The following is an 83,699-nucleotide window of genomic DNA, read 5'->3' as shown; positions in this document are numbered from 1 at the left end:
CGGGTGTGAAGGCGGCCCGACGCGCACCCGGCCCGAATTCCCTTCGGCGCCGCGGACGTCTCATGACAGCAGGGGTGCTGTTCACGGTCGCGGCGGTGGTGGGCGGGGTCGTGTACGCCGGTGAGTCCAGGAAACCGCCGGGTCCCGTCCTCGGTGCCGACCCGCGCAACGCCGATCCGTGCCCGCTGATCAGCAATGCGGCTCTGGAGCCGTTCGGCAACCCCAACCCGGTGTCGGACGACTCCGGGTTCAACCAGTGCAACGTCATCGTCAAGAAGCGCGGGAAGGAGGCGAACGTCAAGGCGGTGATCGACAACACTCCCGTCGAGCAGTCACCCGTGCAGGCGCAGGACAAGGGGCGGTACCGCCTCGTGACCGGACCGGCGGGTGTGGGGTCGTGCGTGCGCCGGTTGCTGTTACCCGACCGCTACGAGATCCAGATCGAGGTGACCAGGGCCAACACGATCAACGCCGACGCGTGCGACATGGCAGACGTCGCCGTCCGGAGCGCCGACGCGGTGATCACCAGGGGGCCGATCCCGGAGCGCCTGTCCGACAACCCCGCGTCGTGGCCGGAATCGTTCCGATGGACGAGCGCCTGCCGAGCCAAGGACTCACCGTTGTTCCCCGACCGGGCCGGGATCGACCGCGCGAATCCGGAGGTCGGCTTCGGGCGCTGGAAGTGCACCTGGACCAGTACCACCGACCAAGTCGCCTACGAGTTGCGCTTCGCCCGGTCGAAGCCGTTGATCGACACCGGCGGGACGAAGTCGACGATCGTCGGGCGGTATGCCGTGATCGAAGACGTACCCGGCAAGGACCTGTGCGAGGTCGAGGTGCAGAACTTCCCCTACCTCGACGCTTACGGCGATGACAAGGACGAGGTGTTGGAGGCCACAGTTACCGGCAAGAGCCTGCCGCCGGACGAGCGGTGTCGGCTCGCGACGCAGTTGGCAACCTCCTTCTTTCCACCACGGTGACGCGGGAACCCTCCCGCCAGTCCTGGACAAGCTGACGGGCGCGCTGCTTACCCGAGGCGCCAGGAGGCGAACATGGCGGAAGAACGGCCCAACGAACTTCCGGCGACCCACCACAGCCTCGCCCTCGGCCCCAAGGAGGGGCGGACCGTCCCCTTCGGACGGAGCAGGCCGGACGTGCACGTCTGCGTCGGCGAGGACGACCTGCGCATCAGCCGGGAACACGGGGCACTCACCCACCGTGGCGACCAGCGGTGGATCAGCACACGGGGCCGCCTCCCGTTGGGTAGCACCCAGGGATTCACCGCCACCCCCGGCGGGGAGTCGAATCCGTCTGGGAGCACCGGACAGGAAACCCGGGGCTGGGGTGCACCAGTCTGGCAGGACGACTTCAACGGCACCGCGGTCGGTTCGCAGTGGGGTGTCTACACCGACCCGAGAAGCCGGCACGGCAATCGTCAGCCGAGTCAGTGCCAGGTTTCCGGCGGATCGTTGAAGCTGGCGGAGTCCGATGAGTGGAATGACGGGGAGTACGTCTGGGTGGAGAAGACCGCGGGCGGTAACTGCTGCGGCGGCTTCATGCACTATCCGGGGGATTCCCGACGCCAGGAAGTTCTTCCTCAGAACTCGGCGAGTTGCGTCGGGTCGAACCAACGGCACCACGTGGCCTTCGAGTGGACCGCCAGCAGCCTGAAAGGGTGGGCTGACGGTCGGTTGTGAGTGCGCCATTCCCGCCATGGGCACCCTGACCCGGATGCCGGCTGGCCACGTCACCATTCAGCAGGACCTGTAAACGCAAAGTGTGCTTCAGAAACCAGGTACGGGCCAGAGCCTTAAAGGCCGACCATCAGAGCACTCCAGGAGGAAACTTTATGAGATCGAGGTTCGTTAAAACGTTTTCCATGCTCGCCGCGATCTTCACCCTTGTCGCGGTCAGCGCGATTCCGGCAAGCGCGGAAACGGGATATTATTGGGCACGTAACCGCGCAGGAGACTGCCTGGACTTCTCGGGCCAGTTCGGCTTCCGAGTCTTCCCTTGCAACAGTGATAAGCGCTACCAACACCTTTATTACAAGCGGCCCTACGCCAACAGTCCTGACACCTATCAGATCAGGGGAAACCCCGACTCGGGACGCCCCAACACTTGCATCAGCGCGGGCGAAAGCAGCGATCCGGTCAGCAGCAACCCATGCGCCGCCAACAGCAGTCAGTACTTCAACATTTTGTACGCCGCGAACGGTTGGGCGTACTTTGACAGCGTCCTCCACCCTGGCCTGTGCCTGACCAAGTCGGACGAGCTCTCTGTCGGCGGATTCATTCTGAGATCGGAGCCTTGCGCGGGGAGAAACGAACAATATTGGGTGTTCCTCTAGTAGCGACCGCGCCGGGGGCGGACGCCGGCCGGCGCCGCCTCCGGTTCTCCGAGCGGCACAGGATCTTCCGTCGGGCAGACTGGGCGGGTGGACCACGACACCAGCCGTTCCGATCCGGTCGACATGGACCTGAGCCACGAGCACGTGCGCCGCCGGATGTTGACCGAAGGTCCTGTCGGGGAGTGGAACACCCTGCCCGGCACACACACGGCGCTGATGTACGACTTCGTCCGGTTCGCCCCAGACGGGACTGGCGAGACGTACCGCGACTCCCTGCTCGGCGGCGAAACCTTCGAACACTTCACCTGGTCAGTGGTTGCACCAGGGCACCTCGTCTGCGTCGTGGTGGAGGACTCCGAGGAGGAGGCCGAACCGGAGAACGTCGGCTTCCGATTCGAGGAGCAGAACAGCGATGTCGGCACGTTCTGGGTCATGCGCGACCCGGACTGGGACGGCTTCTGGAACTTCGTCCAGGCCGTGGTGCCACGACGCTCCAGATGAGCGCACGCGCGTTCAGGAACGGCCCCCGGACGAACGCGGGGTGAGGCCTGCCAGCCTCGCCACGGCCTGTGGCGCGTACTCCGGGTGCTCGGACGCGACCACCCGCTCGTAGTGCAGCCGCGCCTCGGTGACGGCGCCCCTCAGGACGAGCGCACCGGCCAGGTTGATCGCCCCGGCGACGCGGGCCTCCGGGTGGTCGGACTCGGCCGCTACCCGGAAGAGCCTCTCGGCTTCGACGAGATCGCGGTCCTGGACCGCGATCAGGCCCAGGTTGAGCCCGGCCGCCCCGGCCGCTGACGGGTCACCGGAGCCGAGAGCGGTCCCGTACGCGCGACGAGCGCCCGCCACGTCACCGCGCTGCTCCAGGAGGATGCCGAGGTTCAGCGCGGCCAAGCCGTGCGCGGGTCGCCCGGTCTCCGCGACCTCGCGGAGTATCCGCTCGGCGCGCTTGGTACGGCCCTGCGCGTGTTCTCGCGTCGCGAGGGCGATCGACAGGTCGTCGGCGTCGTCGACCCGGAAGACAGGGACGCCCGAGCCGACGGCCTCGGCGAGTACGGCGTCCACGCTGGTGTGGCCGACCGCGTCGTTCAGCCGCGCCATGACCGCGTCCGCGCCTGATTGGTCGCCGGACCGGCGCAGCATCGTCGTCAGGTTGCCCGCCGCGTCGGCGCTGCCCCGGTCCACCGCACGCCGGTAGGCCGCCTTCGCTTCCGCGACCTTCCCGAGTTCCTCCCACAGGAACCCGAGCCTGAACGCGCCGGTGGCACTACCCCGTTCGTCGGAGCGGATCAGCGCCGCACGTGCCGCGTCGACCTCACCCCGTTCGAAGAGCAGGACACCCAGGCAGGACGCGCCCTCCGCGCTGCCCTCCGCGTCGGCTCGGCGGTAGGCGTCCTCCGCCGCAGCGAGCTTGCCGCGCTTCTCGTACCGTGCGCCGTCGCGCAGCAGCGCGGCGACGTTCGGGCGTCCGCCCAGCCAACGAGGCCAGCCAACCATTCCGCCATGCTAGCGAAGCAGGGCGGAGGGTGGCCGGATTCCCGGCGATCCGGGGAAGAACCCCGTCACCGCGCGGAAACGCTGACCTATCATCGACACATGTCCGATCCCGGCGAGCTGCGAATCGGGATCGCCGAACGAGAAGCCGCGATCGTCGCGATCGGTGAGCACCTCGCGACCGGACGTCTGGAGCCGGACGAGTACGAGCGGCGAGTCGGTGCGGCGAGCCTGGCGCGGACCTACGCGGACCTGCGCCCGCTGTTCGCCGACCTGCCGCCACCGCACCCGCCGGGACCGCTCGCGAATTCCGGCCCCGGATATCTGCCCGGCGACCTGAGGGAACAGCTCACCGCCGAAGGACTCCTCGTTCTCGCCGAGGATCTCGCCGGGTCGATGACCTACCGCCGGTACCGGGCGCCGGGGCAACGCATCCGCCACCGCGAGATCGGCGTCAGGGGCGCTGTCGCGGTCTCCCGCGTCCGGCTGCTGATCTGGGCTTCGGGGGCCAAGCGGGTGGACCTGCCGTTCGACCACCACCTGTGGCACGCCGTCGAGGTAGCGGTCGACGGCGGCGACTGGCTCCGGGTCACCACCGACGTCGGCGCGTTCCACCACGACCGCTCCGGGCGGATCGTGTTGCGGCTGCACACCTTCGAGGCCACGACCGTGGCCCGAATGCTGGCGACCACCCTATGAGCCTCAGCCCGGTGCGCAGTGGCTCAGGTCGCCGAACTGGTCGAGCGTCGACCAAGATCTGCCGGATCCGCAGGATGCGGGCAACCGAGGCCGGTGGAGCAGTCTCCCGGCAAGGAGTTGACCGGTTCGCCGCGCCGTTGTCGTGAACTCAGTCGTTGTCGCCGGCGGATGGCCAAGTTGCTGATCTAGCGACAGACCAACTTGGTCGACCTGTCCGCGGGAGCACTCACAGTTCGGCGTGGGCTTGACCCGTTTAACGGACATCTGAGATCACAGGGCTCGGCGACCACTCCGGTCGCCGAGCCCTTTCGGTCACCGTGTCAGGGGCGATGGTCAGAAGCCGCCACCATCACCGCCACCAGGTCCGCCGCCCATGCCACCGGAACCCATGCCCGTGCCGCCGGAACTCATTCCTCCACCGCCCATGCCACCGGAGGAACTGCCGCCACCATCGCCGCCGCCGTCACCGCCTCCGCCACCATCGCTGCCGCCGCCGTCACCGCCTCCGCTGTCACCGCCACTGTCGCCGCCGCCCGAGGAATCGCCGCCCATGCCGCCTGAGGAGTCACCCCCCATGCCACTGGAGTCGCCTCCCATTCCGGAGTCGCCGCCGAAGCCGCCGGAGTCGCCGCCCATTCCGGAGTCGCTGGTGCTGCTGTCGCCGGAAGTACCTGGACTGTCACTGCCGCCGAAGTCACCAGTGGCGCCGGCGCCACCGAAGTCCCCGCCACCACCGCTGAAGCCGTCACCGGTCCCACCATCGGAGGTATCGCCGCCGGAAGCGTCCGCATCACCGCCGCCGAAACCACCGGAAGTGTCGCTGCCGTCGCCAAAGCCGCTGTCCGAGTAGCCCGAGTCGGACTCTCCTCCGAGGGTGTCGCTCCCGGTCTCCCCGCCGAGGGTGTCGTTGCCGGAGTACCCCGCGATGGTGTCACCGGCCGGGTCCGTGTTGCTGCTGATCGCCGCGTCCGACAAGGAGTCGGTCGGGCCGTCGTAGCCGGGATCGTCCTGCGATTGACTCCTGGGGCTGTTCATCTGCGATTCGCCCAACGGGTCGGACGGTGAATCAGTCGGACCGTCGTAACCAGGGTCGTCCTGCGCCTGGCTCCTGGGGCTGTTCATCTGCGACTCGCCCAACGGATCGGACGGCGAATCCGTCGGACCGTCGTAACCAGGGTCATCCTGCGCCTGGCTCCTGGGACTGTCCATCTGCGACTCACCTGGCGCATCGGCCGGCGAGTCGGTGGGGCCGTCATAGTCGGGGTCGTTCTGCGCCTGACTCCTCGGACTGTCCATCTGGGACTCGGCAGGCGAATCCGTCGGACCGTCGTAGTCGGGATCGTCCTGCGCCATGCTGCGAGGGCTGTCCATCTGGTCGGGGCCGAAGGGGTTCAGGGCGTCCACCGCCTCCCGCACCGACTGCTGGAGCTTGTCGGGGTCGACCGTGACGTCGAATCCACCCGCGACGCCGAACAGCGGGGAGACCCCGGCGGTGACACCGACCCGGTACTTGCCGTCCTCCTGCTTGCCGAGCCTGATGCCGTAGTCGTAACCCGGACCGGCGAAAGCCGTGCCCGTGAAATCCAAACTCAGCCCCGGGACGCCGATCTTCGCCTCGGCCTTGGCCTTCGCGCCGAGGGAAGCGTGTGAACCGATGTTGAGGCCGTCGGGCGAGACCTTGGCCTTCGCGTCGAAATCAGCACCGACGCCCACCTCCGCCTTGCGACTTCCCTCGAGGAGTCCGTAGTTCCCCGAATCCTGCACGGACGCCGTGCCGCCGATCTTCCCGTTCGCGCTGAGGCCGAAGTCGTTGATCCCGTTGAGCTTGCCACCCACGCCGACCTCGGCGCCGAGGGAACCCTTCCCCTCGAAGCCCGTCTCGCCGTTCTTGGACTTCGCGGTCACCCCGACGGTGCCCTCACCGACGACGGCCTTCCCGCTGATCTTCCCGCTCATCCCGTCCGGGCCGACATCCCCGGTGATGGTCCCCTCCAAGCCCAGCGCCTTGCCCTCGGCCTTTCCGGTGGCCGTGACGCCGTCCTTCTCGGCGCTCCGCGATGCCTCGCCAGGGCCCACCAGCGAGCCCTCGCCACTCACGCTGAAATCGGGCTTCGACTCGACGGAGACGCCGGGCTTCGCCGGAGCCGACTTCGCCGGAGCCGACTTCGGACTGCCGGCGGCCGCCAACGTGCTCATGTCGGTCTGCGCCGAGAGCGTCGTCTCCGTGGCCAGGTCCGCCAGTGAGGTCGGCGTGACCCGAACGGTCTCACCCCGCGCGTCGACCGGGTGGGCGCCGAGGACGTCCCGCACGGCCAGCTCGGTGGAGTTGTAGTCCGCGGCGGTCTGGTCGAACTGCGCGATCGCGGCGTCCTGCTCCGACTCCGTCGTCGCACTGTGGATGGCGTCGATGTTCTCACCGAACCGAGCGCGGAAACCGGCTTGGTCGCCCTGGAGCGACTCGCTCATCTGCCGGTCGACCGCGGCCTTGTCCGACGCGGTGCGCACGGCCGCCGGTGCCGCCGCGACTCGCAGCGCCTGCGTCGAGTACATGCTGACGTAGCCCGCGGGCATGGCCTTGCGGACCACGTCCTCCGCCGCGGCCCTCTCCAGCCGCGACCACGAAGAGGACGTGTCCTCGCCGGGCACCGGTGGGGCAGTGGCGGGTTCGAGCGCCAAAGCCGTGGATTCCCCCGGCACGGACTGCTCGCGCGCGGGAGGTCGACTCCCGACCACCACCTGGTGCTTCTCGTCGGACGGTTGCGCAGGCGGCCGGTCGTGCGGCCCGATCAGGTTCACGCCCGGTGCCAGGCCGTCCACCACCTGGACGACCGGGTGGAGCACGCCCGGCAGGTGGCGCGGGTCGTCCGCCCGCTTCGACCGCGAGTCCTCGGACGACGACCGCCGGTCGTCCCCGTTGTCCCGATCGGGGCGGACGTCGGTCGAGCGGCTGGGGTCGTCGGGCGCCCGGTCCTGGAAGTCGGCGACCGCGTCGCCGTCGCGGTCGGACACGCCGTACCGGACGTAGATGTTCTCCGAGGTGGTGACCTGCCCGTCGCCGCGCTTGGGCGGCGGGATCCGGAGCACCTTCGCGATGCTGTCGGCGATCGGGTTGGCGATCAGCGACGCGCCCTTGCCGTTGGGCAGGAACGGCTCCTGCCGCGCCTGCTGGTCGCCCTGCTCGGTGAACACCGAGTCGGAGGTGTAGATCTCGTGGCCCGCGACCGCTTCGGCGAGGTCGGCGAGGGAGCCGCATGCGCAGATCCGCACGGCCCGGTCGATCGCCTTGTTCAGGTCGTAGCCGAACTTCCGCACGCTGGTCAGCTCGTCCTCGCCGACCAGGCTCGTGGCGTGCGGGTTCTGCGGGTCCGCGGCCAGCGGGTAGGTGGTGACCACGATCTCGGCGTGCGGTGCGCGGGCGGCGACCCCGGCCAGCACCTGGAGCATCCGCGCGACGAGCGTGGGCGCCTGGCCGGGTGGTGACGACTTGGCCTGCTCCAGGTACTCCTCGTCCGACGCGGTCCAGTCCAGCAGCGGGCCGAGTGCCCTGATCTCCTTGTCCAGGGCCGTGTTCGGTCCGCCGGTGGTGCGCTTGGCGTTGGCCAGCACCTCGGCCAGGCGGGCGTCGCCACCGCCGAAGCCGACGATGACCATCTGGGAGTCCGGGCGGACCTGGTCGCGCTGCGGTGGGTTGACGACGCTGTTGTCCTGCCCCGATTGGGCGAAGAAGAAGTCCGCGGTCCGCGCGCCGGAGGCCGCCACGAGGTTCGCGTCCACCCGCAGCCGCGCGTTGTCGCTCCGCACGCGGGCCAGCGCCTGCAAGGCCGGTGCGGTCGCGGACCGGTGTCTCGGGTCGGCGGGATCGAGGTAGGTGTCCTGGAGGCCGTCACCCGCCATGTACGAGTCGCCGACGACGTCCACGGTCACGGTCTGCTCGTAGGTCGGCTCGGGGTTCGCGGACGCGGGCATCACACCGAGCCCGGCACCGATGAAGACGGCGCCGGTGGTGGCGACCGACAGCAGTCGCGGCAATCGCGTGCACGGGACAGGGCCGCGCGCCTTGCGCGCAGGGGTGGACATCGCTATTCCTCCTGTGGCCGAGTGTGTGCCAGGCTCGTTGTCGATCACGACCGCCTGCTCGCCGGGCGGTTGCGAGCCCGCGGTCTCGCATCGATCTTGGCGCGACCCGTTCGAGGCGGTCCATGCCGCACAGGTGCGGCATGGACCCGAGCGAGGTTCGGTGTCAGGCTTGGGGTCGCGTGCACACTCAGGACGGAAAGGCCGAGGTAGGGGCTGTGATGGGTCTGCACCGCCAGGTGCGCGGGATCGTGGCGGCATCGGTGGTGTTCTTCCGGTTGGCCACGTTGGGCATGGTCGCCCTGAGCATCGTCGGCGGTGTGCAGATCCACGCCTACACCGTGGTTCCGCTGGCGGTGTCCGTGTACGCGGCGCTGGCCGTGTGGAGCGCGGTGCTGATCACGCTGGTGCTGAAGCGCGACGCGCTTCCCGGCTGGGTGCTGGCGGTCGACGTCGCGGTCACCGCCACCGGCATGGTCGTGCTGCCGCTGGCGGTGACCAACCAGTTGTTCGACACGCTCGCCAACCCGTACCTGGAGCCGGTCTCGGTCAGCGTCGCGGTGGCCCTCGCGCTGGTCAGCGCTTCTCCTCGGGCCACGGCGGCCGGGTGCGCGGTGCTCGCCGTGGCGAGCGTGGTCGGCCAGATGCCGGTGCTGAACCGGAGTGCCGACATCGCCTCCCAGCTCAACACGATCGGCTGGCAGGTCGGCGCCGCCATCTGCTGCCTGGTGTTCATCCGGCGGTTGCGGCGGGTGGTCCAGCACTTGACCGTCGCGACCCAGCAGGTGATCGCCGCTCGGGAACGGCTCGCCGCCCAACGCGCGTACACCGAGGAGCGCACCCGGCACTTCCGCGAGCAGATCCGCCGCTACCGCGCCCTGCACGACGGCCCGCTGCGGATCCTGACCGCGATCGCGGGCCCAGGCCCCGCCGCCCATCCGGACCCCGTGGTGCGCAGGCAGTGCGCGGTCAACGTCGACGTCCTGCGCGGCGCGGCCCCTGACGACCCCGCGGGCAACCTCACCGACCTGTCCCTGGCACTGCTGGAAGCGGGCGGCGCCAGCGCCGCACTGGGGTTGCGCGTGGAGTACCACTTCGCCAACCTGCCCGAGTCACTCCCGAACAACGTGGTCGACGCACTGTGCCGGGCCAGCGCGGAAGCGCTCAGCAACGTCGCCGCGCACGCCGGAACCACCCGCGCCCGCCTCACCGCGATGGCCCACGGGGAGGCGGTGACGGTGGCGGTCGTCGACCAGGGCGAGGGGTTCGACCCGGACACCACCGAGATGGGTTACGGCATCCGGCACTCGATCGTCGGGCCCGTGGTCGAGGTCGGCGGACAGGCCACAGTGGACAGTCATGTGGGCGAGGGCACCCGCATCGACCTGCGATGGCCGGCATGAGCGGGGCAGGCGGAACGCATCGTCGACGACCGCGCCCACTCGAATCCGGCCGCTCATCGGGCGAGGCGCCCGCATGATCCGCATCGCCGTCATCGACAACGACAAACTCGTCCCCGCCGGTTTGCGCGCCCTGCTCGCCGACACCGCCGACATCACCTTCACCCACACCGCCACCACCGTCACCGACTACCTGGCCGCACAAAGCACCGACCCAGCCGCCGATGTGGTCCTGCTGGACCTCCGCCTGGAGGACGGCACCGACCCAGCCGCAAACGTGGCCACCCTGCACGCCACCGGCGTCTCCGTCCTGGTGTTCTCCGTGCACGGCGACCGCCGCCACATCCGCGCCACCATCCGCGCAGGCGCCTCCGGCTACCTCATCAAGAACGACGACGCCGACAAGCTCGCCGACGCCATCCGCACGGTCCACAACGGACAGTTAGCGCTGACCACCGAGTTGATGACCCTGATCAACGACGACCCACCCGAACTCTCCCGGCAAGAACTCCAGGTCCTCTACCTCTACGGCACCGGCAGCACCCTCGCCGCCACCGCCCGCCGCCTGGACATCGCCATCCCCACCGTCCGCTCCTACCTGGACCGCATCCGCGCGAAGTGGGCCGCCGCCGACGATCCGGTAGACGACATCCGCAGCCTCATCCACGAATACCCCCACCCCGACGGTCCGTTGACGTAGTGAGCCGAAAGGGGTGCTTGGTCGGACGAGCGGCCTGAGGTGATCTTGTCGCGGGTCGTGAGGATGACAACCGGCGAACCCTACTTTTGATGCAAATCTGCCCGTCGAGTGCGGTCTGGGCGCCGCTATGGCCGATGATTGGGTGATCACTGTCCACCGGGCGCCGTCGGGGCTACCTGCGGCGCTGGTCTGAGAGCACGTGAGGGATCCTGCCGGTCAGATCGTGGAGGCCGTTGTGTTCACCCTTTCGCAGTCGGCGCAGCGGTCCGGGCCGTTGCACCCGTGGGCCGCGCTCGGTACCGGTGCGGTCTCGATCGGCATGCTGCTGTTCCTCCCGACCGCGGCCGAGGCGGACCCCGACTTGGCCCCGGTGCCCGCGCTCGGGGACGCCGAGTGGTGGACGGTCGCGATGGTGCTGCTGGTGCAGGCTGTCGCGGTCGCCTGGAGCGGTCGGGCGCCGGGGAAGGTGTTGCCTGGGTTGGCCGTGGCGGCGTTGGTGCTGGTGCGGGTGTCACCTGGGCCGGCGTTCACGTTCACGGCCGTCGCCGTGCTGGTCGCGGTGTTCCTCGCCGTCATCTCCCGGCCGGCGCGACCGTTGTGGAGACCACTGCTCGTCGCGGGAGTGGTGCTGGCCATAGGGCAGTTCGTCACCGCGGGCGCCCGCGATGTTTCCAGCGTCGGTTTGGCCGGGGTCGGCGCGGTGTTGCAGGCACTGCTGGTGATCGGGCTTCCGTTGCTGTTCGGCTCGGGGATCGCGGCGCGTCGGGACGCACATGAGGCACGTCGGCTGGAACTGGCGGCGCTGCGCCGGGAGCAGGACGCGCTGTTGCAGGCGGCGGTCTCGCGGCAGCGCACGGCACTGTCGCGAGAACTGCACGACATCGCCGCCCATCACCTGTCCGGTATCGCGATGATGGCCGCGGCGGTCGTCCGGCAGATCGACACCGATCCCGCCACGGCCAAGCACTCGGTGGCTCAGATACGCCAGCAGAACCGCGCCGTGCTCGCGGACCTGCGACGGCTGGTCGGGTTGCTGCGCGAAGACGCCGACGTGGCCCGCCCGGTGGAAACCCTCGACGCGGTGTCCGCGTTGGTGCAGTCGCGCCGCGCGGCGGGCTCCGAGATCAGCCTTGTCCTACCTGGACAACACGTCGAGGCCGGTCCGCTGGCCCAGCTCGTCGCCTACCGGATGGTGCAGGAATCGCTGGCGAACGCGGCGGTGCACGCGCCGGGGGCGCCTTGCGAGGTCGAGGTCGGCGTACTTCGTGATGGATGGTTCACGGTCAGCGTGCGCAACGGCGTACCGAAAAACCCCGACCCAGGTCCTGGCAGCGGATTCGGCCTGATCGGCATGGCAGAACGGGCCCAACTGATCGGAGCGCACCTCGACTACGGCCCCACTCCGGACGGAGGGTGGGAGGTGCGGCTGAGGCTGCCGCCCGGAGACACGGTCAGCGCGACGGACGCGCTCCCGACGTTTCCGGACCACCTCCGGTCGACGTGACGTCATCGACCGCGGGCCGGCTCGTACACCTTTCGATGGCATCTCACGGCTTCAATCCTTCGCATCTCGGCATCGAGCCGCGTCGACCACAGGATTGCGGCATGACGATCTCGGACCGCCCTCCGTCGCCCACCCCGTCCAGCCACGGGACACCAGGCCTGCGAAGTTCCGGTGGACTGTTCGGGCCGGTGCGCCGGAATCCATTGCTGAGCTTCTTCGTGCTGGCCAACCTGTTGAGCTGGCTGGCCTGGACGCCCTACGTGCTGTCCGAGAACGGGCTCGGCTGGTGGTCCTACCGCTTCCCGGAGGTGCTCGGGACCAGTCAGTTCACCGGGGTGCTGCCCGGCGCGTACCTCGGCCCGATCGTCTCGGCCCTCGTGGTCACCGCGCTCGCGGACGGACGGGCCGGGCTGCGGCGCTGGGCAGGCCGGATGTGGCGCTGGCGGGTCCGGTGGCACTGGTACGCGGTCTCGCTGCTGGGGGTGCCGGGGGCCATGCTGCTGACGGGGCTGGCGTTCTCGGGTGGACAGATCGCGGCGCCCTCGATGATGGCCGTGGCCGCCTACGTTCCCGCTCTCCTGCTCCAAATGGTCACCACGGGACTCGCGGAGGAACCAGGCTGGCGCGACTTCGCGCTGCCCCGGATGCAGCGCAGGTTCGGGCCGTTGGCCGGAACGATGATCCTCGGTCCACTGTGGGCGGTGTGGCACGTGCCGCTGTTCCTGACCGAGTGGGGCGGCTGGCCCGACGCGGATTGGACCCGCCCGGTCGTGTTCGTCGTGTTCTGCGTCGCGTTCAACGTGGTCATGACGTGGGTGTTCAACAGCACCGGGGAGAGCTTGCCGTTGTCGATGCTGTTGCACGTCAGCGTGAACAACTTCGCGTCGATCATGTGGTCGCAGACGTTCCCGACGATCACCGGCGAGCGGCCGATGCAGGCGATGGCAGCAGGCTCCGTCGTCGCCGCGGTCGTGGTCGTGCTCGGCACCCGCGGACGGCTCGGCTACCGCTCACCGACCGGATGACCGTCTGATAGCCGCGTCAGGAACTCGGGCTGGGGACGGCGACGACGTGGTTCTGATAAGCCCACACGACGGCCTGCAACCGGGAGGTCACGCCCAGCTTGGGCAGGATTCGAGCCAGGTGCGACTTCACCGTCGAGAGTTCCACGACCAGGGTGTGGGCTATGTCGTCGTTGGACATGCCCTGTGCGAGCAGCAGCAGTATCTCGTGCTCGCGAGGGGTGAGCAGTTCCTCGGCCCGCCGCCCGGTCACCGGCTGGAATCGGCGGCGGTGCACGAACTCACGGAGAACACGGCGGGTCAGCGTTTGGTCGATCGTGCCGTGGCCCGCAGCCACTTGGCGCACCGCGTGGATGATGTCGTCCGGTTCGGAGTCCTTGAGCAGGAATCCCGACACGCCTGCTTCCAGTGCCCCGAACACGTAGTCGTCGAGGTCGAAAGTCGTGAGCACGAGCACCGGTACCTGCGGGTCGGCATCCGGGGCGCACAACTCCCGTGCGACCTCGATACCGTTGCGGCCGGGCATCCGGATGTCGAGGCAAGCCACATCCGGGACGGTGTCGAGCGCCATCGCGAGCGCCTCGGCGCCGTCCGCGGCCACACCGACCACCTCGATGCCGGGTTCGGCTCGCATCAGCGCCGCCAGGCCGGCACGCACCAGCGGCTGGTCGTCGGCGATGAGCACGCGGATCATCTGTTTCCTCCGGGAGCGACACGGGCGCGCCTACCCTACCGACCGGCATCGCCATTCGAGACTGGTGGCGTGGGGGGCGTGCAACGTGGGCAGCGTAGCCGGTGGCGAAGTCAGACCGTTTTCAGGTGATGTAGCCGCTGGGAACTGATCCACGGTTGTGGCGCCGTAGTGGCCCTGCCGGTTCAACGTCCTCTGTTTCCGTTTCGCGGCAACGGATTCAGCCAATCAGGACGCCGATCACGTTGTCGCCCCTACGGTTCCGACCGCGGCAGGCTCCTCGGGGTCGATGCGAAGCGCGGTCATGATCCGTGCGAGTCCCAGGTAGTTGCCCACGACCATGGACAGCTCGACGACCTCTCGCGGGCCCAGGTGCTCGGCGAGCGCGGCGAAACGCTCGTCGGACACCTCGCCGCCGCCCACCATGTCGGCGGTGTATTCCAGCACCGCCCGCTGCTCGGGCGTGAACGACGCCAGGTCACCGCGGTCGACGGCCGCGATCTGCGCTTCCGTGACACCGCAAGCCAGCGCGATCACCACGTGCTGGTCCCACACGTACGAGGCGGCCAGGTGGCCGACCTGCAAGATGGACAGTTCGCGCAGCAGCGGGTCGAGCGCCAAGTCGGACACCAGCGCGGAGCTGAGGCGCAGCATCGGCACGAACGCCGATTCCGCGTGCGCCAGGAGGGCGTACACGTTCAGGTCCGGGAGGCTGCTCAGCGCTTCCGCGACGGCGGGCGGGGCGGTGGCGGGTTCGACGTACGGAACGCGGGCCATGTCTTGAGACTACTCCGAGGGGCCTGCGCCGGGAACCATGACGATGATCTTCGAGCCCTGGTCGGGATGGACACCGCCCGGTGGCGGCTATCGCCCGTCGAGCCCCAGCAGGAGCCGCGCGTACCGTTCGCGGTCGACCTCGGTGACGAAGGCGGGATGCCGGGTCGCGGTGCCCAGGTCGCGCCAGATCCGCTGCACCGGGCTGGACTGGGCGAATTGGCTCGCACCGCCGACGTCGAGCAGCTTGTCCACCGCCTGGCGGATCTGCCGCGCGGCGAACCCACCGTCCATCCGGGTGCGGGCGATGGCGAGAGCGGACATCCGTGCACCCGTGCGGGTGGCACGGTCGACGGCCTGGGCGGTGCGCGAGGCTTGCAGGATCGCGCTGTCGATGAGCATGGCTGCGTCCGCGACGTTCGCCTGCACGCCGGGGGCGTCGATCGCACGCGGGTACGGCGTCGCCGCGGAGGTCAGCGGGCGGCCGTTGGACAGCTTCTCCACGACGTGGTCGTAGATCGCCATGCCCATCCCGAGCACCGGAGCGGCCAGCGCGCCCATCAGACCCTGCGGTTTGGGTACACCGACCGGCGTCGCAGCCCCCTGATCCCGCGCGGCGGCGTTGGCCGCCTTCGACGCGAGGAAGACCTGCTCCTCCGGCACGAACACGTCGTCGGCGACGATCGTGTCGCTGCCCGTGCCGCGCATCCCGACCATGTCCCAGGTGTCCTCGATGGACAGTGCGCTCATCGGGACGAGCGCGAACCCGCGATCCGGGGAAGGCCCGTCGGCCCCGACCGTCAGGTCGAGGATCGCCCAGGTCGCGTGGTGCGCGCCCGAGGCCCAGCCCCAGCGGCCGCTGAGCAGGTAACCGCCGTCGACCACTCGCGCGGGCACCGAGCCCGCGGAGGAGCCGCACACGGTCGCGTCGGGATCATCGCCCCAGACCCGGTGCCGCACCTGGTCCGGGAAGAGCCAGAGGGCGAGGCTCGCGCTGTAGTACACCGTCAGCACCCAGGACGCGGAGGGGCAGCCCCGTCCCACCTCCGCGGCGATGGCCGTCGCCGCGGACGCGCCCGCTTCGTAGCCGCCGTACACCCGCGGCGTGGCAAGGCGGAACAAACCCTCTTTGCGCAGCGCCGTGATGTCTTCTTCGGGCAGCCTCCCCGTGGCGTCCGCCGTCGCCGCGTTGGCGCTCAAGACCGGCACGAGCGCCCCCGCGGCCGACACGAGCGCCGACTCCTCCGCCGTCAGGTCACCGATGAGCGCGTCCAACCGATCGTTCATGCCACGTCCTTCCAGGCGAAACGCAAAACCACGTCGCTTTTGTGAGTCACGGTATCAGAAGTGACGTGTGGTGCCACGAAACGTGGGCAGCCTGCCGGCATGAACGGAGGGTCGTCGCAACAGCACGGAGTCCGGCCACATCTAGTCCCACAGGTCGCCGGATACGCCGGGGTGTTCTCACTTCAGGCTGGACGTGGCTCCCATGGCGCGATCCAGGATCTGTGCGAGCGCTTGCGGCTCGGCGTTCGAAGCCCATGCGGTCAGGGCCGCTTCGACGCACCCCAGGGCGGAGGCGATCACGGCGTGAGCGCGCGGGTCGGAATCGTCAGCCGGATCGGCCTCGAGGCGACGTGACATCTCGGGTCGGAGGAGCTCCTGCCACCGAGCGTTCTTCTCCCGGTGCCAAGCGGTCAACGACGGCGTGTTCACCATCAGGCGGGTGAGCCGCCAGATGCGTTCATCGTGGGCGTCGTACCGCTCGATCAACGAATCGAGCGCACGTCGCATGGCGACCCAGGGCGATTCGGTGAGCGGCCGAGCGGTGAGCGCCTCGCGCAGGCGCTCACCGGAGTCGGTGTACGTACCGAAGAGGGCCTCCTCCTTGGAGGAGAAGTACCGGAAGAACGTGCTGCGGGAGATCTCGGTGGCCGCGCAGATGTCGTCCACCGTCGTCTCGTCGTAGCCGTGCTCGAGGACCAGCTCCTGGACGGCGGCGGCCACCTCGAGGCGCATGGCCTGACGTGCACGCGCCCGAATTCCGCCCTCAGCCTGGTGCGCACCCATGGCCAAATGATACTGCAAGCCCTATGTGGGACTGGGTATTGCGAATGACCAGGGGTCAGGGGTTCCAGAACATCGTGGTGATCACACGGTCGAAGCGCCACTCGGCCAGGTCCTCGCGTTGGATCGACCAGTGGACGCTGGCGCCCTCCAAGCCTGCGATGTCGAGGTGCCAGTCGGCGAGGAGCACCCAGTCCGCGACGTCGCTCGAGACCGGCCCGTCCATCCGGCTCTTCTCGACCTCCCGCAAGGCGGCGGGCACGGCGTCGGCGACCGGGTCGGTGCCGACGGCTTCCTGGTTGGAGTAGCCCCCGATCTGGAGCGACCCCCAGATGTCGACGTCACGGCAGATGGCATCCCAGGCGTCGACGAGTTCCTCGGCACGAGGATGTCCTGGGAGGTGCCTGATCCTCGGCTTTTCGGGGAAGCGGGCCAGGTGGTGATAGGGCAGCGACATGTCCGCCACGGCCACGAGCGGGCCTTGTGGAATGTGCCTGGTGGTCCCCCGGTACGGGTCGTACTCGAGACCGACGCGCTCCTCCCTCTCCACCACCGTCGCGCCCGCGGGGACGTGCACCACGCTGCCCAGGTTGTCGCTGTTGTCGTCCATGTCCTCGTCGGGGTAGGCGAACAGCAGCAGGTGTCCGTCGGCGGGCAGCGGGAGGTCCGTCACGCCGCTGGGCAGGGCGGCGAGGTCGATGGAGGCGACGAGGGGGTGGGCCGGGTCCGGCGTGTCCTCGGGGAGCAGGAGCGGGCCGCCGAGGCGACCCACGACCGGGCCGTTCTCGTTCAGCACCAGCGTTGCGCAGGGGCGGGCGATGGCCAGCCACCGCTCCACGTCGTCGGCGGGGATGTCCTGGGCGATCGCTCGGTCGTGGAACGCGGCCAACCGGTCCGGGGCTTTGAAGATCATGGCGAATATCCTAGGGGGGCACCCGCGATCGAAGTCCATTCGAGACGTCTTGTGGCGAGCTTTCGCTTGTCCTGTCGGCTTTTTACGCTGTGAGACCGCAGGATGTGCAGGTCGCTCGACGTGCCCGCCCCTCCATGCCGGAGGGATCACGACGTCGGCGTCAGCGGATCGATCCCGTGTCAGGGCCGCAGAGCGCGTGGTTGATGAGGTCGAACCCGAAGTCCGTCGTCGGCAGCTTGATGCCAGGGTCCGGCTTCGTCGAATCGGTGTTGATGGAGACGACGACGCTGCGAGAACCGTCTGGTGTTACCCCGTTGCGGGTTTTGAAGCCGTGGATGTCGCCGCCGTGCGTCCACAGACCACCGCAGGAGTTCGGGACGTACATGATGCCCAGCCCGTACCGCACGCCCGGCAGGATCTTCCGGAAGAGGTCGTTGGTGTCGACGGCGGTGAGCATTTGTGCGAGCTGGGCACGTTTGAGGATCCTGCCGCCCATCAGGGCGCGCAGGAACCGGTTGGTGTCGTCGACGGTGCTGATCATCTCCCCGGCCGCGTTCGCCCACGACGGGTTCATCGCGGTCGCGTCGATCTCGTCGCCGAACTTGGGGTCCTCGGGCGTCGCTCCTTCACCGGGGAACCGTTGGTAGCCGATGGCGTGCGGGGTGGGCAGCGTCGTTTTCGTTCCAGGTATGGAGGTGTTGACGAGTTTGAGCGGCTTGATGATGCGCGCGGTCACCTCGTCGCGCCAGTCGTTGCCGGAGACCTTGCCGATGATCATGCCGGCGAGCAGGTAGTTGGTGTTCGAGTAACTCCACGACGTCCCCGGTTGGAACAGCGGTGCGGACTTCATGGCCAAGTCCATGGCCTCTCGGGGCGTCAAGCTCGTGTTGCGCTCCTCCAGGAACTTCGTCTTGTCGCCGAGCCACGGGATGAAGTGGGTGTAGTCGGGCAGTCCGCTCGTGTGCTGGAGGAGCTGCCGGACGGTGATCTTGGTGCCGTCGTTGCCGTTGCCCGCGACCAGACCAGGCAGCCAACGGTCCACGGTGTCATCGAGCGAGAGCCTTCCCTCGCCGACGAGTTGGAGCAGCGTCGCCGCCACGAAGGTCTTGGTGAAGCTGCCGATCCGGAACTTCGCCTCCCAGGGCACAGGCGTTTTGGTGGCGCGGTTCCCCACCCCGCTGCGGACCTTGACGTCGCCGTCCTCCCGGTCAAGGCCGACCAGCACCCCCGGAGCGCCGAACTTCAACAGGGCGTCGGCGTCGCGTTGTGCGGTGGCGCGGGGAGTGTTGGACGGCGGATGGGGCGCCGCGTCCGAGATCTGGGTTCCGATCGTCAAGCCCGATGCCGCCGCTACGGTTGCCACGGTGGCGAGCGCGAACCTCGTCCTGATCCTGGCCGAGACTGAATTGGTGCGCGGAATCATCGTTCGTCCTCCTTGGAAGTGGATCGCGATTGCTCTTGTTTTCACAGCAGGGCGAATAGTGCTGCTGCGGCGACCGTTGCCGCGGCTCCGGCGAGGAAGCGCGGGTTGCCGAGGTTGACGGTCCAGCCTTTGCCCACCCGGCTGGGTACCAGTACCGCCGGGTCGTTGGCATTGACGTAGAGCAGGCCGGCGGCGACCGTGTGGCGGTCGTCGTCTCGGCGCACGAAGCCGGTTGGCGCCTCTTCTGCGGACGCCTTGCTCGCCCCGCCGCCGACCCGCAAGACCAGGTGCGCGGTCGCTGCGAGCGCCGCGGCCAAGGGGACGCCGACGATTGTCGCCAGGAGCCAGGTGGAGCGGTTCTCGCTCCAGATCGCGGCGGACAGGCCCAGCAGCATGAGGTTCAGCAGAGTGGCTGTTCCGAGGATGGCGCGAGCCGTGCCCGCGAGGTGTTCGCGGTGCCGCTCGGCACTTTCGCGAGGCTGTGCGGCGTCCAGATCGGGCCGTGCGCGCAGTGCCAAGACGACCACGCCTGCCATGAGCGCGGTGAGCAGCACCTGGCCGAAGACCAGGCTGAAGGCGGTCCAGACGGTGGTGGCGTATTCGCGGTAACTGGTTCCCTCGAACGAATGCCGAGGCAGCTTGAGCGTGTCGGGCAGGTCCGGGTACACGACGACGCCAGCTAATGCGGTGACGGCGATGATCAGCGCCGAAGGGGTCGTCCACGACCAGGGGAAGCGGACGGGGTTCGTGCGCAGCGAGGTGTCGGTGACCGCGCCTTGGCGCAGGTGTCCGTACCAGTTGCCCGTGGCCTTGGCTCGGCTGATCGCGCGGTGAGCGCGTGCCCACTGTGCGACGGCGACGAAGCAGAGGACCGCGACACCCACGCTCGCAGGCACCACGCTGTCGAGCAGCGACCCGGCGAGAGCGGCGAGCAGCGACAGCACCGGGGTGGTGACGAGGAGGGTGCTGCCGTACCGGCGGCGCTGCTGGAGGATCACCGGATCGTCTGCCAGGTCCGGAGGTGTCCGGACTCCGAATGCGATCGACGGCGGGCTGAGGCGTGGATGCGGGAGGAAGTGGAGGAGGGCACCCACCATCGCGGTGATGCCGAGGTTGAGGGCTCCGATGACCAGCACGACGTTCACCTGTTTCGGTTGAGGGGAGATCGGGGCACGGCGGTGGGGCGGGGAACGTGGACTGCTTGTCCGCGGCCGCTCCTTGTCGTGATGCTCGGGTCACCGTTCACCCGGATCACCGCCCTGGTCGGGGAACCCGAACAGGGTCGTGCGGACGAATTCCAGGACGTCCGCCTTCGGCAGCCCGCGGACGTCGGCCTCGGCGAGCATGGTCCGGGCACGCCGTTTCCAGTCGGTGTCGGTTCCCGCGTCGCCGGACGGCTGCTTGACGTCCGGCCGGACGACCGCACCGCTCTTCCGGTTGATCCGGATGATCCCCTCGCGGCGCAACAGGTCGTACGCCTTGCTCACGGTGTGGAAGTTGATCGCCAGGTCGACGCCCAACTGCCTGGTCGAGGGGAGGTCGGCACCGGCTTCCAGTTCCCCGTCAGCGATGGCCTCGACAATGCGGTCGCGAATCTGCTGGTAGATCGGTGTCTCGCTGTCGAGGTCCAGTGTCAGATGCACAACAGGAACTCTATCTGATCTATAGCTAGTAGAACAGTGCCTCTTTCGGAGAGGTTCGCCGGACGCCGGCAGGCAGTTGACTTTGCAGCGGCTGCAACGTTGAGGATTGCCCTCATGGACGAACGCACGGACCTGCTCACCATCGGCCGACTCGCACGCCGTACGGGCACCTCGGCGCGCACTCTGCGCTTCTGGTCGAACGAGGGGATCATCCCGTCGGCGGGTCGCACGGCGGGCGGTTATCGGCTCTACGACGCCGCGTGCGTGGCCCGCGTGGAGCTCATCCGCACGCTGCGGGAGCTGGGTTTCGGGCTCGACGACGTACGTCGGGTACTCGACCGCAGGGCGACGGTCGCCGACGTCGCCGAGGCGCACGTGGCTGCGATCGACACGCAGATCCGCGCCCTGAAGATGAGCCGGGCCGTCCTGTCCACCGTGGCGAAACATCGATCCACCCCTGAGGAGACAGCACTGATGAACCGGTTGGCGCGGCTTTCGGCCGCCGAACGAGCGCAGATCGTCGACGAGTTCAAGGCGGACGTGTTCGGCCGCCTCGACATAGCCCCGGAGCTGCGCGAACGGATACGTGAACTCAGCATCGACCTGCCGGAGGACCCCACACCCGACCAGGTGGACGCCTGGATCGAACTGGCGGAACTCGTGCAGGACCCGGATTTCCGCGTGCGGCTGGGAAAGTTCCTGGAACTCAACACACCCGCCCCTGGGCGGGAGGCACCGCCCGGAGGGACCATCTGGTGGGCGCGGCACGTGGTGAACACCGTCGCGCAGGCCAGGGAGGAGGGCAGCGAACCCGGCGACCCGGCCGCGGCGGAGTTGATCTCCACCATGTTCGGTGACGCCGATCTGAACGCGGTACTGGCATCCCTGGAAGCGGGGATCGACGCGGGCGCGGAACGGTATCGCGGGCTCGTCAGTCGCGTGCAGGGGCGGTACGGTGCTCCGGACGCCACAGAAGAACTTCGTTGGCTCGACACAGCTCTGCGGATCGTCATCGAAGGAGGAACGACGTCGAGCCCGGCCTCTCGACGTACTCGTTGATCAGCCCACCGACGGGCATCAGGTGATCGGCCTTATGGAGTACCAGTGACCCTCAACCAGTTGGCGGACCGGGTGGTTCTCGCCGATCCGGCCGCGGTGCTCGTCGGACGGGTCTTCGACCCCGACGCGGACGGGCCGTGCCTGGTCGTCAGACGGGGCGACGAACTCGTCGACATCACCCCGCACGGGCCGACCTCCGCCGATCTGCTGGCCCGGTCGGACGTCCTGGACGTCGCGCGCCGTGCGGAGGGGCGGACTTGGAACCTCCGCGACGTCGTCCACTCGACTCTGTCCGGCGGCCGGGGGAGCGCTTACCTGCTGGCTCCCAACGACCTCCAGGTGATCAAGGCGGCGGGGGTGACCTTCGTCAACAGCATGCTCGAGCGGGTCATCGAAGAACGGGTTGCGGGGGACGCCGCGCGGGCGGACGGCATCCGCGCGGCCCTGCACGACATCGTGGGTACGGCCCTCGCCGTCACGCCCGGCAGCCCCGAGGCCGCGGAGGTCAAGCGGGCGCTGGTCGAGCAGGGCCTGTGGTCGCAGTACCTCGAGGTCGGCATCGGACCCGATCCGGAGATCTTCACCAAGGCTCCCGTCCTGTCGGCGGTGGGGGTCGGCGCGGACGTCGGAGTGCTGTCGGGATCCTCCTGGAACAACCCCGAGCCCGAACTGGTCCTCGTCGCGGATCCGAACGGCACCGCGGTCGGCGCGACCCTCGGGAACGACGTGAACCTGCGTGACTACGAAGGGCGCAGCGCGTTGCTGCTGGGCAAGGCGAAGGACAACAACGCCTCCTGCGCGATCGGTCCGTTCATCCGCCTGTTCGACGCGGGTTTCGGCCTCGCGGATGTCGCGAAGACGACCATCACGACGCGGGTCACCGGCGAGGACGGGTTCGAGGCCGACCACGTGGGACGCCTCGCGGACATCAGCCGCCCGCTCCCCGAACTGCTGGCGGCCACCTGCGGACGCCACCACCAGTACCCCGACGGGTTCGTGCTGTTCACCGGGACCTCGTTCGCCCCGGCGATGGACCGGGGGGAGCAGGGCATGGGCTTCACCCACCACGTCGGAGACGTCGTCGCCATCGAGTCGCCCGACCTCGGTCTGCTGGCGAACACGGTGGTCAAGAGCGAGGACGCCACGCCCTGGACGTCCGGGGTCAGGGCACTCATGCGGAACCTGGCCGCGCGCGGACTCCTCGGTGCTCCGGGTGGTGCCCGATGAGCCCGCGCGTCGCGTAGGCAACGGTTGTCAGGGAACGAGAACGACCCGGCCGATGTTCGTTCCCTGCTCCAGCAGGGCCTGTGCGGAGGCGGCTTCGCTCAGCGGGAGGCTGGTGACGCGCGGGCCGGTGACCGTGCCGTCGGCCAGCCAGCCCATCAGTCGCGCGGCGGCGGCGCCCGCCTCCTGGGGGCGCTCGGTGAACCAGTAGCCGACGTTGAAACCGATCAGCGCGTGACCCGGAGCGGGGTTGAAGAACGAGGACGTCATCGCCGCGGACGGAATCGGGCGGCTCTGGTCGCCGATGGTGCCGTACGTGATCATCCGGCCGAAAGGCGCCAGGGCGGAGAGCGTCTCGCCCGCGTGGTCCGGGCCGATCGTCTCGAGGGCGACGTCGACGCCTCGGCCGTCGGTGAGCCGCTTGACCTCGTCCGTCCAGCCGGGTTCGCGGTAGTCCACGGTGTGGTCAGCGCCTAGTTCGACGGCGATCTGCCTCTTCTCCGCGGTGCTGGCGCCTGCGATGACGGTCGCGCCGAGGGCCTTGCCGATCTGCACCGCGTACCCGCCGAGGCCGCCCGCCGCCGCAGGCACGAACAGGGTTTCGCCCGCCTCGAGCCGGGCCGCGCCGATCAGCATGACGGCCGCGGGCACGGCGACGCCGGTCAGGCCGGCCGCGCGTCCGACGTCCATGCCGGGAGGAACCTGGAAGAGCCCGGCGGCGTTCGCGACGGCCAGTTCGGCGTAACCACCGTTCATCAGCGGACCGACCGCTCCGAAGACCCGGTCACCCACGGCCGCGTTCTCGACTCCGTCACCGAGCGCGACGACGGTACCGGCCGCCTCCCCGCCGGGGACGAACGGCAGCGGCGTCGGAAGATCGAAGGGCACGCCCTTGCGCCGCATGATGTCCATGAAGTTCACGCCCGCGGCCTCCACGCGGATCACTACCTCGCCCGGTCCTGGCTGCGGGTCCGGGAGCTCGACCAGGTGCAACACGTCGAGCGAGCCGGTCTCGCTGATCTGGATCGCCTTCATCAGACTCGACTTCCTATACTACGTGTCCAGCCACCTAATTAGGTGGCTGGACACATAGTTGCGTGGCCGGCCACGCAACGCAAGTGACAGTCATCACGAAGGAGGGTGCTTGTGGCTACTGGCGACAACACCGAGCCGCCCAGGCACCGATCGGCCCTGTCCTCACTGGCACCCATGAGCTTCAGCACCCTCACGCTCTGGCGGGCGCTGCACAACTTCGGCAACGACATGCTGCTCGAGTTGGGGCTCTACCCTGGGCAGGAGTTGATCCTCATGCAGCTCTACGACCAGGACGGCCAAACCCAGACCGACCTCCAGCAGGCCATCCGGCTCGACCACTCCACCATCTCGCGCAGCATCCGACGCATGGAGCAGGCGGGCCTGCTGACCCGACGCCCAGCCGACCACGACAAACGCGCCATGAACGTCTACGTCACCGACAAAGGCCTGGCGCTGCGCCCCGGAATCATCGAACTGTGGTCGACCGTCGAGGCCGCAATGGCCGACGCCCTCACCGACGGCCAGTTGGCCGATTACACCGACTTCGCGACTCGCCTGGAGCAGTCACTGGTGGCCGCCCGCAACCGCCGGAAGCAATCGGTGAACGATCTGAACGTGGAGGCGCGGTTGTCGTGAGTCGTTGGGTGACGAGTTGGTCGAGGCGTTGCCAGGCGGGGCTGTCGATTCCGAGGTGACCGGCGAGGAGTTCGACGACTTCGCGCGGCACGTCGTTGAAGTCCGGTAGATCAGACGGCAGCGTCATGCGCTGGGCGAGATCGGCCGCCGCGTCGGCGAACGCGTCGAGGCGGGGGTCGTCGGGGCTCCAGTCGATGGCGGCGTCGTAGCCGCGGAGCACCGCGACGTAGTCCGGGTCGTCCAGCAGGGCGGTGCGTGAGGTCAGGATGGTCCGGGTGATGTCCGGGGCCAAGGCGCAGGCGAGGATCCAGCCGTCGCGGATCGCGTGCTCGTGGCGTTCGGACAGGCCGAGCGCGCGGAGGCGGGTCATGTACTCGACGGCCTCGGGTGGCAGGCAGAGTCGATCAGGCTGGTCGAGTTGGCGCAGCCGGGTCCGGCGTTGGTTGAGCTGGCGGATGCGTGCGCGCAACTCGGCGTCGATCCGATCGATCTGTTCCGCCGCCTCGTCCGCGTCGGTGTTCAGCACGTCGGGGATGCGGGCCAGCGGAACCCCCGCCTGGGCGAGGGTGACGATGCGGGCCAGGTCGATGATCGCCTGCGCGTCGTACCGACGGTATCCGGAGGCGTCCCGTTCCGGCTCGGGCAGCAGGCCCTTGGCGTGGTAGACGCGGATGGCCTTGGTCGACACGCCGGCATGGCCTGCGAGTTGCCCGATGGTCAGCATGCTCCATTATCGTGCTTGACCTTGTCCCAGGGGCAAGGTCGCAGGATGTTCGCATGGCTGAACACGACTTCGACGAAGACACCCTCCGCGCACTCGCGGACGAGGGCAACGAGACCGCGCTGGACCGGCTGGTCGATCTTGCCGACGACCGCGGCGACCTGGACCAGCTCTCCGAACTGCTGGACGAGGGCAGTGAGCACGCCGGCCGATTGCTGACCCGTCGGGCCGTGGAGAACCGCGACCTGCGTGAACTCCAGAGACTTTCCGACGCGGGCAGCAGCGACGCCGAGACGGAGCTGGAACGACTCCTGAGCGCAAGACACCCGTAGCCCCCAATACCGAAAGTCACGGGAAGCCGGCCTTGCCCGCGGCGCTGGGCACCGCGGGCGGCTCGTCGGTCACGCCACGCCGATCTCCTCCAGCGCGCCGGCTCCGGCCGGGGCCTGGCGTTGGCGCAGCAGTGCTGCTCCCACGACCATCAAGCCGATCAGGAACGGGTCGACGATGCCGCGTTCGACCAGACCGACGACGGGGCTGGTGCCGTTGGCGAGGATGGTGCCGTAGCCGATCAGTGACACGAAGCCGAGCAGGCCGGAGAGCACCAGTGCTTTCCCGAGGCCTCGGGAGAAGCCGAGGAGGTGGTGGGACCTGCCGATGAGGATGGCCAGCACGTTGCCGCTGATGAACGCCATGGCGGCACCCAGCGCGTGGAAGTCGGGCGCGCCGTTGGCGGCGTTCTCGGCGGATCCGGGGTAGAGCCCCAGCATGATCCCGCCCGCGCCGAGCAGCACGCCCAGCACGATGGCGGGCACACGACGTCCGGCGGGCAGTCCCCTCAGCAGGATGACGCCGACCATGGTGATCAGTCCGAAAAGGATGAAGCCGGTGTTCATCACCGAGGCCAGTGGGGAGTACATGAACTGGCCGACGGCGGTCACCGGGCCGCGGACGCCGAGGTTGCTGATGAAGTGGTAGGTGTAGCTGTAGGGCGGGTCGGTCCACGCGGCGGCGGTGATGAACTCGCCGGTGAAGTAGACGCCGCTGCCTGCGATGAGGACAGCGCCCGCCGCGCGGTTCCGCGGGCGCGGAAGTCGTTGCTGGGCAGGGGTTTCGAGCGTGGTGTCAGTCATGATGTCCTCGGGAAGTGGGGGCGGTGGCTCAGGCGAACAGCGACAGGTCCACGGAGTCGGCGAGGGCCTGGTACCCCGCGTCGCTGCCGTGCAGGTGGTCACCCGCGTGGAAGTCGTCCCTGATCCGGGCGGGGTGGTCCGGGTCGGCCCAGACGGCGTCGAAGTCCAGCACCGCGTCGAAGGCACCGCCGGTGCGGATCCAGTCGTTGAGGGCCTGGCGCGCGGTCTCGCCTTCCGGCGTGTAGATGTCCGCGCCTCCGAACGGGGCCATCGTGGTGGCGTAGACCCGCACACCGCGGTCGTGCGCGCGGGCGACCATCTGGCGGTGGCCCGCGATGACGTCGTCCACCGTCACCGGGTCGCCGGGGAACATCTTCAGGAAGTCGGCCATCGGGCCCTCGCCGTTGCGCGAGGCGCAGGAGATGGCGATGTCGTTGCCTCCCACGGAGAGCACGACGTACCCGAGGCCGGGGGTCGCCAGCACGTCCCGGTCGAACCGGGCCAGGGCGCCGGTGCCGATGCCGTCGTTGAGCATCCGGTTTCCGCTGATGCCCTGGTTGGAGACGTAGCCGGTCGTTCCCCGCTCGGCGAGCCGCGCGGCCAGCAGTTCCGGCCAGCTCTGGTTGGTGTCCGGGCTGGAGCCCGCGCCGTCGGTGCGGGAGTCGCCGAGCACGACGATGGTCTTGGCCGGGGTGTCGGGGAGCAGTTCGACCGCGGAGATGAGGGCCCGCACGGGCAGGACTTCGGCGTTGTCCGGCAGCGTGGTGGCGGCGACGGCGTCGCCGGGGATGGTCCAGCCGGTGTCCAGGGCGGGATCGTGGCAGGTGCAGGTCTCCACACCGCCCGGCAGGTAGAGGCTGATGGACAGCTTGGCGAGGGCGGGCAGGGGCAGGTCGACCGGATCGCTGAGGACCGGGGCACCCGCGGGGACGGTGACCGTCGGAGCGCCGGCGAAGGACAGCACGCGCTCGCTGCCCGGTTGCACGCCGCCGCCGGGCGTGGCGATGCCGACGCGGGCCGCGCTGATCGTGAAGGGCACGGTCCCGAACTCGTTGGTGAGGCGGACGCGCAGTCGGCGTCCGCCGCCGCTGAGGCGCACGACCTGGCGCAGGGTGACGTCGGCGAGGGGCGGGTAGTGGTCGAGCGAGCCGAGCCCGTCGTGGGCCGCCTGGGGCGAGGCGCCCCAGGTCCGGACCCAGTTGGTGGTGTCGGTCATCTTCTGCCTCCGTTGTCCGTGGTGGTGCGACGGGCGAAGGCTCGTGGCTGCCGCTCACAGGGGACTGACACGGCTCTGACACGGTCGCGGATCTGACGGGGAACCTCACCGCCGGACCCGAACGTATAGGCGATCTAGAGAGCGGATCGCCAAGCTGATCTTCTTCGACCAGCGGACGACCGGAGGGCTGATGCGGAGACCGACGGTGATCGAGTTGTTCGCTGCTCAGGCTTCCCGTACGCCGGATGCCGTTGCGGTGGTCTGCGGTGAGACCAGCCTGACCTTCGCGGACCTGGACGCCGGGTCGGCGCGGTTGGCGTGGGCGCTGGTCGAAAGCGGTGCCGGGCCGGGAGTGGTGGTGGCGCTGCACCTGGAGCGTGGTCCGGCGATGGTGGTCGGGCTGCTCGCCGTGTTGCGAGCCGGGGCTGCTTTTGTGCCGTTGGACGTTGCTCAGCCCGCCGAGCGGCTGCGGTGGGTGCTCGACGACTCGGGCGCGCGGGTGGTGGTGTCGGATTCGTCGTTGTCGGGCGGTTTTGGGGACCGTGTGGTGGTGCGGGCCGAGGTGGACGAGTCGGTTCCGGTGCTGCCGGAGCGTTGGGTTGATCCGGCGTCGGCCGCCTACGTCATGTACACCTCGGGATCTACCGGCAGGCCGAAGGGTGTCACCGTCGAGCACCGCCAGTTGGCCTACGTGTGCGACGTCTGGGCGGAGCTGTACCGCCTGCTTGAGCGGCCGCTGCGGTTCGTCTCGATCACCAGCTTCACCACCGATCTGTTCTTCGCCGACTTCGCGCGGTCCGCTTTGCGCGGCGGGACGATGGTTCTGGCGCCGCAGGAGGCGATCACCGATCCGGTGCTGCTGCTCGATCTCGTCGAACGCACTGGTGGGACGGCGTTGGAGATGTTGCCGTCACTGGCGAAGGCGTTGGGTCGGGAGGCTGTACGGCGGGGTGGTGCGCCGCCGTTGGAGTTGTTGTCGGTCGGTGCCGAGGCGTGGCCCGCGCAGGACGGTCGGGATTTGCTGGCGCTGTTGGGGCCGGGGACCGAGTTGGTGAACGCCTTCGGGACTACGGAGACCACGGCGGACTCCTGTGTGTTCCGGCTGGAGTTGGGGGCGGTGGAGTCCTGGCGTGAGGTGGCGTTCGTGCCGATCGGACGGCCGATTCCTGGGACTGTGCTCCACGTGCTGGACGACCGCTTGGAGCCGGTCGCGGTGGGGGAGTTGTACATCGGTGGGGACGGTGTCTCGCGTGGTTACCACGGGCGGCCAGGGCTGACGGCGTCCCGCTTCGTGGCCGACCCGTTCGTGCCTGGTCGGACCATGTACCGGACCGGGGACCTGGTCAGGCGTCGGGATGACGGTGTCCTGGAGCACCTGGGACGGTCGGACGACCAGCTCAAGGTTCGGGGCTTTCGGATCGAGCCCGCTGAGGTCGAGGGTGTGCTCGCTCGTCATGCCGCGGTGGAGCGGGCGGTGGTGGGTGTGCCCGAGGAGCCGGGCCGTCGGAGGTTGGTCGGGTACTTCGTCCCGGCGGGTGGGCGGACACCCGCGAGGGAGGAGTTACGCGACTTCCTCGCTGCCAGGTTGCCGGAACACCTGGTGCCGACGGCGTTCGTTGCGCTGGAACGGTTTCCGACGTTGCCCGGTGGCAAGGTCGACCGTCGGGCGCTGCCCCCGCCGCCGCAGGTGCCCGCCGTCACCGAGCCGCGCACGGAGGCGGAACGGGTGCTGGTGGGGATCTGGCGGGAGGTGCTGGAGGTCGAGCGGGTCGGGGTCGACGACAACTTCTTCGACCTGGGCGGGGATTCCATCCTTGGCATCCAGGTGGCCGCGCTGGCCAGGGCGCGGTTGGGGGTGGTGTGGCCCTATCGGGCGCTGTTCGATCGGCCGACGGTGGCTGAGCTTGCGGTGTCGCCGACGCTTCCGGACGCCGGGGTGCGGGTTCGAGACGTCGGGTCGGAGGACCAGTTACCCCTGTCTTTCGCTCAGCGGCGGCTCTGGTTCCTGCACACGCATTCGCCTGGTGCGGAGCACAACCTCCCCAAGGCCTTGAGGTTGCGGGGTGATCTGGATGTGGGAGCGCTGCGGTCGGCGTTGACCGCGCTGGTGGAGCGGCACGAGATCCTCCGCACGAGTTTTCACGTCCAGGGGGACGAGCCGGTGCAGGTGGTACACCCGTCGGCTCCGGTGGAACTTGAACCGGTTGATCTGCCCGATCAGCACGCGGCGCTCGATGCCCTGCTGCGCACCGAAATCGCCGTCGTCTTCGACCTGGCGGAACGACCACCGTTGCGGCTGGTGCTGGCGCGGTTGGGGCAGCGGGACCACGTGCTGGTGGTCATCATGCACCACCTGCTGACCGACGACTGGACCAACGAGATCCTGTTGTCCGAGTTGGCGGAGCTTTACCGCGCCGCAGTCTCGGGAGACCCGTCCCGGCTCGCGCCGTTGCCCCTGCGGTACGCGGACTTCGCCCGCTGGCAACGGGAACGGCTCACGCCCGAGGTCGAGGAGCGGCAGCTCTCCTTCTGGCGTGGGAAGCTCGCGGGGCTGCGGCCGTTCGAGCTGCCCGCGGACCGTCCTCGGCCCGCCCGCCGTTCGATGGCGGGCGCGGCGCACGAGGTCCACCTCTCGGCCGAGGTGACCGCACGTGTGGTCGAGTTCGCCAGGGCGCGGCGGGTCACGCTGTTCACCACGCTGCTCACTGCCTGCCAGTTGGTGCACTCCCGGATTGCGGGTGACCAGGACGTGGCGGTCGGCACCGTGGAGTCCGGGCGGGGACAGGCCGAGGTCGCGGGCGTGGCCGGGTTCTTCGTCGGCACCCTGGTGATCAGGTCGACCGTGGACGAGGAGCTGGGTTTCGCCGATCTGGTGGCGGACACGCGGGAAACGGTCCTGGAGGCGATGGACCACGCGGACGTGCCGTTCGAGCAGGTGGTCAAGGCGCTCGCGCCGAAACGGGACCTCACCGGCCTTCCGCTGGTCCGGACCATGGTGGTGTTGCAGAACGCACCGGCCCGGCAGCGCGACTTCCCCGGACTGTCCGCCGAGGAGGTCGACCTGCCGATCACCACGGCGACCTTCGACCTCGTCACCGAGTTCCGGCTGATCGGCGACCGGTTGCGGATCGTCGTCACCTACAGCACCGACCTCTACAACGCGAGCACCGTCGAACGGCACACCGCGCAGCTCGTCGACGTGCTCTCGGCCGTTACCCAGGAACCGGACCGTCCACTGCGGACGATGACGCAGGCCGCGCCGGTGGTGCACGAGCCCGCCGCCGGGCCGTCGCTGCCGGTGGCGCCGGTCCTGTTCGCCGAGGTCGTCCGTCGTCACCACGCCGAGGTCGCGGTGGCCGGAGCGATCGAGCTGACCTACGGGCAGTTGGCCCGACGGGTGGAAGCGCTCGCCGACCGACTGGCCGAATGCGGTGTGGGCGCGGAAACCCTGGTGGGTGTTTGCCTGCCGCGCGGGGTGGACCTGGTCGTGAGCCTGCTCGCGGTGCTCAAGGCGGGTGGGACGCTGGTGCCGATCGACCCGGAGCACCCCGCGGACCGCATCGCTTCCCTGCTGGCCGATTCCGGCGCGTCCCCGGTGCTCGCGGACGCGGCGGGTGTGGACCGGCTGCCCGCCGGGACGTCCGTGATCCGGGTGGACGGCGACCAGCCGGTCGCGCCTCGGCGTCGGGAAGTCGTTCCGCGGCCGGACAACCTGGCCTACGTCGAGTACACCTCGGGCTCCACCGGCGTACCGAAGTCGGTGATGGTCCGGCACGGCTCGCTGGTCAACTGCGTCGCGGACATGCGGGTCAACCTCGCTGTCGGCCCCGGCACGCGGATGCTGCTGCACTCGCCGGTCACCTTCGACTTCGGGCTGTTCCAGGTGCTGACGCCCTTGCTGTCCGGGGCGACCGTCTGCCTGAGCGAGGCGGGGGAGCGGGACGGCACGCTGACGCTGGAAGAACAGGTCCGCCGCGACCGGATCACCCTGCTCGCACTGCCGCCCGCCTTGCTGTCCATAGTGGACCCGAAGTCGGTGCCGGGGGTGGAGCTGGTGGTCGCGGGCGGCGAGCTGTGCCCGGCCGACCTGGCCCGCAGGTGGCTGCCGCACGCCGGTTTCGCCAATTTCTACGGCCCTGCTGAGACCACCCTGCACGCCACCGGTCTGGTGCTGCCCCGTGCCGCTGATCCGGGGCCAGGTGCCTCGATGCCGATCGGCACGCCCATCGCGGGCAACCGGGCCCACGTGCTCGACAGGTACCTGCGCCCGGTGCCGCCGGGTGTCGAGGGCGAGCTGTACCTCGGTGGCTCGGGAGTGGGCCGCGGGTACCTCGGACGTCCCGGCCTGACCGCCGAGAGGTTCGTGGCCGATCCGTTCGGCCCTCCCGGTGCCCGGATGTACCGCACCGGGGACCTGGCCCGCCGCCTGGCGAACGGGGCCCTGGAGTTCCGCGGCCGGGTCGATCGCCAGGTCAAGACGCGGGGCTTCCGGGTGGAGCCCGCCGAGATCGAGGCGGTGCTGTCCCGGCACCCCGCGATCACCGAGGCGGCGGTGGTCGCCGATCGCGGTGGACGGCTGATCGCCTACGTGGTGGCGGGCAGCGGCGCCACGGTCCCGGCGGCCGAGGAGTTGCGGCGGCACACCGCTCTGGTGCTGCCGGGGTTCATGGTGCCCTCGGTGTTCGTCGCGATCGACGAGGTGCCGTTGACCGTGAACGGGAAGCTTGACCAGCGGGCACTGCCCGCACCGGAGGCGAGGTCCGGGACCGAGTACCGCGCTCCCCGCACCCCCGGTGAGTCCCTGCTCGCGCGGGTGTTCGGCGAGGTGCTCGGCGTGGAGCGCGTCGGCGTCGACGACAACTTCTTCGAACTGGGCGGCGACTCGATCCTGAGCATCCGGGTGGCCGCGGCTGCCAACCGGGCCGGTCTGCGGCTGTCCTCGCGCGAGGTGTTCGAACGGCAGACGGTGGCCGACCTCGCGGCGGGTCTCTCCGTCGAACGCGTCGCGGAGGCGGTGGAGAACGGTCCCGTCTCGGGCGAGGTGGACCTCACGCCGATCCAGCGGTGGTTCCTCGACCTGTTCACCGTCCACCCGGAGCAGTTCACCATGTCCCGGTACCTCGAACTCGCCCCGGAGGTCGAGCGGGACGCGGTACGCACCGCGGTCCGAGCGCTGGTCGAGCACCACGACGCGCTGCGCACCCGCGTCCGCAGACAGGACGGGGAGTGGCGGCAGCACATCCCCGCCGCCGAAACCGCTCCGGTGTTCCGGGTCCACGACCTGTCCGAAGTGGACGACGCGGACGCCGAACTCGCGTGGCGGGTCGACACCGCCCGTGCCGACCTCGACCTCGCCGAGGGACCGCTGCTGCTGGCCGACTACTTCGACCTCGGCGCGGCACGGCCGCCGAGGCTGCTGCTGACCGTGCACCACTTCGTCGTCGACGGCGTCTCGTGGCGCATCCTGCTGGAGGACCTCCGCACCGCCTGCGCCCAGGCGGCGTCCGGTGCCGCGGTCGACCTGGGGCCGCGGACGACCTCGTTCCAGCGCTGGTCCCGGTTGCTCCGCGACCAGGCGACGGCGGGCGCGCTCGACCACGAACTGCCTTACTGGGAACGGGTGCACGAGCGCACCGCGCCGCCGCTGCCGCTGGACGGGTCCGGAGTGGACGGACGTGCCGAGACCCTCACCGTCCGGCTGACCGCCGGGGAGACCACCGCGCTGCTGCGCCAGGTGCCCGGCGTCTACCGGACCCAGGCGAACGACGTGCTGCTCAGCGCGCTGTCGGTGGCGGTGGCCGAGTGGACGGGCCAGGACCGGGTGCTGGTGAACCTGGAGAGCCACGGCCGGGAGCAACTGGTCGGCCAGGCCGATCCGTCCCGGACCGTCGGCTGGTTCACCACGCAGTTCCCCGTGGCGCTCGACCTGCCGCGGACCAGGGACTGGCGGGCGGTGCTGAGGTCCGTCAAGGAACAGCTCCGCGAGATCCCCGGCCGCGGGCAGGGCTACGACGCGCTGCGCCACCTGTCCGGCACGCAGTCGCTCGACGGCGGCCACGGCGCGGAGATCAACGTCAACTACCTCGGCCGGTTCGCCGACTCGGCCAACGAGCTGTACCTGCGAGAGTTGCCGGTCGCCGACGGCCCGCACCCCGACGAGGTGCGGCCGTTCCCGCTGGAGGTCACCGCGGTCGTGGTGGCCGGGGAACTGGTGCTGCACTGGGACTACAGCCCCGCCACCCTGTCCGGGGCCACCGTGCGCCGACTGGCCGAACGCGCCGCGGCCGCGCTGCGGGAGATCGTCGAGCACTGCCTGGCCGAGGGCGCGGGCGGCCGCACTCCCTCGGACTTCCCGCTGGCCCGCCTCGACCAGTTCGCGGTGGACGAGCTGGTGGGGGACGGGCGGGCGGTGGAGGACGTCTACCGGCTCACCCCGATCCAGGCCGGGATGCTGTTCCACGCGCTGGCGGGCGGCGCCGAGGACGTCTACGTCCGCCGGATCGAGCTGGTCGTCGACGGGGTGACCGACCTGGACGCGTACGTCGCCGCGTGGCGGCTGGTGGCCGCCGCGGCGCCCGCGCTGCGCACCACCGTGCACTGGGCGGGCCTGCCCGAGCCCGTGCAGGTGGTGCACCGGGGCACGGAGCTGCCGGTGACCCGGTACGACTGGCGCGCGCTCTCCGCGGAGCAGCGTCGGGACGAGGTGCGGCGCCTGCGGGACCGCGACCAGGCCGACGGCGTCGACCTCGCCGCCGACCCGCCGACCCGGCTGGCCGTCGCTCGCCTGCCCCACGGCCAGGTGCGGGTGCTGCTGACCACGCACCACCTGTTCATCGACGGCTGGAGCATCGCGCGCCTGGTCTCCGGCGTCGCCGCCGCCACGGTGGCGCTGAGCCGGGGCGCGACGCCCGACCTGCCGCCCCAGCGGCCGTTCCGGGACTACTGCGACTGGCTCTCGGCGCAGGACCACGACGCCGCGTCGGCCTACTGGGCCAAGGTGCTCGACGGTGTGCGCGAGCCGACCCCGCTGCCGTTCGACCGGCGGCCCGCACCGGGCCACCTCACCCGGCGGGTGGCGAAGAAGGCCTTCCGGCTCACCGAAGAGCGCACCGCCGGGCTGCGGGAGTTCGCCCGCCAGCACCGGCTGACGGTGCACACCATCGTCCAGGCGGCCTGGGGGTTGCTGCTGTCCCGGCACGGCGGCGCGCACGAGCTGGAGGACGTGGTCTTCGGCACCACCGTCACCCTCCGCCCGCCCGAACTCCCCGGCGTCGAGACGATCTTCGGCCCCCTGATCAACACCCTGCCGGTGCGGCTCGCCGTCGATCCGGGCGCCACGGTGCTCGACTGGCTCTCGCGGATCCAGGACGGGCAGCTCGACGCCCGTGAGCACGGGTTCTTCCCGGCCGCCCGCTACCAGGAGTTCACCGAGGTCCCGCCGGGCGTGAACCTGTTCGACAGCGCCATCGCCTTCGAGAACTACGCCGAGGAGCCGTTCGCCGGTGATGGGAACGGACCGCGGGTGGTGGAGGTCGACAGCGCCGAGACGACCAACTTCCCGCTCGGCCTGGTCGTGCTGCCCGAGTCGGCGCTGTGCTTCGAGCTGGTCTACGACGTGGACCTGTTCGACGACGTCACGGCCGAGCGGCTGTCCGCCCGGCTGGTCACCGCGTTGTCCTCGATGGTCGACGCGCCGGACCGGCCACTGCGTTCGGTCGCGGTGCTGCCGCCCGAGGAACTGGAGCTGATCGGCACCTGGAGCCGCTCGCCGCTGGAGCCCGCCCGGCCGCGGACCGCCGCGGAGCTGTTCGCCGACCAGGTGCGCCGGGTGCCGGACGCGGTGGCGGTGTCGGCGGGCACCGAACTCACCTTCCGCGAGCTGGACGACCGGGCGGGCAGGCTGGCGCACCGGCTCGGCGCGCTGGGCGTCGGCCCCGAGTCCGTGGTGGGCGTCTGCCTCGACCGCGGGGTGGACTCGATCACCGCGATGCTGGCCGTTCTCCAGGCGGGCGGCACCTGCCTGCCGCTGGACCCGGCCCAGCCGCGGGAACGACTCCGGTGGCTGGCCGAGGACGCGAACGCGGCCGTGGTGCTGACCGACCGGGGCTCGGCGGGCTCGTTCACGCCCGCGGACCTGCCGGAGCTGCGGGTGGACGAGCTGCGGCTGGACGGCGGTCCGGTGCTCGACCGCGCGTCCCGGCTCGACGACGCGGCCTTCCTGATCTACACCTCGGGCACCACCGGGCGGCCGAAGGCGGTGGTGGTGCCGCACCGCGGTTTGGCGGTGCTCGCGGCCTCGATGCGCCGGACGCTCGGCGTCGACCGGCGCAGCCGGGTGCTGCACTGGCTTTCCCCCGCGTTCGACGCCTCGATCCTGGAACTGCTCACCGGGCTGTTCAACGGGGCCACCCAGGTGCTCGTGCCGCGGGGTACCCCCGTCACCGACCTGGTGGACGTGGTGGTCGCCGGTGGGGTGACCCACGTGATGATGACGCCGTCGGTGCTGGCGGTGCTGCCCGTCGACTCGTGGCCACCGGACATCACCGTGGTCTGCGGTGGTGAGGTGTTCCCACCGCGGCTGGCGGCCCGCTGGTCGACCGGGCGCCGGTTGTTCAATTCCTACGGTCCGACCGAGGCCACCATCTGCGCGACCATGAGCCCACCGCTGTCCGGAGTGGACAGTCCTCCGATCGGCACGCCGATCGAGGGCGCGGTGGTGCACCTGCTGGACTCGGCGCTGCGGCCGGTTCCGCTGGGCGCGGTAGGTGAGATCCACCTCGGCGGTCCCGGACTCGCCCGCGGCTACCACGCCCGGCCCGGCGCGACCGCGGCGAGCTTCGTGGCCGACCCCTTCGGCGAGCCGGGAGCACGGCTCTACCGCACGGGCGATCTGGCCCGCTGGTCCTCGGACGGGACGCTGTCCTTCGTCGGCCGCGCGGACGGCCAGGTGAAGGTGCGCGGGGTGCGGATCGAGCCGGGAGAGGTCGAAGCGGCGCTGCTGCGGCATCCGGGCGTCCGCGAGGCGGCGGTGGCGGCAACGGGGGAGGGGGCGGCCCGGCGGCTGACGGCCTCGGTCGTGCCGCACCACCGCCCCGGCCCGTCGGCCGGTGAACTGAGGGAGCACCTCGCGGCGATCCTGCCCGAGCAACTGCTGCCCACCGAGTTCAGCACGATCGACCGGATACCGCTGACCTCGCGGGGCAAGGTCGACCGGGCGAGGCTGCCCCGCGCGGGCACCGTGCACGGCGGCGAACACCTGGCCCCGCGCACCGAGACCGAACGGCTGGTGGCCCGCGCCTGGGCCGCCGTGCTCGGCCGGGAGGAGATCGGGGTCAGGGAGAGATTCTTCGAGGCGGGCGGGTCCTCGCTGACGCTGGTCCAGCTCGCGGGCGAGTTCGCCCGGCTCGGCCGGACCGAACTGCCGGTGGCGGTGCTGCTCGACCACCCGACCATCGAGGCGATGGCGAAACGGGTCGGCGCGGAGTCGCGGGCGACCGTGGACCACGAACTGTGAGGCGGGGGATGGACACCGAGGCGATTGCCGTCGTCGGGGCGGCGTTCGCGCTGCCGGGCGGCGTGCGCACCTTCGACGCGCTGCACGACGTGCTGGCCACCGGGCGGGACGCGGTCCGCCCACCGGGGCGGGAGCGCGTGGTCAACGCGGGCGGCGAGTCCGGTGTGGACTACGTGCCGCTGGGCTACCTGGACCGGGTCGACCTGTTCGACCACCGGTTCTTCGGCCTGTCGCGCGGGGAGAGCGACCTGGTGGACCCGCACCAGCGGATCAGCCTGCACCTGGTGCACGAGGCGCTGGAGCACGCGGGCCACGCACCGTCCGGTCTGCGCGGCTCGGACACGGCGGTGATCATCAGCGCGCCCGACCCGTCTTACGCCGGTCTGTACACCGGCGAGGACTCCCGGCAGATCCTCGGTTCGCTGCCTGCGGCCGCGGCGGCCAGGATCGCCCACTTCTTCGACTTCACCGGACCGGCGCTGGTGGTGGACACCGCGTGCAGCGGCAGCCTGACCGCGGTCGCGATGGCGGTGGAGCAGTTGCGGGCGGGCCGGACAGGACTGGCCGTCTGCGGTGGTCTCAGCGTGGCGTCGGTGCTGGTGCCCGACCACGACCACGACCCGGTGCCGGGGGTCATGTCCGCCTCCGGCGTGTGCCGCCCGTTCGACGCGGCCGCCGACGGGACGGTGGGCGGCGAGGGCGGCGGTTTCGTGGTGCTGAAACGGCTTTCGGAGGCTTTGGCCGACCGGGACAACGTGCTCGCGGTGCTCCGCGGTGTTGCGGTCAACCAGAACGGCGCCCGCGCGGTGGGCATGAGCGCGCCGAGTTCGTCCGCGCAGGCCGAGGTGATCCGCGCGGCCCAGCAGGAGGCGGGCATCGCCCCGGAGACCATCGGCTACGTGGAGGCCCACGGTTCGGGCACACCGCTCGGTGACGTGATCGAGGTGGCCGGGCTGGCCGAGGCGTTCCCCGCCGGCGTGCCCGCGATCGGTTCGGTGAAGGCGAACTTCGGCCACCTCGACCACGCCGCCGGGATCACCGGGCTGCTCAAGGTGATCTGCGCGCTGCGCCGCGGAACCCGTTATCCCACCGTGCACTTCGATCGGGTCAACCCGTCGTTCTCCGCGCCCGTCGTGGTGCTGACCGAACCGGAGGACTGGCCGGAGGACGGACGACCGCGGGTGGCGGGGCTCAGCTCCTTCGGGCTCACCGGGACGAACGTGCACGTGGTGGTGGAACAGGCGCCGGTGCGACCCGCCGCGCCCGACGACGGCGAGCCACGGCTGGTCACCGTCTCGGCGAAGACCCCGGCGGCGCTGGGCGAGTACCTGCGGGCGCTGGCGAGTTTCACCGAGCGCACCGGGCACCCGGTGGCGCAGATCGCCGCGACGGTGAACGAGGGACGCGACGACCACCTCTATCGCCGGGCCTTCGTGGTGCGCGACGTCGGCGAACTCACGGCGGCGCTGCGGCGGGCGGTGCCTCCGGAGCAGCCGTCGCCCGTGGAGGCACCGGTGGTGCTGCTGTTCTCCGGCGACGGCGAGCACTGGACGCGGCAGGTGGAGCTGCACGGGCTGGTGCGGTCGCTCGGGCTCGACGACACCAGGATGGTCGGCAGCGGCACCGGAAACCTGGCGGTGCGGTTGGTGCGCGGTCGGATCACCCCGGCCGAGGCCGAAGCGGCCGCCGCGGGGCTGTCGGCGGAGGTCGACGCCGACGGCCTGCGCCGGGCGGTGCGCGGGTTCGTCGCGGACGGCGCCGTGCTGCTGGAAATGGGGGAGGACGGCGTTCTCGCCAGGGAGATCGCGGCGCTGGAGCCCGGCCTGCCGATCGTGCGGCTGCTCGGAGCCCGCGGACCGCTCGGTGCTCTAGCCGACCTGTACGAACTCGGCGTGGACGTCGACTGGTCCGCCCACCACGCCACCACGCGGCCACCGCGGATCGAGGCACCGACCTACCCGTTCCAGCCGGTTCCGTGCTGGGTCCCGCACGCCGAGCCCGCCGGGGAACCGCGACGGGCCACCGGGAACCTCGACGAGGCCGTGGCGGCGATCTGGACCCGTGTGCTCAGGGCCACCGACATCGGACCGGACTCCGACTACTTCGACCTCGGCGGCACCTCGATCGCCGGTATCAGCCTGATCCGCGAGTTCGAGGCCGAGCTGGGGGTCCGGCTGGGCTTCACCGAGCTGTACGAGCACCGCACGGTCCGGGCGCTCGCGGCGGTGATCGCCCAGCGGCAGGGAGCCGCTCCGGAGGACTGGACGGTCCCGGTACTGCCGCGCGGGGGACCGCTCCCGGTCTCGATCGGACAGGAGCAGCTCTGGTACCTCGACCAGCTCCAGCCGGGGACCGCGCTCTACAACATCCCCATCGACCTGCGCTACCGCGGCCCGCTGGACCGGGAGGCGCTGCGCGGGGCGCTCGCCGACCTGTCCGTCCGGCACGAGGCCATGCGGACCCGGATCGTGGCCGACGAGAACGGCCGTCCGCACGCGCTGGCCGACGTGCCGCCGCTGGACCTCCGGATCGTCGACCTGACGTCGGCGGGCGAACGGGAACTGGCGGAAGCCGTGCGGCGGGAAGGGGCCCGGCCGTTCGACCTCGGCACGGGGCCGCTGGTGCGGGCCGTGCTGTTCGCACTGGACGAGCACGACCACCAGCTCGTGTGCACCTACCACCACATCGCCTTCGACGGCTGGTCGCCGAAGCTGTTCTTCCGCGACCTCGCCGAGCTCTACGCCGCACGGGTCTCCGGCAGGGCGCCGGTGCTGCCCGAGCTGCCGATCCAGTACCCGGACTTCGCGGGCTGGCAGCGCTCCTGGCTGGACGGGGGACGCCGGGCGCGGGCGCTGGAGTTCTGGCGGGCGCAGCTCGCGGGCGTGCCACGCCTGGAACTGCCGCTGGACCGGCCCCGGCCCCCCGTCGAGTCCCACGCGGGCGCCCTGTTCGGGTTCACCCTGGAGCGCGAGCACGCCCAACGCCTGCGCGAGTTCAGCACGGCGGCCGGGGTGACCACGTTCGTCACCATGCTGGCCGTGTTCGACGTCCTGGTGCACCGTTGGGCCGGGCACGAGGACGTGGTGGTCGGCGCGGCCACGACCGGTCGGGTCAACCCCGCGACCCACGAACTCATCGGCTACTTCAACAACCTGCTGCCGTTCCGCACCCGCCTCGGTGGCAGGCCGAGCTTCCGCGAGGTGGTCCGGCGGTGCGCCGAGACCGTCGCGGGCGTGCTCGACCACGAGGAGCTGCCCTTCTCCGACATCGTGGCCGACCAGTGCCAGAAGCGAGACCCGTCGCGCCACCCGCTGTTCACCGTGGCCTACACCCACCAGAACACCGAGACCCATCCGGCCGACCTGCCCGGACTGGAGACCAACACCCCGGAGGAGGGCGGCTACGGCATCGCCTCCGGGACCTCGAAGTTCGACCTCACCCTCGGTCTGTCCGATCAGGACGGTGGACCGATGCGCTGCTACCTCGAGTACGCCACCGACCTGTTCGACGAGTCCACCATGCTCGCGGTTTCCGAGCTGTACCAGCGGATCGTGATCGACGCGCTGGACCACTCGGATCGACCGCTGGACGAGCTGGCGCGCGTGGACCACCGGCCGGTCAGCGTCGCGACGGCCGGGGACGCGGTCGACGACGGGGCACTGGTGCACGACCTCGTGCTGGAGCACGCCGAGCGCGGGCCGGGCCGGCTCGCGGTGGTCGACCGGGACGGTGGTCACACCTACCGCGAGATCGTCCGCGCGGCGGCGGCGCTGTCCCGCCGGTTGGTCGCCGCGGGCGCCGGGCCCGAGGTCGCGGTGCCCGTGATCACCGGCCGGGGAGCGGGGCTGGTCATCGCCTGGCTCGGCGTGCTCGGCGCGGGAGCCGCCTTCGCGCCCGTCGACCCGGTCGTGCCCGCCGCGCGGCGGGACGGGATCGTCGAGTCGCTCGACCCGCCGGTGGTGGTCGCGGACGTCGGGATCGACGCCGGGACGAGGCCGGTGCTGGCCCCCGGCGAAGCCGTCGACGGGCCTCTGGCGTTCCCCGGCGGTGCGACGAGTCGCAACCTGGCGTACGTGGTGCACACCTCCGGGTCCACCGGGCGTCCGCACGGCTGCGACATCGAGCACCGGAGCCTGCTCCACCTCCTGCGCCGCTACGGCGGGGAAGTCGGTCTGTCCGAACAGGACCGGGTGGCCCAGTTCTACGCCCCCGGCTTCGACGGCGCGATCATGGAGGTGCTCTCCGCGCTGGTGCACGGCGCCACCGTGCACTTCGTCCCCGACGTGTTGAGCACGCCCGCCGAGCTGGCCCGCTCGTTGACCGAGGACGGCATCACCGTGGCGGCCATGCCCACCGCGCTGGCGGAACTCCTCATCGCCGAGCGACCGCACCTACCCCGGCTCCGGGTGCTCGGGGCGGGCGGCGACCGGCTGCGCGCCCGGCCCCCGGCGGACGCCCCGTACCGGATGCTGAACCTGTACGGCCCCACCGAGTGCACGGTCCTCACCGTGTGCGGCCCGGTGGCCTCCACGGGCGCGGAGCTGCCGGTGCTCGGCCGTCCGCTCACCGGGACCACCGCCCACGTGCTCGACTCCCGCGCGGAGCCGGTGCCGGTCGGCGTGGTGGGGGAGTTGTACCTCGGTGGAAGCCAGGTCGGCCGCGGCTATCACGGAATGCCAGGGCTGACGGCCGCGCGGTACGTGCCGGACCCGTTCGGTGCCGTGGGCTCCCGGATGTACCGCACCGGGGACCTCGCGTCGGTCCGCCCGGACGGCACGATCGCCTTCCACGGCCGCGCGGACGACCAGCTCTCCATCCGCGGGCACCGGGTGGAACCGGCCGAGGTGGAACGCGTGCTGACCGCCCAGCCCGGAGTGGCGGAATCCGCGGTGGTCGCCGACGGGCGCGGTGCCGTCGTGCCGCGGCTGGTGGCCCACATCGCCGGGAGCGCGCTGCCGGACGACGGGCGGCTGCTCGCGGCACTCCGCGCGCGGCTGCCGCACCACCTCGTGCCCGCCCGGATCGTGCGGCACCGCACGCTGCCGAGGACTGTCAACGGAAAACTCGACCGCGCCGCGCTGACCGGCGACGAGGGAGACTCGATGAGCACGCCCACCGACACCGAGCGGGTCCTCCACGGGATCTGGGCCGACCTGCTCGGTCGCGAGTCCATCGGCCTCGACGAGGACTTCTTCCGCATCGGCGGCGATTCCATCCTGAGCGTGGGGGTCGCGGCCCGCGCGGCACGGGCGGGCGTGTCGGTCACCGCGCAGGACGTGCTGCGGTACCCCACCCTCCGCGAGCTGGCCGCCGTCGCGTCGCCCGCCGTGCCACCCGCGGACCGGCCCGCTGCGGCCGTGGACACCGGGCCGATCCCGCTCACCCCGCTCATGCTGGACCTGCTGGACGCGGCCGAGCCGTTCTCGCCGGGCGCGCCCGACTTCGTGGTGTCGGAGGTGCTGGAGGTCGCGCCGGGTGTGCGCCCCGACCGGCTGCGGGCCGCGTTCGCCGAACTGGTCCGGGTGCAGGAGCCGCTGCGGTACCGCTTCCGCCGCAACCGGCTCGGGTGGCGGATCGAGATCGCCGAGGCCGGTTCGGAGTCCGTTGTGGACACGAAGGTGCTGCCGCTGATGGACCACGACGAGGAAATGGCACTGCTCAGCGCTGACGCCGTCGAGCTGGTCGGTGACCTCGACCTCGCGCGCGGGCCGCTGCTGCGGGCCCGCTACTACGACCGGGGCGCCAGCCGTTCCGGGCTGGTGCTGCTGGTGGTGCACCACTTCGTCCACGACGAGGTCTCCACCGTGCCGCTGCTCGAGGACCTCAACGAGGCCCTGACCGGTGGCGGTGCCGCGCCGGTGCGGCCGGCGGCGTGGCGGGACTGGACCCGGCTGCTGAGCGGTCTGGCGCAGAGCGACGAACTGGCGGGCGAGTGCGACTACTGGACGAGCGTGCTGCGCCGGGGTGCCGCCGGGACGCTGCCCGCGAGCGTGGAGGGCGATCCGGGGGTCGTCGTGAGGGTGGTGGAGGGCGAGCGCCTGGCGGCGCTGCTCTCGGCGCCGGGGCCGTCCAGCCGGGAGGCCTCGCTGTGCGCGCTGGCCTGCGGCTGGTCCCGCTGGCGCGGCGAGCCGGGCGCCTACCTGGCGACCATCGGCCACGGTGCCCCGAACCCGTTCCGGCCGGAGGACCGGTCGCGCTCGGTCGGCTGGTTCACCAACGCGTTCCCGGTGCACCTGCCGGTCGACCCGGCGACGAACGCCGCGGACGCGCTGCCCGAGGTCGTCGAGGTGCTGCGCTCGGTGCCGAACGACGGCGTCGGCTACGGGATGCTGCGCAGGCTGAGCCCGCCGACGCCCGCGGTGCGGGAGTTGCGCTCGCTGGCCGAGCCGGTGGCGCTGGTGGAGCACACGGCCAGCGGGATGCACCCGATCCGGCTCGGCGGACCGCTGTCGATCCGGTCGACGCCGATCCCGCTGCCGCTGCCGAGCCTGCTGGAGCTGCACCCGCTGCTGCTGTCCACCGGCGTGGTCGACGGGCGGACGGAGGTCCGCGTCATCCACAGTGGACGGTTCAGCGCGAAGGAGGCCGAGGTGCTCGCCGACCGGATGGCCGAGGCCTTCGCCGAACTGGGCGCGGGCGCGTGACCGCGCCACTGGCGGTGCGCGCGATCACCGACTTCCGGCCGGACCGGGTGACGGAGCTGTCCGACCTGCCGGAACTGGCCGAGCTGTCGGAGGACCGACGGCAGGCCTGCCTCGGGCTGGGGATCGACCGGGTCCGCGCGGATCCGCGGTACGACGCGGTGGAACTGGCGGCGACCGCGGCCGGGAAGCTGCTGGCGGAGACCGGGGCCACCCCCGGCGCCCTGCTGGTGATCGGCTCGCGCGCGCCCGAGCGGCTGATGAGCTCGGAGGCCACCAGGTTGCAGGCGCTGCTCGGCCTCACCGACGCGCTCACCTTCTCGGTGGGCGGCCTCGGCTGCGTCTCGCTCACCCCGGCCCTGCTCACCGCACGGGGCCTGCTGGCCGCCGATCCCGAGCTGGACCAGGTGCTGGTCGTGCACGGGAGCAAGCCGCCCACGCCGCGGCGGTACCGGCACCCGGTCACCGTCAGCGGCGACGGGGGACAGGCGGTGCTGCTGTCCAGGACCGGGCCCGTGCGGGTGCTCGACATCGCGCAGGCCACCAACGGCCACTACTGGGACCTGTACACGGTGGACTTCCGGGATCGGGCCCAGGCGGACTGGAGCGAGGAGTGCGCCGACCCGCGGCGGTACTCGTTCCAGCTCGCGATGGAGGGCCGGACGCGGCTGCGTGACCTGTACCGCGAGCTGCTGGACCGCAACGGGATGACCGCGGCGGACGTGACCTGCCACGTCAGCCAGAACCTGTCGGCCGGGGCGTTCCGGTTCACCGAGGAGGCGCTCGACGTCCGGCTCTCGCCGGTGTGCGCGAAGAACCTCGCGTCGTACGGCCATCTCGGGCCGAACGACGTCCTGCTCAACCTGTACACCGCCATCGCCGAGGGGGAACTGCCAGCGGGGTCGCGCGCGGTCGTGTTCAACGCCAGCCCGGTCGCGGCCTGGAGCCTGTTGCTCGTCGAACACGGCGGCGGCGAAGCGGAAACGCACTACCTGTAGGAGGAACGATGCGGAACGGTCTCCCGGCCGACGAGGTGCGCGGCCAGTTGCTGGCGTTCGTCACCTCGCTGGTCGATGCCGAGCCCGGCCCCGACGAGGACTACTTCGAACTGGGACTGGTCAACTCGCTGGCCGCGCTGGAGCTGGTGACCTTCGTGGAGCACCGGTTCGGGATCACCGTGCGGGTGGAGGACCTGGACCTGGACAACTTCCGCACGGTGAACCGGCTGACCGGGTTCGTGCTCGGCAAGACGGCGGGCTGAGGTGCGACCCGACGAGTTCGACGCCTCCGGCTGGGACGAGCGCGGCGTGCTGCCCTTGGAGATGCGCGAAGCCGCCGCGCGGGCGGGGTGGTTCGGCGTCGACCTGCCTGCCGAGCACGGCGGTAAGGGCGGTACCCAGGCGGAACTGGGCGAGTTGTGCGCCGAGATCGGCGCCGTGTGCGGCTCGGTTCGCGCGCTGATCACCGTGCAGGGCATGGTGTCCGCCGCGATCACCCGCTGGGGCACCGCCGAGCAGCGCTCGACCTGGTTGCCCGCGCTGGCCGCAGGGGAGCACCTCGCCGGGTTCGCCGCGACCGAATCGGGTGCGGGCACCGAACTGTCCGCTGTGGACACCCGGTTCGAGGTGACCGGCGGCGCGATCACCGTGACGGGCGAGAAGCGCTGGGTCACGTTCGGCCAGCAGGCCACCGCGTTCCTGGTGCTGGGCAAGCTCGACGGCCGCCTGGCAACGGTGCTGGTGGAGGCGGGGCCGGGGGTGAGCACCGTCCCGGTGCGCGGGCAGCTCGGCCTGCGCGCCGCGATGATCGCGCACGTCCGCTTCGACGGGGTGCGGGTGCCGATGGGGAACCTGGTGGCGTCACCGGGTTTCGGCCTGTCCCACGTGGCCGCGACCGCGCTGGACCACGGCCGCTTCACCGTCGCGTGGGGCTGTGCCGGGATGGCCGCCGCCTGCGTCGCGGACGCGGCCGAGCACACCGTGCGGCGACGCCAGGCCGCCGTCCCGCTGGCCGCGCACCAGGTGGTGCGTTCGACGCTGGCCCGGATGGCGGTGGACGCCACCGCGGCGCGTGGGCTGTGCGTGGCCGCGGCCCGTGCCCGCGACGCTGGGGAGCTCGACGCGGTCGCCGGCACGGTCATGGCGAAGTACGCGGCCGCGCGGGCCGCCGCCTCGGCGAGCCAGGACGCCGTGCAGCTACTCGGATCGGCCGGGTGCGCGTCGGACAGCCGCGTCGGCCGGTTCTTCCGCGACGCCAAGGTCATGCAGATCATCGAGGGCTCCGACCAGGTGTCCGAACTGCACATAGCCGATCACCTGCTGCGCAAGTACAGGGTTGGGGGGATGACATGACCCGGCCGGTGAAGTGCCTCGTCTGGGACCTCGACGACACCCTGTGGCGAGGGGTGGTGCTGGAGGGCGATCGGGCCGCGCCGTTCCCGGAAGCCGTCAGGACGCTGCGGGAACTCGACGAACGCGGCATCCTGCACGCGGTCGCCAGCCGCGGTGACGAGGCCACCGCCGTCGCGCACCTCGACCGCCTCGGCCTCCGAGACCTCTTCACGGTGGTGCGGGTCGGCTGGGGCGCCAAGTCCGCCTCGGTCCGCCGCGTCGCGGACCTGCTGAACCTCGGCCTGGACAGCTTCGCCTTCGTCGACAACGACCCGGTCGAACGCGCCGAGGTCGTCGCGGCGCTGCCGGACGTCCGGGCGTACACCGCCGAGGAGGTGGGCTCGCTCCCGGACCTGGCGGAGTTCCGGCCGGTGACGCGAACCGCGGAATCGGCCCGGCGCAGGCAGATGTACCAGGTGGAGGCGGGCAGACGGGCGGCGGAGCAGGAGCACGACGGCACCGCGCCGGAGTTCCTGGCCTCGCTCGACCTCACCATGGTGGTTCGCCGCGCCACCGCCGGTGACCTGGCCAGGGCCCACGAGCTCACCGTGCGCACCCACCAGCTCAACACCACCGGCCTCACCTTCGACGAGGTCGACCTGCGCGGGCTGTCCGCCTCACCCGACCACGAGGTGCTGGTCGCCGAGCTGACCGACCGGTTCGGTCCGTACGGGGTCATCGGGCTGGCCGTGACCGAGCGGGACGCCACGAGCACCACGATGAAACTGCTGCTCACCTCCTGCCGCGTGGCCTCGCGCGGTGCGGGCGCGGCGTTGATCGAGCAGGTCGTGCGCCGGTCGCTGGCGGCGGGGCTCCTGCCGATGGCGGAGTTCGTGCCCACCCCGGTCAACCGGATCATGCTCGTCACGTTGAGGTTCAGCGGTTTCGAGGCGGAGCGCGACGACGGGGACCGGGTGCTGCTCGCGCACCGGGGCGCGCTGGTGTCGCGTTCCCCGCACATCCGGGTGCTCACCGATGCCGTTCACTGACCGCGACCCAGGGGAGGAACCGGAGATGGAGAACTACGCGGTGCTCGGCGGCGGGACGATGGGCTGCGGTGTCGCGCAGTGCCTCGCCGCCGCGGGGCACACCGTGGCGGTGTTCGAGCCCTCCGCCGCCGCGCGCGAAGCCGGGCCGCGGCGCGTGCGCGACGGGGTGCGCCTGGCCCGGATGCTGCGCCGTACCGACGCGGACCCGGACGAGGTGCTGGGCCGCATCCGGTGGACCGACCGCTGGGAGCTGTTGGGGTCACCGGGGTTCGTGGTCGAGTGCGTGCCGGAACGACTGCCGCTCAAGGAACAGGTGCTGCGCGCGGCCGACGAGCACAGCGCGCCCGACGCCGTGCTCGCCTCCTGCACGTCGGCGATCCCGATCGACCACCTCGCCCGCTGGATCGGCGACCCCGGCCGGATGATCGGGACCCACTTCATGAACCCCGCCCCGCTCAAGGACACCGTCGAGGTGGCTTGCGGCCCCCGCACCTCCCCGGACACCCTGCGCCGCACCACGGAACTGCTCGGTCGCCTCGGCAAGGAGGCCATCGTGGTCGGCGACGGACCGGGGTTCGTGTCCAACCGGGTGCTGATGCTCACCGTCAACGAGGCGGCCGCCGTGCTGGCGCAGGGCACCGCCGACGCCGCCACGGTGGACGCGGTGTTCGAGCGGTGCTTTGGGCACCGGATGGGACCGCTGCGCACCGCCGACCTGATCGGCCTGGACACCATCGTCGACACCCTGGCGGTGCTGCTGGAGTTCACCGGCGACCCGCGGTTCCGACCGACCCCGCTGCTCGCCGAACTGGTGTCCGCCGGGCGGCTCGGCGAGAAGACCGGCCACGGGTTCCACGTCTCGGTGCGCGGCCGCGTCCTCTCCTGATCGGGGTGGTCCGGGTTCACCCGTCGTGGCGGGCGCGGGCGATGCGGATCAGTTCGGACCGGCGGCGGTGGCCGAGCTTCCCGCGGATGTTCTCCAGGTGGCGGTTGACGGTGCGCACGGTGATGTCGAGGTCGTCGGCGATCTCGCGGTTGTCGTAGCCCTTCGCCAGGCAGCGCAACACCTCCCGCTCGCGCGCGGTGAGAGATCTGCTCTCCTGCCGCAGTTCACCGATCAGGTGCGCGGCCAGTTCGGCGGGCAGCACGGGCCCGGTGAGCACGTCCGCGACGGCTCGCGCCAGCTCCGCGGAGGTGGCCGCCTTGCTGACGCAGCCGTGCGCGCCCGCGCGGATCGCCGCCACCATGTCGGCCGGACCCGCTTGGGAGAGCACGAGAATCCTCGCGGTGGGCAGGTGCAGGTGCAGGTACCGGATCACGTCAACACCGTGGCCGCCCGCGTCCAGTCGCAGGTCGACCACGGCGACCTCGGGGCGCACCTGCTCGGCCAGCCTGCACGCGGTCCGGGCATCGGCGGCCTCGGCCACGACCAGCGCCCGGCCGTCGCGCTCGAGTCCTGTTCGGACACCGTCGCGGATGACCGGATGGTCGTCCACCACGAGCACCCGCACCGTGGCTAGCCCTTCCTGCGCGGTCACCTTTCCCCGCCGACCGCCAGCGCAACCGGGACGCGCAACTCCACCTCGGTGCCCCGGCCGGGACCGCTGCGGATCCGCGTCCGTCCGGCCAGGCGTTCCACCCTGGCGCGGACGGACAGCCGCAGGCCGAGACCGCCGGTTTCCCGCTCCGGCACGAAACCGACGCCGTCGTCCCGGACGCTGACCACGATGTGCTCCCCGTCGTGCAGGATCGTCAGCCACACCCGCCGCGCCCGCGCGTGCTTGACGACGTTGGTCAGCAACTCCGCGACCACGGCGCCGATCTCGTCCACCACGTCCCCCGGCAACCAGACCGCGCCGCTCGCGACCAGCCGAACCGGTATCCCCTCGTGCCGTTCCGCGAGCCCGGCCAACCGGTCGCGCAGCGACGCGCTGCCCGGCTGTGACGTGCTCGGCCCGGACAGCGCCAGTTCCCGCAACACCGTCTCCTGCCTGGCGATCCCCTCCGCGACGGCGCTCAGCGCGGGCCTGTCGGACAACTCCCCGATCCGCGCGCGGAGCCGGGCGAAGTCCTGGAGCACGTCGTCGTGGATCCGGGCGACGAGCCGCTGCCGCTCGGCCAGCCGCGCCGCCTGCTTACCGCTGCGGGCGATCTGTCGGTGCAGCCCGTCGAGTTGTCCGGCGGCCACCCCGACAGCGCCGCCCAGCAGCACGTAGGACAGACCCCACCCGATCATGGTCAACACCTGGAGGAACGACAGGCTCGTCATCGCGACCTCGTTGGCGGCGTAGGCGAAGGGCAGGAAGAGCCCGAGCAGCGCGCCCGCGGCCGCCCCGCCGGGAAGCCGGTGGACGACCCCGCACGCCGCGACCGCCGCGGTGGGGTAGGCCCCCATGAACGAGGGATGATCGGTCAGCACCGCGTCCGGCGGGTACACGTGGCCGTACGCCACGATAAGCACGACGGCCAGTGCGAGGTCGACGGCGAGCACGTACCCCATGCGCCGCACCGCCGCCAGCGTGAGCCAAGCCGTCCAACACCCCGTGACCACTAGGACGACGCCCGCCTCGACCGGTCGCTGGATCTGCCCGCTGAGCACCGCCACCACCAGCATCCAGCCGAACGCCAGCCACCTCAGTGCCAGCACCAGCAGCATCGGCGCGGGATGCCTCAGGCTCTCTGGGGGCATCTACCCGACCCCGACGGTCACCGGGTCGGACTGCCAGGTGCACAGGGAGCGGCGCAGGAACCGCTTGTGGCAGGCCGAGACCTCCAGCACGTACACCGTCGACGGCCGTGGGTCGGGCAGGGTGAACTCGTACCCGGCCACCTCTCGTCCCGCCATGAGCTCCGGTTCGCCTCGCGGCCACCAGGCGACGTTGAACGCGTCGGCCATCCCGTGGTGCCAGCCGAGGTGGATGCCCGCCGCGTCGGCGTACGCCTCGGTGACGCAGGGTCGGTCATGCGGTACGCAGGCGCTGTCCGGCGCACGGGAATGGGAGTACTCCTGCCCCAGGTGGACCTTCGGAATCCCGCCGGTGTGCGCCACGACAGCACCGCCGCGGAAGTTCATGTAGGCGACGAGGTCGTTGGTCGCCCCACCGACGGGCTGTCCCAGCTCGCCGGAGGGGCCTCCCGAGGCGGCCCACACGGCGAAGATGGCGGTCGGCAGCAGAAGCGGTCCCTCCGGCGCGACGTAGACGACGTTGTCCAACTCGCGCCCGGTGAACCGCTCGGTCGTGGTCCACGGCGTGTAGCGCAAGCCCGCGGCACCGACCAGGGTGTCGCCCGCCGGGCAGCCCGCCGGGTCGCGTCGCCACCAGTCGAGCACCGGTGGGTCGACGGTGAACCGCGGGCACTTCGGCCAGGATGAGCGCTCGTGGGCAGCGGCGACGACCAGGGTGGCGGCGGCCGTCACGGCGGTGAGCAGCGTCGCCAGCGCGCGGACGGTCAAACCCCGTGAGGACAACCGTTCCGGTGTGCTGCCCGCGTCCGGGTCCAGTCGGACGAGCGACCTGGCGCGCCGTGCCTGCCACGAGGCCCAGGCGGTGGCCAGCGGAACGCCCCCGGCCGTCGCCACGCTCAGCGCCGTCAGCTCGTCGACCTCGGCCAGTCCGCTGGCCAGCGCGGCGAAGCACACCATGGCGAGCACCGTCACGCCGGTGCCGAAGAGCAACCGCCACCACCGCGGTGCGGCCAGCCACTGCCCGGCCCAGCCCACGGCCACGCGCCACACGTCCGGTTCAGGAAAGCGCGTTCCTCGCCTGGCCGCCCTCAACACCTCCCGCCGGACCCCGAAACCGAGCTGCCACCACGCGATCTGCGCCCCCAGGATCTCCGCCAACACATGATGTCGAGCGCCGTTGTCCGAGATGTCGATCGACCGCACAACGCCAAGTCTGGGGTGTCCTCAGCCTGATGGCACTCGCCCGGACGGCTGCACGGCCGCATCCGCGATGGGCAATTCCACCCATGCGCCCGTGGGCGGGATTGGACGCTTACCCGACTACCTCGGCATCGGTCAGGATCGACTCGCGGGGTGACCGCGCTACCAGGGAGACGAGGACATGGTCAATTTTCGTCGTTATTCGGGCGTTTTCGCGATGGCACTGGCGATGGTGTGCACGGGTTTGTTATCTGGTCAGGCAAGTGCTTCACCGGACCGGCCGGTGACAGCGTTCGCCGACCAGTACTACGAGATCCGATCGCAGCTCACCGGGAGATGCCTGGACGTGCGCGGTGCGGGCAACGGCGACGGGGTTCCGGTCGACGTCTACGACTGCTGGGGCGGAGCCAACCAGAAGTGGCGGCTCGCCGCGGTCGGCAACGGGTTCTACGAGATCCACCCGCTCAACAGCCAGAGGTGCCTCGACATCGCCGGGCCGGGCGGCGACCTGGGGGCTCCCGCCATGCAGTGGAACTGCTGGGGCGGCACCAAGCAGCACTGGCGGCTCGTCGACGCGGGCTCCGGCTACGTCGAGATCCGGAACCGGTTCATCGACAGGTGCCTGGACATCGCGGGCAGCGGCCTCGACATGCCCGCCCCCGCGATGGTGTGGGACTGCTGGGGTGGTGCCAAGCAGCACTGGATCTTCAGGCCGGTCTCCGCGTGACCGTCGTAGGACCTTCCGCTTCGGGACCTGTTCGTGCCACGAGGGCAGCCGTTCCGACCCGATGACCCGCTGCCCACCGCGTCAAGAACCCCTGGTAGCTAACCGGTCCTGGAGGGCTGCCCTGCTGCCAGGGGCTTCGGGGAGGTCGTGCTCAGCAGGCACCGGTTCCGTTCGGGTGTTCGGCTTCCAGCAGTGCGAGCAGTCCGGGGAACCTGCTCTCGACGTCCGTGCGCCGGAGGCGGATGCCCTTGCGGTTGCCGTAGTCGATCTCGTCGATGAGGCCCGCTTCGCGCAGGACCCGGAAGTGGTGGGTCTGGGTCTGCTTCGAGATCGGGAGGGCGAACGAGTTGCAGCCGCGTTCGCTGTCGGTGTGGTCCGCGGCCAACTCCGTCATCACCGAACGGCGGTGCTCGTCGGCGAGAGCGCGGAGCACCACGCCCAGTTCGAGCGCGTCGACCTTTGGGCCGACCGGGTTCGTCCTGGCCACGACACCTCCTTCAGGTACGTCTTGCATCGTACCTGAGTGGCGTGATCTACTCGAGTACGAAATCCATCGTACCTAGGCGGCCGGGACCTTGGTCGTCTCTTTCGAGAGGTCGTGTCATGAAGAAGCCCGAGGTGCTGGTGGTCGGCGCCGGAATCGCCGGGCCTACGCTCGCGTACTGGCTCGCCCGGAACGGCTACCGGCCGACCGTGGTCGAGCGCGCCCGGCACCTGCGCTCCGGTGGCAGCGCGATCGTCGTGAAGGGGCCCGCGATACCGGTCGCCGAGCACATGGGCGTCTTGCCGCGGCTCCGCGAACTCGCCACCCGCAACCGGTCGCTGACCCTGCTCGACCCGGCAGGTACACCAGTCTTGCGACTTCCGTCCTCCTCGGGAGGGGCGCCGGCGGTCGAGGTGACCCGCGCCGACCTGTCCGAGGTGCTCCACCGGTCGGCGCGGGGCGATGTCGAGTTCGTGTTCGACGACACGGTCACCGCGCTCGACCAGGACGACGGCGGGGTCGACGTCACCTTCGGCCGGTCCGCGCCACGGCGTTTCGACCTGGTGGTCGGCGCCGACGGGATGCACTCCACCGTACGGCGTCTGGTGTTCGGGCCCGAGCGGCAGTTCGTGGGCGACCTGGGCCTCTACGGCGCGACCGTCCCGCTGGACCCCGACGCCGTCGACGACCCGACCGAACTGACGATGCTGACCGCGCCGAACCGGATGCTGGTCGTCCACCCCTCCCGAACCACGCCGCTCGCGATCTTCACCTTCCGGGCCGCACTGCCCGCGCCCCACGACCGCAAGAACGTCGCTCTGCACAAGCAGACCGTGGCCGACGCGTACGCCGACGTGCGGTGGCGGGCGCCAGAACTCGTGGCGGCCTACCTCGCCCACCCCGCCCCGTTCTTCGACCCCCTGACGACCGTCCGGATGCCCTCGTGGTCCCATGGCCGGGTCGTGCTGCTCGGCGACGCGGCGGCGGCCACGGCCCTGCTGGGCGACGGGTCCAGTCTGGCGATGGCGGGGGCGTATGCCCTCGCTGAAGAACTCGCCTCCCACCACGGCGACCACTCCCGCGCCTTCGCCGGCTACGAGTCCCGGCTCCGCCGCGAGGTGCGACCACGGCAGCGACGCGTCGGCCTGCTCGCCAGGCTCATGGTGCCCAGCACCCGATCAGGCCTCGCGGTGCGCAACGCGGTGGGCCGCGCGATCGGTCGCACGAACCGGATCACCTCTCGTGAAATCGCGGACAGAAAGACCGGGTAGTAGCCGGAACCCGGCGCATCGCACGTGGTCGAGCCGGGTTCGCGTCAACGTCACCTCGGGGCGGTGGCTGGTACGCCGCCAACCACGCATACGCAACGGTGTGAAGCACCGCGCAGCGAACGGTGGCCATAGACAGCGGCTATCGAGCACGACGGTGACTGGTCTTGGACACCCCCGGACCCGCCGTTCGACACTGGCTCCCGGCACGACGCGGGAGTGAGGAGCTGCTGATGGCGGTGATCGCCGAGGTGATGCGGGCGGCGGTGCTGGCCGAACCGGGGCGGATTCGCGTGGGTGAGTTGCCGGTGCCCGAGCCGGGGGTTGACGACGTGCTCGTGCGGGTTCGCCGGGCGTCCCTGTGCGGCACTGATCTCAAGATCCGCAGCCGGGCGTTCTTCGCCGACGGTGGGCCGCCGCCCGGTACGTTCGTGCCCGGTCACGAGTACGCGGGGGAAGTGGTGGCGGTCGGTGCCTCGGTTGACGAGTTCCGTGTCGGCGACCGCGTGGTGACCGAGGCGCACCGGGGCTGCATGCGTTGTGCCAACTGCCTTTCCGGGTCGTACACCGCGTGCCTCAACAGCGGCCGCCGGGACAAGGGGCATCGTGCGCAGGGCATGACGGTCAACGGCGGGTTCGCGGACTACGCGCTGAACCACGTGTCGACGCTGCATCGTCTGCCGGACGGGGTCGGCTTCGACGCCGGTGTGGTGCTGACGACCGTCGGCACCGTCATGCACGCCTACGACGTGGTGGGTGACCTGCTCGTCGGCGCACGGGTCGCCGTCCTCGGTCCGGGGCCGATCGGACTGCTGGCCGTCCAGGTCGCGAAGGTCCTGGGAGCGGACCTGGTCACATTGTCCGGCACGCGGGAAGAACGCCTGGAGCTGGGGCGGGCCTTCGGTGCGGATGTCGTGGTGGACGCTCGCGACGGCAACGGTGTCGAGCGCGTTCTGGACGCCACCGGTGGACGGGGTGCCGATGTCGTCCTGGAGTGCTCGGGGGCGCCCTCCGCCGTGGATGACGCGCTGCGGCTGGTCAAACGCGGTGGTTGTGTCGTGCTGGTGGGGTTTTTCGACAGGCCGGTGACCGCCGACCTCAACCGCGCCGTGATGAACGGCGTGACGCTGCGGACGGTGCGAGGGGAAGGCGCCGGCTCGGTCGCGCGTGCGGTGTCGTTGGCCGGTCAGGGGCGGCTCGTCACCGAAGGTCTTGTCACCCACCACTTCCCGCTCGAAGAGGTGGGCGCGGCGTTCGACACCTACGCCGAGCGCCGGGGTGGTGCGATCAAGGTCATGCTCGACATCGCGGACGCGTGAGCCCTGTGACCGGGACCGAGCGCTCTGCCGTCGAGGACATGACCCGCTGCGCCGAGGAGTTCCTCGATTCCCTGGGACCGGCGGCACGCGCTCGTGCGCAGCGGGTTCCGGTGGACTCCCCCGAGGTGGCGGCTGAGCGGGTCCGGTGGTTCTACACCCCCACGGACCACGGCGGGATCCCGCTGCGGGAGCTGTCGCCCCGGCAGCAGGGCCTGGCGATGCGGCTGCTGGCGAGCGGGTTGACCCGGCAGGCCTACGTGACCGCCTGTCTGGTGATGGGCCTGGAGAACGTGCTCGACGAGGTCGAGGGGTGGCAGGTCGACTGGGGCCGGGAACGCGGCCGGGACCCAGGGCTCTACTGGGTGCGCGTGTTCGGGCGGCCGGGGGAGGCCACGTGGGGCTGGCGCGTCGGTGGCCACCACCTGTCGGTGAACCTGCTCGTGCGGGCCGGGCGGATCGCCGCGGTGACGCCGTCGTTCTTCGGCGCCGATCCCGCCACATCACCCCTGCTGGGTGGAACCCTGCGCCCGTTGGGCGGTGTCGAGGACCTCGCACGCACGGTGCTGGCCACCCTCTCGACGGACGATCGCGCCAGGGCCCTGCTGCACCCGCGCGCCGTCTCCGACATCGTCTCGGGCAACCGTCCCCAGGTCCGGACGGGCGACCGGATGATCCACATGCCGGAGCTGTTCCGCGGCCCGTTGCCCACGCCTCGCCTGGCGGATCTCGTCGACCGCATCGACGAGGCCGCCGAGAAGGGCTCCGGCTACACCGACGCCGATCACGCGCGGCTGGCCCTGACCCGCGAGCCGCGGGGGATCGCCGCCCGCGACCTCTCGGCCGAGCAGCGCCGGCTGCTGCGGGACCTGATCGCCACCTACACCGACCGGTCGCCCGGACCGATCGCGGCCGCGCAGCGCCGCCACTACCGCGACGACCGGAACCTCGACCTCGTGCACCTGGCGTGGGCAGGCGGACTGGGGGCGGGGGAGCCGCACTACTACCGGCTCACCGGCCCGCGCCTGCTGGCGGAGTACGACAACACCCAGCGGCAGGCCAACCACGCCCACTCCGTGTGGCGCGACCCGCTCGGCGACTTCGGGCTCGATCCGCTCACGGCGCACCGGGCGACGACCCCGCACTGACGCAGTCGCCCGCTTAGAAGACGAGCGCTCCCGGCGGCAGGTCGGCTCGTGCGACGAGTGGGAGTTCGGTCTCCTCCAGCAGGTCGACGAACCGGCTGGCGAGCTGCACCAGCGGACCACGGCCGTACGCGGTCAGCTCCCGGTACAGCGGGGGTTCCGTCGTGCGCACGTGGGCGGCCCACCCTTGCGGCACGGCGTTCGCGGGCACGATGGTCAGGCCGACGCCCTCGACGGCGAGCCGCAGGGCCGCGGCGACCTGGCCGACCCTCGCGACCACCCGCGGCGTGAACCCGAGCGACCGGGCCGCCCAGTCGAGGACCTCCGTCATGCCCTGCTCGGCCTCGAAGTGGACCCAACCGGCCGCGCCGAGTTCGGCGGTCGAGGCCCGCTCCGCGGCGAACGGGCCCTGGCCCGACACCACCATGCTCTCGAACCCGAGTGAGATCACGTCGCCGTCCCAGTCCCGCGGCCGCGGCCCGACGGCCAGGTCACCACGGCCCGCGCGCATCGCGGCTTCCAGGTCGCGGCGGTGCGAGTAGTCGTGCAGCCTCAACACGGTCGTGGGGTGGGATTCGTACCAGCGCACCACGCCAGACGGCAGGACCCCCGAGGCCACCGAGCGGACGGTGAGGACGTGCAGTTCACCCACCAGGCCGCTCACCAGGTCCGCCACGGCTTGGCGGCCCGTTTCGACGGCGGCCAGCGCCGCCTGGGCCTGGGGGAGGAAGAGGCGCCCGGCCGCGGTCAGCGCGACGCCCTGGCGGCCGCGTTCGAGCAGGTCGGCCCCGAGTTCCGTTTCGAGCGCCTTGATCTGCTGGGACAGCGAGGGCTGCGCGACGAGCAGTTCGTTGGCCGCCGCGCTGAAGGAACCGGTTTCGCAGATCGCGATCAGGTACTCGAGCTGGCGCAGGCGCACAGCAGCGACCGTAGCAGATAGGCCACGCCTATGCGCACAGGTCAGAACTGATATTGGACGCCGCTCGCCGCTGAACTCAGGATGAGATCGCGAAGTCCGATGGCGACTCGCGCCGCACCGGAAGGAGCACTCGCGATGACCGCACAAGGGGAGGTGACGCTCGTGGAACCACCGCCGGTGGTGAACCGGGAGCACACCGGACGGCGTGCCGAGACCGAAGCCGACCTCGCCGCGCTGGCTCCCGAGGCGCAGGCGGCGCTGCGCCAGTTCTCGCTCGACCGCACGACGGGCTACGGCGTGGACCACGCCGACGCGGTCGAGCTGCGGGCCCGCGTCCTCGGTGGCCAGGACTGGCAGTCGGCCGCCGTCGAACTCGCCGAGGCGACCGCGCGGCGAGCCGACGGGGACGGCGTCACCCCGACGACGCGGATCGCCCTGCTGCGCCGGTCGTCGGCCCTGTTGCGGATGGGCCAGATGATGATCCTCACCGACACCGACGACCGTCGGGCCCTCTTCGCCGAAGCCGCCCAACGCTACGCGCGGGCGGCGGAGCTGGCCGGAGACCGCGAGCGGGTCGTCCTCGACACCGAGGGCGGGCCGGTGGTGGGCTGGCTGGTCCCGGCGACCGGCGTCGCGGTGGCCTCGGTCGTCGTCATCGGCGGCGTCGAAGGCTGGGCCATGGACTTCGACAGCCTCGGTGACGCCTTCTCCGCCCGCGGGATCGACGCGCTGCTGCTGGACGGGCCGGGGCAGGGCGAGACGCGGCTCAGCCACCACCACTACCTCACCGCGGACTGGCGTGCCGCCTACTCGCGGGCGGTCGACTTCCTCGACGCGCGCGCTCCGGGCCGTCCACTCGGGATCGTCGGCAACAGCATGGGCGGCAGCTTCGCGATGGCGTTCGCCGCGGCGGACCAACGGATCCGCGCCTGCGTCGACAACGGCGGCATCCCGGCACCGTGGGCGGTGCCGCCCTCCGGCACGTTCTTCACCAAGATGCTCACGTTCTGCGGCACCGGTGAGGCAGAACGAGGGCTCGCGGCGTGGCGCACGGTGACCCCGCTCGCCCGCGGGGTCAACACGGACTACCGGCTCCTCGTCGTCCACGGTGGCGCGGATCCGCTGGTGACCGACGACTGGGCGCGCGAGCTGCTGCGGGACGCACCGGCCGGTGGCCGGGAGATGGTCGTGTTCTCCGACGGCGACCACTGCGTCTACAACCACAGGAACGACCGGGACGCGTTGATCACCGACTGGACGCGGCAGCGGTTGACGGCTCGATGAACCGCCCCGAACGAGCAGGAGAACCCATGACCGACCACACCACCACCAACCCGTCGACGTGGCCGGGCCGCACGGCGATCGTGACGGGGGCCGCGGCGGGTATCGGCGCCGCCGCGGCGCGCGACCTCGCCACGCGGGGCGTCGCCGTCACCGTGGCGACGTTGAAGCCGGGCGAGGGCGGCGAGGAGGTCGTCGAGCGGATCACCGCCGCCGGTGGCCGCGCCCGGCTCGCCTTCGGGGACGTCTCCGACGCCGCGGTCGTCGAGGCCCTCGTCGCCGAGGCGACCGAGGACTTCGGCCCACCGGACATCCTCGTGCACGCGGCGGGCGGGTTCACGACGCTCGCCCCGACCGCCGAACTGGCCGTCGAGGACTGGGACCGCATCGTCGCGGTCAACCTGCGTTCGGCGTTCCTCCTCGTGCACGCCGTCCTGCCCGCCATGATCGAACGCCGCTGGGGCCGGATCGTCACCGTCGCGAGCGAGGCCGGGCGCATGCCGACCCGCGTGGGCGTCTCCGCCTACGCGGCGGCCAAGGCGGGCGTGATCGGCCTGACCAAGCACGTCGCGCGCGAAGTCGCCGCGCACGGCGTGACGGTCAACGCGACCGCGCCCTCCACCACGCTGTCCGACCGGATCCGGTCGCTGTACCCCGACGGCGGCGCCGCGGCCGGTGCGCAACACCCGATGGGGCGGCTGGCCGCGCCGGAGGAACAGGCCGCGGCCATCGCGTTCCTCTGCTCGCCCGAGGCGAGCTACGTCAACGGCGCCTGCCTCGACGTCACCGGCGGTTCCGTGAACATCTGACCGACCACCCCAACGGCGAGGAGACCCCCATGCGTTCACCCGGCGTCCTCCGGGGCAGGCGGCTGACCTACTTCGTCCCCGCGTTCTGCTGCCTGGTCATCATCTTCGACGGCTACGACGTCTCGGTGTACGGCACCACGATCCCCGTCCTGCTCGAGTACGAGCCCTGGGGCCTCGACGCGGCGGGCGCCGGGCTCATCGCGAGCCTCGCCCTCGTCGGTCTGCTGCTCGGCTCGTTGCTGTGCGGCTTCGCGACGGACGTGCTGGGCCGCAAGCGCATGCTGATCCTCTGCTCGAGCTGGTTCTCGGTGTGCATGCTGGTCTGCGCGGCCGCACCGACGCGCGAGCTGTTCGCGCTGTTCCGGTTCCTGGGCGGGCTCGGCCTCGGCGGGGTGATCCCGGTGTGCATCGCCTTGACCGTCGAGTTCGCCCCGCCGGGGCGTCGGTACCTGTTCACCGCGATCGGCAACGCGGGCTTCGCCGTGGGCGCGGTCATCTCCGCGCTGCTCGGCATCGTCATCACCCCGGATCTCGGCTTCCGACCGATGTACGCGATGGCGGGCGTGCTGCTCCTGCTCATGCCGGTCGCGATGGTCCTGCTGCCCGAGTCGGTGGACTTCCTGGTGGCCAAGGGCAGGGTGGACGAGGCCCGCGCCGTCGCGCTCCGCTACGGCCTGCCGATGCCCGACGTCGACAGCACCCCGGCACCCGGTCGATCTGCCCGGCGCGATCTCACCCGGCCGCCGTTGCTGCGCCACCTCGCCCTGTTCGGGCTGGCGGGCTTCGGCGTGCAGGTGTTCATCTACGGGCTCAACACCTGGCTGCCGCAGATCATGCGGGCGGCGGGCTACGGGCTGACGTCCGCGTTGGCCTTCCTCGCCGCGCTGTCGGCCGGTGCGATCGTCGGCAGCCTCGTCATGTCGTCGTTCGCCGACCGCTTCGGCCCGCGCCGGGTGCTGTTGTCCGGGCTCGGCATCGGGGTGGTCGCACTGGCCGTGCTGAGTTCCGGCCCGCCGACGGCGGTCGGGTACGGGGCGGTGGTCCTCGCGGGGGTGGGCGGGAGCGGAACAGCGGTGATCTTGCACGTCTTCGCGGGTACGTGCTTCCCGCCTGCCGTGCGGGCGTCCGCGGTCGGCACGTACCTGGCGATCTCGCGGGTCGGGAGCGTGGTCGGGCCGCTTGCGCTCGGCTGGATCGTCGCGGTCGGCCTGGCCGTCCAGTGGAACTTCTACGCGCTGATGGTTCCGACCGTCCTCGGCGTTCTCGCGGTTCTGCTGCTGCCCCGGAACGCCCCGAGCGAGTCCACCACGGACGTCAGCGGCCACGATCCAGCGGCGGGCGCCATCGCGCACCGGGCCGCGTGACGAGAGGCAAGAGCATGCACAACCCCGTTTCCGGCGACTACCCCGAGGTCGGTACGGCCTCGGTCGCCGACGCGCTGGACGAGCTGGGACTCGACGGTGTGGTCGACGGGCCGCAACGGATCATCGGGTCCCGGCGGTTCATCGGACCGGCCGTGACCGTGCGACTCGAACCGGGGCAGCCCGGTCGTGACGACGGCAGGCGTTTCTGGCAGGCCGTCGACACGGCGCAGGCGGGCAGCGTCCTCGTCGTCGCCGCCGGTGGGGCCGCGATCAGCGCGCTCGGCGGGGTGATCGTGGGAACGGCGGCCGCGCGCGGGCTCGTCGGTGCGGTGACCGACGGGTTGATCCGCGACGCCGACGAGATGGCGGGCTACGACCTGCCGGTGCATTACCGCCGCGCCCATCCGCGCGCGATCCGGCCGTGCTGCCCGGCGATCGGCGGGCCGGTGCGGTTCGGCGCGGTCGAGGTCGCGCCCGGCGACCTCGTCGTCGCCGACGGGGACGGCGTCGTGAGCGTCCCGCTGGCGCGGGCCGACGAGGTCCTCGACCGCGCGTGCCGGATCGAAGAGCTCGAACGCCGGTGGGTGGGCCAGGCCAGGGCTCACCGGTCCATCGCCGCCGGGTTCGAGGCGGTCGGGGACGAGTTCGGCCCTTCGCACTGAACCCGTTGACAACACGAAGAAAGGACCTCCGGTCTTGCGCGCACTCCTCGTCGATCCCGCGGCGCCTGGTTCCCTGCGGCTGGGTGAAGCCGACGATCCCCGGCCGTCGGCGCACCAGGTACTCGTCCGCGTTGCCGCCGTTTCGTTGAACTCGGGCGAGGTCAAGCGCGGCCTCAGCACCGCCGAGCCGGGCACGGTGCTCGGCTGGGACGCCGCGGGCGTCGTGGAGCGAGCCGCGGCGGACGGCACCGGTCCCGCGGTGGGCACCCCGGTCGTCACGCTGGGCGCGCAGGGGGCCTGGGCGGAGCTGCGGGCGGTCGACGTCGACCTGATCGGAGTGGTCCCGCAGGGGGCCGACCCCGGAGCCGTCAGCACCGTGCCGGTCGCGGGCGCCAGCGCCCTGCGCGCCCTGGACCGACTCGGGCCCGTGCTCGGCAGGCGGATCGTGGTGACCGGCGCGACCGGCGGTGTCGGCCGGTTCGCGGTTCAGCTCGCCCGGCGCGGCGGTGCCCACGTCATCGCGTGCACCGGTGATCCGGACAGCCACGGGCCGAGCCTCACGAGTCTCGGTGCCCACGAGGTCGTCACCGACCCCGGCCGGATCGACGGCCTCGTCGACGGAATCGTGGACACGGTCGGCGGCAGGCAGCTCGTCGACGGCTTCGCCCGGTTGACGCAGGGCGGCACCGTCGTCCACATCGGACGCGCGGCACCCGGACCCGTGTCCTTCCCCGATGGCGCGTTCGCGGGCGCACCCGCCGGACACGACCGCGCGCTCGTCACGTTCTACCTCCTGGGATGTCACGGCCTCGGCCGAGATCTCACCGTGCTCGCCGGGATGGTGGCCGCGGGGGAACTCGAACCGAGCATCGCCTGGCGTGGTCCGTGGGACGACGCCGCGTCGGCGGTCGAGGCGCTGCTGGACCGGCGGCTGCACGGGAAAGCGGTGCTGGACCTCAGATGACCCCGAAGCGACCTCTTCGGCGACCGCTAGCGAAACAGGAGACAACAGCGTGAACCAGCACCAGACCGGACTCGTCGAGCACCGGACTTCCTGGTCGTACACCGATCTGCCGCTTCGAGCACGGGAGGCCATCACCGCGTTCGCCCCCGCGCCGGAACTCGTCGCCGACCGCCTCGCCCAGCTCGGCGAGGTGCCGCCGCGCGCCGCTGATCGGGAAGGCGACGTCGAAGTCCTCGACGGCGTCGCCTTCACCCACCACTTCACCGACGCGCCCGGTGACCACGAAACCGTTCGCTGGCACCACGTCGAGGCGGGCGAGGGCGAACCGGTGGTGTTCCTGCACGGCATGCCGGACTCGTGGTTCCTGTGGCACCACCAGATGGCGGCCATCGCCGACGGGTACCGGAGCATCGCCATCGACCTCAAGGGGTACGGCCAGTCGGAGAAGGGACGCGGCGACTACACGCAGCGCGGTGTCGCGGGCCAGGTCGTGGCGTTGCTCGACGAGTTGGGGCTCGACGCGGTCACGCTCGTCACCCACGACCGCGGCACGGTGCTGGGCGACCACGTCGTCGCCGGGCACCCCGAGCGGATCCGGCACTACGTGCGCGGCGAGCAGCACCTGGCCCACTTCCACCCGGACCTGGCCCCGCAGGACGACCTGCTCGCCGAGGCACCGTGGACCGGGCTGATGGAGGACCCCCGGCGGTTCGTGGTGTGGGCCTACGCCGTCATGGGCGTCCGGCAGGTCTCCGAGGCGGACCTGCGTCGGACGGTCCAGGAGTTCTCCTACCCCGGAGTCGTCCGCGCGGTGCCGCGCTACAGCATGAACTCGACGTTCCGCAAGGAGTGGATCGAACGCCGGGCCGACCTGATGCCGCGGTGGCGGTGCCCGATCACGGTGGTGCAGGGACACGATTCCCGCAGCCAGCCACGGGAGTTCTACGAGGACGCCGCCGAACACCTGCCGCAGGTCCCGAGCGTCGACCTCCGCCTGGTGCCCGGTGGTCACTTCTGGCCGTTGGAAAGCCCCGCGGAGGTGAGCGCGGCACTGCGCGAGGTCCTCGACAGCGCCGCCGGTCGAAACGCCTAGAACGCGGCGCCATCCGGTTCCGAAACGACGCGCCCGCACTGCCCGCCATCTCGAACGAGGAGAAGTGATGACCAGCGGACTCGAAGGCCGGACCGCGATCGTGTGCGGCGCGTCGTCGGGGCTCGGCCTCGCCACGGCCGAACACCTGCGCCGTGCGGGTGCGGACGTGGTCGCCGTCGCCCGCAGAGCGGAGACGCTGGAACCCGCGGCCGAACGCATCGGCGCGTCACCCCTGGTCGCCGACCTCGCGGAGGACGGTGCCGCGGACCGGGTCGTGGAGCACGCGGTCCGCCTGTTCGGCGGCCTCGACGTCCTGGTGTGGAACACGGGCGGCCCTGCGCCGGGCCCTGCCCTGAAGGTCGACGAACACGCCGCCGACGCCGCGTTCCGCGCGATGGTGCTGCCGCTGCTCCGGTTGGTCGGTGCGGCCGTTCCGCACCTGAGGCGTAGCCCGGCCGGGCGCATCGTCGCGATCACCGCGTCCACGGTGAAGGAACCGACCTCCCAGGTCGCGGTGTCCAGCCTGGTCCGGCCCGGAATCGCGGGCTACCTCAAGACCTTGGCGGGCGAACTCGCCCCGGACGGGGTGACGGTCAACTGCGTCGCCCCTGGCCGGATCCACACCTCGCGCGCGTCCCTGCTGTACCCGGACGGTGTCCCCGCGTCGGCCATCGCGGACATCCCGATGGGGCGGCTCGGCACGCCGGAGGAGTTCGCCGCCGTGATCGGGTTCCTGGTCTCGCCCGCGGCTTCGTACGTCACCGGCACGACCATCGCGGTGGACGGGGGACTCAGCCGGTCGATCTTCTGACGGCGGTCGCACCGCTTCCCGCGAGGCCTGCGTGGTAGAGCCTGCTACACCATGTTTTCGGGCGCTCGCTGTATCGGCTGGGGCCAGGGCGGTGCCTAGGTTTGTCGACATGAACAACGAGTCGAAGTCGTCCCCGTCCGGCAAGCTGGTGACCCTCTGGGCGGTCGTCGTGGTCAGCCTCGCGGCCAACGTCGCGGCCCAGGCCATCGGCCTCGGCGTCTACGTCAGCGCCGCCTTCGGGGTGGTCGCCGTGGTCGCAGGCGTCGCGCTGTACTCGAGCTACCGCAAGAGGCGTGCCGACGGGCGTGGGTGAGTCGCCCGACGAGCTGACCCGCGCGTCAGGGTGTCGCAGGTCAGCTCGCGGCGACGTCAACGGAAGTGCAAGTAGAGGGAGCGGTCCAGTGCTTGTTCGACCACGCGTCGCCGCTGTTGCTACTCCACGACGTCGTAGGGGCTGTACCGCTCTCCGTGCGCGAGGCTCCAGGACGTGAGTTCGGGGTAGAGGCCGACATGGTCGCCGCGGCCCCAGATCTTCGTGGGAGCGTTCCTCTCGCCGGTGAACCGCGGCCAGCCGGGGCTGCCGGTGTGGGCGAATCGAGTCCACGCTCTCCGCACCTCGGTGCCCAGCCTGTGGTCCTCGTCCGTGGGTGGGTTGGCGAAGACGAGGCTGTAGGTTCCCGGAACCCAGTTCCCGAAGACGAGTGGGACGTCGATGCCGTGCAACGAGGCGCGGATGCCACCAACGCCGACGGCCTCGTGGACGAACTCGTAGAAGTAGGTGCGTCCACCGGCTCTCGCGTGCGCGGTCGCGAGAGCCATGTTGGGCATGCGGAACAGCCAGTCCGACCGGACGATCTCGTACAGTTCCTCGTCCGTGGCTCCGGGGAAGGCGTTCTGGTACGCGACCGGATCGCCGTGCGGTGCGAAGATGTTCAGCGCTTGTTCGAGTTGAGTGGGACCGATCTTGCCGACCTGTCCGGTCAGAGCCGTGAACAGGCGGTTCTCATCCCTGGTGTGTCCGACGATCAACTCGATATCGCACGCCGCGCCGTCGGCCAGTGCCCGGTACGGGTCGACGGGTAGCACCACGCCGTCGACGACCGGGCCGTACACGCCCCCCACCGCCGCGACCTGTCCCCAGCGGTCGATGAAGTCGGGCGTTCGAGCCTGTAGCCCGGCGCCGTGCTCCGCCAGGGTCTGCGCGGGCACCCGTGCCATCTCTTCTCGGGAGAACCCCACCCCGGCCGAGGCGGCGATCTCCCCGCCGATCTCGTACGCCAGTCGGGCTGTGACGTAAGGACGGGGCATGCTCTGCACGATCGCCCGTCGGAGAAGTCCTCGGGCCGAGGGCATCGCGAGCAGCGCGGCAACGCAACCCGCTCCGGAGGACTCGCCGAACACGGTGACGTTGCGGGCGTCGCCGCCGAACGCGCCGACGTTCTCGCGCAGCCAACGCAGGAGTGCTACCTGATCGAGGAGACCGCGGTTGGCCGGAGCGCCGGGAATGTGGCTGAACCCGTCCACGCCGGTGCGGTAGTTGAACGTCACGACGGCGACCCGGCCCTCGCGGGCCAGCACCGAGCCGTCGAAGGTCGGCTCGTCCGCGCTGCCGCTCGCGTAGCCGCCACCATAGATCCACACCATGACGGGAACCGGTTTGTCCGCACCCGGCGGCAACCAGATGTTGAGGGTGAGCCAGTCGTCGCCCGCGGGTACGGCGGTGTTGGGCGGGACCTGGGGAACCGCGGGACCGAAGGCAACCGCGTCGCGAACGCCGGTCCAGGGGATCGGGGGAGCGGGTCGTGCCAAGCGCAGGTCGCCCACAGGGGGCTGGGCGTAGGGGATGCCCAGGAAAGCGCTGCCGCCGCCACTGGTCCGCTTTCCCCGGACCTTGCCGTGCCTGGTGGTCGCCTCCGGTGCGGACGACTCCGTCCGGGCGTCTGCGGTCGACCCGGCGCCGGTGGCCGAAGCAGAGCCGAGTCCCAGCGACGTCGTGGTCCCGATCATGGTGAGCGCCCCGAGCACGGTTCGTCGACTGACCTGGGAGGATCCCGAATCGTTCATCGTCACTCCGATGTGGTGGTTGGAAGCAGGGAGTTCTGCCGGGTGTGGACGCCGGCATCCGGCGAGCAGTCCTCCGGGCGTTTGCGGCGCTGTTCAGCGGCAAGAGTTCAAGCGGAGATCGGCTTGGTCTTCGGAGTGGTCATCCGCCCCATGATCTGGACGATTCGCCGCCGGGGCAGCACACGGTGCATGACGGCGGCGACGACGCGGTTCATGCGGCCGGAAGCCATGCTCGGCGGCGTCCGCTTGCGACCCAGCGCCGCGAGCGCGTTCTCGACCACCTCGACGGGGGACCGCAGGGTGGTGCCACCCGCGGCGTCCTCGGTGCCGACGACGTCGAAGAACTCCGTCCGGGTGGCGCCAGGGGAGAAGGCCATGACCCGGAGGCCGCTGCCTCGGGACTCCTCCCACAGGGCTTCGGTGAAGTTGAGCACGAAGGCCTTCGCGGCACCGTAGACGGCCATGCGGGGGTTGGGCTGGTAGGCGGCCATGCTCGCCACGTTGAGGAGAAATCCGTGGCCCGCCGCGCGAAGCTGCGTGATGAACGCCCTGCTGATGTCCACCACCGCCATCACGTCCAGAGCGATTTCCTGGCGCAGCCGCTGGGGATCCTCCTCGTGGAACAGGCCGTAGGTGCCGAACCCGGCGTTGTTGATCACGCTGGTGACCCGGACTCCCGCCCGCGCCAGGTTCTCGGCCAGAGCCGCTCCGGCATTGGCCTGTGCGAGGTCGATCGCCACCACGTGCACCCGCACGCCGTGCGCGGCGCGGAGTTCCTCGGCGAGGCGCTCCAGGCGGTCCTCTCGTCGAGCGACGAGCACGAGGTCGGACCCGAGCGCGGCCAGTCGACGACTGAACTGCTCCCCGATACCGGCGCTGGCGCCCGTGATCAACGTGGTCTGCGCGCGGTAGTCCACTGCGGCCATCTCGACTCCCTCTCGACGTGCTGTGATGGCACGCTATGTCGATCAGGCAGTGACTGTCAAGTTTGCATAAACTGCCAGCTTGTCACCGGTCAGCTATAGTGACCGCATGGTGCACAAGCCGTCGACCTTGTGGGACCGGTCAAGGCAGTTGGCCGTGGAAACGATTTTGGACACCGCGGTGCGCCTTTTCATCGCACAAGGTTATGAAGAGACGACGATTGCCCAGATCGCCAAAGAGGTGGGGATCTCCCAGCGATCGTTGTTCCGCTACTTCGGTTCGAAGGAAGACCTGGTGTGCGGCGACCAGGAGCAATTGGGCGCGCTGCTGTGCCGGACGGTGGAGGAAGCGCCCGCGGACATGTCGGCCTGGGATGCCGTGCGCATGGGGTTCGCGGTGGTGGCCACGGCCAACCACACTCCGGAAAGAGCGCTGGAACTCACTCGGCTGATCTTCGGCACCCCCTCCCTGCATGCCCGCTACCTGGAAAAGCGCCTGCTCTGGCAGGCTGATCTGCTACCGATCGTCGTGGCCCGCACCGGAGACGCCGGCCAGGACGGGCACGTACGCGCTCGTGCGCTGATCGCGACCACCTTCGCCTGTCTCGACGTCGCGACGCAGATGCGCCTCGACGGCGGCGAAGCGATCGACGGAGCCGACGTCTACGACCGGTGCATCGCCTCGGTCCGCTCGGGCGGGCACATTTGATCGCTTCGGTGGAATAGGCCGGAGCACACCCGTGTGCGCTGCCTACGTCAACGGAAGTGGAAGTAGAGGGAGCGGTGGTAGTTCCCCTTGGCGACGTTCGGTGCGCTCTCCGGCCCCAATTGGCCGACGGCGTGGAACTTGTTCCCGATAGGGGGGACGCCGTCCAGGAACGACAGGGCACCGGGCGGATACGGGGCGAAGGCCTGTTGCGGGTTGGCGCCGACGGTGGGGGTGAACAGCCGGAGGAACAGGCCCTCTTCGGCTGACACGACGGTGATGGCGCCCTCGGAGGTGGTCAGCACGGCCCAGCAGACGTTGGCGTGGTAGCCCTTGAACTGGGGGTACTCCCAGCCGTTCGCGCCGACGGTCGTGTTGTTGTACGCCTTGGTCCAGACGTCGGGCGTCGCACCCCTCATCCGGTTCTTGTAAACGCCGTGCGGGCCGTCGCCGAGCCAGGTCAGACCGCGCACGTTCGCCTCGGGGTAGTCGAAGCTCACGCCGAGGAAGTCGTGGTTGCCGGTGCGGTGGTAGTCGTACTCCAACCGCAGCCAGCCGTTGGCGTCCAGGCGCCACCGCACCGAGGTGAGGTCACCGGTGTAGTCGGCCTGCACGACCCACCCGGTGCCGTCGCGGAAGTGGCGGAAGCCGGACAGCTCGGCTGTGCCGACGGCCAGTGCGGGGCCGTTGGCCAGTGACACCGCGGTCCCGTCGCGGGTCACGCCCACCAAACGTCCGGTCGCCTTGCCGATGGTGATCCGGGTGGTCCCGGCGGTCATCGTCACCGTGGTGGAGTCCTCGGTCCCGGTGACGCTCCCCGGCTGGGGGAGCACCAGCCTGGCGGCGTGGTCCGCGGCCTTCTTGATGCGCCACGTCCACGTGCTCACCTCACGGCCGACCGCGTCCGTCGTGGTCAAGCTCAGCGCGTCAGCTTCTGCCCAGGTGGCGGGCAGGTCCAACGACAGGACCCCGTTCGCGCCGGGGGCGATGTCGGGTCCGGCGAAGGAGCCCTCGGCCACGACGGTGTGGCCGTTGCCGGAGCCGGGGGAGACGAACCTCAGCAGCCGCCAGGTGAAGCGGCACCGGTTGACGTTGGTGAAGTCGTACCTGTTGACGATCTTGACGGTCTGGTCGAACCCCGCGGGGAAGGCCGACGCGTAGTAGCCGGGATTGGTCAACTGGACCGGCGCCCAGATGTCCTTGATCGTGTGGAAGCTCGCCTCCTTCTCGCGGAACGGGCCGAGGATGCCGTCCGGTGCGAGGTTCCCCGCCGTGTCGATCGCACCGCCGCGGTCGTCGCGCACGACGCCCTCGTCGACGAACGACCAGATGAACCCGCCCGCGGACCGCTGCGCGCCGCCCATGACCTTCCAGTAGTCGTTCAAGCCCGCACCCGAGCCACCGTCGTAGAGACCGTGCAGGAACTCGGTGGGCATGAAGACCGTGCTACCTGCCGCTTTCGCGACGGTGCTGGAGTAGGTCTGGTAGTGGCTCGTGTCGACGCCGCCGAAGGTCGTCCACGGGTGCAGCACCGCGCGCTTCTGCGGGTCGTACAGGGCGAAGTCGTCGTCCAGGGCGGTGTTCCAGCCGCCCTCGTTCCCGTTGTCCCAGAACAGGATGGACGGGTGGTTCACGTCGCGCTTCACCGTCGCGGCCACCAGCGGCGCGCCGACGCCCTCGTCGTAGCGCTTCTGCCACCCCGCGAGTTCGTCCAGGACGTAGAGGCCCAGTTCGTCGCAGAGGTCGAGGAAGTAGCTGTCCGGCGGGTAGTGCGACATCCGGACGGCGTTCATGTTCATGTCCTTCATCAGCCCGATGTCCTGCCGGGCGAGCCGGGGGCTGGACGCGCGCCCCAGCGTGGGCCAGAACGTGTGCCGGTTGGAGCCCTTGAGCACGATCCGCTTGCCGTTGACGTAGATGCCGTCACCCGCGCGGACCTCGACCGTGCGGAACCCGAACCGCACGGTGCCGGTGTGCAGCGGCGAACCGCCGCCATCGGTGAGCGTCAGGTCCACCTGGTACAGGTTCGGCGTTTCGGCCGTCCACAGCAGGGGTTGATCGGCGGTGGTGGTGATGGTCGCCCTGGTCGCGTTCGCCGGGACCACCGTCGAGAAAGGACTGCCCACGGCGGAACCGTCCAACCGCCTGATCTGGCCGACGATCCGGCCTGCCGAGCCGACGCCCGCGAGGGCCACCTCGGCGGTGAACGTCCCGTCGGCCCGCGCGTTGACGGCGACGTGGTCGATTCGCGTGACCGGATGGGCTTCCAGCGTCACGGGGCGGAAGATCCCGCCGAAGTTCCAGTAGTCACCTCGACGTTCGGCGTTGTTGACGGAGTTGTCCGCGGACTCCTTGCCGACCGTGACCTCGAGCAGGTTGGGTTGGCCCGGCTTCACCAGGGACGTGACGTCGTAGCGGAAGCGGTAGAAGCCGCCCTGGTGCGTCGGTCCCGCGGATGCCCCGTTGACGCGCACGTCGGTGTCCGTCATGGCCGCTTCGAAGACCAGGAAGATCGGCCTTCCCGTCCACGATGCCGGTGGGGTGAAGGTGAGCCGGTAGTCGCCCTTCTCGTCGGGCACCAGCGATGATCCGTAGTTGTAGCTGCCGAAGCCGTGGAACTCCCAGTTCGACGGGGTCGGGATGGTGCTCCAGACCCCGCTCCGGCGACCCGCGGTGACCCGGAAGTCCCAGTCGACCGTGTGGTCCGCGTCGGTGCCGGTGAGGAACATCGTCTCCGTCACGGGCGCGCCGGGGGCCGCGGCGGCGGGTCCCGCGAGGGGGATGCCGATCGCGGACAGCCCTGCCGTGCTCACACCCGCGGCCAGCAGACTGCGCCGTTTGATCTCCACGTCGAGACCTTCCGTAGTTGTTGTCCCGGTTGTGCTGAAACAGGTCACGGTGCCGGACTTCGCGCGGGCTCGCGGGATCGTCAGCCGAGAGCGACGTGCAGGATCTTCTCGTTGCTGTTGTTGGGGGTGCTGTCCTTGTCCCCGAGGTTCGAGGTCGTCAGCCACAGCCCGCCGTCCAGCGCGGGTTCCACCGTGCGCAGCCGTCCGTAGGTGCCATTGAAGTACACGTCCGCGGTGGGCAGGCCGTCGCCGCTGATCACTTCGCGGTACAGCCGGGTGCCGCGTTCGCAGGCCACGTACAGCACGTCGCGGACGACGGTGATGCCGGAGCAGGAGCCGTCCGCCGTGGGGTAGGTGCGCTTCGGCGCGATGAAACCGGTGGTGCCGCAGGAGCCCGACGTGCCCTCGCACGCGGGCCAGCCGTAGTTGCCGCCCTTCGTGATGAGGTTCGTCTCGTCCATCAGCGAGTTGCCGAACTCCTGCTCCCACAGCCGTCCCTGCGAGTCGAACGCCAACCCCTGCGGGTTGCGGTGGCCGTAGCTCCAGACGTAGTTGCCGAACGGGTTGTCCGAAGGCACGCTGCCGTCCGGGTTGAGCCGCAGGACCTTGCCGTTGAGGCTGGTCTTGTTCTGCGCGTTGTCGCCGTTCTGGGCGTCACCGGTGCTCGCGTAGAGCTTGCCGTCGGGTCCGAAGCGCAACCGGCCGCCGTCGTGGAACTTGTTGCGCAGGATGCCGCTGAGCAGGACCTGCTCGGTGGCGGTGTCCAGCCGGTCGTTCTCCAGCTTGATCCGCACGATCCGGTTGTCGTTGGCCGACGTGTGCATGATGTAGAGCCAGTGGTCACTGGCGAACGTGGAGGAGACGGCCAAGCCCATCAGCCCGCCCTCACCGTCGGTGCCGGACACGCCGGGCACGGTGCCCACGGTTGTCTTCGCCCCGGTGGTGGGGTTGAGGCGGACGATGTCGTGCGCGTCGCGGCGGCTGTAGAGGACGGTGCCGTCGGACAGCGCGACCAGCCCCCACGGGATGTCGGTGTCGGTCCCGACCTGCGTCACGGCGCACACCGGGTTGGCGCATCCCGCGCCGGTCGTCACGGCCGCGGTGCCGCTGCGCGCGGACACGTTGGCCTGCCCGTCGCGCGCCGTCACGGAGTACCGGTACCCGGTGTTCGGGGCCAGCCCGCTGTCGATGAACGACGTGGCGGGCGGCACGGTGGCGGTGCCGGTCACCGTGCCGACCTTGGCGTCGTCGCGGTAGACGTCGTAGGCGCGGACGCCGATGTTGTCGGTGGACGCGGTCCACGACAACGTCACCGTGGTGCCGGAAGCGGTGCCCACGAGTCGCGTCGGCGCGGTCGGCGGCTGGGTGTCGGCCTGGCACTGCGGGGGCGTGATCGGCACGGTGGTACTGGCCTGGGAGACGTTGCCCGCCGCGTCACGCGCGTTGACGAACAGGCCCCAGGTCACGCCCGCGACCACGGGGAGGCTGGTGGACAGGGTGGCGCCGTTGACCGACTTCATCAGTTGGCCGTCGTGGTAGACGTCGTAGAACACGACTCCGACGTCGTCCGTGGAGGCGTTCCACGCGAACGTCACCGAGTCGCACACCAGGTCGCTCACCCTGGGGTTGCCCGGCACCGTCGGGGGTTGGGTGTCGGCGCTGCCGCCGGACGTCCGCCACTTCTGGTTGTCCTGGCCGTTGCAGGTCCACATCGCCACCGGGGAGCTGTTGGCGGTGTTCTGCCCCGTCACGTCCAGGCACAGACCTGACTGCACGCCGACGATGGAGCCGTCGGACCTGAGGGTCCAGCGCTGGTTGGCCCCGCCGGTGCAGGTGTAGACCTGCGCCGCGGCCGGGGCGGTCGTGCTCTGACCGACCACGTCCAGGCACAGGGTGTCGTCGTACACCCTGAGTTCCCCGGTCGAGGTGAGGGTCCACGCCTGGTTGGCCTGCCCGTTGCAGTCGTAGATGTTGACGGCGGTCTTCGGCTCCCGGACGTTGCCGACCACGTCGAGGCAGCGGCCAGAGGCCACGCCGACCACGGTCGTGGCCGCCGCGGCCGACGCAGGCACCGCGCCCGCCACGGACAGCACTGCCAGGACGGCCAGGACGGCGGCCGGCAACCGTGATCGCTTGCGGTGGACCCGTGCGAGCATTCACAACTCCTAGGACTGGGAACTGCCGTAGGTCAGAGCGGACGATGCTGGGCAGCCGGCGAAAGCGCGGTCGTCGAAGAGTCACGCCAGGGTGTGGCACGGCACCGCGGCCAGGGCGGATGGCTGCGGGGCCGGGGCGGTGAGAGCCCGTGAAAGCGCTCTCACGTGTCCCGTGATCACTGTCCCAACGGTGTGCTCCTTCGTCAACCGAGGATGTTGTCGCTACGCCGCGCAGGCGTGTGGAACGGCCAAGCCGCTCAGATCGACTTGAGCACCCGGACGCGGTCGGCGATGGCGCGCTTGGCGACGTCGGAGGTGAAGGCGATGGAGTCGAACTCGTGCGGGGCTCCGGGGTGCAGGTGGAACTCCACGGTCACGCCCGCTTGGCTGAGCTTGGTCGCGTAGGCGGTGTCCTCGTCGCGGAAGGCGTCGAGTTGGCCGACCTCGATGTAGGCGGGCGGCAGGCCGGTGGCGTCCTCGAGTCGGGCCGGAGCTGCGGTCGGTGGGACGTCGGGGCCGCCCGCGGCTTCGCCGAGAAGCGCGGGCCACGCGGTGCGGCTGTCGTCGTAGGACCACAGCAGGTAAGGCTCGATGTGGGGGTCGGGTGTGGTGGTGCGGTCGTCGAGCATCGGCATGATCAGGATCTGCTGGGCGATGTTCGGGCCGCCGCGGTCGCGGGCGAGGATCGACAGCGCCGCGGCCAGACCGCCTCCGGCGCTGTCGCCCATCACGCCGATCCGGTCGGGGTCCACGCCGAGTTCGGTGGCGTGTTCGTGCAGCCAGCGCAGTGCGGCGTAGGCGTCTTCCAGCGGCGTCGGGAACGGGTGTTCGGGGGCACGGCGGTACTCCACTGACAGCATCGGCACACCGCTGGCGGAGACGTAGCGGGAGACCGGTCCGTCGAACAGGTCGATGTGGCCGAAGATGTACCCGCCGCCGTGGAAGAACAGCGAGGCCGGGCCGGGTGCGGCGTCGTTCTTGGTGTACCAGCGGACCGTGATCTGCGTGCCGTCGGCTGTCGTCACCTGGTGGTCGGTCGTGGTGACGTCGGCGGGGATCGGTTGGGCTGTTCCCGCGGCGCCGATGATCGGTTCCCACAGTGCGCGCCGCGCCGCGACGTCACCCACCGCGGGCGGGGTGGCCTCCGCCATCGCGCCCGCCATCGGGGCCAGTGCTTCGGCGATCTCGGGGTCGAGGTTCAACGACATGACCGGATTCCTTCTCGGAGCTGTGAGGTTGGGGTGTCAGGCGCCGGGCACGAGGACGACGACCTTGCCCGGCAACGCGCCCGTGGCGGCTTGTGCGTGGAGTGCGGGCAGGTCGGCCAGGGGCACCCGCTGGGCGATGTCGACGTGCAGGTCGCCGCTGTCGACCAGTTCCACGAGCTTGGCCAGTTGGTTGGCGTCGCTGCGGACGAAGAGGTTGATGCCGCGCACGCCGCGGTTTTCGTCGGTGGGTGCGGGCATCCACACCGTCGTGTTGACGACGACACCGCCGGACCGGACGAGGGTGGTCAGTTCGGCCAGTTGCTCGGGGGCGACTGGTGCGAGGTTGAGCACGACGTCGACCGGTTCGGTCACGGCGGTGGTCAGCGCGGTGGTGGTGTGGTCGACGATCTCGTCGGCGCCGTAGGTCTTGGCGCGCTCGCCGGTGCGCGGGCTGGCGGTGGCGATCACGTGCGCCCCGGCCCACCTGGCCAGTTGGATGGCGTAGCCGCCGACCGCTCCGCCCGCGCCGTTGATCAGCACGCGCTGGCCGGTCGTCAGGCCGCCGTGGTCGAAGAGCGCCTGCCACGCGGTCAGGCCCACCAGCGGCAGCGCGGCGGCGTCCGGGAGAGGGATGCTCCGGGGCGCGGGCGTCAGGAGTTCGGCCGGGATCAGGATGTACTCGGCGGACGCGCCGTCGTCGGTCATCGGCAGGAAGCCGACGACCTGGTCGCCGACCGCCAGGCCGTCCACGTCCGAGCCCAGTGCGTCGACCGTGCCGGCGACGTCGCGGCCGGGGGTGTGGGGCAGTGCGACGGGCATGGGGCCTTGCATGTTGCCTGCGCGGACGCCGGCGTCGATGGGGTTGAACGAGGTCGCGGCGACGCGGAGGCGGACCTGTCCGGTGCCTGGCGTGGGGATGTCGACGTCTTCGTAGTGGAGGACGTCGGGGTCACCGAAACCGTGGAATCGCACTGCCTTCATGGGAGGGCCTGCCTTCGTTCGAGTGGGGCTTGCTTCGAGTTCGAAGCATCTGAGGGTTAAGCTACCACTTGCTTAGAATTCGAAGTAAGTGGTGTCCGTCACCGGCGGCGGCCTGGTCGATGCGCTCACGCGGGTGCCCCACGCCGTCGTCAGCCGATTTCCGCTGGTCTTCGACGGCTCATGACTGCCACCGTGCGCCACACCGGTGTCCGGTCTCCACGTCCTGGAGTGCTCGCCGGTGTCCAGCGCTGCCCACCGACGGGATGTCGGCCCGGTCAGCCGCCTTCGACGAGGTTCGCGTCGTGGGCCAGGATCGCCGCCTGGACCCGGTTCGACAGGTCGAGCTTGGTCAGCAGGCGGCTCATGTGCGCCTTCACGGTGGCCTGGCTGTTGTGCAGTCGCTCGCCGATCTCCGTGTTGGACAAGCCGCGGCCCACGAGCGCGAGCACCTCGCGTTCCCGGTCGGTCAGCACCTTGAGCCGGTTGCGGGCGTCGTCGCCGACGGGGGAGTCGCGTTCGACGAACGCCGAGATCAGGTTCCGGGTCACCGACGGCGACAGCATCGCCTGGCCGTCGGCCACCACGTGCACGGCCTTGATCAGGTCACGGGGCGGGGTGTCCTTGAGCAGGAAACCCACCGCGCCCGCCCGCAGCGCCGCGTGCACGTACTCGTCGAGGTCGAACGTCGTGAGCACGATGACCTTCGGCGGCTCCGGCAGCAGGGCCAACGCCTTCGTCGCGGTGAGCCCGTCCGACTGCGGCATCCGGATGTCCATCAGCACCACGGTCGGCCGGTGCGCCCGCGACTCGGTGACGGCCTCGTCGCCGTTGCGCGCCTCCGCGACCACGGTGATGTCGTCGTCGGCCTCCAGCATCGTGCGCAGGCCGACGCGCATCAGCTCCTCGTCGTCGGCGATCAGGACCCGGATCATCCGGCGGGCACCGCGATCGGGATCCTGGCCGCGATCCGGAAGCCACCGGTGTCCAACGGGCCGGACTCGAACTCGCCGCCGACCAGCGTCAAGCGCTCCTTCAGACCGGCCAGCCCGTGTCCGCCGCTGGGCAGGTCGATGCCGGTCGACCGGCGCGGCGCGTCGTTGCGCACGCTCACCTCGAGCCGGTCGGGCAGGAAGCGCAACGAGATCTCGGTGCGCGCCCCGAACGCGTGTTTGTGCACGTTGGTCAGACCCTCCTGGACGATGCGGTAGGCGGTCCGCTCCGCCACGTTCGCCAACCGCCGCCTGCCCTCGACGCGGTAGTCGACCGGCACCCCGGCGCTGCGCGACTGCTCGACCAACTCCGCCAGGTCGTCCAGGGTCGGCTGCGGGGCCAGCGGCGCGGTGTCCCCGACGTCGTCGACCTTGAGCACGCCGACGGCCTGCCGCAACTCGCCCAGGGCCTGCCTGCCGATGTCGGCGATCCGGGTCGCCGCCTCCGCGACCGCGACGGGTTCCCGGTCGGGTTTCATCTCCAACGCCCCCGCGTGCACGACCATCAGGCTCACCCGGTGCGCCACGACGTCGTGCATCTCCCTGGCGATCCGGGTGCGCTCCTCGGTGCGGACCTGCTGAGCCAGCAGCCGTCGCTCCCGTTCCAACCGCTGTGCCCGTTCCCGCAGGGACGCCATGAGCCCGCGCCGGGCGTTCATGTACAGGCCCAGCACGATCGGCAGCACCACGGCCACCAGCACCAGAACCCCGGTGAAGCCCAGGACCAGGTACAGCGCGGCGGTGCCGGGTATGTCGGTCCAGGACCACGGCTTGAGACCCGCGACGACGGCCAGCAGGCCCCCTCCGGCGAGCACGACGCGGGACGTCCCACTCGCGGCGAGGGTGTACAGGGCGATCGACAGGCCGAGCAACGTCGCGTGGCCGAACGCCTCCGCGACGACGACCACCAGCAGGACGACCACGGGGAAACGGCGGCGTGCCACCAGTGCGAGGGTGAACGCCGACCCCGCGAGGTGGCTGAACAGCCCGGCGACCGAGACGACCTGCGGTGTGGTGGCCGGTTGACCGGTGGCGGCGATGGTCGGCAGGAACGGCGCCGTCCACGCGGCCAGCAGCCACGCCAGCACCGGCACCGCCGTGACGACGAGCGCCAGCGCGATGTCGAACGCCGCACCGCGCCGCGTCCTCCACCAGCCGAAACCAGGTCCTTCCTGTGCGCTGTCCACGGCGATCAGCCTAAGCCGGTCGGGTCGGGGCCGCAGTTGGCCAACTGGCTACTCGCGCGGTCCGGAAGTCGTAGGTCGCGCTGCCCGGATCACCGACTTCGGGAGGGGGTGGCGACCGCTCGCGGGCCGATGCGCCGGGCAGCGGGTCGACGACACGATTGGCCGCAGTCCGGCGAACGGCGCTCGGACCCGGCGGAAGAAGGAAACCATGGACACCGGCCTGCCGAAGGCCCCTCGCGTCACCGCTGCCGCGGACCCCGCCGACGGGCCCGTGCCACCCGAGTTGCGGACGGTCTTCGTCCTGCTGTTCACGAACCTCGGCCTGAGCGTGGTGCTGACCGTCCTGGTGTTCGTCTTCCGCGACAGCCTGGTCGACTACCAGTTGGCGCACACGGTCCTCCAGCCCGGCACCGACGTCGAGCGGTTCCGCGCGGTGCTGCACCAGCAGGTGTGGTTCCGTGTCGCCGGGGTGCTCCTGGTGTCCGCCATGTACCTGCGCGTCGGCTACCGGCTGCGCCGCGGGCACCGCGCCGCCTACCGCAGGGTCGTCTGGATCTCGATCGGCGGACTGCTCGGCCTGCTGTCGTTGCTGCTGTCCGACAGCTATCCGTGGTGGATGCGCGTCGAGCAGGTCGTCCAGGGAGCGGTTCTGGCCGCGCTGCTGTGGTTCGTCACCCGGCCCGCCATGCGCGCCCGGTTCGCCGCGCCGAAGAAGCCGAAGACCGGCTTCCTCCGCCGACCGTCCACAACGGACCGGTAGTGGACGCGTGGTGGTGCGCCTACGGTCAGCGGTCGATGGCGGCCATGTTGTCCGCGTCGTAGCGCTCGCCGGAGGCCGGGGGCAGGGCGTCGAGGCGGGCGACGTGGCCCGCGGTGAGGTCGATGTGGCCCGCGGCGGCGTTCTCCTCCAGCCGGGCGACCCGCTTGGTGCCGGGGATGGGCGCGATGTCGTTCCCCTGGGCGAGCAGCCAGGCCAGGGCGACCTGGGCGGGCGTGGTGCCGGTCTCGGCGGCCACGGCGCGCACCTCGTCGACGATGCGCAGGTTGCGTTCGAGGTTGCCGTCGGCGAAGCGGTGGTTGGTGCGGCGCCAGTCGTCGGCGTCGAGGTCGTCGAGGGAGCGGATGTTCCCGGTCAGGAAGCCGCGGCCGAGCGGGGAGTACGGCACGAAGCCGATTCCCAGTTCGCGCAGGGCGGGCAGGATCTCGGCCTCCGGGTCGCGGGTCCACAGCGAGTACTCGGACTGGACCGCGGTGATCGGGTGCACGGCGTGAGCGCGGCGGATCGTGTCGGGTCCCGCCTCCGACAGGCCGATGTGGCGGATCTTGCCTTCGGCCACCAGTTCGGCCAGTGCGCCAACGGTTTCCTCGATGGGCGTGCCGGGGTCCACCCGGTGCTGGTAGTAGAGGTCGATGTGGTCGGTGCCCAGGCGCTTCAAGGAACCCTCGACGGCCAGGCGGGTGTTGGCCGGGGTGCTGTCCGGGGTCGAGCCGCCGGTGTGGGAGATCAGGCCGAACTTGGTCGCCAGCACGACCTCGTCCCGGCGCCCCCGCACGGCCCGGCCGACCAGTTCCTCGTTGATGAAGGGGCCGTACCCCTCGGCGGTGTCGATGTGGGTTACTCCGAGGTCCAGTGCGCGGTGGATCGTGTGGATCGACTCGTCGTCGAACCGGCCCGCGCCGCCGTAGAACGCCGACATCCCCATTGCTCCCAGGCCGATGCGCGAGACCTCGAGGCTGCCGAGCGAAGTGGTCTTCATGGTGAGGACTTCCCATCCCGTTAGATAAGTACCGTTCGGTACTGAACTCTAACACATCGGGACCGGTCGGTACTTATATGCGGTTCGAACGTCTGGGTGGGGCGAAAATGGCTGGTCGGCGCATATCTGTACCGAGGGGTACACTTGTGGTATGGGTGACGCTGGCAAGGCCGTCATGGGTCGGCCGCGGGAGTTCGACATCGACCAGGCGCTGGAACGCGCGATGCGGGTGTTCTGGGCGCGGGGTTACGAAGGTGCGAGCCTCGCCGAGTTGACCGGCGTCATGGGGATCACCAAGACGAGCATGTACGCGGCCTTCGGCAACAAGGAGCAGTTGTTCCGCAAGGCCCTCGAGCGCTACGGCGCGGGGCCCGCCGCCTACGTCACGCGCGCACTGGAGGAGTCCGACGCGCGGGCTGTGGCCTTGGCGTTCCTCTGCGGGGCGGTCTGCGCCACGACCCCTCCCGGCGGTCCCTCCGGGTGTCTGACCGTGCAGGGTGCGCTCGCGTCGAGCGACGAGGGTCGGGCCGTCCGCGACTTGCTCGTCGACTGGCGCAACGCCGCGGGGGTTCACCTCGAAGAGCGCTTCCGGCGTGCCGTCGACGAGGGTGATCTTCCGAGCGGCGCCGACCCGCGTCGTCTTGCCCGATTCATCATGACGACGGCTTTCGGCATCGCGGTGCAGGCCGCCAACGGCCTCGGTCCCGCCGAGCTCGAGGAGATCGTCGACACGGCGATGCTCGGCTGGCCCGCGTAGCGGCTGTTCGTGCCGTGGCACGGCGAAGGTGTGGTAAAACTTCGGTACCGCTCGGAACAGAAGTGGGAGCGGTGACACCTCACCCAGCCGAGAAGGGGATCATGTCCGACACCGACCTGCGCGAGTTCTACCTGCGCTACATCGAGGCGCTCAACGCCCACGAGATCCACCGCATGGCCGAGTTCATCAACGACGAGACCACCCTGAACGGCGAGCCGGCCACCAGGGACCAGGTCGTCGCCGTGCTGAACGGCCTCGTCGACGCGGTCCCGGACTTCCACTGGGAGCCCACGGAGATCGCCGTCGACGGTGATCGCCTGGCCGCCCGTCTGACCAACACCGGCACACCAGCCAAGGAGTGGCTCGGCGCGGCTCCCACCGGCGCCTCGTTCGAGATCGTCGAGTACGCCGTCTACCAGGTTCGCGACGGGCGGTTCGTGCACATGACGGCCCTGCACGACGCCGAGACCCTGAAGCGGCAGCTCGGTGCCTGATTCACGCAAGCCGATCGGCGTCGGCATCGTCGGCCTGAGCGCCACGGGAGGCTGGGCGGCCGGGGCCCACCTGCCCGCGTTGAGCGCCGTGGACGGGATCGAACTCCGCGCGCTGGCGGCGAGTTCCGAGGCCTCGGCCCAGGCCGCGGGAGCGGCGTACGGCGTACCCGCGTACACGTCGGTCGAGCAACTCGCCGTCGACGAGGACGTCGACCTCGTCGTCGTCGCCGTCAAAGTGCCCCGGCATCGCGAACTCGTGCTGCCCGTGCTGAAGGCCGGCGTGCCGGTGCTCTCCGAGTGGCCGCTCGCCGTCGACCTGCGCGAGGCCGAGGAGATGGCGCGTGCCGCCGGGACGACGCGCACCTTCGTCGGTCTTCAGGGACGCTCCTCGCCCACCTTCCGCTGGCTGGCCGACCTCGTGTCCGACGGCTTCGTGGGGGAGGTGCTCTCCGCCACCGTCGTGGCGTCCTCGACCGAGTGGGGCACTCCGGTGTCCCCGAACATGGTCTACACGCTGGACCGCGAACTCGGGGCCACGATGCTGACCATCCCGTTCGGACACACGATCGACCTGGTGTCGATGGTCGTCGGCGAGCTGCGGGACGTGGTCGCCACGACCGCGACCCGGCGCAGCCAGGTCCCCCTCGGGCGTACCGGGCAGGTCGTTCCGATGACCGCCGAGGACCAGATCGCGATCTCGGGCACCCTTGCGGGCGGTGCGGTCCTGTCCGTCCACCACCGCGGAGGCGCGGCATCGGGCGCGGGGTTCTCCCTGATCATCGACGGCACGGGGGGAAGGCTCGAGATCAGCGGCGCCGAGTTCCCGCACATCGGTCCGGTCACGGTGCGCGGCACGCGCGGCGGCGGTCGGCCCGCGGAACTCACGCTGCCCAGCGGCTACGACGACTACCCCGCCCTGACCGGAACGGTGGTCCACACCCTGGCGCACGCCTACGCCGCGATCCGGGACGACCTCGTCCGCGGAACGGCCGTCGCCCCGGACTTCACCGACGCCGTCGAGCGCCACCGGCTCCTCGACGCGATCGTCCGGTCCGCCGCCACAGGCCGACGACAAGCCGTCGACCCTCGTGCGGAGTAGCTGATGGTGCGCGGGGGTGTCAGCGCAGGGTGGCTTCGAGGATCGCGTAGGGACTGGGGGTGTCCAGAACCCGGTCGAGGGTGAAACCGGCGCTCTCCAGCAGATCCCGGTATTCCTGTTCGGTGCGTTCCTTCCCGCCGAGGATCCCGAGCATGGCCAAGTCGAGTGCCTTGGTGGGGTGGGGCTGGTCGCCGGGCGGAACGATCCCCTCCAGGATGATCACTCTCGCACCGGGGTTCGCGGCAGCGGAGATGGAGCCGAGAACGCGCAGGGCGTCCTGGTCGCTCCAGTCGTGCAGGATCCAGCCGAGCAGGTAGATGTCCGCCGTGGGGACGGCCGTGAAGAAGTCGCCCGCCACGAACTCCAGGCGGTCGGCGAGTTCGGTGGCGGTCGGTGAGGTGCGCGCGGCCTGAATGGTCGCGGGCAGGTCGAGGACGATGCCGCGGCGGGCCGGATCGTCGTCGTGGTCGAGCAGTCGGGCCAGCATGGTGCCGTCGGATCCGCCGATGTCGGCGATGGTCTTCCCCCGCGGCAGCCGGTAGCCGTCGAAGATGCCCGCGCGCAGAGTGGTGGCGAAGGTGGCCATCGCTTGGCTGAACAGGCGGGATCGGGCGGGATCGGCGGCGAGCCAGTCGAAGTAGGGCATGCCGTAGTACTTGTCGGCGGCGGGTTGGCCGGTGCGCAGCGTGTGCCGCAGTTCGGTGAAGGGCAGGTAGTGGAACTGCATCCCCGCCCTGGCGACGCCGAGCAGGGAGTGCGGGTGGTTCTCCGACAGCGTGGCCCCGAGCGGGGTGATGCTCACCTGGTCGCCGTCGGTGGTGAAAACCCCGAGCGGCGCGAGGGAGCGGACGAGCCTGCGCAAGGCGTCGGGGTTCGCGGCCGTCCGTTCGGCCAGAACGGCCAGGGGCGTGGGGCCTTCCTGGTCCAGGATCGTGGGCACCCCCAGATCCGCGATGGCGAACAGCGCTTGGGACACCTGGAAACCGTCCAGCAATCGGGCCATCACCGCGAACGGCGGCGGAGTCGGTGTGTCCTTCTGCTCTGCCATTCCGCCACTTCCGTTCCGCGTCGACGTCAAGATGCGCCGGCTACCTTAGTACGACGACGACAGGTGGTGATGTTGCTCCCCGTGGTGGCCGATTCGGGCGCGGGATCGCCTGCTCGACAAGCCCGCGACAAGGTCGGTGCGCGAGCCTTGGCACCCGCGAGCCGTGACCGGTGGCTCCGGAGTTCGGGGAGGGGACATCCGTGACCTGTGGGGAGTCCACGGCGGGCGGCGAGCTGCTCGGAGCGGGCTGGAGCGAGCGTGAACTGGACCTGCTGCGCGGCCTCGCCGACGGTCTCGCCATCGACGAGATCGCCGCGCGGATGGGCTACTCCGACAGCACGCTGAAGAACGTCCTGCACGAGATCACGTCGCGGCTGGGGGTGCGCAACCGCACGCAGGCCGTCGCCCACGCCATCAGGACCGGTGCCATCTGACCGTCCCGGCTCCCGATAACATGCCTCCTCGCGGGTGGGACGCCTGATCCGTCGCCGCTCGGTGGGGTCGGTGTGCGGGAGGACTACGAGTGGCCGTTCTGTTCCGACTGCTCGGTGACGTGGACGCGCAGGTGGACGGGACTTCGCTGGCACTGGGCCCTTCCCTGCGCCGAACGGTCTTCGCCGTGCTGGCGGTCAAGGTGGACCAGGTCGTCCCCGTCGACGTGCTGATCGACCGGGTGTGGGGGACGGGCGCGCCGCCGCGGGCGCACAGTTCGCTGTACAGCTACGTGACGCGGCTGCGCGCGACGCTGGCGGGCTCCGGCGCGGACATCGTGAGGCGCGGCAACGGTTACCTGCTCGCCGCCGATGAGATGTCGATCGACCTGCACCGGTTCCGGGACCTGGTCCGCCAGGCCCGTGACGAGGACGACGCGCGGGCGGCGAAGTTCTACGAGGAGGCGTCGGCGCTGTGGCAGGGCGATCCCTTCGCCGGGCTGGAGTCGTCGTGGCTGGCCGAGCAGCGCGCCGCGCTCGAACAGGAGCGGCACGCCGCGTTCCTCGACTCGGTGGACGTCCGGATCCGGCTCGGGCGGCACGCCGAGGTGGTGGCCGAACTGTCCGACGCTGGCGCGGAGCACCCGTTGGACGAGCGGCTGGCGGCGCAGGCGGTGCTGGCCCTGCACCGCGGCGGGCAGCGGGCCGACGCGCTGCGGCGCTACCGGGAGATCAGCGACCGCCTGCGCGACGAGCTCGGCGTCGATCCCGGTGAGGCGCTGCGTTCGCTGCACCACCGCGTCCTGACCGAGGACCCGGAGCTGACGGCCCACCCCGTCCCGGCGGCGCGGGTCGTGGTGCCGCGCCAGCTCCCTCCCGCGCCGCGCCACTTCGTCGGGCGGGCCGACGAGTTGCGCGCGCTGTCGGCCGCGCTCCTGCCGGACGAGGCGGAGGGCACGCCGATCGCCCTGGTCAGCGGAACGGGCGGGCTCGGCAAGACGTCGCTGGC

67 protein-coding genes and 1 pseudogene are annotated in these 83,699 nt (G+C 70.8%); 39 read left to right on the top strand and 29 right to left on the bottom strand.

Going from position 1 to position 83,699, the window contains the following annotated elements:
* The first annotated feature begins 62 nt into the window (after positions 1–62).
* From NZH93_RS37390 to NZH93_RS37375, 4 genes are all read left to right on the top strand, one after another.
* Entirely contained in the window at positions 63–980 is a 918-nt protein-coding gene (locus tag NZH93_RS37390; RefSeq protein WP_259628017.1) for a hypothetical protein, read from the top strand.
* A gap of 72 nt (positions 981–1,052) precedes the next feature.
* Positions 1,053–1,697 (top strand): hypothetical protein, encoded by a 645-nt coding sequence (locus tag NZH93_RS37385; protein ID WP_259628016.1) that lies wholly within the window; start codon positions 1,053–1,055, stop codon positions 1,695–1,697.
* Positions 1,698–1,879: 182 nt separating this feature from the next.
* Positions 1,880–2,350, top strand: coding sequence for a ricin-type beta-trefoil lectin domain protein (locus tag NZH93_RS37380; protein WP_259628015.1), 471 nt, complete (start codon positions 1,880–1,882; stop codon positions 2,348–2,350).
* Positions 2,351–2,437: 87 nt separating this feature from the next.
* Positions 2,438–2,851, top strand: coding sequence for a hypothetical protein (locus tag NZH93_RS37375; RefSeq protein ID WP_259628014.1), 414 nt, complete (start codon positions 2,438–2,440; stop codon positions 2,849–2,851).
* Positions 2,852–2,863: 12 nt separating this feature from the next.
* Here NZH93_RS37375 and NZH93_RS37370 read toward each other — a convergent pair whose 3' ends face one another.
* A complete protein-coding gene (locus tag NZH93_RS37370; protein WP_259628013.1) occupies positions 2,864–3,847 on the bottom strand; it encodes a tetratricopeptide repeat protein in 984 nt (327 codons plus the stop codon).
* A gap of 99 nt (positions 3,848–3,946) precedes the next feature.
* Here NZH93_RS37370 and NZH93_RS37365 point away from each other — a divergent pair, with 99 nt between their 5' ends.
* A complete protein-coding gene (locus NZH93_RS37365) occupies positions 3,947–4,543 on the top strand; it encodes a DUF1707 SHOCT-like domain-containing protein (RefSeq protein ID WP_259628012.1) in 597 nt (198 codons plus the stop codon).
* Between the two features lie 333 nt (positions 4,544–4,876).
* Here the strand turns inward: NZH93_RS37365 and NZH93_RS37360 are convergent, their stop codons facing one another.
* Positions 4,877–8,620, bottom strand: a complete 3,744-nt coding sequence (locus NZH93_RS37360) for an SGNH/GDSL hydrolase family protein (RefSeq protein WP_259628011.1) — start codon at positions 8,618–8,620, stop codon at positions 4,877–4,879.
* Positions 8,621–8,838: 218 nt separating this feature from the next.
* Here NZH93_RS37360 and NZH93_RS37355 point away from each other — a divergent pair, with 218 nt between their 5' ends.
* From NZH93_RS37355 to NZH93_RS37340, 4 genes are all read left to right on the top strand, one after another.
* The gene (locus tag NZH93_RS37355; protein WP_259628010.1) at positions 8,839–10,020 is read left to right on the top strand and encodes a sensor histidine kinase; all 1,182 of its coding nucleotides are present in this window, start codon (positions 8,839–8,841) and stop codon (positions 10,018–10,020) included.
* Between the two features lie 73 nt (positions 10,021–10,093).
* Positions 10,094–10,717, top strand: coding sequence for a response regulator transcription factor (locus NZH93_RS37350; RefSeq protein ID WP_259628009.1), 624 nt, complete (start codon positions 10,094–10,096; stop codon positions 10,715–10,717).
* 235 nt (positions 10,718–10,952) lie between these two features.
* Positions 10,953–12,221: a sensor histidine kinase gene (locus tag NZH93_RS37345; RefSeq protein ID WP_259628008.1), complete on the top strand. Its 1,269-nt coding sequence runs from the start codon at positions 10,953–10,955 to the stop codon at positions 12,219–12,221.
* 101 nt (positions 12,222–12,322) lie between these two features.
* The gene (locus NZH93_RS37340; protein WP_259628007.1) at positions 12,323–13,246 is read left to right on the top strand and encodes a CPBP family intramembrane glutamic endopeptidase; all 924 of its coding nucleotides are present in this window, start codon (positions 12,323–12,325) and stop codon (positions 13,244–13,246) included.
* Positions 13,247–13,262: 16 nt separating this feature from the next.
* On the opposite strand, the gene NZH93_RS37335 is transcribed toward NZH93_RS37340, so the two are convergent.
* The 8 genes from NZH93_RS37335 to NZH93_RS37300 all read right to left on the bottom strand — a co-directional run bounded on the left by NZH93_RS37335 (position 13,263) and on the right by NZH93_RS37300 (position 20,754).
* On the bottom strand, positions 13,263–13,937 hold the full coding sequence (locus NZH93_RS37335) for a response regulator (protein ID WP_259628006.1): 675 nt from the start codon (positions 13,935–13,937) through the stop codon (positions 13,263–13,265).
* 237 nt (positions 13,938–14,174) lie between these two features.
* On the bottom strand, positions 14,175–14,711 hold the full coding sequence (locus NZH93_RS37330; protein ID WP_259628005.1) for a carboxymuconolactone decarboxylase family protein: 537 nt from the start codon (positions 14,709–14,711) through the stop codon (positions 14,175–14,177).
* 87 nt (positions 14,712–14,798) lie between these two features.
* Complete coding sequence (locus NZH93_RS37325; RefSeq protein WP_259628004.1) at positions 14,799–15,995, bottom strand: acyl-CoA dehydrogenase family protein; 1,197 nt, start codon at positions 15,993–15,995, stop codon at positions 14,799–14,801.
* A gap of 177 nt (positions 15,996–16,172) precedes the next feature.
* Positions 16,173–16,778, bottom strand: coding sequence for a TetR family transcriptional regulator (locus NZH93_RS37320; protein ID WP_259628003.1), 606 nt, complete (start codon positions 16,776–16,778; stop codon positions 16,173–16,175).
* Positions 16,779–16,833: 55 nt separating this feature from the next.
* Positions 16,834–17,688 carry a DUF1963 domain-containing protein gene (locus NZH93_RS37315; RefSeq protein ID WP_259628002.1) on the bottom strand — a complete coding sequence of 285 codons (855 nt, stop codon included), beginning with the start codon at positions 17,686–17,688 and terminating at the stop codon, positions 16,834–16,836.
* Positions 17,689–17,848: 160 nt separating this feature from the next.
* Positions 17,849–19,024, bottom strand: coding sequence for a serine hydrolase domain-containing protein (locus NZH93_RS37310; protein WP_259628001.1), 1,176 nt, complete (start codon positions 19,022–19,024; stop codon positions 17,849–17,851).
* Between the two features lie 128 nt (positions 19,025–19,152).
* Positions 19,153–20,256, bottom strand: coding sequence for a DUF1648 domain-containing protein (locus NZH93_RS50985; RefSeq protein WP_259628000.1), 1,104 nt, complete (start codon positions 20,254–20,256; stop codon positions 19,153–19,155).
* A 90-nt stretch (positions 20,257–20,346) separates the two neighbouring features.
* Complete coding sequence (locus tag NZH93_RS37300) at positions 20,347–20,754, bottom strand: GntR family transcriptional regulator (RefSeq protein WP_259627999.1); 408 nt, start codon at positions 20,752–20,754, stop codon at positions 20,347–20,349.
* A gap of 114 nt (positions 20,755–20,868) precedes the next feature.
* Here NZH93_RS37300 and NZH93_RS37295 point away from each other — a divergent pair, with 114 nt between their 5' ends.
* Together NZH93_RS37295 and NZH93_RS37290 are read left to right on the top strand one after the other, a co-directional pair.
* Positions 20,869–21,813 (top strand): helix-turn-helix domain-containing protein, encoded by a 945-nt coding sequence (locus NZH93_RS37295; protein WP_259627998.1) that lies wholly within the window; start codon positions 20,869–20,871, stop codon positions 21,811–21,813.
* Positions 21,814–21,858: 45 nt separating this feature from the next.
* Entirely contained in the window at positions 21,859–23,040 is a 1,182-nt protein-coding gene (locus tag NZH93_RS37290) for a fumarylacetoacetate hydrolase family protein (RefSeq protein ID WP_259627997.1), read from the top strand.
* Between the two features lie 27 nt (positions 23,041–23,067).
* On the opposite strand, the gene NZH93_RS37285 is transcribed toward NZH93_RS37290, so the two are convergent.
* Positions 23,068–24,072: a quinone oxidoreductase family protein gene (locus NZH93_RS37285; RefSeq protein WP_259627996.1), complete on the bottom strand. Its 1,005-nt coding sequence runs from the start codon at positions 24,070–24,072 to the stop codon at positions 23,068–23,070.
* Between the two features lie 174 nt (positions 24,073–24,246).
* Between NZH93_RS37285 and NZH93_RS37280 the strand changes: the two are divergent.
* Positions 24,247–24,507: pseudogene (locus NZH93_RS37280) on the top strand (MarR family winged helix-turn-helix transcriptional regulator); the annotation flags it as partial.
* Between the two features lie 76 nt (positions 24,508–24,583).
* Here NZH93_RS37280 and NZH93_RS37275 read toward each other — a convergent pair.
* Entirely contained in the window at positions 24,584–25,432 is an 849-nt protein-coding gene (locus tag NZH93_RS37275; RefSeq protein WP_259627995.1) for a MerR family transcriptional regulator, read from the bottom strand.
* A gap of 53 nt (positions 25,433–25,485) precedes the next feature.
* Between NZH93_RS37275 and NZH93_RS37270 the strand changes: the two genes are divergently transcribed.
* Positions 25,486–25,761 (top strand): hypothetical protein, encoded by a 276-nt coding sequence (locus NZH93_RS37270; protein ID WP_259627994.1) that lies wholly within the window; start codon positions 25,486–25,488, stop codon positions 25,759–25,761.
* 69 nt (positions 25,762–25,830) lie between these two features.
* Here the strand turns inward: NZH93_RS37270 and NZH93_RS37265 are convergent, their stop codons facing one another.
* Both NZH93_RS37265 and NZH93_RS37260 read right to left on the bottom strand, forming a co-directional pair.
* The gene (locus NZH93_RS37265; RefSeq protein ID WP_259627993.1) at positions 25,831–26,562 is read right to left on the bottom strand and encodes a DUF998 domain-containing protein; all 732 of its coding nucleotides are present in this window, start codon (positions 26,560–26,562) and stop codon (positions 25,831–25,833) included.
* 28 nt (positions 26,563–26,590) lie between these two features.
* A complete protein-coding gene (locus NZH93_RS37260; protein ID WP_259627992.1) occupies positions 26,591–27,778 on the bottom strand; it encodes an SGNH/GDSL hydrolase family protein in 1,188 nt (395 codons plus the stop codon).
* 205 nt (positions 27,779–27,983) lie between these two features.
* Here NZH93_RS37260 and NZH93_RS37255 point away from each other — a divergent pair, with 205 nt between their 5' ends.
* The 7 genes from NZH93_RS37255 to NZH93_RS37225 are packed head-to-tail and all read left to right on the top strand — an operon-like array spanning position 27,984 to position 48,198.
* A complete protein-coding gene (locus NZH93_RS37255; RefSeq protein WP_259627991.1) occupies positions 27,984–37,292 on the top strand; it encodes a non-ribosomal peptide synthetase in 9,309 nt (3,102 codons plus the stop codon).
* Positions 37,293–37,300: 8 nt separating this feature from the next.
* Complete coding sequence (locus NZH93_RS37250) at positions 37,301–43,936, top strand: non-ribosomal peptide synthetase (RefSeq protein WP_259627990.1); 6,636 nt, start codon at positions 37,301–37,303, stop codon at positions 43,934–43,936.
* Positions 43,933–44,931, top strand: a complete 999-nt coding sequence (locus NZH93_RS37245; RefSeq protein ID WP_259627989.1) for a beta-ketoacyl-[acyl-carrier-protein] synthase family protein — start codon at positions 43,933–43,935, stop codon at positions 44,929–44,931. Before NZH93_RS37250 ends, NZH93_RS37245 begins: the two co-directional genes overlap by 4 nt.
* An 8-nt stretch (positions 44,932–44,939) precedes the next feature.
* Entirely contained in the window at positions 44,940–45,194 is a 255-nt protein-coding gene (locus NZH93_RS37240; RefSeq protein WP_259627988.1) for an acyl carrier protein, read from the top strand.
* A gap of 1 nt (position 45,195) precedes the next feature.
* The gene (locus NZH93_RS50980) at positions 45,196–46,284 is read left to right on the top strand and encodes an acyl-CoA dehydrogenase family protein (RefSeq protein ID WP_259627987.1); all 1,089 of its coding nucleotides are present in this window, start codon (positions 45,196–45,198) and stop codon (positions 46,282–46,284) included.
* Complete coding sequence (locus NZH93_RS37230) at positions 46,281–47,312, top strand: HAD-IIIC family phosphatase (RefSeq protein ID WP_259627986.1); 1,032 nt, start codon at positions 46,281–46,283, stop codon at positions 47,310–47,312. The genes NZH93_RS50980 and NZH93_RS37230 overlap by 4 nt, the downstream gene beginning before the upstream one ends.
* Positions 47,299–48,198 (top strand): 3-hydroxyacyl-CoA dehydrogenase family protein, encoded by a 900-nt coding sequence (locus NZH93_RS37225; protein ID WP_259627985.1) that lies wholly within the window; start codon positions 47,299–47,301, stop codon positions 48,196–48,198. The genes NZH93_RS37230 and NZH93_RS37225 overlap by 14 nt, the downstream gene beginning before the upstream one ends.
* Before the next feature lie 16 nt (positions 48,199–48,214).
* Here the strand turns inward: NZH93_RS37225 and NZH93_RS50975 are convergent, their stop codons facing one another.
* The 3 genes from NZH93_RS50975 to NZH93_RS37210 are packed head-to-tail and all read right to left on the bottom strand — an operon-like array spanning position 48,215 to position 51,201.
* Positions 48,215–48,850: a response regulator gene (locus tag NZH93_RS50975; protein ID WP_259627984.1), complete on the bottom strand. Its 636-nt coding sequence runs from the start codon at positions 48,848–48,850 to the stop codon at positions 48,215–48,217.
* Positions 48,847–50,001, bottom strand: coding sequence for a sensor histidine kinase (locus NZH93_RS37215; protein ID WP_259627983.1), 1,155 nt, complete (start codon positions 49,999–50,001; stop codon positions 48,847–48,849). The genes NZH93_RS50975 and NZH93_RS37215 overlap by 4 nt, the downstream gene beginning before the upstream one ends.
* A complete protein-coding gene (locus NZH93_RS37210; protein WP_259627982.1) occupies positions 50,002–51,201 on the bottom strand; it encodes a hypothetical protein in 1,200 nt (399 codons plus the stop codon).
* A 280-nt stretch (positions 51,202–51,481) separates the two neighbouring features.
* Between NZH93_RS37210 and NZH93_RS37205 the strand changes: the two genes are divergently transcribed.
* Positions 51,482–51,925, top strand: a complete 444-nt coding sequence (locus tag NZH93_RS37205) for an RICIN domain-containing protein (protein ID WP_259627981.1) — start codon at positions 51,482–51,484, stop codon at positions 51,923–51,925.
* Positions 51,926–52,076: 151 nt separating this feature from the next.
* On the opposite strand, the gene NZH93_RS37200 is transcribed toward NZH93_RS37205, so the two are convergent.
* Entirely contained in the window at positions 52,077–52,412 is a 336-nt protein-coding gene (locus NZH93_RS37200) for an ArsR/SmtB family transcription factor (RefSeq protein WP_259627980.1), read from the bottom strand.
* Between the two features lie 116 nt (positions 52,413–52,528).
* Between NZH93_RS37200 and NZH93_RS37195 the strand changes: the two genes are divergently transcribed.
* From NZH93_RS37195 to NZH93_RS37185, 3 genes are all read left to right on the top strand, one after another.
* Entirely contained in the window at positions 52,529–53,680 is a 1,152-nt protein-coding gene (locus tag NZH93_RS37195; RefSeq protein ID WP_259627979.1) for an FAD-dependent oxidoreductase, read from the top strand.
* 230 nt (positions 53,681–53,910) lie between these two features.
* Positions 53,911–54,996: a zinc-dependent alcohol dehydrogenase gene (locus tag NZH93_RS37190; RefSeq protein WP_259627978.1), complete on the top strand. Its 1,086-nt coding sequence runs from the start codon at positions 53,911–53,913 to the stop codon at positions 54,994–54,996.
* Positions 54,993–56,141, top strand: a complete 1,149-nt coding sequence (locus NZH93_RS37185) for a DUF3500 domain-containing protein (protein ID WP_259627977.1) — start codon at positions 54,993–54,995, stop codon at positions 56,139–56,141. The genes NZH93_RS37190 and NZH93_RS37185 overlap by 4 nt, the downstream gene beginning before the upstream one ends.
* A gap of 13 nt (positions 56,142–56,154) precedes the next feature.
* On the opposite strand, the gene NZH93_RS37180 is transcribed toward NZH93_RS37185, so the two are convergent.
* Positions 56,155–57,057 carry a LysR family transcriptional regulator gene (locus tag NZH93_RS37180; protein WP_259627976.1) on the bottom strand — a complete coding sequence of 301 codons (903 nt, stop codon included), beginning with the start codon at positions 57,055–57,057 and terminating at the stop codon, positions 56,155–56,157.
* Between the two features lie 135 nt (positions 57,058–57,192).
* Here NZH93_RS37180 and NZH93_RS37175 point away from each other — a divergent pair, with 135 nt between their 5' ends.
* The 8 genes from NZH93_RS37175 (at position 57,193) to NZH93_RS37140 (ending at position 64,354) form a co-directional block, all read left to right on the top strand.
* The gene (locus NZH93_RS37175) at positions 57,193–58,341 is read left to right on the top strand and encodes an alpha/beta hydrolase family protein (RefSeq protein WP_259627975.1); all 1,149 of its coding nucleotides are present in this window, start codon (positions 57,193–57,195) and stop codon (positions 58,339–58,341) included.
* 26 nt (positions 58,342–58,367) lie between these two features.
* On the top strand, positions 58,368–59,147 hold the full coding sequence (locus tag NZH93_RS37170) for an SDR family oxidoreductase (RefSeq protein ID WP_259627974.1): 780 nt from the start codon (positions 58,368–58,370) through the stop codon (positions 59,145–59,147).
* Between the two features lie 29 nt (positions 59,148–59,176).
* On the top strand, positions 59,177–60,511 hold the full coding sequence (locus NZH93_RS37165) for an MFS transporter (RefSeq protein ID WP_259627973.1): 1,335 nt from the start codon (positions 59,177–59,179) through the stop codon (positions 60,509–60,511).
* Positions 60,512–60,525: 14 nt separating this feature from the next.
* Positions 60,526–61,173: an RraA family protein gene (locus tag NZH93_RS37160; RefSeq protein ID WP_259627972.1), complete on the top strand. Its 648-nt coding sequence runs from the start codon at positions 60,526–60,528 to the stop codon at positions 61,171–61,173.
* 34 nt (positions 61,174–61,207) lie between these two features.
* A complete protein-coding gene (locus NZH93_RS37155; RefSeq protein WP_259627971.1) occupies positions 61,208–62,137 on the top strand; it encodes a zinc-binding dehydrogenase in 930 nt (309 codons plus the stop codon).
* A 49-nt stretch (positions 62,138–62,186) separates the two neighbouring features.
* Positions 62,187–63,230 (top strand): alpha/beta fold hydrolase, encoded by a 1,044-nt coding sequence (locus tag NZH93_RS37150; protein ID WP_259627970.1) that lies wholly within the window; start codon positions 62,187–62,189, stop codon positions 63,228–63,230.
* 67 nt (positions 63,231–63,297) lie between these two features.
* Positions 63,298–64,041, top strand: coding sequence for an SDR family oxidoreductase (locus NZH93_RS37145; RefSeq protein ID WP_259627969.1), 744 nt, complete (start codon positions 63,298–63,300; stop codon positions 64,039–64,041).
* A 109-nt stretch (positions 64,042–64,150) separates the two neighbouring features.
* Positions 64,151–64,354, top strand: a complete 204-nt coding sequence (locus tag NZH93_RS37140; RefSeq protein ID WP_259627968.1) for a hypothetical protein — start codon at positions 64,151–64,153, stop codon at positions 64,352–64,354.
* A gap of 119 nt (positions 64,355–64,473) precedes the next feature.
* Here the strand turns inward: NZH93_RS37140 and NZH93_RS37135 are convergent, their stop codons facing one another.
* Positions 64,474–66,105, bottom strand: coding sequence for a carboxylesterase/lipase family protein (locus NZH93_RS37135; protein WP_259627967.1), 1,632 nt, complete (start codon positions 66,103–66,105; stop codon positions 64,474–64,476).
* Between the two features lie 107 nt (positions 66,106–66,212).
* On the bottom strand, positions 66,213–67,031 hold the full coding sequence (locus NZH93_RS37130; protein WP_259627966.1) for an SDR family NAD(P)-dependent oxidoreductase: 819 nt from the start codon (positions 67,029–67,031) through the stop codon (positions 66,213–66,215).
* A gap of 106 nt (positions 67,032–67,137) precedes the next feature.
* Between NZH93_RS37130 and NZH93_RS37125 the strand changes: the two genes are divergently transcribed.
* A complete protein-coding gene (locus tag NZH93_RS37125; protein WP_259627965.1) occupies positions 67,138–67,737 on the top strand; it encodes a TetR/AcrR family transcriptional regulator in 600 nt (199 codons plus the stop codon).
* A 47-nt stretch (positions 67,738–67,784) separates the two neighbouring features.
* Here NZH93_RS37125 and NZH93_RS37120 read toward each other — a convergent pair whose 3' ends face one another.
* The 6 genes from NZH93_RS37120 to NZH93_RS50970 all read right to left on the bottom strand — a co-directional run bounded on the left by NZH93_RS37120 (position 67,785) and on the right by NZH93_RS50970 (position 77,104).
* Positions 67,785–70,583 (bottom strand): glycoside hydrolase family 2 TIM barrel-domain containing protein, encoded by a 2,799-nt coding sequence (locus NZH93_RS37120; RefSeq protein ID WP_259627964.1) that lies wholly within the window; start codon positions 70,581–70,583, stop codon positions 67,785–67,787.
* A gap of 80 nt (positions 70,584–70,663) precedes the next feature.
* On the bottom strand, positions 70,664–72,739 hold the full coding sequence (locus NZH93_RS37115) for a PQQ-dependent sugar dehydrogenase (RefSeq protein ID WP_259627963.1): 2,076 nt from the start codon (positions 72,737–72,739) through the stop codon (positions 70,664–70,666).
* A 257-nt stretch (positions 72,740–72,996) separates the two neighbouring features.
* Positions 72,997–73,947, bottom strand: a complete 951-nt coding sequence (locus NZH93_RS37110; protein ID WP_259627962.1) for an alpha/beta hydrolase — start codon at positions 73,945–73,947, stop codon at positions 72,997–72,999.
* A gap of 36 nt (positions 73,948–73,983) precedes the next feature.
* Positions 73,984–74,928 (bottom strand): NADP-dependent oxidoreductase, encoded by a 945-nt coding sequence (locus tag NZH93_RS37105; protein WP_259627961.1) that lies wholly within the window; start codon positions 74,926–74,928, stop codon positions 73,984–73,986.
* A 275-nt stretch (positions 74,929–75,203) separates the two neighbouring features.
* Positions 75,204–75,860 carry a response regulator gene (locus NZH93_RS37100; protein WP_259627960.1) on the bottom strand — a complete coding sequence of 219 codons (657 nt, stop codon included), beginning with the start codon at positions 75,858–75,860 and terminating at the stop codon, positions 75,204–75,206.
* Positions 75,857–77,104: a sensor histidine kinase gene (locus tag NZH93_RS50970; RefSeq protein ID WP_259627959.1), complete on the bottom strand. Its 1,248-nt coding sequence runs from the start codon at positions 77,102–77,104 to the stop codon at positions 75,857–75,859. The genes NZH93_RS37100 and NZH93_RS50970 overlap by 4 nt, the downstream gene beginning before the upstream one ends.
* Positions 77,105–77,312: 208 nt before the next feature.
* Between NZH93_RS50970 and NZH93_RS37090 the strand changes: the two genes are divergently transcribed.
* Complete coding sequence (locus NZH93_RS37090; protein ID WP_259627958.1) at positions 77,313–77,864, top strand: hypothetical protein; 552 nt, start codon at positions 77,313–77,315, stop codon at positions 77,862–77,864.
* A gap of 25 nt (positions 77,865–77,889) precedes the next feature.
* Here the strand turns inward: NZH93_RS37090 and NZH93_RS37085 are convergent, their stop codons facing one another.
* Positions 77,890–78,861 carry an aldo/keto reductase gene (locus NZH93_RS37085; RefSeq protein ID WP_259627957.1) on the bottom strand — a complete coding sequence of 324 codons (972 nt, stop codon included), beginning with the start codon at positions 78,859–78,861 and terminating at the stop codon, positions 77,890–77,892.
* Positions 78,862–79,012: 151 nt separating this feature from the next.
* On the opposite strand from NZH93_RS37085, the gene NZH93_RS37080 reads away from it, so the two are divergent.
* The 3 genes from NZH93_RS37080 to NZH93_RS50965 all read left to right on the top strand — a co-directional run bounded on the left by NZH93_RS37080 (position 79,013) and on the right by NZH93_RS50965 (position 81,211).
* Entirely contained in the window at positions 79,013–79,618 is a 606-nt protein-coding gene (locus NZH93_RS37080; protein WP_259627956.1) for a TetR/AcrR family transcriptional regulator, read from the top strand.
* Between the two features lie 101 nt (positions 79,619–79,719).
* The gene (locus tag NZH93_RS37075) at positions 79,720–80,112 is read left to right on the top strand and encodes an ester cyclase (protein ID WP_259627955.1); all 393 of its coding nucleotides are present in this window, start codon (positions 79,720–79,722) and stop codon (positions 80,110–80,112) included.
* Complete coding sequence (locus NZH93_RS50965) at positions 80,105–81,211, top strand: Gfo/Idh/MocA family protein (protein ID WP_259627954.1); 1,107 nt, start codon at positions 80,105–80,107, stop codon at positions 81,209–81,211. Before NZH93_RS37075 ends, NZH93_RS50965 begins: the two co-directional genes overlap by 8 nt.
* Before the next feature lie 19 nt (positions 81,212–81,230).
* Here NZH93_RS50965 and NZH93_RS37065 read toward each other — a convergent pair whose 3' ends face one another.
* Entirely contained in the window at positions 81,231–82,259 is a 1,029-nt protein-coding gene (locus NZH93_RS37065) for a methyltransferase (protein ID WP_259627953.1), read from the bottom strand.
* A gap of 200 nt (positions 82,260–82,459) precedes the next feature.
* On the opposite strand from NZH93_RS37065, the gene NZH93_RS37060 reads away from it, so the two are divergent.
* Together NZH93_RS37060 and NZH93_RS37055 are read left to right on the top strand one after the other, a co-directional pair.
* Positions 82,460–82,693 carry a helix-turn-helix domain-containing protein gene (locus NZH93_RS37060; RefSeq protein ID WP_259627952.1) on the top strand — a complete coding sequence of 78 codons (234 nt, stop codon included), beginning with the start codon at positions 82,460–82,462 and terminating at the stop codon, positions 82,691–82,693.
* A gap of 89 nt (positions 82,694–82,782) precedes the next feature.
* Positions 82,783–83,699: AfsR/SARP family transcriptional regulator (locus tag NZH93_RS37055; RefSeq protein ID WP_259627951.1), on the top strand; the 917-nt coding region annotated here is incomplete at its 3' end.

Source organism: Umezawaea endophytica (genome assembly GCF_025061645.1).
GTDB classification, from domain to species: domain Bacteria; phylum Actinomycetota; class Actinomycetes; order Mycobacteriales; family Pseudonocardiaceae; genus Umezawaea; species Umezawaea endophytica.
Note: the sequence above shows the minus strand (reverse complement) of the source record. Positions and strands in the feature narration are given on the sequence as shown.

Bases quoted from the DNA above. Each gene is read 5' to 3' on its own strand.
- NZH93_RS37390 (WP_259628017.1), top strand. From the start codon at position 63: ATGACAGCAGGGGTGCTGTTCACGGTCGCGGCGGTGGTGGGCGGGGTC.
- NZH93_RS37385 (WP_259628016.1), top strand. From the start codon at position 1,053: ATGGCGGAAGAACGGCCCAACGAACTTCCGGCGACCCACCACAGCCTC.
- NZH93_RS37380 (WP_259628015.1), top strand. From the start codon at position 1,880: ATGCTCGCCGCGATCTTCACCCTTGTCGCGGTCAGCGCGATTCCGGCA.
- NZH93_RS37370 (WP_259628013.1), bottom strand. From the start codon at position 3,847: ATGGTTGGCTGGCCTCGTTGGCTGGGCGGACGCCCGAACGTCGCCGCG.
- NZH93_RS37365 (WP_259628012.1), top strand. From the start codon at position 3,947: ATGTCCGATCCCGGCGAGCTGCGAATCGGGATCGCCGAACGAGAAGCC.
- NZH93_RS37360 (WP_259628011.1), bottom strand. From the start codon at position 8,620: ATGTCCACCCCTGCGCGCAAGGCGCGCGGCCCTGTCCCGTGCACGCGA.
- NZH93_RS37355 (WP_259628010.1), top strand. From the start codon at position 8,839: ATGGGTCTGCACCGCCAGGTGCGCGGGATCGTGGCGGCATCGGTGGTG.
- NZH93_RS37350 (WP_259628009.1), top strand. From the start codon at position 10,094: ATGATCCGCATCGCCGTCATCGACAACGACAAACTCGTCCCCGCCGGT.
- NZH93_RS37340 (WP_259628007.1), top strand. From the start codon at position 12,323: ATGACGATCTCGGACCGCCCTCCGTCGCCCACCCCGTCCAGCCACGGG.
- NZH93_RS37335 (WP_259628006.1), bottom strand. From the start codon at position 13,937: ATGATCCGCGTGCTCATCGCCGACGACCAGCCGCTGGTGCGTGCCGGC.
- NZH93_RS37330 (WP_259628005.1), bottom strand. From the start codon at position 14,711: ATGGCCCGCGTTCCGTACGTCGAACCCGCCACCGCCCCGCCCGCCGTC.
- NZH93_RS37325 (WP_259628004.1), bottom strand. From the start codon at position 15,995: ATGAACGATCGGTTGGACGCGCTCATCGGTGACCTGACGGCGGAGGAG.
- NZH93_RS37320 (WP_259628003.1), bottom strand. From the start codon at position 16,778: ATGGGTGCGCACCAGGCTGAGGGCGGAATTCGGGCGCGTGCACGTCAG.
- NZH93_RS37315 (WP_259628002.1), bottom strand. From the start codon at position 17,688: ATGATCTTCAAAGCCCCGGACCGGTTGGCCGCGTTCCACGACCGAGCG.
- NZH93_RS37295 (WP_259627998.1), top strand. From the start codon at position 20,869: ATGGACGAACGCACGGACCTGCTCACCATCGGCCGACTCGCACGCCGT.
- NZH93_RS37285 (WP_259627996.1), bottom strand. From the start codon at position 24,072: ATGAAGGCGATCCAGATCAGCGAGACCGGCTCGCTCGACGTGTTGCAC.
- NZH93_RS37275 (WP_259627995.1), bottom strand. From the start codon at position 25,432: ATGCTGACCATCGGGCAACTCGCAGGCCATGCCGGCGTGTCGACCAAG.
- NZH93_RS37270 (WP_259627994.1), top strand. From the start codon at position 25,486: ATGGCTGAACACGACTTCGACGAAGACACCCTCCGCGCACTCGCGGAC.
- NZH93_RS37265 (WP_259627993.1), bottom strand. From the start codon at position 26,562: ATGACTGACACCACGCTCGAAACCCCTGCCCAGCAACGACTTCCGCGC.
- NZH93_RS37260 (WP_259627992.1), bottom strand. From the start codon at position 27,778: ATGACCGACACCACCAACTGGGTCCGGACCTGGGGCGCCTCGCCCCAG.
- NZH93_RS37250 (WP_259627990.1), top strand. From the start codon at position 37,301: ATGGACACCGAGGCGATTGCCGTCGTCGGGGCGGCGTTCGCGCTGCCG.
- NZH93_RS37240 (WP_259627988.1), top strand. From the start codon at position 44,940: ATGCGGAACGGTCTCCCGGCCGACGAGGTGCGCGGCCAGTTGCTGGCG.
- NZH93_RS37230 (WP_259627986.1), top strand. From the start codon at position 46,281: ATGACCCGGCCGGTGAAGTGCCTCGTCTGGGACCTCGACGACACCCTG.
- NZH93_RS37225 (WP_259627985.1), top strand. From the start codon at position 47,299: ATGCCGTTCACTGACCGCGACCCAGGGGAGGAACCGGAGATGGAGAAC.
- NZH93_RS37215 (WP_259627983.1), bottom strand. From the start codon at position 50,001: ATGCCCCCAGAGAGCCTGAGGCATCCCGCGCCGATGCTGCTGGTGCTG.
- NZH93_RS37195 (WP_259627979.1), top strand. From the start codon at position 52,529: ATGAAGAAGCCCGAGGTGCTGGTGGTCGGCGCCGGAATCGCCGGGCCT.
- NZH93_RS37190 (WP_259627978.1), top strand. From the start codon at position 53,911: ATGGCGGTGATCGCCGAGGTGATGCGGGCGGCGGTGCTGGCCGAACCG.
- NZH93_RS37175 (WP_259627975.1), top strand. From the start codon at position 57,193: ATGACCGCACAAGGGGAGGTGACGCTCGTGGAACCACCGCCGGTGGTG.
- NZH93_RS37170 (WP_259627974.1), top strand. From the start codon at position 58,368: ATGACCGACCACACCACCACCAACCCGTCGACGTGGCCGGGCCGCACG.
- NZH93_RS37165 (WP_259627973.1), top strand. From the start codon at position 59,177: ATGCGTTCACCCGGCGTCCTCCGGGGCAGGCGGCTGACCTACTTCGTC.
- NZH93_RS37160 (WP_259627972.1), top strand. From the start codon at position 60,526: ATGCACAACCCCGTTTCCGGCGACTACCCCGAGGTCGGTACGGCCTCG.
- NZH93_RS37145 (WP_259627969.1), top strand. From the start codon at position 63,298: ATGACCAGCGGACTCGAAGGCCGGACCGCGATCGTGTGCGGCGCGTCG.
- NZH93_RS37140 (WP_259627968.1), top strand. From the start codon at position 64,151: ATGAACAACGAGTCGAAGTCGTCCCCGTCCGGCAAGCTGGTGACCCTC.
- NZH93_RS37135 (WP_259627967.1), bottom strand. From the start codon at position 66,105: ATGAACGATTCGGGATCCTCCCAGGTCAGTCGACGAACCGTGCTCGGG.
- NZH93_RS37130 (WP_259627966.1), bottom strand. From the start codon at position 67,031: ATGGCCGCAGTGGACTACCGCGCGCAGACCACGTTGATCACGGGCGCC.
- NZH93_RS37125 (WP_259627965.1), top strand. From the start codon at position 67,138: ATGGTGCACAAGCCGTCGACCTTGTGGGACCGGTCAAGGCAGTTGGCC.
- NZH93_RS37115 (WP_259627963.1), bottom strand. From the start codon at position 72,739: ATGCTCGCACGGGTCCACCGCAAGCGATCACGGTTGCCGGCCGCCGTC.
- NZH93_RS37110 (WP_259627962.1), bottom strand. From the start codon at position 73,947: ATGTCGTTGAACCTCGACCCCGAGATCGCCGAAGCACTGGCCCCGATG.
- NZH93_RS37105 (WP_259627961.1), bottom strand. From the start codon at position 74,928: ATGAAGGCAGTGCGATTCCACGGTTTCGGTGACCCCGACGTCCTCCAC.
- NZH93_RS37100 (WP_259627960.1), bottom strand. From the start codon at position 75,860: ATGATCCGGGTCCTGATCGCCGACGACGAGGAGCTGATGCGCGTCGGC.
- NZH93_RS37090 (WP_259627958.1), top strand. From the start codon at position 77,313: ATGGACACCGGCCTGCCGAAGGCCCCTCGCGTCACCGCTGCCGCGGAC.
- NZH93_RS37085 (WP_259627957.1), bottom strand. From the start codon at position 78,861: ATGAAGACCACTTCGCTCGGCAGCCTCGAGGTCTCGCGCATCGGCCTG.
- NZH93_RS37080 (WP_259627956.1), top strand. From the start codon at position 79,013: ATGGGTGACGCTGGCAAGGCCGTCATGGGTCGGCCGCGGGAGTTCGAC.
- NZH93_RS37075 (WP_259627955.1), top strand. From the start codon at position 79,720: ATGTCCGACACCGACCTGCGCGAGTTCTACCTGCGCTACATCGAGGCG.
- NZH93_RS37065 (WP_259627953.1), bottom strand. From the start codon at position 82,259: ATGGCAGAGCAGAAGGACACACCGACTCCGCCGCCGTTCGCGGTGATG.